Origin of the sequence: Shinella curvata, assembly GCF_022899935.1 — a bacterium.
Classification (GTDB): domain Bacteria; phylum Pseudomonadota; class Alphaproteobacteria; order Rhizobiales; family Rhizobiaceae; genus Shinella; species Shinella curvata.
Map to the genome: position 1 here is coordinate 440,246 of NZ_JALJCJ010000001.1, position 113,847 is coordinate 554,092.

General features: G+C 62.8%; 103 protein-coding genes, 1 pseudogene and 1 riboswitch (2 of these 105 only partly in view). Of the genes and pseudogenes, 42 read left to right on the forward strand and 62 right to left on the reverse strand.

Features of this window, described 5'->3' with window-relative positions; genetic code table 11:
* Window positions 1-449 carry the beginning of an ABC transporter permease gene (locus tag MUU55_RS02160; RefSeq protein ID WP_244759119.1) on the reverse strand. It extends 706 nt beyond the left edge of the window, so only the first 449 of its 1,155 coding nucleotides appear in the window; its start codon is at window positions 447-449; the stop codon falls past the left edge of the window.
* Window positions 450-583: 134 nt separating this feature from the next.
* Between MUU55_RS02160 and dgcA the strand changes: the two genes are divergently transcribed.
* Complete coding sequence (gene dgcA / locus MUU55_RS02165; protein ID WP_244759120.1) at window positions 584-1,567, forward strand: N-acetyl-D-Glu racemase DgcA; 984 nt, start codon at window positions 584-586, stop codon at window positions 1,565-1,567.
* Here dgcA and MUU55_RS02170 read toward each other — a convergent pair.
* Both MUU55_RS02170 and MUU55_RS02175 read right to left on the reverse strand, forming a co-directional pair.
* Window positions 1,537-2,754 (reverse strand): MFS transporter, encoded by a 1,218-nt coding sequence (locus MUU55_RS02170; protein WP_244759121.1) that lies wholly within the window; start codon window positions 2,752-2,754, stop codon window positions 1,537-1,539. The two genes, dgcA and MUU55_RS02170, sit on opposite strands and share 31 nt — an antisense overlap.
* A gap of 110 nt (window positions 2,755-2,864) precedes the next feature.
* Complete coding sequence (locus tag MUU55_RS02175; RefSeq protein ID WP_244759122.1) at window positions 2,865-3,701, reverse strand: UDP-2,3-diacylglucosamine diphosphatase; 837 nt, start codon at window positions 3,699-3,701, stop codon at window positions 2,865-2,867.
* 235 nt (window positions 3,702-3,936) lie between these two features.
* Between MUU55_RS02175 and MUU55_RS02180 the strand changes: the two genes are divergently transcribed.
* Window positions 3,937-6,249: an NADP-dependent malic enzyme gene (locus MUU55_RS02180; protein WP_244759123.1), complete on the forward strand. Its 2,313-nt coding sequence runs from the start codon at window positions 3,937-3,939 to the stop codon at window positions 6,247-6,249.
* A 15-nt stretch (window positions 6,250-6,264) separates the two neighbouring features.
* Here the strand turns inward: MUU55_RS02180 and MUU55_RS02185 are convergent, their stop codons facing one another.
* Window positions 6,265-6,627 carry a winged helix-turn-helix transcriptional regulator gene (locus MUU55_RS02185; protein WP_244759124.1) on the reverse strand — a complete coding sequence of 121 codons (363 nt, stop codon included), beginning with the start codon at window positions 6,625-6,627 and terminating at the stop codon, window positions 6,265-6,267.
* Between the two features lie 110 nt (window positions 6,628-6,737).
* On the opposite strand from MUU55_RS02185, the gene MUU55_RS02190 reads away from it, so the two are divergent.
* A complete protein-coding gene (locus MUU55_RS02190) occupies window positions 6,738-7,445 on the forward strand; it encodes a glutathione S-transferase family protein (RefSeq protein ID WP_244759125.1) in 708 nt (235 codons plus the stop codon).
* 36 nt (window positions 7,446-7,481) lie between these two features.
* Here the strand turns inward: MUU55_RS02190 and MUU55_RS02195 are convergent, their stop codons facing one another.
* Both MUU55_RS02195 and MUU55_RS02200 read right to left on the reverse strand, forming a co-directional pair.
* Window positions 7,482-9,068, reverse strand: coding sequence for an ABC-F family ATP-binding cassette domain-containing protein (locus tag MUU55_RS02195; protein WP_244759126.1), 1,587 nt, complete (start codon window positions 9,066-9,068; stop codon window positions 7,482-7,484).
* Between the two features lie 152 nt (window positions 9,069-9,220).
* Window positions 9,221-10,285, reverse strand: coding sequence for a phytanoyl-CoA dioxygenase family protein (locus MUU55_RS02200; protein ID WP_244759127.1), 1,065 nt, complete (start codon window positions 10,283-10,285; stop codon window positions 9,221-9,223).
* Between the two features lie 267 nt (window positions 10,286-10,552).
* On the opposite strand from MUU55_RS02200, the gene MUU55_RS29280 reads away from it, so the two are divergent.
* Window positions 10,553-11,653, forward strand: coding sequence for a DUF2865 domain-containing protein (locus MUU55_RS29280; RefSeq protein WP_244759128.1), 1,101 nt, complete (start codon window positions 10,553-10,555; stop codon window positions 11,651-11,653).
* Window positions 11,654-11,659: 6 nt separating this feature from the next.
* Here the strand turns inward: MUU55_RS29280 and bluB are convergent, their stop codons facing one another.
* The 5 genes from bluB to MUU55_RS02230 all read right to left on the reverse strand — a co-directional run bounded on the left by bluB (window position 11,660) and on the right by MUU55_RS02230 (window position 17,179).
* Window positions 11,660-12,346, reverse strand: coding sequence for a 5,6-dimethylbenzimidazole synthase (gene bluB / locus MUU55_RS02210; protein WP_244759129.1), 687 nt, complete (start codon window positions 12,344-12,346; stop codon window positions 11,660-11,662).
* 45 nt (window positions 12,347-12,391) lie between these two features.
* A riboswitch (cobalamin riboswitch) is annotated at window positions 12,392-12,613 on the reverse strand.
* Between the two features lie 104 nt (window positions 12,614-12,717).
* Window positions 12,718-14,154 carry a sensor domain-containing diguanylate cyclase gene (locus MUU55_RS02215; RefSeq protein ID WP_244759130.1) on the reverse strand — a complete coding sequence of 479 codons (1,437 nt, stop codon included), beginning with the start codon at window positions 14,152-14,154 and terminating at the stop codon, window positions 12,718-12,720.
* Between the two features lie 200 nt (window positions 14,155-14,354).
* Complete coding sequence (locus MUU55_RS02220) at window positions 14,355-15,179, reverse strand: TolB family protein (RefSeq protein WP_244759131.1); 825 nt, start codon at window positions 15,177-15,179, stop codon at window positions 14,355-14,357.
* Window positions 15,180-15,182: 3 nt separating this feature from the next.
* Window positions 15,183-15,497 (reverse strand): hypothetical protein, encoded by a 315-nt coding sequence (locus tag MUU55_RS02225; protein WP_244759132.1) that lies wholly within the window; start codon window positions 15,495-15,497, stop codon window positions 15,183-15,185.
* A 2-nt stretch (window positions 15,498-15,499) separates the two neighbouring features.
* Complete coding sequence (locus MUU55_RS02230) at window positions 15,500-17,179, reverse strand: NAD+ synthase (RefSeq protein WP_244759133.1); 1,680 nt, start codon at window positions 17,177-17,179, stop codon at window positions 15,500-15,502.
* A 285-nt stretch (window positions 17,180-17,464) separates the two neighbouring features.
* On the opposite strand from MUU55_RS02230, the gene MUU55_RS02235 reads away from it, so the two are divergent.
* From MUU55_RS02235 to MUU55_RS02250, 4 genes are all read left to right on the forward strand, one after another.
* The gene (locus MUU55_RS02235) at window positions 17,465-19,393 is read left to right on the forward strand and encodes an LTA synthase family protein (RefSeq protein ID WP_425314125.1); all 1,929 of its coding nucleotides are present in this window, start codon (window positions 17,465-17,467) and stop codon (window positions 19,391-19,393) included.
* A gap of 55 nt (window positions 19,394-19,448) precedes the next feature.
* Window positions 19,449-19,979 carry a DUF1003 domain-containing protein gene (locus tag MUU55_RS02240; protein ID WP_244759134.1) on the forward strand — a complete coding sequence of 177 codons (531 nt, stop codon included), beginning with the start codon at window positions 19,449-19,451 and terminating at the stop codon, window positions 19,977-19,979.
* A gap of 145 nt (window positions 19,980-20,124) precedes the next feature.
* Window positions 20,125-20,547: a TadE/TadG family type IV pilus assembly protein gene (locus MUU55_RS02245; RefSeq protein WP_244759135.1), complete on the forward strand. Its 423-nt coding sequence runs from the start codon at window positions 20,125-20,127 to the stop codon at window positions 20,545-20,547.
* Window positions 20,548-20,549: 2 nt separating this feature from the next.
* Entirely contained in the window at window positions 20,550-22,259 is a 1,710-nt protein-coding gene (locus tag MUU55_RS02250) for a pilus assembly protein TadG-related protein (RefSeq protein WP_244759136.1), read from the forward strand.
* Between the two features lie 15 nt (window positions 22,260-22,274).
* Here MUU55_RS02250 and MUU55_RS02255 read toward each other — a convergent pair whose 3' ends face one another.
* Entirely contained in the window at window positions 22,275-22,670 is a 396-nt protein-coding gene (locus MUU55_RS02255; RefSeq protein ID WP_244759137.1) for a GFA family protein, read from the reverse strand.
* A gap of 144 nt (window positions 22,671-22,814) precedes the next feature.
* On the reverse strand, window positions 22,815-24,188 hold the full coding sequence (locus MUU55_RS02260) for a class II 3-deoxy-7-phosphoheptulonate synthase (RefSeq protein ID WP_244759138.1): 1,374 nt from the start codon (window positions 24,186-24,188) through the stop codon (window positions 22,815-22,817).
* 552 nt (window positions 24,189-24,740) lie between these two features.
* On the opposite strand from MUU55_RS02260, the gene MUU55_RS02265 reads away from it, so the two are divergent.
* On the forward strand, window positions 24,741-25,640 hold the full coding sequence (locus tag MUU55_RS02265) for a LysR family transcriptional regulator (protein WP_244759139.1): 900 nt from the start codon (window positions 24,741-24,743) through the stop codon (window positions 25,638-25,640).
* Here MUU55_RS02265 and gor read toward each other — a convergent pair.
* On the reverse strand, window positions 25,618-27,006 hold the full coding sequence (gene gor / locus MUU55_RS02270) for a glutathione-disulfide reductase (RefSeq protein ID WP_244759140.1): 1,389 nt from the start codon (window positions 27,004-27,006) through the stop codon (window positions 25,618-25,620). The genes MUU55_RS02265 and gor overlap by 23 nt on opposite strands.
* 255 nt (window positions 27,007-27,261) lie before the next feature.
* Between gor and MUU55_RS02275 the strand changes: the two genes are divergently transcribed.
* On the forward strand, window positions 27,262-27,597 hold the full coding sequence (locus MUU55_RS02275; RefSeq protein WP_244759141.1) for a hypothetical protein: 336 nt from the start codon (window positions 27,262-27,264) through the stop codon (window positions 27,595-27,597).
* 92 nt (window positions 27,598-27,689) lie between these two features.
* Here the strand turns inward: MUU55_RS02275 and MUU55_RS02280 are convergent, their stop codons facing one another.
* Both MUU55_RS02280 and rpiA read right to left on the reverse strand, forming a co-directional pair.
* Window positions 27,690-28,232 carry a DUF2059 domain-containing protein gene (locus MUU55_RS02280; RefSeq protein WP_244759142.1) on the reverse strand — a complete coding sequence of 181 codons (543 nt, stop codon included), beginning with the start codon at window positions 28,230-28,232 and terminating at the stop codon, window positions 27,690-27,692.
* Between the two features lie 18 nt (window positions 28,233-28,250).
* Window positions 28,251-28,949 (reverse strand): ribose-5-phosphate isomerase RpiA, encoded by a 699-nt coding sequence (gene rpiA / locus MUU55_RS02285; protein WP_244759143.1) that lies wholly within the window; start codon window positions 28,947-28,949, stop codon window positions 28,251-28,253.
* 224 nt (window positions 28,950-29,173) lie between these two features.
* Between rpiA and MUU55_RS02290 the strand changes: the two genes are divergently transcribed.
* On the forward strand, window positions 29,174-29,848 hold the full coding sequence (locus MUU55_RS02290; protein ID WP_244759144.1) for an HAD family hydrolase: 675 nt from the start codon (window positions 29,174-29,176) through the stop codon (window positions 29,846-29,848).
* Window positions 29,849-29,911: 63 nt separating this feature from the next.
* On the opposite strand, the gene MUU55_RS02295 is transcribed toward MUU55_RS02290, so the two are convergent.
* A complete protein-coding gene (locus MUU55_RS02295) occupies window positions 29,912-31,789 on the reverse strand; it encodes a L,D-transpeptidase family protein (RefSeq protein WP_244759145.1) in 1,878 nt (625 codons plus the stop codon).
* A gap of 533 nt (window positions 31,790-32,322) precedes the next feature.
* Between MUU55_RS02295 and fumC the strand changes: the two genes are divergently transcribed.
* The 4 genes from fumC (at window position 32,323) to MUU55_RS02315 (ending at window position 37,392) form a co-directional block, all read left to right on the forward strand.
* A complete protein-coding gene (gene fumC, locus MUU55_RS02300) occupies window positions 32,323-33,714 on the forward strand; it encodes a class II fumarate hydratase (RefSeq protein ID WP_244759146.1) in 1,392 nt (463 codons plus the stop codon).
* 160 nt (window positions 33,715-33,874) lie between these two features.
* Window positions 33,875-34,945 carry a GGDEF domain-containing protein gene (locus tag MUU55_RS02305; protein WP_244759147.1) on the forward strand — a complete coding sequence of 357 codons (1,071 nt, stop codon included), beginning with the start codon at window positions 33,875-33,877 and terminating at the stop codon, window positions 34,943-34,945.
* A 311-nt stretch (window positions 34,946-35,256) separates the two neighbouring features.
* On the forward strand, window positions 35,257-35,904 hold the full coding sequence (locus MUU55_RS02310; RefSeq protein WP_244759148.1) for a L,D-transpeptidase: 648 nt from the start codon (window positions 35,257-35,259) through the stop codon (window positions 35,902-35,904).
* A 138-nt stretch (window positions 35,905-36,042) separates the two neighbouring features.
* Window positions 36,043-37,392: a M10 family metallopeptidase C-terminal domain-containing protein gene (locus MUU55_RS02315; RefSeq protein WP_244759149.1), complete on the forward strand. Its 1,350-nt coding sequence runs from the start codon at window positions 36,043-36,045 to the stop codon at window positions 37,390-37,392.
* Window positions 37,393-37,431: 39 nt separating this feature from the next.
* Here the strand turns inward: MUU55_RS02315 and MUU55_RS02320 are convergent, their stop codons facing one another.
* The 4 genes from MUU55_RS02320 to MUU55_RS02335 form a co-directional block, all read right to left on the reverse strand.
* On the reverse strand, window positions 37,432-38,226 hold the full coding sequence (locus MUU55_RS02320) for a M15 family metallopeptidase (protein ID WP_244759150.1): 795 nt from the start codon (window positions 38,224-38,226) through the stop codon (window positions 37,432-37,434).
* Window positions 38,216-38,602, reverse strand: a complete 387-nt coding sequence (locus MUU55_RS02325; protein WP_244759151.1) for a hypothetical protein — start codon at window positions 38,600-38,602, stop codon at window positions 38,216-38,218. Before MUU55_RS02325 ends, MUU55_RS02320 begins: the two co-directional genes overlap by 11 nt.
* A gap of 75 nt (window positions 38,603-38,677) precedes the next feature.
* Entirely contained in the window at window positions 38,678-39,286 is a 609-nt protein-coding gene (locus MUU55_RS02330) for a pyridoxamine 5'-phosphate oxidase family protein (RefSeq protein ID WP_244759152.1), read from the reverse strand.
* A 70-nt stretch (window positions 39,287-39,356) separates the two neighbouring features.
* Window positions 39,357-40,265, reverse strand: a complete 909-nt coding sequence (locus MUU55_RS02335) for an alpha/beta hydrolase (protein WP_244759153.1) — start codon at window positions 40,263-40,265, stop codon at window positions 39,357-39,359.
* 48 nt (window positions 40,266-40,313) lie between these two features.
* Between MUU55_RS02335 and MUU55_RS02340 the strand changes: the two genes are divergently transcribed.
* Complete coding sequence (locus MUU55_RS02340; protein WP_244759154.1) at window positions 40,314-40,793, forward strand: MarR family winged helix-turn-helix transcriptional regulator; 480 nt, start codon at window positions 40,314-40,316, stop codon at window positions 40,791-40,793.
* Here the strand turns inward: MUU55_RS02340 and MUU55_RS02345 are convergent.
* The 4 genes from MUU55_RS02345 to MUU55_RS02360 form a co-directional block, all read right to left on the reverse strand.
* Window positions 40,790-42,001 (reverse strand): low temperature requirement protein A, encoded by a 1,212-nt coding sequence (locus tag MUU55_RS02345; protein ID WP_244759155.1) that lies wholly within the window; start codon window positions 41,999-42,001, stop codon window positions 40,790-40,792. The two genes, MUU55_RS02340 and MUU55_RS02345, sit on opposite strands and share 4 nt — an antisense overlap.
* A complete protein-coding gene (locus tag MUU55_RS02350; protein WP_244759156.1) occupies window positions 41,998-42,582 on the reverse strand; it encodes a TMEM175 family protein in 585 nt (194 codons plus the stop codon). The genes MUU55_RS02345 and MUU55_RS02350 overlap by 4 nt, the downstream gene beginning before the upstream one ends.
* A gap of 71 nt (window positions 42,583-42,653) precedes the next feature.
* Complete coding sequence (locus tag MUU55_RS02355; protein ID WP_244759157.1) at window positions 42,654-44,480, reverse strand: monovalent cation:proton antiporter-2 (CPA2) family protein; 1,827 nt, start codon at window positions 44,478-44,480, stop codon at window positions 42,654-42,656.
* Between the two features lie 49 nt (window positions 44,481-44,529).
* A complete protein-coding gene (locus MUU55_RS02360) occupies window positions 44,530-44,904 on the reverse strand; it encodes a gamma-butyrobetaine hydroxylase family protein (RefSeq protein WP_244759158.1) in 375 nt (124 codons plus the stop codon).
* A gap of 202 nt (window positions 44,905-45,106) precedes the next feature.
* Here MUU55_RS02360 and moaA point away from each other — a divergent pair, with 202 nt between their 5' ends.
* Window positions 45,107-46,093, forward strand: a complete 987-nt coding sequence (moaA, locus tag MUU55_RS02365) for a GTP 3',8-cyclase MoaA (RefSeq protein WP_244759848.1) — start codon at window positions 45,107-45,109, stop codon at window positions 46,091-46,093.
* 57 nt (window positions 46,094-46,150) lie between these two features.
* Here moaA and MUU55_RS02370 read toward each other — a convergent pair whose 3' ends face one another.
* On the reverse strand, window positions 46,151-46,489 hold the full coding sequence (locus MUU55_RS02370; protein ID WP_244759159.1) for a hypothetical protein: 339 nt from the start codon (window positions 46,487-46,489) through the stop codon (window positions 46,151-46,153).
* A gap of 209 nt (window positions 46,490-46,698) precedes the next feature.
* On the reverse strand, window positions 46,699-49,242 hold the full coding sequence (locus tag MUU55_RS02375) for a methyl-accepting chemotaxis protein (RefSeq protein ID WP_244759160.1): 2,544 nt from the start codon (window positions 49,240-49,242) through the stop codon (window positions 46,699-46,701).
* A 384-nt stretch (window positions 49,243-49,626) separates the two neighbouring features.
* Between MUU55_RS02375 and MUU55_RS02380 the strand changes: the two genes are divergently transcribed.
* The 4 genes from MUU55_RS02380 (at window position 49,627) to MUU55_RS02395 (ending at window position 53,679) form a co-directional block, all read left to right on the forward strand.
* Window positions 49,627-50,532, forward strand: coding sequence for a DMT family transporter (locus MUU55_RS02380; RefSeq protein WP_244759161.1), 906 nt, complete (start codon window positions 49,627-49,629; stop codon window positions 50,530-50,532).
* Window positions 50,533-50,600: 68 nt separating this feature from the next.
* Window positions 50,601-51,236, forward strand: a complete 636-nt coding sequence (gene mobA / locus MUU55_RS02385; protein WP_244759162.1) for a molybdenum cofactor guanylyltransferase MobA — start codon at window positions 50,601-50,603, stop codon at window positions 51,234-51,236.
* Window positions 51,233-51,757, forward strand: coding sequence for a molybdopterin-guanine dinucleotide biosynthesis protein B (gene mobB / locus MUU55_RS02390; RefSeq protein WP_244759163.1), 525 nt, complete (start codon window positions 51,233-51,235; stop codon window positions 51,755-51,757). Before mobA ends, mobB begins: the two co-directional genes overlap by 4 nt.
* Before the next feature lie 233 nt (window positions 51,758-51,990).
* A complete protein-coding gene (locus tag MUU55_RS02395) occupies window positions 51,991-53,679 on the forward strand; it encodes a sulfatase-like hydrolase/transferase (RefSeq protein ID WP_244759164.1) in 1,689 nt (562 codons plus the stop codon).
* Between the two features lie 75 nt (window positions 53,680-53,754).
* Here MUU55_RS02395 and MUU55_RS02400 read toward each other — a convergent pair whose 3' ends face one another.
* Window positions 53,755-55,722 carry an OmpA family protein gene (locus MUU55_RS02400; RefSeq protein ID WP_244759165.1) on the reverse strand — a complete coding sequence of 656 codons (1,968 nt, stop codon included), beginning with the start codon at window positions 55,720-55,722 and terminating at the stop codon, window positions 53,755-53,757.
* A 178-nt stretch (window positions 55,723-55,900) separates the two neighbouring features.
* Window positions 55,901-57,964: an OmpA family protein gene (locus tag MUU55_RS02405; protein ID WP_244759166.1), complete on the reverse strand. Its 2,064-nt coding sequence runs from the start codon at window positions 57,962-57,964 to the stop codon at window positions 55,901-55,903.
* A 337-nt stretch (window positions 57,965-58,301) separates the two neighbouring features.
* Here MUU55_RS02405 and MUU55_RS02410 point away from each other — a divergent pair, with 337 nt between their 5' ends.
* From MUU55_RS02410 to MUU55_RS02425, 4 genes are all read left to right on the forward strand, one after another.
* Window positions 58,302-59,087, forward strand: a complete 786-nt coding sequence (locus tag MUU55_RS02410; protein ID WP_244759167.1) for an ABC transporter substrate-binding protein — start codon at window positions 58,302-58,304, stop codon at window positions 59,085-59,087.
* A 167-nt stretch (window positions 59,088-59,254) separates the two neighbouring features.
* Complete coding sequence (locus tag MUU55_RS02415) at window positions 59,255-60,058, forward strand: ABC transporter permease (protein WP_244759168.1); 804 nt, start codon at window positions 59,255-59,257, stop codon at window positions 60,056-60,058.
* Window positions 60,055-60,885 carry an ABC transporter permease gene (locus tag MUU55_RS02420; RefSeq protein WP_244759169.1) on the forward strand — a complete coding sequence of 277 codons (831 nt, stop codon included), beginning with the start codon at window positions 60,055-60,057 and terminating at the stop codon, window positions 60,883-60,885. Before MUU55_RS02415 ends, MUU55_RS02420 begins: the two co-directional genes overlap by 4 nt.
* Window positions 60,886-61,030: 145 nt before the next feature.
* Window positions 61,031-61,297 carry an usg protein gene (locus MUU55_RS02425; RefSeq protein WP_244759170.1) on the forward strand — a complete coding sequence of 89 codons (267 nt, stop codon included), beginning with the start codon at window positions 61,031-61,033 and terminating at the stop codon, window positions 61,295-61,297.
* Between the two features lie 24 nt (window positions 61,298-61,321).
* On the opposite strand, the gene MUU55_RS02430 is transcribed toward MUU55_RS02425, so the two are convergent.
* The gene (locus MUU55_RS02430; protein ID WP_244759171.1) at window positions 61,322-62,677 is read right to left on the reverse strand and encodes a calcium-binding protein; all 1,356 of its coding nucleotides are present in this window, start codon (window positions 62,675-62,677) and stop codon (window positions 61,322-61,324) included.
* A 259-nt stretch (window positions 62,678-62,936) separates the two neighbouring features.
* The gene (locus MUU55_RS02435) at window positions 62,937-63,665 is read right to left on the reverse strand and encodes a DUF2270 domain-containing protein (protein WP_244759172.1); all 729 of its coding nucleotides are present in this window, start codon (window positions 63,663-63,665) and stop codon (window positions 62,937-62,939) included.
* 153 nt (window positions 63,666-63,818) lie between these two features.
* On the opposite strand from MUU55_RS02435, the gene MUU55_RS02440 reads away from it, so the two are divergent.
* The 3 genes from MUU55_RS02440 (at window position 63,819) to MUU55_RS02450 (ending at window position 66,270) form a co-directional block, all read left to right on the forward strand.
* Window positions 63,819-64,646, forward strand: coding sequence for a class I SAM-dependent methyltransferase (locus tag MUU55_RS02440; RefSeq protein WP_244759173.1), 828 nt, complete (start codon window positions 63,819-63,821; stop codon window positions 64,644-64,646).
* Window positions 64,647-64,741: 95 nt separating this feature from the next.
* The gene (locus MUU55_RS02445) at window positions 64,742-65,614 is read left to right on the forward strand and encodes an NAD(P)-dependent oxidoreductase (RefSeq protein WP_244759174.1); all 873 of its coding nucleotides are present in this window, start codon (window positions 64,742-64,744) and stop codon (window positions 65,612-65,614) included.
* Window positions 65,611-66,270, forward strand: coding sequence for a DNA alkylation repair protein (locus MUU55_RS02450; RefSeq protein WP_244759175.1), 660 nt, complete (start codon window positions 65,611-65,613; stop codon window positions 66,268-66,270). The genes MUU55_RS02445 and MUU55_RS02450 overlap by 4 nt, the downstream gene beginning before the upstream one ends.
* Window positions 66,271-66,354: 84 nt before the next feature.
* Here MUU55_RS02450 and MUU55_RS02455 read toward each other — a convergent pair whose 3' ends face one another.
* The 3 genes from MUU55_RS02455 to MUU55_RS02465 form a co-directional block, all read right to left on the reverse strand.
* On the reverse strand, window positions 66,355-66,843 hold the full coding sequence (locus MUU55_RS02455; RefSeq protein ID WP_244759176.1) for an Lrp/AsnC family transcriptional regulator: 489 nt from the start codon (window positions 66,841-66,843) through the stop codon (window positions 66,355-66,357).
* A 66-nt stretch (window positions 66,844-66,909) separates the two neighbouring features.
* Entirely contained in the window at window positions 66,910-67,551 is a 642-nt protein-coding gene (locus MUU55_RS02460; RefSeq protein WP_244759177.1) for a uracil-DNA glycosylase family protein, read from the reverse strand.
* 14 nt (window positions 67,552-67,565) lie between these two features.
* A complete protein-coding gene (locus MUU55_RS02465; protein ID WP_244759178.1) occupies window positions 67,566-68,132 on the reverse strand; it encodes a thermonuclease family protein in 567 nt (188 codons plus the stop codon).
* Between the two features lie 168 nt (window positions 68,133-68,300).
* Between MUU55_RS02465 and MUU55_RS02470 the strand changes: the two genes are divergently transcribed.
* The gene (locus MUU55_RS02470) at window positions 68,301-69,836 is read left to right on the forward strand and encodes a sensor histidine kinase (RefSeq protein ID WP_244759179.1); all 1,536 of its coding nucleotides are present in this window, start codon (window positions 68,301-68,303) and stop codon (window positions 69,834-69,836) included.
* A 173-nt stretch (window positions 69,837-70,009) separates the two neighbouring features.
* On the opposite strand, the pseudogene MUU55_RS02475 reads toward MUU55_RS02470, so the two are convergent.
* Together MUU55_RS02475 and cobT are read right to left on the reverse strand one after the other, a co-directional pair.
* Window positions 70,010-70,415 (reverse strand): annotated as a pseudogene (locus tag MUU55_RS02475) (diacylglycerol kinase).
* A gap of 58 nt (window positions 70,416-70,473) precedes the next feature.
* Complete coding sequence (gene cobT / locus MUU55_RS02480; protein WP_244759181.1) at window positions 70,474-71,490, reverse strand: nicotinate-nucleotide--dimethylbenzimidazole phosphoribosyltransferase; 1,017 nt, start codon at window positions 71,488-71,490, stop codon at window positions 70,474-70,476.
* Between the two features lie 289 nt (window positions 71,491-71,779).
* Here cobT and MUU55_RS02485 point away from each other — a divergent pair, with 289 nt between their 5' ends.
* The 3 genes from MUU55_RS02485 (at window position 71,780) to MUU55_RS02495 (ending at window position 73,556) form a co-directional block, all read left to right on the forward strand.
* Entirely contained in the window at window positions 71,780-72,562 is a 783-nt protein-coding gene (locus MUU55_RS02485) for an adenosylcobinamide-GDP ribazoletransferase (RefSeq protein WP_244759182.1), read from the forward strand.
* A 77-nt stretch (window positions 72,563-72,639) separates the two neighbouring features.
* A complete protein-coding gene (locus MUU55_RS02490) occupies window positions 72,640-72,861 on the forward strand; it encodes a DUF1289 domain-containing protein (protein WP_244759183.1) in 222 nt (73 codons plus the stop codon).
* Window positions 72,858-73,556, forward strand: a complete 699-nt coding sequence (locus MUU55_RS02495) for a retropepsin-like aspartic protease family protein (protein WP_244759184.1) — start codon at window positions 72,858-72,860, stop codon at window positions 73,554-73,556. The genes MUU55_RS02490 and MUU55_RS02495 overlap by 4 nt, the downstream gene beginning before the upstream one ends.
* A 36-nt stretch (window positions 73,557-73,592) precedes the next feature.
* On the opposite strand, the gene MUU55_RS02500 is transcribed toward MUU55_RS02495, so the two are convergent.
* The 7 genes from MUU55_RS02500 to MUU55_RS02530 form a co-directional block, all read right to left on the reverse strand.
* The gene (locus tag MUU55_RS02500) at window positions 73,593-73,970 is read right to left on the reverse strand and encodes a glyoxalase superfamily protein (protein WP_244759185.1); all 378 of its coding nucleotides are present in this window, start codon (window positions 73,968-73,970) and stop codon (window positions 73,593-73,595) included.
* Between the two features lie 137 nt (window positions 73,971-74,107).
* Window positions 74,108-75,301: an MFS transporter gene (locus tag MUU55_RS02505; protein ID WP_244759186.1), complete on the reverse strand. Its 1,194-nt coding sequence runs from the start codon at window positions 75,299-75,301 to the stop codon at window positions 74,108-74,110.
* An 86-nt stretch (window positions 75,302-75,387) separates the two neighbouring features.
* Window positions 75,388-76,149: an ABC transporter permease gene (locus MUU55_RS02510; RefSeq protein WP_244759187.1), complete on the reverse strand. Its 762-nt coding sequence runs from the start codon at window positions 76,147-76,149 to the stop codon at window positions 75,388-75,390.
* Window positions 76,146-77,072 carry an ABC transporter ATP-binding protein gene (locus tag MUU55_RS02515; RefSeq protein WP_244759188.1) on the reverse strand — a complete coding sequence of 309 codons (927 nt, stop codon included), beginning with the start codon at window positions 77,070-77,072 and terminating at the stop codon, window positions 76,146-76,148. The genes MUU55_RS02510 and MUU55_RS02515 overlap by 4 nt, the downstream gene beginning before the upstream one ends.
* A gap of 414 nt (window positions 77,073-77,486) precedes the next feature.
* A complete protein-coding gene (locus tag MUU55_RS02520) occupies window positions 77,487-78,269 on the reverse strand; it encodes an aminoglycoside adenylyltransferase family protein (protein WP_244759189.1) in 783 nt (260 codons plus the stop codon).
* The gene (locus tag MUU55_RS02525; RefSeq protein WP_425314144.1) at window positions 78,257-79,435 is read right to left on the reverse strand and encodes an extensin-like domain-containing protein; all 1,179 of its coding nucleotides are present in this window, start codon (window positions 79,433-79,435) and stop codon (window positions 78,257-78,259) included. The genes MUU55_RS02520 and MUU55_RS02525 overlap by 13 nt, the downstream gene beginning before the upstream one ends.
* 307 nt (window positions 79,436-79,742) lie before the next feature.
* Window positions 79,743-81,563 (reverse strand): methyl-accepting chemotaxis protein, encoded by a 1,821-nt coding sequence (locus MUU55_RS02530; protein ID WP_244759190.1) that lies wholly within the window; start codon window positions 81,561-81,563, stop codon window positions 79,743-79,745.
* A gap of 194 nt (window positions 81,564-81,757) precedes the next feature.
* On the opposite strand from MUU55_RS02530, the gene MUU55_RS02535 reads away from it, so the two are divergent.
* Window positions 81,758-82,144 (forward strand): acyl-CoA thioesterase, encoded by a 387-nt coding sequence (locus MUU55_RS02535; RefSeq protein ID WP_244759191.1) that lies wholly within the window; start codon window positions 81,758-81,760, stop codon window positions 82,142-82,144.
* A 17-nt stretch (window positions 82,145-82,161) separates the two neighbouring features.
* A complete protein-coding gene (locus MUU55_RS02540) occupies window positions 82,162-82,752 on the forward strand; it encodes a hypothetical protein (RefSeq protein WP_244759192.1) in 591 nt (196 codons plus the stop codon).
* Here MUU55_RS02540 and MUU55_RS02545 read toward each other — a convergent pair whose 3' ends face one another.
* The 3 genes from MUU55_RS02545 to MUU55_RS02555 form a co-directional block, all read right to left on the reverse strand.
* Complete coding sequence (locus MUU55_RS02545; RefSeq protein ID WP_244759193.1) at window positions 82,753-83,925, reverse strand: DUF1501 domain-containing protein; 1,173 nt, start codon at window positions 83,923-83,925, stop codon at window positions 82,753-82,755.
* 9 nt (window positions 83,926-83,934) lie between these two features.
* Window positions 83,935-85,404 (reverse strand): DUF1800 domain-containing protein, encoded by a 1,470-nt coding sequence (locus MUU55_RS02550; RefSeq protein ID WP_244759194.1) that lies wholly within the window; start codon window positions 85,402-85,404, stop codon window positions 83,935-83,937.
* A 63-nt stretch (window positions 85,405-85,467) separates the two neighbouring features.
* Window positions 85,468-85,821 carry a DMT family protein gene (locus MUU55_RS02555; RefSeq protein ID WP_160784474.1) on the reverse strand — a complete coding sequence of 118 codons (354 nt, stop codon included), beginning with the start codon at window positions 85,819-85,821 and terminating at the stop codon, window positions 85,468-85,470.
* Between the two features lie 171 nt (window positions 85,822-85,992).
* Here MUU55_RS02555 and MUU55_RS02560 point away from each other — a divergent pair, with 171 nt between their 5' ends.
* Window positions 85,993-87,969: a putative bifunctional diguanylate cyclase/phosphodiesterase gene (locus MUU55_RS02560; RefSeq protein WP_244759195.1), complete on the forward strand. Its 1,977-nt coding sequence runs from the start codon at window positions 85,993-85,995 to the stop codon at window positions 87,967-87,969.
* 22 nt (window positions 87,970-87,991) lie between these two features.
* Here MUU55_RS02560 and MUU55_RS02565 read toward each other — a convergent pair whose 3' ends face one another.
* Together MUU55_RS02565 and MUU55_RS02570 are read right to left on the reverse strand one after the other, a co-directional pair.
* Window positions 87,992-88,414, reverse strand: a complete 423-nt coding sequence (locus tag MUU55_RS02565) for a DUF6220 domain-containing protein (RefSeq protein WP_244759196.1) — start codon at window positions 88,412-88,414, stop codon at window positions 87,992-87,994.
* Between the two features lie 3 nt (window positions 88,415-88,417).
* Window positions 88,418-88,990, reverse strand: coding sequence for an NAD(P)H-dependent oxidoreductase (locus MUU55_RS02570; RefSeq protein WP_244759197.1), 573 nt, complete (start codon window positions 88,988-88,990; stop codon window positions 88,418-88,420).
* Window positions 88,991-89,078: 88 nt separating this feature from the next.
* Here MUU55_RS02570 and MUU55_RS02575 point away from each other — a divergent pair, with 88 nt between their 5' ends.
* A complete protein-coding gene (locus tag MUU55_RS02575; protein WP_244759198.1) occupies window positions 89,079-89,987 on the forward strand; it encodes a LysR family transcriptional regulator in 909 nt (302 codons plus the stop codon).
* Here MUU55_RS02575 and MUU55_RS02580 read toward each other — a convergent pair.
* Window positions 89,984-90,931 (reverse strand): DUF3137 domain-containing protein, encoded by a 948-nt coding sequence (locus MUU55_RS02580; RefSeq protein ID WP_244759199.1) that lies wholly within the window; start codon window positions 90,929-90,931, stop codon window positions 89,984-89,986. The two genes, MUU55_RS02575 and MUU55_RS02580, sit on opposite strands and share 4 nt — an antisense overlap.
* Before the next feature lie 113 nt (window positions 90,932-91,044).
* Here MUU55_RS02580 and uvrB point away from each other — a divergent pair, with 113 nt between their 5' ends.
* Window positions 91,045-94,206 (forward strand): excinuclease ABC subunit UvrB, encoded by a 3,162-nt coding sequence (gene uvrB, locus MUU55_RS02585; RefSeq protein ID WP_244759200.1) that lies wholly within the window; start codon window positions 91,045-91,047, stop codon window positions 94,204-94,206.
* 21 nt (window positions 94,207-94,227) lie between these two features.
* Here uvrB and MUU55_RS02590 read toward each other — a convergent pair whose 3' ends face one another.
* Window positions 94,228-96,345, reverse strand: coding sequence for an ATP-binding protein (locus MUU55_RS02590; protein ID WP_244759201.1), 2,118 nt, complete (start codon window positions 96,343-96,345; stop codon window positions 94,228-94,230).
* A gap of 857 nt (window positions 96,346-97,202) precedes the next feature.
* Between MUU55_RS02590 and MUU55_RS02595 the strand changes: the two genes are divergently transcribed.
* The gene (locus MUU55_RS02595; protein WP_244759202.1) at window positions 97,203-97,625 is read left to right on the forward strand and encodes a hypothetical protein; all 423 of its coding nucleotides are present in this window, start codon (window positions 97,203-97,205) and stop codon (window positions 97,623-97,625) included.
* Window positions 97,626-97,631: 6 nt separating this feature from the next.
* On the opposite strand, the gene MUU55_RS02600 is transcribed toward MUU55_RS02595, so the two are convergent.
* Window positions 97,632-98,213, reverse strand: coding sequence for a J domain-containing protein (locus tag MUU55_RS02600; protein WP_244759850.1), 582 nt, complete (start codon window positions 98,211-98,213; stop codon window positions 97,632-97,634).
* A gap of 175 nt (window positions 98,214-98,388) precedes the next feature.
* On the reverse strand, window positions 98,389-99,465 hold the full coding sequence (dusA, locus tag MUU55_RS02605) for a tRNA dihydrouridine(20/20a) synthase DusA (RefSeq protein WP_244759203.1): 1,077 nt from the start codon (window positions 99,463-99,465) through the stop codon (window positions 98,389-98,391).
* A gap of 108 nt (window positions 99,466-99,573) precedes the next feature.
* Between dusA and MUU55_RS02610 the strand changes: the two genes are divergently transcribed.
* Window positions 99,574-100,104 carry a gamma carbonic anhydrase family protein gene (locus MUU55_RS02610; RefSeq protein WP_244759204.1) on the forward strand — a complete coding sequence of 177 codons (531 nt, stop codon included), beginning with the start codon at window positions 99,574-99,576 and terminating at the stop codon, window positions 100,102-100,104.
* Here the strand turns inward: MUU55_RS02610 and MUU55_RS02615 are convergent.
* From MUU55_RS02615 to MUU55_RS02625, 3 genes are read right to left on the reverse strand one after another with little or no spacing between them, the layout of a single operon-like run.
* Window positions 100,101-100,496 (reverse strand): Fur family transcriptional regulator, encoded by a 396-nt coding sequence (locus tag MUU55_RS02615; protein ID WP_117366320.1) that lies wholly within the window; start codon window positions 100,494-100,496, stop codon window positions 100,101-100,103. The two genes, MUU55_RS02610 and MUU55_RS02615, sit on opposite strands and share 4 nt — an antisense overlap.
* Window positions 100,493-101,323 (reverse strand): metal ABC transporter permease, encoded by an 831-nt coding sequence (locus MUU55_RS02620; protein ID WP_244759205.1) that lies wholly within the window; start codon window positions 101,321-101,323, stop codon window positions 100,493-100,495. Before MUU55_RS02620 ends, MUU55_RS02615 begins: the two co-directional genes overlap by 4 nt.
* Window positions 101,316-102,251: an ATP-binding cassette domain-containing protein gene (locus MUU55_RS02625; protein ID WP_244759206.1), complete on the reverse strand. Its 936-nt coding sequence runs from the start codon at window positions 102,249-102,251 to the stop codon at window positions 101,316-101,318. The genes MUU55_RS02620 and MUU55_RS02625 overlap by 8 nt, the downstream gene beginning before the upstream one ends.
* Window positions 102,252-102,350: 99 nt before the next feature.
* Here MUU55_RS02625 and znuA point away from each other — a divergent pair, with 99 nt between their 5' ends.
* The 3 genes from znuA (at window position 102,351) to zigA (ending at window position 104,975) form a co-directional block, all read left to right on the forward strand.
* Window positions 102,351-103,403, forward strand: coding sequence for a zinc ABC transporter substrate-binding protein ZnuA (gene znuA, locus MUU55_RS02630; protein ID WP_244759207.1), 1,053 nt, complete (start codon window positions 102,351-102,353; stop codon window positions 103,401-103,403).
* Window positions 103,404-103,590: 187 nt separating this feature from the next.
* Window positions 103,591-103,743 (forward strand): hypothetical protein, encoded by a 153-nt coding sequence (locus tag MUU55_RS02635; protein ID WP_244759208.1) that lies wholly within the window; start codon window positions 103,591-103,593, stop codon window positions 103,741-103,743.
* A 26-nt stretch (window positions 103,744-103,769) separates the two neighbouring features.
* Window positions 103,770-104,975 (forward strand): zinc metallochaperone GTPase ZigA, encoded by a 1,206-nt coding sequence (gene zigA / locus MUU55_RS02640; RefSeq protein WP_244759209.1) that lies wholly within the window; start codon window positions 103,770-103,772, stop codon window positions 104,973-104,975.
* Here zigA and MUU55_RS02645 read toward each other — a convergent pair whose 3' ends face one another.
* From MUU55_RS02645 to MUU55_RS02675, 7 genes are all read right to left on the reverse strand, one after another.
* Window positions 104,976-106,586 (reverse strand): glycoside hydrolase family 43 protein, encoded by a 1,611-nt coding sequence (locus MUU55_RS02645; protein ID WP_244759210.1) that lies wholly within the window; start codon window positions 106,584-106,586, stop codon window positions 104,976-104,978.
* A gap of 78 nt (window positions 106,587-106,664) precedes the next feature.
* Complete coding sequence (mgrA, locus tag MUU55_RS02650) at window positions 106,665-107,696, reverse strand: L-glyceraldehyde 3-phosphate reductase (protein ID WP_244759211.1); 1,032 nt, start codon at window positions 107,694-107,696, stop codon at window positions 106,665-106,667.
* A gap of 97 nt (window positions 107,697-107,793) precedes the next feature.
* Entirely contained in the window at window positions 107,794-108,927 is a 1,134-nt protein-coding gene (locus tag MUU55_RS02655) for a Gfo/Idh/MocA family protein (protein WP_244759212.1), read from the reverse strand.
* Window positions 108,928-108,939: 12 nt separating this feature from the next.
* Window positions 108,940-109,701 (reverse strand): sugar phosphate isomerase/epimerase family protein, encoded by a 762-nt coding sequence (locus MUU55_RS02660; protein WP_244759213.1) that lies wholly within the window; start codon window positions 109,699-109,701, stop codon window positions 108,940-108,942.
* Window positions 109,702-109,716: 15 nt separating this feature from the next.
* On the reverse strand, window positions 109,717-112,176 hold the full coding sequence (locus tag MUU55_RS02665) for a beta-mannosidase (RefSeq protein WP_244759214.1): 2,460 nt from the start codon (window positions 112,174-112,176) through the stop codon (window positions 109,717-109,719).
* A gap of 84 nt (window positions 112,177-112,260) precedes the next feature.
* Window positions 112,261-113,349: an ABC transporter ATP-binding protein gene (locus MUU55_RS02670; protein WP_244759215.1), complete on the reverse strand. Its 1,089-nt coding sequence runs from the start codon at window positions 113,347-113,349 to the stop codon at window positions 112,261-112,263.
* 3 nt (window positions 113,350-113,352) lie between these two features.
* Window positions 113,353-113,847, reverse strand: partial view of a carbohydrate ABC transporter permease gene (locus MUU55_RS02675; protein ID WP_244759851.1) — the 3' portion only. The gene runs 333 nt beyond the window's last position; only the last 495 of its 828 coding nucleotides appear in the window; its start codon lies off the right edge, out of view — the gene reads right to left on this strand; its stop codon occupies window positions 113,353-113,355.

Here is a 113,847-nt window from a genome sequence, read left to right on the forward strand (position 1 = left end):
CGCACTGCCGATCCGAGGATGAACATGGCGGCAACCGTATCGTCCCAGGCGTCCATAACGACGCGACCGACCGGTGAGAAAACGCGCTCAAATAGCGTGGCCCGATTTGCCTTTTCCGTGCGCGGCTCGGCAAGCTTTTCAGGCAGAGCAGAGACGAGGTCGGCATAACGCTCGCCATCGCCGTCCCTGAGATGCACCTCGCCGCCGCCGGATTGCCGCTCGGTGATGGCGCGGCGCAGCAGCCACGCACCGGCCGTATCCATTTCGGAGACGCCACTGAGATCAACCTCCAGCGCACCGCCCTTGCCCCCGGCCAGGTCGGCAAGCCGCTTTGCGCCGGCAACGGCGGTCGTGTTCACCCAGTGGCCGGACAGGCGCCAGACCTCCCCGCCATTGTCCGGCAGGCTTTCGCTCACGATATCGGCTGAAGGGCTGGCGGCTGTGGTCAAGTCTCTTGCATCTTCCCGTGCTTGCGGCACAACATGCGCCTGTCTTATCGGCTCGCCGGCCATCTGTCACCGAACGAACCGGCAAAAGCCCGTTTCCGCCTCGAATTTTTCGGGGCCAGCCAGGATCCCGCCCGATGCATCGCAGACTGCGCGCAACCGCCGAAACCTTCCCGATTGCCGGGGCCTTCACGATTTCCCGTGGCGCCAAGACGACAGCCGAGGTGGTGATCTGCGAAATCGAGTCCTCCGGACAGATCGGCCGGGGCGAATGCGTGCCCTATGCCCGCTACGGCGAATCAGTGCCCGGCGTGCTGGCCGCAATCGAGGAGATGCGTGGCATCGTCGAGGACAATATCGGTCGCGAGGACCTTGCCCGCATCATGCCGGCCGGGGCCGCCCGCAACGCCATCGATTGCGCCCTTTGGGACCTCGAAGCCAAACTTTCGGGCGTGCCGACCTGGCAAGTCATCAACGCCGCCGCCCCGCAGAAACTCGTCACCGCCTACACGCTCTCGCTCGGCGAGCCCGAGGCCATGCAGCGCCAGGCCGCCGAGCATGCCGGCCGCGCCCTTCTCAAGGTGAAAGTCGGCACGGCCGACGATGCCGCCCGCATCAGGGCCGTGCGCGCCGGCGCCCCCGACAGCGCGATCATCCTCGACGCCAACGAGGGCTGGACGCCCGAAAACCTCGCCTACCACTTCGCCATTTGCGCGGAGGCGCGCATCGCGCTCGTCGAGCAGCCGCTGCCGGCCGGAAACGATTCGGCACTTTCAGACCATGCGCGACCGATCCCGGTCTGCGCGGACGAAAGCGTGCATCGCACGGAGGACGTGGCAAAGCTCGTCGACCGCTACGACGCGATCAACATCAAGCTCGACAAGGCTGGCGGCCTGACGGAGGCGCTGGCGTTACGCGAAGCCGCCCGCGAACTGGGGCTGAAGATCATGGTGGGCTGCATGGTCGGCACGTCGCTCGGCATGGCGCCGGCGGTGCTTCTGGCGCAGGGCGCCGATTTCGTCGATCTCGACGGCCCCCTGCTGCTGGCGCGCGACCGAATGCCCGGCCTGCATTACGAAGGATCCTCGGTCTATCCGCCCGAAGCAACGCTCTGGGGCTGAAGTCGCCCGGCGAAAACCCGGCCGGCGACGACGCAGGCGAGACCGGCTGCGGCGATGAAGGACATCAGATAGAAGCCGTGCACGCCGTACCAGTTGAAAACATAGCCTGACAGGAAGGTCGCGATTGCCGTGAAGATGCCGGTGTAGAAATAGTAGAGCCCCTGAGCGGAGGCTTCCTGTTCTTCCGCCACGCGCTCCACGAGACGGCTCTGCACGCTCATATGGATGATGGCGTAGGTGAAGGCGTGCAGACATTGCAGCATGAAGTAGCCGGCAAACGACATGTCCATCGGAAAGATGATCCAGCGGACGACCGCCACGCTGCTGCCGACGATCATCATGGACCACAGATTGAAGCGGCGGCGGAGCTGGACGGCAAGCAGGAAGAAAACCACCTCGGCCATGACCCCGGCACTCCAGAGAATGCCGACATCCACGCCGCTGAAGCCCATCTTCTGCCAATAGATCGCCGAAAAGGCGAAGAGCATGGCATGGCTGGAATTCACCAAGGCGACACCGATCAGCATGAACTGCACATCCGCCTGCCGAAGCGTGCTTTTCGTCGGCATGGTGGCGATCGCCGAGATCGGCGACGGCCGGCGCGGCTTGCCGACCCGCGGCGCGATCACCGCGCCGAGCACCGTCAGGACGAAGCCCACTGCCATCGCCGGCAGCACCATGGAACCACCATAGAGGCCGGCAAGCCAGCCGCCGATCATCGTCGCAACGATGAAGGCGAGCGAGCCCCAGAGCCGCATCCGGCCATAATCGAAATTCCAGCGCCGTACGCCCGACAGCATGATCGCCTCGGTGATCGGCACATAGGGCGAATAGACCGCGCCCTGCAGCGTGTAGAGCAGCAGCACCGGCCAGAACGATCCCGTCGCAAAGAGCGCGATCGCCGTCGTGAGCGACAGCACTGCCGACCAGGCGAGCATGATCGAACGTTCACCGATTCGATCTGCGATGACGCCGGCCACCGGTGCGGTAAAGACACGCACAAACATCGGCACGGCCAGAATGATACCGATCTGGAAATCGCTCATCGACAAGGTTTCCAGCCAGACGGGAAAGAACGGCAAGGCAATGCCGTTCACCATCATCGGAGCGCTGAAAACGAGGGCGATGCGCGCGACGAAGAACGGCGGCGCGCCTGATGTCACGTTGAACCCGGAAGGGGCAGTCATGGCGGGGAACCTGAATTGGAACATCCCCGCTCTAGCATGCCGATGTACGTACGCCAATCCGCTATTTCTGCCGGGTGATTTCGTGCCGGTCGCGCCTGTGTCGCAACGTGTCAGGCGGCCTCTGCCCCTGCCGTTGCGACAACGCCGAGGCTGCGGCTGGCGATCGACACCGGCTCGGGCACCGCCGTCAGCGTCTGCCAGGTGATCAGTTCCATCTCGCCATCGTGATGCTCAGCAATCGCCGTGCAGCTTTCGACCCAGTCGCCGCTGTTGATGTAGCGAATGCCGTCGATCTCGGTGATGACGGCGTGGTGGATGTGGCCGCAGATCACGCCGTCGGCATCGTTGCGGCGCGCTTCCTCGACGACGACCTTCTGGAACTCGCCGATGAAATTCACGGCCGTCTTCACCTGCTGCTTGGCCCAGGATGAGAACGACCAGTAGGGCAGCCCGAGGCGGCGGCGGATGGCGGCAAAAACGACATTGATGGCGATTGCCGCGTCATAGGCCCAATCGCCGAGATAGGCGACCACGCGGGCATGGCGTACCACGACATCGAACTCGTCGCCGTGCAGGACGAGATAGCGCTTGCCGTCGGCGGCCTCGTGGATCATGCGCTCGGCCACTTCGACGCCGCCGAAATGCGTGCCGGGGAAGTCGCGCAGGAATTCGTCGTGATTGCCGGGGATGTAGATGATGCGCGTGCCCTTGCGGGCCTTTCGCAGGATCTTCTGCGTGACGTCGTTGAAGGACTGCGGCCAGTACCAGTTGCGCTTCAGCCGCCAGCCATCGACGATATCGCCGACGAGCACGATCGTCTCGGCCTCATGGTGACGCAGGAAGTCGATCAGGAAGTCCGCCTTGGCCGCCTTCGATCCCAGATGCACATCCGAGATGAACAGTGTGCGGAAGTGGCGGACATTGGGGTCGGCAGGCGTCGGGTTCATGCGGTTCGTCTCCGGGTGGCCGGCCGCCGCGTTCCCTTATGGACCGGCGGCTTTCGTCCCGTTGAAAACCAGACTCCTGTTTCAAATTGATGACACACCTATGCCTTTTCCGTCCGCAAATAGGCATTGCACAGGCCGGCGAATGCGGCTTTATGAAAGGTTCCGGGAACTTCACGCCGCGACGCTTTCGTGGCATGTGGAGCTGCAACCAAAACAGCATATGGCAGGAAACATCATGAGCACGGGTGACAAACCGAGGACGCAGAACGGCCCAGTCAGTGGCGACATCGACCAGCAGGCCCTCTTCTTCCACCGCCACCCCCGTCCCGGCAAGCTCGAGATCACCGCCACCAAGCCGCTCGGCAACCAGCGCGACTTGGCGCTTGCCTATTCGCCCGGCGTTGCCGCACCATGCCTCGCCATCCGCGACAATCCGGAAACAGCCGCCGAATACACGGCGCGCGCCAATCTCGTCGCCGTCGTCTCGAACGGTACGGCTGTTCTCGGCCTCGGCAATATCGGCCCGCTCGCCTCCAAGCCGGTCATGGAAGGCAAGGCCGTTCTCTTCAAGAAATTCGCCGGCATCGACGTCTTCGACATCGAAATCGACGCCCCGACCGTCGACGAGATGGTCAACGTCGTCTCCGCGCTTGAGCCGACCTTCGGCGGCATCAACCTCGAGGACATCAAGGCGCCGGAATGTTTTGAAGTCGAGCGCCAGCTGCGCGAGAAGATGGACATTCCGGTCTTCCATGACGATCAGCACGGCACGGCCATCATCGTGGCGGCCGCGGTCCTGAACGGGCTCGAGCTTGCCGGCAAGGCGCTCGGCGACGCCAAGATCGTCGCCTCCGGTGCCGGTGCGGCGGCCCTCGCCTGTCTCAACCAGCTCGTCTCACTCGGCGCGAAGGTCGAAAACATCTGGGTCCACGACATCGAAGGCCTCGTCTACAAGGGCCGCGAAGCGCTGATGGACCAGTGGAAGGCCGTCTATGCGCAGGAGACCGACAAGCGCGCGCTGTCCGAAAGCATCGATGGCGCAGACGTCTTCCTCGGCCTTTCCGCTGCCGGCGTGCTGAAGCCGGAACTGCTGACCCGCATGGCTGAAAAGCCGCTGATCATGGCGCTCGCCAACCCGACGCCGGAAATCATGCCGGAGGAGGCCCGCGCCGTGCGCCCGGATGCGATGATCTGCACCGGTCGCTCGGACTTCCCGAACCAGGTCAACAACGTCCTGTGCTTCCCCTACATCTTCCGGGGTGCGCTCGATTGTGGCGCGCGCACGATCAACGAAGAGATGAAGATGGCCGCCGTGCGCGCCATTGCGGCTCTCGCCCGCGAAGAAGTCTCCGACGTCGCCGCCCGCGCCTATTCCGGCGACACGCCGAGCTTCGGCCCGAACTACCTGATCCCCTCGCCTTTCGACCAGCGACTGATCCTGCGCATTGCACCGGCCGTCGCCCGCGCGGCCGCCGAAACCGGCGTCGCCTCGCGTCCGATCACCGACTTCGACGCCTATCTCGACCAGTTGAACCGCTTCGTCTGGCGGTCCGGCTTCATCATGAAGCCGATCTTTGCCGCCGCGAAGAAGGCCGAAAAGAAGCGCGTGATCTTTGCCGAGGGCGAGGACGAGCGCGTGCTGCGCGCCGCCCAGGTGCTGCTGGAAGAAAACACCGCCAAGCCGATCCTCATCGGCCGTCCGCAGATCATCGAAACGCGCCTGAAGCGTTACGGCCTGCGCGTGCGCCCGAATGTCGATTTCGAGGTGGTCAATCCGGAAGACGATCCGCGCTACCGCGACTATGTCGAGGACTATCTGCGCCTGGTCGGGCGCAAGGGCGTCAACCCGGAAGCCGCCCGCACCATCGTGCGCACCAACCAGACGGTCATTGCGGCCCTCTCGGTCAAGCGCGGTGAAGCGGACGCCATGATTTGCGGCATCGAAGGACGCTATGCGCGCCATCTGCGCGATGTCAGCCAGATCATCGGCAAGAAACCCGGCGTGATCGACTTTTCCGGCCTCAGCCTGCTGATCTCGCAGCGCGGCGCGACCTTCTTCACCGATACCTATGTGACGATGGAGCCGACCGCCGAGGAAGTGGCCGAGATGACCATCATGGCGGCGCAGGAAATCCGCCGCTTTGGCATCACGCCGCGCGCAGCGCTGGTTTCCCACTCGAACTTCGGTTCGCGCGACTCGGACAGCGCCTTCAAGATGCGCCGCGCCATGGAACTGGTACGCGAACAGGCGCCGGACCTCGAAGCCGATGGCGAAATGCACGGCGACGCCGCCATTTCCGAGGCGCTGCGCCAGCGCGTCATGCCGAACTCGACGCTGACGGGCGAAGCCAATCTGCTGGTCTTCCCGAACCTCGACGCTGCCAACATCACGCTCGGCGTCGTCAAGACCATGACGGACAGCCTGCATGTCGGCCCGATCCTGCTGGGTGCTGCCCTGCCCGCGCACATCCTGTCGCCGTCCGCAACCTCGCGCGGCGTAGTCAACATGGCCGCACTCGCCGTGGTGGAAGCGTCCTACCCTGCCTGATTTGCTGAGATGGCGTTACAAAACGGCCGCCGTCTCGGCGGCCGTTTTCGTTTGCGGCTTTGCACGGTCAGCGTCGTGCGCCTCCCACCAATCACCCAGCGCATCGATCATCGGCATCAGGGTATGTCCCGCGGGCGTGAGGTCATATTCGACGCGCAGCGGATATCCGTCGAACACCGTCCGAACGACGATACCGGCCTTTTCCAGCTTGCGCAGTTCGAGCGTCAGGATGCGGTGCGAGACCGTGGGATTGTCACGGCGAAGATCGCTGAAACGCTTGGTTCCGTCCTTCAGGTAGTAGATCAGCAGCGTCGGCCAGCGACCGCCCAGCACCTGCATGACCTCCTCGATCGGGCAACGGGAAACGAGATCCTTCATGGCGGGCTCCGGTGTGGTGACAAAAATGTGCGTAATTTACATGGGGACGGGCAAGGCCTAGGTCCAGTGTCGCTGCGCAGCGTGGTCAACAGAAATCACGGAGAACACCATTGGAACCGATCCTCATCTATGGCTTCCCTGCCGGAAGCTCCATGGGCCTCGTCGCCGCGTTGGAATGGCTGGGAAAACCCTACAGACTCTGCCGCGTCGACATGCTGGGCGAGATGCGCGACGCATCCTACGCACGGCTGAACGCCCGTCACGAAACCCCGGCGCTGATCACCGATGACGGCCGGGCGATCACCGAAACGATGGCAATCGCCCATTGGTTCGCCGCCCGCGACACGGAACGGCGCATCAGCTTCGATCCCCAATCGGTCGAGGCCGATCGCATGATCCAGCTCATGGCCTATATCAACACCGGCTTCACGGGCGCCTTTTCGCCACTGTGGTCGGCGCTTGAAATGGAGGAACCGGACCCGGTGCTGCAGCAATCGCTGCGGACATGGGGTCGGGAGGCTGTCATCGAGCGGCATGACAAGCTGGAGGCCATGCTCGGTGCCACGCTATACCTCGTCGGCGAAAGTCCGACGCTCGCCGACGGTCTCCTGATCGGCGTCGCACGCTGGCTCGATTACCACGACGTCGCCCCCGCCGGCCGCTGGCCGCGCATCGAAGCGATCCGCCGCCGGCTGGAAGCGGATCCGGCCGTACATTTCGCCACCGCGCTCGAAAGCGGCGAAATCCCAACCGGCTCCGGCGCCTTCAAGGGGCATGTCCCCCTCGCCGAGGTCATCGACCGGTTCGGCCGCGCCTGATGGAGAAAGGCCGGAGCGAGTCCCGGCCTTTCGTTCCTACACCGCCGCGACGAGCGCCAACCGCCGCGTGATTGCAATCGCCTGCAGGAAGCTCTCGTCGTGGCTGACGACGAGCAGCGCCCCGTCATAGGCACGAAGCCCCGCCTCCACCGCCTCGATGGATGAGATATCGAGGTGGTTGGTCGGCTCATCGAGAATGAGCAGCGGCGGCGGTCGCCCGCCTCCGAGCACGCAGGCAAGCCCGGCGCGCAGCAACTGTCCGCCGCTGAGGCTTCCGGCGATCTGCAAGGCCGCATCGGCGCGGAACATGAAGCGCGCCAGCGCCGCCCGGCAGTCGTTTTCGTCGGTCTCCGGATTGAGACGGCGGAAATTGTCGCGGATCGAGAGGCCAGCATCCAGCAGGCTGACGCGCTGGTCGAGCAACGCAAAATCCGTGAAGACGCACACACTGCCCTGCAAGGGCTGCACCTGCCCCGTCACGAGCCTAAGAAGGGTCGTCTTGCCCGAACCGTTCGGCCCCGTCACGGCGAGACGCTCCGGCCCCGTGATCGCTAAGGAAAGATCGCGAAGAACCGGCCGTTCAGGGACATAACCGGCCGTCACGGTATCGATCTTCAGCACCGTCTTGCCGGCGGCCAGATGCGTGGACGGTACGCTGACCGTGAACGGTTGCAGGATTTCGATGCGCTCGCGCGCCGCAACGACGGCCCCGGTCGCCTGCGCCTGGCGGCTTTCGGCAAGTCGCACATTCGCCCCGCTCGTCAGTTCACTGCGCTCCTTCATAGCGCCCAGCATGATGCGCGGGATGTCGCCGCGTGCCCTTTTTCTACGGCCGGCGCTGTCCTTGCGCGCCTTCCGCTCGGCGACGACCTGCATGGTGCGTGACACCTCGGCGGCGTGTTTTTCCGCGTGCGAGAGGTCGTGCTGTGCGGCAGCCAGCTCCAGCGCCTTGCGCGCACGGTACGCACTCCAGTTACCGCTGTAGCGCGTCGCGCCGAGCGATGTCAGTTCGACGATGGCATCCATGGTGTCCAGCAGTTCGCGATCATGGCTGACGACCACCGCGCCGGCCCGCCAGCCGGCCAGCATGTCGATCACAGCCTGCCGGCCGTCGCGGTCGAGATTGTTGGTCGGCTCGTCGAGCAGCAGGAAATCCGGTTCGCTGAAGAGAAGTGCGGCCAGCGCCGCGCGCGTGCGCTGGCCACCGGAAAGGGCCGCCAGATGCGTTGCAGCGTGTGCCGCCAACCCGACACGGGCCAGGGCTGCGTCAAGGCGCGGTTCAAGCGTCCAGTCCGCCTCCATCAGCGTCTCGGCATCCGCTTCACCCCGTTCGGCGCGACGCAGAAGATCGAGCGCCTCTTCGATGCCGAAAAGGCTGGCGATGGTTTCGTGTGGGCCGACCTGCACGCTCTGGCGCAGCACGCCGATGGTGCCATCGATAGAGATGCCGCCAGCGAGCGGCTGGAGATCGCCGGCTGTCAACCTCAGCAGCGTTGTCTTGCCGACGCCGTTGCGGCCGACAAGGCCGGCGCGTTCGCGGCCGAAACTCAAATCGATATTGGAAAGAAGCGCGTGGCCGTCAGGCGTGGACCACGAAATTTTGGATAGGGTGATGGAAGGCATGGATACGGAATTCCCCGAGGACAAAACGAAGTCGATTTGTGGTCGGGTTGAAATCCATGCTGCACCATCCGGTCGGTGTTGACGACGTGAGGATATGTAGAGCCCGACCGGCCGCGTTGCAAGGGCAAGCCGCCGGTCGGGAAAGTCGAAGGTCAGGTCGCCGGCGGCTTGTCGAGGCGCTTGGACCATTCATCGGCCTTGCCGCGGCCGGCATCCCGCCAGGGCGACCCCTTGATGCCAAGCCTGCTGCGCAAGCGCATGCCCGAGATGATCCAGCGGTTCATGCCGGATGCGATGAAGGGCAGCGAGGCGATATGAAGACCCGTGAAGGGCAGGAACGGGTTACGGCGAAGCGAGCCATAAATCTCGATACGCGTCGTCGTCTTGTAGCTCGGGCTGCGGGCGTGGAAACCGTGCGTATCGGCAACGACGAGTGTGTTGGCCTTCACGGTCATCTTGACTGGCTGGCTGTAACCGAGTGCGCCAAGTTCATCGGGCATGATGCGCAGCGAGCCACGAGCGGAATAGATGTTTTCCAGCGCATCGGCATTCTCGCTGATGCCGCGCTCCCATGCGAGGCGTTGCGGCGTCATCTCGTGCGAGCCCGGCACGTAAGCGAACGGGCCGTCCTCTTCGCCGACATCGCGCAGGAACAGCCAGGCCTTCGCCGTCGGCTGGAACGTATCGCTGTGCAGCGCCGTCTGCGGATCGGTCGAACCGGCAGAGACGACCGACGGCAGGGCCATGACGATCTGTACGACCAGCAACGGCTGACCGGCATGGGAGGAGACATACCGAAGGAGATTGGTGAGGCGCGGATCGTTGCGCGCGGCCTTGAAGCCCGGCAGGCTCTCGAGGTCGCTGTCGTCGATGATCGCGCGCCGCGTGACCGTCGCCCCCTGCTTCATGTCATGGCGCTCGAAATCGCGCTCGGCCAGCTCCCGCGTGACGGCTTCGAAAACCTCGGGCGACAGAAAATTCTCGATCTTCACGAAGCCGGTCTCGGCATATTGCTTGCGGTGATCCGGTGCGACGAGATTTTCCAGCTTCTTGCGGCGCCATGCGGCCATGCGCATGGCCAGCGAGACGCGCTTCTCATGCAGGCCCTTTTTGTTGAGCCACTTGCTGCCGATAACAGGGTTGTCGGCAAAGGATTTTGCGCCCGAAGCGAGCTGGAGCGCATAGATCGGGCTCAACAAGACCGACGATATCTTCATAGTAACCTGCCTGCGGGGTGATCCTGTCGCCCAACGGGCGACCGGCGCCATAACCGGCTGTTGTATTTGCCGAGAGTGCTACACCATGCCCATGGCGAGATCAATTGCGCCTCGCGCGCAAAGGTGACTGTATAACTCATATTATACGGCGTGCCGTTAATCACAAAACCGGGAGCGCGTTGCACCTCGCGCGCCGTGGCTTATGATAGGAAGTGAAAAGCGGCCAGCCCTGGCCGTTTTCCAGGTTCGACAACGGGATTCCACGACGTGAAGGGACGTTTGCGCCTTTTGTTCGCCATCGCGACCGGTCTGCCGCTGCTCGTTTCGGGTGGCGCGGCGGCTTCGAACGTCTGCGACCGCATTCAGGCGGAACTGGCAAACCTGCCGCGTGTGGTCGTCGACACGACGAGCGCCCGAAAATATGCCGGGGCCATCGCCCGCCAGAACATCCAGTTGCGCAAGGCCAAGAGCGACCAGCGCCGCCTTGGCTGCTCCAGCGGCAGCATCACCGTCTTCGGCGGCGCAAACGAAGCGGCCTGCGATACGCTGGACGCCGTCATCGGCAAGATGGAGCGCAACCTTCATATCCTCGATCGCAAGCGTCGCGAATTTGCCGGCGGCACGTCCTCACAGGGACCGCGCAACCGCCTGCTCGCCTCGCTGGAGACGAATGGTTGCAACGACGAGGCGAAGGTGATGCCGATTGCGGCGACCGAGACCTTGCGTACGTTGCAGGACGATACGCGCACCCTGCCGCTCGGCACCATGCCCGAGGATGGCGAGCGGCTGCAGCTGCGCTCGCTCGGCGGCAGCTCCGGCCACGGGAACTTGCGCACCGTTTGCGTGCGCACCTGCGACGGCGGCTTCTTCCCCATTTCCTCCGGCGCCACACCGCTCGATTTCCGCCGCGACCAGAAAGTCTGCGCCATGATGTGCCCGCAGACCGAGACGCAGCTCTTCTACCAGTCGATGACGCCGGGTCAGGAGACCGAGCAGATGACATCGACCGTCACTGGCCGTCCCTACCGCGATCTTGAGCATGCTTTCAGCTATCGCACCCGCGATCTTTCCAAGCCCGGCACCTGCGGATGCAATCTCTCCGCCTATTATCAGGAGATGATCAAGCGGGAGAAGGCGATGAAGGGCGAGGCGGCGGGCACGACGGACGACGCCGCGCCCGAAACCGGCTCCATCACGACGATCGGCACGCAGCCGCACAAGGACACGATTGCCAAGGCGCCCGCCAGGGTCGAGGACCGCGTCTACGATCCGGCCAACAACAAGGTGCGCACCGTCGGCCCGCTCTTCCTGCCGGAAAACGAATCCGCCATCGATCTCGGCCGTCCGGCGGATGCCGGCGTCAACTGAGCAACGCTAGCCGTTTTCCGGCCACCGCTCCTCGAACACGAGCTCTTCCAGCGGCAGGCGCTGCCGCCAGCCCTTCACCGCAAGCTCGGGTTCCGCATAGAGCCGATCGACGAAGCCGACACATAGCCAGGCGACGATCTCCACATGCGGGGGAATGCCGAGAATTTCCCGTATGTCGCTGTCATGAAAGATGCTGACCCAGCCGACGCCGACGCCCTCCGCCCGTGCGGCAAGCCAGAGGTTTTGCACGGCGCAGACCGTGGAGTAGACATCCATGCGGGGATTGTGCGTTCGGCCAAGCACCACCGCGCCGCCGCGTGTCGGATCGCAGGTCACGCAGATCGACAGCGGCGCCTTCAGGATGCCCTCGAGCTTCAGCGTCCGGTAGTGCGCCTGCCGCTCGCCGGCAAACATATCGGCAGCCTCGGCATTGGCCCTGAGAAAGGCGCCATGCACCGCACGGCGGGTTTCCTCGGCACGCACCAGCAGGAAGTTCCACGGCTGCATGAAGCCGACGGACGGTGCGTTGTGCGCCGCCTGCAACAGACGGCCGACGATATCCTCGGGCAAGGCGTCTGGCAAAAACTGGTCGCGCACATCACGGCGTGTTTCGATGGCGCGGTAGACGGCCTGCCTCTCCTCACACGGGAAGGCACCCGCCCGGACGAGGTCATCCGAGACTTCTGTTCGCATCGTCATCTCCCCAACAATGCGCACGACCTGCCGCCGTCCGCGCGGTTCGGTCTATCTCGTCAGGCCGGTCTTCTGACTTCGGTTCACGCGGCCCGCACTTGCCTTCCCGGTTCAAGAACCAGTGACAAAAGCCTGAATCGATTCAAGCTTCATGGCGCGAGCCATCCCCGTCACAGCGTTGGGCACGTTCCGGACCTGGGCGCTTACGCCCGCACCGGATTCCCGATTCTCCCGCAGAAAGCGGGCACCTGACTGGCAAGAATATGCGCACGGCTATCAGCCGTGATCAAGTCTGCCCACGCCGCGCATGTGTCTCGTAGCGTCGCGGAGGCATGGCCGACAGGTTGCCGGGCCTATCGAACCCGCGGGCATCAGGCAGCCCGCGCCGCGCCCGCTTGGACCACCACCCCGTCATCGATATCGCCGGCATGGACGGCGCGGTTGCGGCCCGCATGTTTGGCCGCATAGAGCGCCGCATCGGCCATCACCATGACATCGTGCAGACTGCCGCCGTGATCGGGGAACTGCGCAATGCCCGCACTTCCGCCGATGAGCAGAAGCTGACCGTCATAGGCGATCGGCACCTGCGCGTCACGCACCAGCGCTTCCGCAAGTTCCACGAGGGTTTCGCGGGAGAAATCGCCCGTGAGAAGGACGGAGAACTCATCGCCGCCGAGACGCGCCACCGAGCCCTCGGTGCCGACACGCTCGGTAAAGCGCCGCGCCACCGCCTGCAGCACGGCATCGCCGGCGGCATGGCCGTGACGGTCGTTGACGGCCTTGAACCTGTCGAGATCCAGCGCAAGGATCGCAAACGGCTTGCCGTTCCCCTTGGCGATGATACGGCGAACGTCGTCGTCGAAGCCGCTGCGATTTTTCAACCCCGTCAGGGGGTCGTGCCGGGCAAGAAAGGCGTTTTTCGCCTCGCTGCGCTGGAGCGCCTTGACCAACGCGGAGAAACGCAGCGTCACGAACAGCATGACGGCAGCAAAGACCAGCACGAAGATCGCGATCTGCGGCAGCGCCGAGCGCCAGACGAAAGAACCCGGCATGTTGGGGCGCCAAGAGGCGACCATCGGGTTATAGGCGTCACCGCCAACCGGCGTCATCGCAAGACCCGGCTCCTCGGTGACAATGGGCGTGAAACCGAGATCGTGCACACCGAGCCGCTGCTCGGCATTGGACAGCATTTTTTGCGAGACGGGCTTGACGGTGATGAGCAGCGTTGGCTCCAGCCGGCTCGCGGGAATGTAGAGCGACTTCGGAACCACCGCCTGCACGACGACGATGCTCATGACACGATCGATGAGCCGCATGCCCGAGACGTGGATTTCCGGCAATGCCGGCGTCAGGAGATCGGGATCCTCCTTGGCTCGAGCCACCTGCCAGCCGCCGCGATCGGGAGAGAGGGCCGCACGGTAGGCACGCTCGGCGCGGCGGGTAAGGTCGCTCACCCATTGCAGCTTTTCGCGCGCTTTTCGCTCGGAGACCTTTTCCCCACGATGCACGCCGAGGATAGTCTCGCCGTCCGGCGAGGTCAGGATCATCCAGGAGAAGCCGAAATCGGACCACATCCAGTCACGCATGTGGTCATGAACGAACTTGTCGTCGGGCATGCCATGGGCGAGCGCGTTGAAACTCTTGTCCCAGAAGGACAGCTGGCTCTGATACTGCACCACCTGGTCGATCTGGTGGCTGAATTCGTTGCGGACCAGCGTGCGCTCGGTCTCGGCGACGAAGCTGTCGGCACGTTCGATGGCGTAGTCGAGGACGAAGAAGTTTGCCGCACCAAAAAGGCCTATGATCATCAAGGCTGCGGCACGGATCGCGCAATTCACCCTGCGGCGGCGCCCCGATCGACCGTTTTGCGTCTTGTCCGCCATCCCTGCCCCTGCCCGTCCCCCGCCCGTTTCGGGCCTTGTTGAGCAGAGGCTAGTTGGCAGACCGCAAAATTCGCTTAAACAGGCTGGTGAGCGAAAGCTTAACTTGCCAGCACTGGAAATTGCAGTCAGGCCGGCGCATAGCGCACGAAGGCGAATTCGTTGCCGTCAGGCGACCAGTTCGGCACGTTCATCGTGCCCTGCCCGCCGAAAAGCTCGAACAGGATGCGGGCATTTCCACCGTCCATATCCATGATGCGAAGGCGCACGTCGAGATCGCGCGGATGATCGAAGACATCGCCGTCATAGGAGAGCACGAGCAGGTGTTTTCCATCGGGCGACGGATGCGGAAACCAGTCGCCATAGGGGCTGTCGGTAATGCGTGTCGGTTCGGACCCGTCCGGTCGCACACGCCAGATCTGCATGCGGCCGGTGCGGCTGGAGTTGAAGTAGATCCATTCGCCATCCGCCGAATAGTCCGGCCCGTCATTGCGCCCTTCCCCGAAGGTGAGCCGCCTCTCCTCACCGGCAGAAACGGGAATGGTATAAATATCAAAGACATCATCGCGGATGCCGCAATAGGCCAATGTCTGCCCGTCCGGCGACCAACCGTGCCAGTAGGACGGCAGTTTCGGCGTCAGGAGCCTCGGCACACCGCCCTTGATCGGCAGCACATAGATCGCCGATTTGCCGAACTCCACCTTGTCGCTGATCACGAGCAGATGTCCGTCGGGTGAAAGCCCGTGGTCGTTGTTGCACCTGATGGCGAAGCCGGTGTCGATCCGCTCCGGCGCGCTGCCATCAAGTGAGAGCCGATAGAGCAAACCATCGCCGTTTATGACGAGAAACCGCCCGTCCCGCGAAAAATTCGGCGCCTCGACCAGCTGCTCGGTCTGCCAGACGATCCGCGTCGTGCCCGTAACGATGTTGTGGATTTCAACCGAGCTGCGCATCGTCTATTTATCCTCGCCACCCGCCACGAGCTTGCGGCAGATCGCTTGCATGAGCACAAATTTCTCTTGGTCTCGCCACGTCGTTACCAGGCCCAGCATGAGAAGAAGCACGATGCAAAGAAAGGACACGCCGAGAACGACAAGGCTGCCCGTGGCAATCCCGTAGATGCCGAACACCGTCGGAGTCGCGAAATAAGCGATCTGGGCGAAAACCTGACGGCAAGCCGAGAATTCGCTCAGCGCCCATAGTCGGATCAGCCGGGTCTCTTCCTCGGTAAATGCCGGGCGAGCGCCCGGCACGTCCTCCGGCGCGGTCACGCCTACCCCCGATCCCGGTAGCGGTTGGTGATCGGATAGCGGCGGTCGCGGCCGAAATTCTTCTTGGTGATCTTCACGCCCGGTGCCGACTGGCGGCGTTTGTATTCGGCGATATAGAGCAGATGCTCGATCCGATGCACCGTCGCAGCGTCATGACCGCGGGCGACGATCTCCTCCGTGCTCATCTCCATCTCGACGAGGCATTCGAGAATGTCGTCGAGCACGGGATAGGGCGGAAGCGAATCCTGGTCGGTCTGGTTGGGGCGCAACTCGGCGGACGGTGCCTTGTCGATGATATTCTTCGGGATGACCTCGCCGGTCGGGCCGAGCGCGCCGGGCGGCAGGTGGCTGTTGCGCCAGCGCGACAGCGCATAGACCTGCATCTTGTAGAGGTCCTTGATCGGATTGAAGCCGCCGTTCATGTCGCCATAGAGAGTGGCGTAGCCGACCGACATTTCCGACTTGTTGCCCGTCGTGACGACCATCGAGCCGAACTTGTTGGAAATCGCCATCAGGATTGTGCCGCGCGTGCGGCTCTGCAGGTTTTCCTCGGTGATGCCCTCTTCCGTGCCCTCGAAGGTCTCTGACAGAGCGGAGAGGAAACCGGTCACCGGCGCCTCGATCGGCACGATGTCGTAGCGGCAGCCGAGCAGCTTCGCGCAATCGGCGGCGTCCTTGAGAGAATCCTTCGATGTGTAGCGATAGGGCAGCATGATGCAGCGCACCCGCTCCTCGCCGAGCGCATCGACGGCGATGGCCGCGCAGATGGCCGAATCGATGCCGCCGGAGAGGCCGAGCACGACATTCTTGAAGCCGTTCTTGTTGACGTAGTCCCGGAAGCCGAGCAGGCAGGCGCGGTAGTCCGCCTCCTCCTTTTCCGGAATGCGTGACATCGGTCCACCGTCGCAGACCCAGCCGTCGCCTTCCTTCTTGAAGGTGACGAGCGCGACGGTCTCCTCGAACTGGCTCATCTGGAAGGCGAGCGTCTTGTCGGCATTGAAGGCGAAGCTTGCGCCATCGAACACCAGTTCGTCCTGGCCGCCGAGCTGGTTGGCGTAGAGCAGCGGCAGGCCGGTTTCGATAACCTGCTTCAGTACGATCTGGTGGCGGATGTCGACCTTGCCGCGATAATAGGGCGAGCCGTTCGGCGAGAGCAGGATTTCCGCGCCGCTTTCAGCCAGCGTCTCGCAGACGCCGAGATCGCCCCAGATGTCCTCGCAGATCGGAATGCCAAGTCTGACGCCGCGGAAATTCACCGGCCCCGGCATCGCGCCCTGATCGAAGACGCGCTTCTCGTCGAATTCGCCGTAGTTTGGCAGATCGACCTTGTCGCGCACCGCGAGCACCTTACCGGCATCGATGACGGCGACGGCGTTGTAGCGGCCGGTCTCGTCCTGCCGGGGAAAACCGATGATGACGCCGGGACCGCCGCTTGCGGTATCGGAGGCCAGATCGTCGATGGCGCGGCGGCAGGCCTTCAGGAAGGCCGGCTTCAGCACGAGATCCTCCGGCGGATAGCCGGAGATGAAGAGTTCCGTGAGCAGCAGCAGATCGGCGCCCTGTCGTGCCGCATCCTCGCGGGCGGCGCGTGCTTTGGCGAGGTTGCCGGCAATGTCGCCGACGACAGGGTTCAATTGCGCGACGGCGATGCGGAGCGTCGTCTTTTCAGTCTCGGAAATCATGTCTGCGGACCCGTCTTTGCATAGTGTCCGATCCTGCGGAGGCCGCACGCTCGAACGGTCGAGAAGCTGTTTAGAGCATGACAGGCGCTTTGGGAATGAAAAGCCTGACGATTGCTTGCGCTTTCACGCCAAGCCCCGCATTTCAGCGGGTTGCCGCCAGCATTGCCGCAATGCAACAGGCGGAACCAAAGCACGGGGAGAACGTTGCAGAAACCGTTCATCTCCTGTTCAAGATGACATTCGTATGACAGATACACGAAAGTTTCATGAAGTTTGGAGACGGCCTTGGCCCTGTTTAATCCCGCAGCCGTGGCGATCGAAACCACCGAAGGACTTGCCGTAAAGGCAGGTTTTTTCGCGCGCCATACAAAGACGCTCGCCGTCCTGCGTTCGCTTGCCGTTTCCGGCCTTCTGGCCTTGCTGACCGTCGTTGTCGTCGAACTCATCACGCGCGGCTCCCTCGAGCAGACCTGGATCTATTTCACCAATATCGAACAGCCCGCCTGGACCACGACAGGCGTCTTCTTCCTGACCTATCTCGCGCTTGATGCGCTGATCGGCCGCCAGCACAAGGGCGTGCTGTTCGTCGCGCCGCTCGTCGTGCTCATGGGCGTCATCTCGCAGCAGAAGCAGGTCTTCCTGACCGATCCGCTCTATCCGACGGATCTGCTCTTCGGCCGCCAGATCATGGAGCTCATGCCGGTTCTCGTTCAGGACCGTCCGTGGACGGCGGCAGGCCTCGCCGTGGCCATCGTTGTTGCCATTGTCGGCCTCGTCAGCCTCTGGGTCTTCGCCTGGCGCCGGTTCCGGCCGCTGACGCGCAAGGAGCGTCTCACGCGCCTTGCCATCGCGCTGCCGCTCATCGCCGGTTTCGCCTCCATCATGGACTATAACGAGTTCTCCTGGGTGCGCGACCGCCTGAAGGTGTTCCCGATCATGTGGGACCAGGCGGAGAACTATCGCCATAACGGCTTCGTCATGGCCTTCGCCATCAACCTGCCGATGGCAAACGTTCAGGCGCCCTCGGGCTATATGGTCGATGCCATCGACAAGATTCCCTCCAAGCCGCTGCCGTTCGGCACGACGCACCGCTCCAAGCCCGACGTCATCGTCGTGATGAGCGAATCCCTGTGGGATCCGACGCGCATCGAAAGCGTGAAACTCTCGCAGGATCCGATGCCGGTCATCCGCGACAGCCAGGGCGGCCATGTCTTCTCGCCGGAGTTCGGTGGCCTGACCGCCAATATCGAATTCGAGGCGCTGACCGGCTTTTCCAACGCCTTCCTGCCGACCGGCAGCATCCCGTACCAGCAGTATATCCGCAAGCCGATCCCCTCGCTTGCCACGTTCTTCCGTGCGGAAGGCTATACGGCGCGCGCCATCCACCCCTTCTCGGGCTGGTTCTGGAACCGTTCGAGCGTCTACAAGGCGTTCGGCTTCGAAACCTTCAAGGACGTCGACAAGATGCCGCCGCTCGCCAAGCGTGGCAACTTCACCTCCGACGAGGCGCTGACCAAGGAGATTATCCGCCAGGCCGATCTGCAGGAAGATCCGTTCTTCTTCTTCACGGTGACACTGCAGGGCCACGGTCCGTATGACGACGGCCGCTACACCAAGACGGACATCACCCCTGAGGGTAAGCTCGACGCACGCGACAACCGCATGCTGGCAAGCTATGCGCAGGGTGTGAAGGAAGCCGACCAGAGCCTGAAGATGCTGATGGACTGGGCGAAGAACCGTGACCGCGAGACGATCATCGTCGTCTTCGGCGACCACCTGCCGCCGCTCAATACCGTCTATCAGAATTCCGGCTACATGAAGGGCATCACCGCCGCACGCAAGGGCTCGACCGAGCAGATGAAGAAGGAGCACGAGACCCCCCTCGTCATCTGGTCGAACAAGACGGGTGCGGAAAAGGATGTCGGAACGATCAGCCCGGCATTCCTCTCCTACTACATCCTCAAGGAGGCCGGCTTCGAACACCCCTATTACACGGGCTTCCTCGGCGCAGTGCATGACAAGCTGCGCGTCATCGACCGCTACATGCTGATCGACGCCAAGGGTAACGGCACGCCGGACTGGGCGCGCAAGAAGACAATCGACCCGCTGGTGCGCGACTTCCGCTTCCTGCAGCACGACATCATGTTCGGCAAGCAGTACGGCCTCGAACGCTTCTTCAACTCCCATGCGGAACTGATGAGCGCAGGCTACTGATTTCGCCCGAAACAACGATAGGCTGGGGCTCCGATTCTCTTCCGGGGCCCCAGCCATGAAACCCTTCGACGACGCCGCCCAGATCCTCTTCGGAAAACCTGCCGACCAGCTCGACGAGACCGAGCGAGAGGTGCTGCTCCATTCCCGCGAGGGACGTATCCTGTCGGAGGACAGGAACGTTGCCTACCAGTCGAAGCAGGCACCCGGCGAGCGCATCGCCGATGCCATCGCCCGCATCGGCGGTTCCTGGATCTTCATCATCGGCTTCCTCGTCTTTCTCCTCGCCTGGACGGTCGTCAACACGATCCTGCTGAGCAAAGACGCCTTCGACCCCTACCCTTTCATCTTCCTCAATCTCGTGCTGTCCATGCTCGCCGCCCTCCAGGCGCCGATCATCATGATGTCGCAGAACCGGCAGGCCGCGCGCGACCGCTTTGAAGCCTCGAAGGACTACGAGGTGAACCTCAAGGCCGAAATCGAGCTGATGGCGCTGCACCACAAGATCGATACACATTTCCTCGACGAGATCGCCGCTTTGAAGATGGAGGTGCTGCGACTGCATGATGTTATGCGCGACAGGAAGTAACATTTTGTTACAACCGGGGATTAATACAACTAGTGGCCATTCCCTCAATAAGAGAACATTAACAAATTGCGCGCACCCTGAAGATGCATCCACAACTCAGGGATGCTGACTATTTGGATCATCAGGCAACCCTTAGGAGGACGTCATGCACGTTCTGTCCCGCCTGTCGAAGGACCGCGCCGGCACGTCGGCGCTGGAATTCGCGATCATCGCGCCCTTGTTCTTTCTCGTGCTCTTCACGCTGATCGCCTACGGCATCTATCTCTCCGTCACCCATTCGGTGCAACAGATCGCGGCCGACGCCGCCCGCACGGCGGTCGCTGGCCTCAATCCGGCCGAGCGCGTCACCCTGGTCAACCGATACCTCGACACGTCCCGGTTCAACTACTCCTTCATCAACCGTCGGAAGATGCACGTGGTGGTGACTGACGACCCCAACAACCCGGACCAATTCACCGTGACCATCTCCTACGATTCCAGCGATCTGCCGATCTGGAAGCTCTTCACCTTCGCTTTGCCGCAGGAAAAGATCGAGCGCTACTCCACTGTCCGCGTGGGAGGGCTGTGACCATGAAACTCTCTCTCCTTTCCGACCGCTCCGGCAATATCGGCACGCTCGCAGCGCTCAGCCTGCCGCTGATGGTGTTCTCGCTGGCACTCGGTGTCGACTATGGCTACCTCACCGTACAGCAGCGCCAGTTGCAGGCAACCGCAGACCTTGCCGCTATTGCCGCAGCCGGCAATGTCGGCGAGGCGGAAAAATCCGCCGCAGCCTATTTCGCGCTCAACGGCATGCCGGTCTCCGTCACCGGCAAGGATGGAAACACCATCCCGCCGATCGTCTTGCCGGGCGCCAAACGCACCCCAGGGACCGCCAAAATCGAACGCGGGCGCTATTTCGCCGACCCCGACATGGCCCCGGAAGACCGCTTCAAGGCCGCCGGTACCGATGCCGACGCCGCACGCGTGACGCTGTCGCGCTCAGCCGATCTCTTCATCGCCTCGATCTTCACCCCCAATCCACCGGTGCTGACGGCGGTCGGTTCCGCCGCCCGCAACAAGATCGCCGCCTTCTCCGTCGGCACGCGGCTCGCCAGCCTGAATGATGGCATTCTCAACGCCCTGCTCGGCCAGTTGCTCGGCACCAAACTGTCATTGAAGGTGATGGATTACCGGGCGCTTGTTGATGCGGATATCGCAATTCACCCCTTCCTCAAGGCTGTCGCAACGGAGCTGCGGCTCACCACGGCGACCTACGAAGAGGTGCTTAATGCCGGCCTCACCATGCCGCAGCTTCTGGCCTCCATGCGCGCCGTGGACGGGCTTTCCGTCTCCGCCCGCTCCGCATTGCGGCTGATCGAGCAGGCCACGGCAAGCAGCAAGATCAAGCTGCCCTTGTCACGCATCCTCAATATCGATCCGAAAAAAGGCCTTGCCGTCGCAACTGGCGGCGACTGGCAGATGTCGGTCAATGCCCTGCAGATGGTTTCGGCCGCCGCCGCCCTTGCCAACGGCAAGAACCAGGTGGCGCTCGATCTCGGCACATCGCTGCCCGGCCTTGCCGCCGTCAGCGTGCGTCTGGCGATCGGCGAGCCGCCGGTGGAAACGCCCGCGCATCGCCTCGGCGAGCCGGGCAGCGCGGTGCGCAGCGCGCAGACACGACTTGCGGTGGAGGTGAGCTTTGACGGCCTGGCGGCCCTTGCGGGTCTGCGCATCAAACTGCCGCTCTATGTTGAAGTGGCGGCCTCCGAAGCCAAGCTTGCCGACATCCGTTGCCTGGGCGGGACGGCGGAGAATGCCAATGTCTCCGTCGATGGTGTTCCGGGTGTCGCAGAAATCGCGCTCGGCAAGGTCGATCCGTCCGTCCTGTCGGATTTTTCCGACGATGCCCGCGTGCAGAAGGCACGCATCCTCGATTCGGGCCTCGTTCGCATCGATGCAATGGCGCATGTCGAGGCCAAGAATCTCGGCCGCACCCGCCTCGCCTTCACGCCGACGGAAATTGCCGCGCGCACGGTCAAGACGATCTCCACGCGCCATACACTGACCTCGGCGACAAAGACGCTGCTGGAAAATCTCGACCTGGATATCCAGATCCTTTTCCTGACGCTCGGTACGCCGAAGGCCGTGACGACAGCGCTTGCCTCGACGCTGGCGACGGTGACCGCACCGATCGACGAACTGCTCTACAACCTGCTGCTGGTCGTGGGCGTGCGTGTCGGCGAAGCGGATATCCGCGTCACGGGCGTGCGCTGCCAGCGCCCCGCCCTGGTGCAGTGAAGAAGACGGCGCGTCTCATCTGCCTTGAGCATATCGGGGCGCGTCGTCGGCGATCTCGTAGTAGTCGCCCTTGTCGGCGCAGAAGATGTGCACGCCGATCTTCAGCCCCGTCGGCTGGTCGAAGGCGCCCGCCATGATCGAGGTATAATCCGAACCATCGCCCTTCCAGAACAGGGCGGAGCCGCAGATGCGGCAGAAACCGCGGCTTGCCGTCTCGCTGGCACGATACCAGGTGACATCATCGGCGCCCTCCACGCTCAGCCCCTCGTCCGTCACATTGGTCGCCGCATAAAAATGCCCGGTCTGCCGGCGGCACTGGCTGCAATGGCAGGCGATTACCTCGCGCAGCCTGCCGGATGTGCGAAACCGCACCGCGCCGCATAGGCAATGTCCCGAATGCGTCTCGCTCATGTCTCCCCCTTTTATTGTATGCGCTGGCGCGCAAACGAAAACCGGGCCAGCTTTGTCAGCCGGCCCGGTCCTGTCAATTTCACATTCCTGAATGCTTGCATCAGCGCCGCTAATTTACGGAACCGAAGCGTGAACGGATGGAGATCAGCCGTTCACGACCAGCCGCTTTTCGTCGCGGCCGCCCTTCATGCGCTCGGCAAGAAGGAAGGCGAGCTCGAGGGCCTGGTCGGCATTGAGGCGCGGGTCGCAATGGGTGTGGTAGCGGTCGGCCAGGTCATCGCCCGACAGCGCGCGTGCGCCACCCGTGCATTCCGTCACATCGTTGCCGGTCATCTCGATATGGATGCCGCCCGGATGCGTGCCTTCCGCGCGGTGGATCTGGAAGAAGCTTTCGACTTCCGACAGAATCCGCTCGAACGGACGGGTCTTGTAGTTGTTGAGCGTGATCGTGTTGCCATGCATCGGATCGCAGGACCAGACGACCTTCTTGCCCTCGCGTTCGACGGCACGGATGAGCTTCGGCAGGTTGTCGGCGACCTTGTCATGGCCGAAACGGCAGATCAGCGTCAGGCGGCCAGCCTCGTTGGTCGGGTTCAGGAGATCGATCAGCTCCAGCAGGCCGTCACCGGTCAGCGACGGGCCGCACTTGAGGCCGAGCGGGTTCTTGATGCCACGGCAATATTCGATATGCGCATGATCGGCCTGGCGCGTGCGGTCGCCGATCCAGATCATGTGACCGGATGTGGCATACCAGTCGCCGGAGGTCGAATCGACGCGGGTCAGCGCCTGCTCGTAGCCGAGCAGCAGCGCTTCGTGGCTCGTGAAGAAATCGGTCTCGCGCAGGTTCGGATTGGTCTCCGGCGTGATGCCGATGGCCTTCATGAAGTCCATCGTTTCGGAGATCCGGTCGGCGAGCTTGCGGTAGCGCTCGGCCTGCGGGCTATCCTTGACGAAACCGAGCATCCACTGGTGCACGTTGTCGAGATTGGCATAACCACCCATCGCAAAGGCGCGCAGCAGGTTCAGCGTCGCAGCCGACTGACGGTAGGCCATGATCTGGCGTTCCGGGTTCGGAATGCGGGCTTCCTCGGTGAATTCGATGCCGTTGATGATATCGCCGCGGTAGGACGGCAGCGACACGTCACCCTGCTTCTCGATGCCCGACGAGCGGGGCTTGGCGAACTGTCCGGCGATGCGGCCGACCTTCACCACAGGCTGCTGGGCGCCAAACGTCAGGACCACGGCCATCTGGAGGAAGGCGCGGAAGAAATCGCGGATCGTATCGGCGCCGTGCTCGGCGAAGCTCTCGGCGCAATCGCCGCCCTGCAGCAGGAAGCCCTTGCCTTCTGCGACATTGGCGAGCGACGCCTTCAGGCGGCGGGCTTCGCCGGCGAAAACGAGCGGCGGAAACTTTGCGAGGCGCTCTTCAGTCGCCGCCAATGCGGCGAGATCCGGATAATCCGGAACCTGCTGGATGGGCTTCTGCCGCCAGCTGGTCGGGGTCCAATTCTGTGCCATGATACTCACCTGTCCTGAGCGCTCGCGAAAGCCTGCGGGCGCCCCTCCGTTTTTCAAGATGCGGGCTTATAAACCGTTAGATGGTTCTTGCATAGCCGAACTTCCAGCGGTCGCCGCGGCAATTGCGACGGCAGTGTTCTCGTGTGACAGGCTAAAGGCTGGCGATCAGGCCCGGGAACGACGCGAAGCCGTTCCGAATGCGAATATCCAGCTGGAAACAGGCTTTTGCACCCTCTTTCGCGGTTGCGATCGGGCGCCCCCCAGCCACCGGCTGAACAGTGTGTTCACGCCTTGCAGACCACGCCACTCCGTCCGTTCCAGTGGATCGGCAAAGGCACTACGGCGTGACCGCTGCATCGCGGTCGTCTGTCGGTCGAAGACAATCATCCATTCCGGGCTCATGGCAAAACTCCTTGTTTGCGGTGTCCGTCCTGGAAGTAGCGAGCGTCCTGCGCTCTTCGTAGATGCAGGAATGAAACGCCCGTTTCACCGGTGAGCGATACCGGCGGCGGCATTTGCGCTATGAAGGGACGTACAAACGAGGAACCGGATATGTCGGAAGTCGACTGGAGCGACCTGCAGCTTTTCTTCCATGTCGCCACCGAGGGCGGGCTTGCCGGCGCCGCAAGCATAACCGGCACCAGCGCGCCGACGATCGGCCGCCGCATGTTGGCGATGGAGCGCACCATGGGCCGCACGCTCTTCATCCGCAGCCAGCAGGGCTATCGTCTGGCGCCTGATGGTATCGTGTTGTTCGAGCATGTGCAGACGATCCGCCGCACGACGGCCGATATCACCCGCTGGCATGGCGATGCCTTCGCGCTGCCCATCGTCTCGATTGCCGGCGATATCTGGCTGACGGGTTTCGTCGCCGACAACACGGGGGAGCTTCGTGGCGTGGAGGACAGTTTCCGCCTCTGCTGCAAGCGGCTCCCGCCCGGCGACGATCTCACCTATCGCCACGGCATGATCTTCCTTCTGCACGCCGCTCCGAAAACCGGCAATCTCGCCGTGCGCAAGTCGGTGGACGTCGCCTATGCTGTCTACCAGGCGGCGGGCCGCGCTTTCGAAGCCGATCTGCCCTGGGTGTCGATCGGCACGGAAGTCGCCATCTCGGAGCCGGAAAAATGGGTTTTTCGGCATCACGAAAACCAGATCCATACATGGACCAACGCGCCCGACATCCTTGCCCGGCTGATTGCCGGCGGCGCGGGGCGCGGCGTGCTGCCGACCTTCGTGGGAGACACAATGCCGGGGCTGGTGCGCGAGGGCGACCCGATCGAGGCCCTCACCCACCCGCTCTGGCTCGCCGTCAACGACGACGATCGCCACCGGCCGGAAATGCGCCTCGCGCTCGATCGCCTCGTCGCCCTGTTCAAACGCCACGAGGATCGTTTCGCCGGCCGCCTCGCGATGGAACGAACGCCGCTTAGAGCCGCTGCCCGTTCCTGATGCGGTAGCTCGGCTGGTACATCGTCACCAGCTCCTCGGACGCTGTCGGATGCACCGCCATGGTGCGGTCGAAATCATCCTTGGTGACGCCGGCCTTCAGCGAAATGCCGAGCAGCTGCGCCATCTCGCCGGCCTCATGGCCGAGGATATGGGCACCGACGACCTTGCGGTCCGCCGCATTGACGACGAGCTTCATGATCGTCTTTTCCTGACGGCCCGACAGCGTTGCCTTCATCGGCCGGAATTCGGCGCGGTAGATTTCAAGATCGTCAAACTTTTTCGCCGCATCCTCCTCGCTAAGGCCCACCGTGCCGATTTCCGGCTGCGAGAAGACGGCGGTGGCGATGAGGTCGTGATCCGGCGAGACCGGATTGCCGCGGAACTCCGTCTCGATGAAGCACATCGCCTCATGGATGGCGACCGGCGTCAGCTGCACACGATCCGTCACGTCGCCGAGCGCGAAAATGCCGGGAACGTTGGTGCGCGAAAAATCGTCGACGATGATCGCGCCGCGCTCGTTGGTCTTAACGCCCGCCGTCTCCAGCCCGAGGCCACCGGTGTTCGGCACACGGCCGAGCGCCAGCATGACCTGATCGACGACGAGCGTCTCGCCAGCTTTCGTGGCCACCGACCGCTTGCCGTCGGCCGTTTCCGAAACGCTGGTGATGATATCCTCGCAGATCACGCGAATACCCTTGGCGATCATCGCCGCCTGCACGCCCTGGCGCATGTCTTGATCGAAGCGCGAGAGGATCTGCTTGCCGCGATAGATCAGCGTCGTCTCGACACCGAGACCGTGGAAGATATTGGCGAATTCGACCGCGATATAGCCGCCACCGGAAATGACGATGGATTTTGGCATCTCGGGCAGGTCGAAGGCCTCGTTCGAGGAAATGCAGAGTTCGTGGCCTGGCAGGTCGGGATGCGGCGTCGGATGACCGCCGACAGCAATCAGGATGCGCTCAGCCGTCACCAGTTCGTCCGTCGCCGTCAGGCGAAGGGTGTTCGGGCCGACAAGCACGGCGCGGGTCGCCAGAATGGTCGCGGCCGCATTGTCGAGGCCCTTGCGATACAGACCTTCGAGGCGGGTGATCTCCTTCTCCTTGGCGACAACGAGCGCCTTCCAGTCGAAAGTGCTTTCTCCGACCGTCCAGCCAAAACCGGCCGCGTCCTCGAAATGCTCGGGAAACTGCGAGGCATACACATAGAGCTTTTTCGGCACGCAACCGCGGATCACGCAGGTGCCGCCGAAGCGGAACTCTTCGGCGATCGCCACCTTCTTGCCCATGCTGGCCGCCAGGCGCGCACTGCGCACACCGCCGGAACCTCCCCCGATAACGAAGAGGTCGTAGTCGAATGTCGGCATGGTGATCTCCTGCGGGCAAGGCTGGCCGGATGGCCGAAACGGATGCGGGCGCGCGAATCCGCCGCGCGATTTTCTCCATATAGGAACGCCGCAACCAAAAGGAAAAGAGCCATGCGCAATGATCTGCAAATCAGCGCGTGAATGACGCGTGCGGCCCAACAGTTTTTTCTAAAAAAGCGTGCTGATCCCATTTACGGCAAAACAAAGGCACCGTAGGAAATGAGCGCCCGATTGTGGGCTAACCGGATGATAGACATGTCTAAATCTAAAGTTTTCGCAGCATCGGCTGTGGCACTCGCCATGCTTGCAGGCCCGGCTCTGGCGGAAGATCTCGTCTTCCAGCTGAAGAACGGCACCAACTCCGTCCTCACCCGTTTTCACACCTCCCCTGTCGGCGTCGACAAGTGGGAGGACGATGTCTTCGGCGAACAGGTTCTCAACCCCGGCGAAACGATGGAAATCACCATCGCCGACGGCCGGGATGTCTGCAACTACGACATGCGCTTCGAGTTCACCGAGGATTCCGATCTCGATACGACCACTGACACGCAGGACCTCTGCGAACTCGGCGAATACACGATCCACGAATAAGACGCCGCGAATGAAAACGGGCCGTCTCCAAAAGGACGGCCCGCTTCATCACGATATGGAGAAAAGGCGGCTTGAAGGCCGCCTTTTTTCGCTTACTGCTGCGGCTTCGCTTCGCCGCCTTCGGCGGCGGCCGGAGCACCGAGGATATCCTGTAGCTTCTTGCCGCTTTCGACCTGCAGGTCGCGGCCGATGCCTGCAGCCCAGATCTCGGCGGCCTTCATGAGGCTGCGCGTGGCAATCGGACCATCCGACAGGAGCTTCTTGCCGACCGGTGAGGAGTAGAAGTCGGCAATCGCCTTCAGCTCGTCCTGGGTGAAGGTCTTCGCATAGATCGACGCGGCTTCCTTCTCGAGGTCGGCGCGGCGCGGTGCAAGCGCCAGGGCCTGCTCGTCGACGGTCGCGTTGATTTCGGCCTCATGGTTCGGCGAGGCCTGGATGAGCGATGCCTTGGCGCGCATGGCAAGGCTCGGCAGGATGTTGTCGAAGCCTGCGGTTGCCGCGATGGCGTCGATGGCGGCGCGCGCGGTCTTCAACTGCTCTTCCGAGACCTCCTGCGCCTTGGCGGCGCCAACGAGGCTTGCCGAAACGATGAGGGTTACCGCGAGGGTCCGGCCGAAACCAGCAAAGTTGATCATGTCGGTCTGTGCTCCTGTCTATGCTTTTGACGTCAGCGTGCGCGCACCAGCCGGACCGGCGATGATGGCAAGCGACGCCATATTGATGAAGAGTCCGTGTTCGACGACACCGGGTATGTCATTGAGGCTGCTTGCGAGCGCATCTGCATCAGGAATGCGGCCAAAAGATGCGTCGAGAATATAGTGTCCACCATCCGTCATGAAGGTGCCGTCGCCGGAGGCGCGCAGCGTGAGCGGGCCGGAAAGGCCAAGGCGCGCAGCCGCCTTCTCGATGGCGATGCGCGTGGAGACGAGGCCGAACGGGTTGACCTCGATCGGCAGCTTGAAGGCGCCGAGCGTCTCGACCACCTTGGTCTCGTCGGCGATCACGATCATGCGGGCCGAGGCGGCCGCCACGATCTTCTCGCGCAGCAGCGCGCCGCCGCCGCCCTTGACGAGGCGCAGCTGGCCGTCGACTTCGTCGGCACCGTCGATCGTCAGGTCGAGTTCCGGCAGTTCATCGAGCGACTTCAGGGGCACGCCGAGTTCGACGCAGAGCCGCGCCGTGCGCTCGGAGGTGGGCACGCCCTCGACCTTGAGGCCGCCGGCCACCTTTTCCGCCAGAAGCCGGACGAATTCCTCCGCCGTCGAGCCGGTGCCGATGCCGAGCCGCATGCCGTCTTCCACATGGGCAAGAGCGGCTTCCGCGGCCTTGATCTTCATTTCCCTGGCGTCCATCCGCCACGCACTCCCTAAAACCGCTTTTGGCCAATCGCCGAGCCGGCCCTTCGCGCGAAGCGGCCGGAAATTCCGGTGAGACACTTACACGCCCCGCCCGGCAAACGAAAGCCAAAATCGCGGCGAAGCCGGCAGGCACAAGGCGCCCGTACAACACGATTGCAAATGCCGCCTCCATCGCCTACCGGAGAGACCCGCCTCCCAACTCTCCTACAAGGTTTCCCATGTCCGCTTCTCTCGTTGTCTTCGATCTCGACGGTACGCTCATCGACACCGCACACGATCTCGTGGCGAGCCTCAACCACACAATCGGCCTCGAAGGCCTCGATCCCGTCGGCTATGGCGATCTCACCTATCTCGTCGGCCATGGCGGGCAGGTCATGATCAAGCGCGCCTTTTCGCTGCGCGGCCGTGACATCACCGATGGCGAACTGGAGCGCATGCTGAGTGTCTTCGTCGAGCACTATGCCGGGGCGATGCCGGGGGTTTCCGTGCCCTATCCCGGCCTCATCGAGGCTCTGGACCGCCTTTCAGGCTCCGGCTACCGGCTTGCCGTCTGCACCAACAAGATGGAAGGCCTCGCCCGCCGCCTGATCGACGGTCTCGGCCTGACCACGCGTTTCGCGGCAATCACCGGCGGCGACACATTCGCGGTCCGCAAGCCCGACGCCGAACACCTGCTCGGCACGGTCCGCCTTGCCGAGGCCGATCCGAAGCGCACGGTGATGGTCGGCGACAGCCTCAACGACATGCTGGTCGCCCGCAATGCGGGCGTGCCGTCTATCGGCGTGCCCTTCGGTTATTCCGACGTGCCGGTCGCGGAACTCGAACCGAGCCATGTCGTCACGCATTTCGACGAACTGACGCCGGATCTCATCGAGCGCCTGCTCGCGCGCTGATAGGAGAAAGTCGCCGCATCCTTCCGGATACGGCGCCTTCGATATTTCAATCCCTGGACGCTCTCAGCCCTGGACCTGACGGGCCTTCTGCGTGGCGGCGAAGGCCTTGCGCATGTAGTCGTCGCGGCCATAGACGTCGTCGAAATATTCGACCGCGCCGTCCTTGTTCGGCCATGCCGTGAAATAGGCAATGTAGATCGGGATATCCGCCTTGACGCTGATACCCTTGTTCTTGCCGCCAGCAATTTCCTTGGCGACATCGGCTTCCGTCACGCCCAGCACGGCGGCAGCCATCTTGCGCGGCTCGGCGAGGCGCACACAGCCGTGGCTCAGCGCGCGCATATCCTTCTTGAAGAAGCTCTTCGACGGTGTGTCATGCATGTAGATGGCATGGCTGTTGGGGAAGAGGATCTTCAGTTCACCCAGCGCGTTGTCGTCGCTCGGCGGCTGGCGAACGGAAATACCCGAGGTCGAGCCGTACCAGTTGACGGAAGACGATGCGACCGCTTGCCCGCCCACGGCCACCTGATAGCCCATGCGGTCGAGATAGGAGGGGTCGTTACGCAGCTTCGGCAACATCTCGTTGATGATGATCGACTGCGGCACACCCCAATAGGGGTTCACTTCGACGGTCTGGATGCGGTCTTCGAAGAAATAGGTCTGGTTCGACTTGGAGCCGACGACCGTGCGCATCGAGAACTTTTCCTGGCCGCCCTCGTAGTAATAGACCTGGAAGGCCGGCTGATTGATGAAGACGTGGCGCGCGCCGAGATCGACCGGCAGCCAGCGCGCCTGCTCCAGTGCCACTTCCAGCTTGGCGATCTTATCGGCCGCGCTGTCGCCGCCGACCAACTTGCGGATCGAGGCCTTGCCGACGACGCCGTCCGGCTTCAAACCGTTTTCCTTCTGGAACGCTTCGACGAGCGAAACCAGTTCGGGCGAGTATTCCGGCGTATCCTTGTAGCCGGCAATGGTGAGGGAATGTTCGGTCTTCAACGCGTCGGAGCCGTGCTTGACGATACCCTTGACGATGTTGACGAGTTCCGGATTGCTCTGGCCGGGCTTCAGGAGCGTGCCGTCGGCAATCACCACGCGGTCTTCCGCGCCGCTCTCGGCCTTGAGCCGGGCAAGCTCGGCCTTCAGCGCCTGGAAGTCGGAGCTGGCCGGCGAACGGCTCTCGAGATAGCCCTTGACGTTGCTGCTCATCGCCACGTTTTTCAGTGCCGCGACGATGTTGACGTCCTTGCGCTTGAAATCGTGATAGCCGGAGATGCGATTGGGATCGATGCGGCCGCGCACCGCGTCCTGCACATAGGCGGCGACGGCGGAAGAGAGCTCGATCTCGAAGGTCGCAAGCTCGTCATACCGCTTGTTCATGTCGACGCTGTCAAAGCTGTCTGCCGGAATCTTGACTGCATAGTCCCAGGGATCGAGGCCGACCGAGGCGGCATCGGCGAGAACGGCAATCGCGCTTTTCGCCTTTTCATTGATACCCGTGCCGTCGATCCAGACGAACTTCTTCTGCGTGGCGTAAAATGTTTCGACCGCCTTGGCGGCATCGGGCGTCGCGCGCACGTTCACATTGGCAAAGGCGGCGCGTACGCCGGCATCACCAGCAGCGGGGATGTCCACCGTGATCGAACTCGTCACGACCGGGTCGGCCAGCTTCTCGATGGCGACACGCTTCAGGCCGTCAGCCTTGTAGGTATAGTAGCGCGGTCCGGTGACGCGCGGCAGCGGCTTGGCCGCCTGCTTCGTCTCGGCGCCCGGAAGGGCAGCCCCCGTAGTCACGCCCGGCAACTCTTCGCGCACCGGCTCTTTCTTCTTGCCACGGAAGATATCGAACAGCGTCAGGGCGTTGGCGGGCGCGGCATTGAGCGTGATGGTGGCGCAGGAAAGAGCCAGCGCGGCGGCCAGCACGGCAGTCTTTGTCAGCTTCATAAAATAATCCATTCCCCGTATGAACCGCAACGCGCGGTCTCTGGCGGCGCCCGAACCAGCAGGCCGGTAAGTTATAGGAAAGGATGGTGAATGAAAAGGAAACGCCCCTCCCCGCCAGCCCTGCAAAACCTTACAAATCCGTCATGTCGGCACCTGGCAAATCAGACGGATGAGCCAGCGTAAAAATTTGAATTGGCGGCAAAATTTGCTCCCGCAGACGAAAAAATTCGCGAAACGGCGGAAAGCGGCGTAAAAAACGAGCGGGCGATTGTGATGGAAAAGGCACAGCCTCGCGCACCACTCGACATGCTTGCTCCGCCAGTTCACGGCCTAATCGATTTTAACCGAAAGTCTGGTCTCCCGGCGCCATTGCACCCTTGCAACCGGGTCGCAGATGGGCCAGAGAAATGCGCGATTTAGCGCCAGCGCGAGCCCTTCCCGATCGGCTCGTGCTCGCCCGGCCTGCCGCACCCCATGCGGCGGCAACGCCGGCGGCACACCTTAGCGCATGGGCTCGGAGAACGGGAAGCACTATGACATCGACGCGCACGGAAACAGATACATTCGGCCCCATCGAAGTGGACAACAGCCGCTATTGGGGCGCGCAGGCCCAACGGTCGCTCGGCAACTTCAAGATCGGCTGGGAAAAGCAGCCGCTGTCGGTCGTGCGTGCGCTCGGCATCGTCAAGCAGGCCGCCGCCCGCGCCAATGCCGAACTCGGCCGCCTCGACGCTGGCCTTGCCAAGGCGATCACCGAAGCTGCGCAGGAAGTCATCGACGGCAAGCTCAACGATCATTTCCCGCTCGTCGTCTGGCAAACCGGCTCGGGCACCCAGTCCAACATGAACGCCAATGAAGTGATCTCCAACCGGGCGATCGAAATGCTCGGCGGCGTCATGGGCTCCAAGAAGCCGGTGCACCCGAACGACCACGTCAACATGAGCCAGTCGTCCAACGACACCTATCCGACGGCCATGCACATCGCCTGCGCCGAACGCATCGTGCACGACCTGCTGCCGGCGCTGAAGCACCTGCACGCCGCGCTCGAAGCCAAGGTCAAGGCCTTCGATCACATCATCAAGATCGGCCGCACGCACACGCAGGACGCGACGCCGCTGACGCTCGGACAGGAGTTCTCCGGCTATGCCGCGCAGGTCGCCTCCTCGATCAAGCGCATCGAGATGACGCTTCCGGGCCTTTGCGAACTCGCGCAGGGCGGCACCGCCGTCGGCACGGGCCTCAATGCCCCGATCGGCTTTGCCGAAAAGGTCGCCGAGCACATCGCCTCGATCACCGGCATCGCCTTCAATACCGCGCCGAACAAGTTCGAGGCGCTGGCCGCCCACGATTCCATGGTCTTCTCGCACGGCGCGATCAATTCGGCCGCCGCTGCCCTCTTCAAGATCGCCAACGACATCCGCTTCCTCGGCTCCGGCCCGCGCTCGGGTCTCGGCGAACTGGCGCTGCCGGAAAACGAACCGGGCTCGTCGATCATGCCCGGCAAGGTCAACCCGACGCAGTGCGAAGCCCTCACGCAGGTCTGCGCCCAGGTGTTCGGCAACCATGCCTCGCTGACCTTCGCCGGCAGCCAGGGCCATTTCGAACTCAACGTCTTCAACCCGCTGATGGCCTACAACTTCCTGCAGTCCGTCCAGCTCCTGTCGGATGCCGCGATCTCGTTCACCGACAATTGCGTCGTCGGCATCGAGGCCCGCGAAGACAACATCAAGGCCGCCCTCGACCGCTCGCTGATGCTCGTCACAGCGCTTGCGCCGAAGATCGGCTACGACAATGCCGCCAAGATTGCCAAGACGGCACACAAGAACGGCACGACGCTGCGTGAGGAAGCCGTCGGCGGCGGATACGTCACCAACGAGGAATTTGACGAAGTTGTACGCCCTGAAAAAATGATTATGCCGGGTTGAGGAAGAAAACCCTCATATTCACCCTGAAAAGGCCGTAAATCACCGGATTTACGGCCTTTTTTCTGGGCGTATTCCGCCACGAAGCGCACAATCGTTAATCCTTCGCAAAGCATTTACGCCGTATTTTGCGGGAACCAACGAACGACCAGGAGCAGCCGACATGAACACGGCAGTTGCGCAGAAGGTCCAGGTGCCCGACATTGCAGCTCAGGTGACCTATGCCATGCGCATAATGGGTGTGTCTCCGATACCCCGCAATTATGAGCTGTTCTACGAGGCCTATATCGGCTCGAACCCCAAGCTGACGCGCGAACTCGCCGCACTCGGCAGCAAGGCCTCGCAGGAAGAACTCGACGAAATCGGCATGCAGTATTTCGGCCACCATCATGGCGTGCCTGCCATCGATGGTGCGCACAGCAGGATCGTCGGCGAACTGGAAGGGCTGCTGCGCCTGCTGAAGCAGGAGCAGACCTCGCTCGAAAGCTACAACAAGCTGCTCGACGAAACCTTCGTGCGCATCAACAACAAGAGTTCCGCCAGCGTCGACATCATCAAGGGCGTCATCGGCGTCCTCACGGAGGCGACCGGCGACACCATCAACCAGGGCAAGGTGATGGTGGAGAATGTCGTGCAGAAGTCCGTCGAGATGGACAATGTGCGCAAGGAACTCGACGAGTACAAGCGCATCGCCAACACGGATTCGCTGACGCAGCTTTCCAACCGCCGCGCCTTCGACGACAAGCTCTCGGGTATCTACAATTCGACGATGACGCGCCATGTCACCGCGCTGATCATCGCCGATATCGACCATTTCAAGAAGATCAACGACACCTACGGCCACCCGGTGGGCGACAAGATCCTCGCCTCGATCGGCAGCCTCATCCGCGCCAATGTGCGCAAAGACATCCTGGTCGCCCGCACCGGCGGCGAGGAATTCGCGATGATCGTCGAAGGCAATACCGAGGAAGAGGCGATGGCGATCGCCGAGCGCATCCGCACAGCCCTCGAGCATACGCCCTTCAAGAACTCCAAGACCGGCGTCAATTATGGCCCGATCACCATCTCGCTCGGCTTCTGCATGGCGTCATGGGCAGAAGGCCCCGGCGAGCTCTATTCGAAGGCCGATATCGCCCTCTATTGCGCCAAGAACGGCGGCCGCAACCGCACGATGGCCTATGAGGATGGCATGAAGAAGGATTTTGCCAAGAGCTGGCTGATCTACCGCAAATAGGCTTCCACATACTCCATTCGAAACGGCGCCTGCGGGCGCCGTTTTGCGTTTCGGGCGATTTTTGAAATCCGGCGGAACCGCGGCGACATCGGTGCGTTTTTGCGGCACAGGAGGATCGCACCATGCAAACCGGATTTATCGAAATCACCATGATTGCCGCCCTGATGCTGAGCAGCCTGGTCTGGATCCAGCCCTTCTAAGCGCCTGTTCCCGCCGGAACATCGCAAGATCAGGCAACGTCCTACAACGTCCCCATGAGAACACGACGCCGGGCACGAACCGCACCGGCACTCCAGACAGGGACCAGGACCATGAACAAGTTCGCAATCGCTCTTATCGCAGGCCTTCTTTCCACCGCCGGCGCGGCATCCGCCGCAGACAACGCCATCGACCCGATCGAGGTCGCCTCGCTCTCGTCCTCCTCGCAGAAGACGGGCTGGCTTCAGGTCCTCTCCGGCGGCAAGCCGGTGAAGTCGGAGAAGAAGATCGCCGCTGTTTCCCGTGCCCCGATCGCCCGCGAACTCGTCGCCTTCACCGAAGACGTCGCCCCCGGCACGATCATCGTCGACAATTCCGAGCGCCGCCTCTACCACGTGCTCGGCTCGGGCCTCGCCATGAAATACGCCGTCAGCGTCGGCCGCGAAGGCTTCATCTGGACCGGCTCTGAAAAGGTGACCCGCAAGACCGAATGGCCGACCTGGACGCCGCCGGAAGACATGCGCGCCCGCGAAGCCAAGAAGGGCAAGATCCTGCCGGTCTCGATGAAGGGCGGCCTCGACAATCCGCTCGGCTCGCGCGCCATCTACCTCGGCTCGACGATCTACCGCATCCACGGCACCAACCAGCCCTCCTCGCTCGGCAAGGCACAGTCGTCCGGCTGCATCCGCATGGCGAACGAAGATGTCGAACACCTCTATGCCCAGGTGACGGCAGGCGTGACGGTTATCGTCCGCAACTAATCCCCAAAAGAGCCGGAACCACACTTTCGCTTGCCCAAAGAAGCGATACTCCCTCCGTTCTAACGACAAAATTAATCGCGTATAAGGGCACCAAAGGAAATATACTGATCGTTCCCTTCTCAGCTTTTGGAGCATTGCATGGCAAATATGACGCCGCAGGAACAGCTTATGCTTGAACTGATCAATCGCGCGCGCATGAATCCGGCAGGAGAGGCAAAGCGCTTCGATATCGATCTTAACGAGGGTATCTCGGGCAGCTCGAAAATTTCGACCGCGCCGAAGCAGGTTCTTGCAGGCAATGACAAGATTGCCCTCGCCGCGGACAAGCACAGCAGCTGGATGCTTGCGCACGATGTGTTTTCGCATGGCGAGACAAAGGGCACGTCAGGCTTCACGGGGGCTGGCCCGACGGATCGTATAAAGGCAGCAGGCTTCCAGCTTGCTGGCAGCTGGACAACCGCCGAGAACATAGCCTTCAGCGGAACGACGGCATCGATCAACAGTGCCGCACGCACACAGATGATCATCGACCAACATTCCGATCTGTTTATTGACGAAGGTATCGCTGGTCGCGGCCATCGTATAAACATCCTGAGCGACAAGATTCAGGAGATCGGTATCGGCCAGAAGATTGGCGTTTTCACCTCCGGCGGAAATGCATTCAACGCTTCGATGGTCACGCAGGATTTTGCCAAGAGCGGCAATAAGGTCTTTGTCACCGGGGTCGTCTACAAGGACAAAGTCGTACAGGACAACTTCTTCAGTGTTGGCGAACAAATGAAGAATGTTAGCGTCACATCCAGTGGCGCCGTGTCCGACAAAACGGGTGAAGGCGGCGGCTACGAACTGCTCTATACTGCGGGCGGCAACAAGATGGTCAACTTCGCGCTCTCCACGGGTAAACTCACTGTCGGCTTGGCGCTGGGTTCGAGCAATGTAAAGATCGACGTTGTCAACGGCAACGAGGTCTGGGCCAATGCCACGATCAAATCCGTTTCCAGCAATGTCAAGGAAGTGCATGTCCTCGGCATCCTGAAGACTGACCTTACCGGCGCGGATGGCACTCAGAAGCTTTTCGGCAATGGCAAAGTAAACGTCTTGAAGGGGCTGGGTGGCGACGACAAGCTGACCGGAGGCGGTGGCGCCGACGATCTTTACGGCGGATCCGGTGCTGACCGGTTCATTTTCAAGGCTCTGTCGGATAGCAAGGTCGAAAGCAAAGGCCGCGATACGATTTTCGATTTCTCACATGCCGCTGGCGACAGGATCGATCTTTCGGCGATCGATGCGATCACCTCAACGTCGAAGAATGACGCGTTCACTTTCATTGGCACGAAAGCGTTTTCCGGTAAGGCCGGGGAACTTCGTTTTGTGGAGAAGAGCTCAGACACCTATATTTACGCCAATGTCGACACGGACAAGGCTGCAGAATTTGCCATTCATCTTGATGACAAGGTAACACTGATAAAGGGCGACTTCATCCTCTGAATTGAGGTTTTTAGGCGTACCTTTCAACCCCGAAAGCTGTCAGCGGCAGGCGGAAGCGTCTGCCGCTTTTGCGATGGCGATGACTTCCGGGCGGTATTCGAAATGCATGGTGTCGTAGTGATACCATCGCCCGCCCCAGACGAAACCGTAGCGCTCGAAAATCTCGACGATCTCGAGCGGATATTTGTTGGCGTACTTCGGCACCCTGCCCGGCTTTCCGCCCGACCAGATCCAATAATCCGCAAATTTCGTGTTGAGATCGACCGCCGCGCCAAAACTGTGCACCGACATGTTCTTCGCGCCGGAAACCTTGCGCCAGTTGAACACGCCGGCCGAAGGGCTGAGATAACGCTTCAGTTCGGGCTTTTCCGCAAGCGCGCCCCGCACCTTCTCCAGCGCGGCGGCAGCGCCCTGCCGCTTCGTCACGCGCAACGTCTCGCCGAACCATTTGACGGGCACGAGATCAGCCCCGACTTCCTTCGCCGACGCACCATAGAGCCGCATCATCAGCGCATCGCTGCGAATGCGGCCGGGATCGACATCGACCTCCGGCTTTTTCTCGCAAGCGCCGAGCGGATAGATCTGCCGCAGACTATCCTCGACATCGCCAGCGGCGAGCGCCGTCTGGTGATCCTTCGCCTTGCCGTCGTCGATCTCGAGCGCCGGGCGGCCATCCTTGAACAGCAGCCTGTTGCCCTGGACGCCGGAAAGGCTTTCCGGATAGGCTTCCACCAAGAGCTTGAGACGGGCCGCGAGATCGGGCTCCGCCGCGCGTGCCGCAGGCATCGCGAGGACGACTGCGGCAACGCCCGCGAGAAGAGGCTTAATCGACATTGATGTTGATATAGTCGCCATCCGCGCCCCGCCAGATCTCGACTTCGATGCGCACATCACCCTGCAGCAGGCGGCGGGCGGCGCTGCGCTCGATGCGGCCGTGGCTGATCATGCGTTCGGCAAGCTCGCGGTTGCGGGCCGAGGCGAAGAAGCTGTCGGTGTCGTCACCGGGCTGGCTGACGCCGAAACGATGCACATTGGCGCGATCCTGGCGGATAACCTGCCAGGGCTGCGTCAGGCGCTCATTGTTGGAATTGTAGAGATCGTCCTGGCCGATGTAGGCGCCGTAGCTCTCGATCAGCTCGTCTGCCTTGGCAGCGCCCATCGAGGCCGCCAGCATGCCGGCGAAAACCGCCGCAAAAAGTCCTGTCCGCATCCCAAACTCCAAATCCGCAAAAATCTTTCATAACCAACGACAAGACGGTTTGGGAAGCGGGGATATTCGCCCCGCCTACCACATGGTCTTTGCCGCGCGGCCCGGCCATTCCTTGTCATAGGCTACGCCATCGAACCCCTTCTTGGCGGAGGCCAGCATCTGGCCGACGGTCGGCAGGCAGGCGGTATCGCGGAATTTCTCCGGATTCCAGAGATCCGCGCGCAGCACGGCGCGGGCGCATTGCGAATAGACTTCCTCGATCGTGATGACGACGACCGAGCGCGGATGTTTTCCGTCCATGACGAAACGCTGCGTAATCGCGTCATCGATGCGCACGACGGCGCGACCATTAAGGCGCATAGTCGTGTTGGAGCCGGGAATGAGGAACATCAAGGCGACGCGCGGATCACGCACGATGTTGGAAAGCGAATCGATACGGTTGTTGCCGCGCCAGTCCGGCAGCATCAGCGTGCGCTCGTCCTCGATATGGATGACCGCTCCGGCATCGCCGCGCGGCGAGCAGTCGAGCCCCTCCGGCCCTGATGTCGCAAGCGCCACGAACGGGGACGCCTCGATCATCGTACGGTATTCCGGCAGCAGAAAATCCGTCACCTTGACGAGCGAGGCTTCGCCCGGCGTGCCGTAAAGTTCGTTCAACTGCTCGACCGACGTGACCACCGTCATGCTGCTCTCCTGTGCCTGCGCGTTTGCGGCGCATCGCACCCTTGCATGACAGGCGCGTGACGGAAAGCGATCAGGCGGCGATCCGCTGCCCGTCTTCCGCGAAGAAATCGACGATCCGGTCGATCACCGGCTCGGCGGAGACGATGCGGCGATGGCCGAAGCCGTTGGCCCATTCCAGTGTCACATTGGGGCCGGAGGCGGCATAGCGACGGGCATGATGGGCCGGCACCTCCTTGTCGTCCTCGGCATGGAGGACGAGCATTGGCGTGCTGAGCCGCCCTGCCCCGCTGGCTGCATCGAAAGCCGAAAGCGGCGCGCCGGCAATGCGCTCGACATGATCTTCCAGCGCCACCTGCGTTCTGGGACCGAGCTTCAAATAACGCCCGAGATCCTTGAACAGCCAGGCCATCTCGCTCGGCGACCCGATGGTGACGAGCCGGCGCGGCCGATGCGCGGGCACCGAGGGCACAAGGCCGCTCGCCGCGCAAGCCAGCGATGCGCCGCCGAAGGAATGGCCGCAGAAGTAGTCGAAGCCGCCAAAACGCTGCCAGGCCGCATCGATCGCGCGCACGGCCATCGGCAGCGTCAGCGTGCGCCCGCGCGAGGAGCCATGGCCCGGCAGGTCGAGCGCCACGACCTCGTGGCCTGCAGCCACCAACCCTTCCGTCAAGGCGGAGAGATAGGCCGCGCGCGAGCCCCAGCCGTGCACGACCAGCACGCGGCCAGCGAAGTGTTCACAGGGACGCGCCGCGAAACGATGCGCCACCGCCGTGCCGCCGGCAAAGTCCAGCGTCACGCGCTGCGCCTGGCGCATCCAGCCTTCGGAGCGCGCAAAAAGCTCCTTCTCCTTGGCCGTGCGCGGACGGCGGCCCGGCGTGGTCGCAAAGAGACGGAACGCGGCCCGGCCAGCCGCATCGGGAGAAACCGCGGCGACGCCGGAAAGCGCGAGGCGGATGACCTTCAAGCCAAAGGATGCCATAGTGGGAATCCATCAAAAATGTTCAATGATGAACAATAAAGTACAACGATGAACAAAAATCAAGCCTTTCCCTGGGACCATCCGCGCTTTCGCAGCTGGATCGGGGTGGCGCGCGCCTGCCAGCTGATGCAGCAGGCCGTGACGCGGGCGATTGCGGACCTCGGCATCAAGCCGCCGCATCTCGACATTCTCGTCAATCTCTACCGTTTCCAGGGCATTTCGCAGCAGGAGCTGGCGCGCAAGCTGCTGGTCGGCCGTTCCAACATGAGCATGCTGCTGCCCCAGCTCGAAAAACGCGGCCTGATCGAGCGCAACCCCGATGCCAAGGACAAGCGTGTGCTGCGCCTGTCGCTGACCGCAGAAGGTCGGGCGCTGACGGAACAAGCAATGACCATCCAGACCGGCCTCATCGAGCGCATCATGTCGCAGACACCGGAAGACCGCTGCCTTCAGGTGGCGGAAGCGATGGAAGACATCATCCGCATTCTCCAGACGCTGGAGACTGCGGATGACGAAGAGGAAGGCTAGGCTTTCGCGACGGCGTCAGCCCGCGTCGATTTCAGCGACACGAACTCCCAGAGCGCCACCCCGAACAGCATGGCGGCGGCTGCCATGAAGAGCTGATAGGGTTCGACGAACGGCACCAGCACCGACAACGCGAGCAATGCTGCGATCCCAACGATATGCGACAGCGGCGATCGGCCGCGGATCGCCGCCTTGAACCAGATGTTGCCGAGCAGGAAGACGATCGGCCCGCCGAGAATGGCGCTTGCCGTCTTGGCATCGACATGGCCATGCGGATGGGCAAGCGCGAACTCCTCCGCCACCGCCGAGAGGATGATGCCGGCAACGATCGGAATATGCGCATAGGTGAAGGCCATGCGGGCGATGCGGCCGGGTGTCGCCGAATGCTCGATGAGATGCGCCGCCTCGCCATGACCGAAGCGGAAATAGATCCACCACATGGTGGCGGTCGACAGGAAGGCCGTCATCAGCATGAAGATCGTGAAGCCGTCGAGCAGCTCCATGCCGGCAACCGTGCGACCGGTGACGAGGATCGTTTCGCCCAGGCAGATGATGACGAAGAGCGCGCAGCGCTCCGCCATGTGCTCGCCCGAGACCTGCCAGTCGCTGACGGTGGAACGACCAAGCCCTGGCACGGCGAAGCCGAGCGCCGGCGAGGCATATTCGAGACCAAGCGCAATGGTCCACAGCGCAAGGCGCGCCTCATGTTCCACGAAGGCGCCACCGATCCAGAACACGGCCGAGAACAGTGTCCAGACGGTGATGCGGGTAAAGTTGAGGCTGTTTTCCGGCCAGTCGCGCCGCATGACATAGGCGGTAAAAGCCGAGCGACCGGTCTGCATAGCGACATAGGTGAGTGCGAAGAGAAGCCCGCCCGCACCGAAAGCCGTGGGGATGGCGATGGACAGCATCAGCCCCAGGAACATCAGCACGAAGAGCAGGATGCGCACCGGCGACTTTTCCGGATCGAGCCAGTTCGTCGCCCAGGTCGTGTAGATCCACACCCACCAGATCGCCAGCATCAGCAGCGCGGCCTCGACGAGGCCGAGCGGCGAATAGTGCGCGGCCAGCGAATGGGAGAGCTGGATGATCGTCAGCACGAAGATGAGATCGAAGAAAAGCTCGGCGAAGGCCACCTTGCCTTCCTTGGCGGTGCCGCGGGCCCGCAGGCAGGCGGACGTGGCAAAACGGTCGTCAGTCGTCGCCGTCATGGCGCATCCTTTTTGTAGAGCTGTTCCAGGCGCTGGTCGGGCACGATCCAGAGAAGCGCCACCACAGCATAGAGCACATGGGAAATCACCGGCGAGACAAAGGCAAGCCCGATCGCGGCAAGATAGAAGACCGGCGAAAAGCGGCCCTTGAAATCCCGCCCCAACGCGCTGCGCACGCGCGCGGCATCCGGATGCACCGCGACGATACGGATCTGCAGGATTTCATAGGCAACGGCGGTCAGAAGCAGGATCACGCCGTAGAGCGCCGTCGGGAGCGCATCCGCGGGATTGTTGCCCATCCAGGCGGTGGCGAAGGGAATGAGCGACATCCAGAACAGCAGATGCATGTTCGCCCAGAGCACGCCGCCACTGGCATTGCCGCAGATGGTCAGCAAATGGTGATGGTTGTTCCAGTAGATCGCCACATAGACGAAGCTCAGGAGATAGCCGAGGAATATCGGCAGCATGGGAACCAGAGCCGCAAAGGTCGGCTCCTTCGGTACTGCCAGCTGCAATACCATGATCGTGATGATGATGGCGATCACGCCATCACTGAAGGCTTCAAGGCGTCCCTTGTTCATACGCACCTCATGTCCGTTTTCATTAGACATGACGCATGTTGCGCTGAGTCGCTACGGAAGATTGCGTTACGTCAACTTGCCGGTTCTTCCTCGTGGCGGTGACGTTCCTCTTCCGCCGCCGCGCGCTGCCGGCCGGTGCGGGCGGCGACGAGGTCGGCGGGCGAGGCATTGCCGCGAATGAGCTGCCGTCCGGCATAGATGCCGCCGACGGTTTCTAGCTCCAGCCGCTGGCGATCGACATCGCGGAACTCCTCGACCACCTCGGCTGCCAGATCCTCGTCCTCGCCGAGCGCCTTCAGCGTCTCGTGGCTGAAGATCATGGCGGATTCGAAGGTCTCGCGGATCTGGAAGTCGACGCCGGCATGGATGAGGTCGAGCGCATGACCGCGGTCATAGGCGCGCGCCAGGATCGGCACGAGCGGGAATTCTTCGTGGACGATCTCGGCGATCTTCACCGCCGCTTCCTTGTCGTCGAGGCAGATCAGGATCGCCTTGGCGGTAGAGGCACCGGCGGCATGCAGGATGTCGATGCGCGAGCCGTCGCCGTAGTAGACCTTGAAGCCGAAATCCGAGGCGTCGCGCACAAATTCCGCATCCTTGTCGATGAGGGAGAGCGTGTAGCCCCGCGCGAGCAGCGGCTGGCTGACGATCTGGCCGAAGCGCCCGAAGCCGATCATCAGCACCGTACCCTCGACATTTTCCGGCAGCGTCAGCCCCTCGGTGGAGGGCTGCTGCTTCGGCACGATGCGGTCATGCAGAATGACCATCAGCGGCGTCAGGATCATCGAGATGATGATCGTCGCCGTCAGGATGGCGTTCTCTTCGCCATTGAGGATGCCGGCCGCGACGGCTGCGGCATATAGCACGAAGGCGAATTCGCCGCCCTGCGCCATCAGCACGGCACGTTCCAGGCTCTCGCCGTGGCAGGTGCCGAGCAGACGCGCGACGACATAGATCAGCAGCGTCTTCGCCACCATGTAGCCGATGACGCTTGCCACCACGAGCTGCCAGTTGGCGGCGATGACCGAGAGATCGATTGCCATGCCGACACCGAGGAAAAACAGACCGAGCAGGATGCCGCGGAACGGCTCGATATCGGCTTCGAGCTGATGGCGGAAGGCCGATTCGGAAAGCAGCACGCCCGCGAGGAAGGCGCCCATGGCCATGGAGAGGCCGGAGACCTGCATGGCGAGTGCCGAACCGAGCACCACGAGCAGCGCCGCCGCCGTCATCACCTCGCGCGCGCCGGAGGCTGCCAGCACCCGAAACAGCGGATTGAGCAGATAACGCCCCGCCAGAACCAGCGCCACGATGGCGCCGATGGCGATGCCGACGGAGAGCCAGCGGTCGGAGGCATCCGTCGCCGCAGCGCCGGTGCCGAGCAGCGCGACGATGGCGAGCAGCGGCACGATGGCGAGATCCTCGAAGAGCAGGATCGCGATGATGCGCTGGCCCTTCAGTGTCGACATGGTGCCGCGCTCCTGCAGCATCTGCATGACGATGGCGGTGGAGGTCAAAACGAAGCCGGTGCCGGCAACGAAGGAGGGAATGAGCGGGAAGCCGAAGGAAAGGCCGATGCAGGTAAGTGCGGCCATGGCACCGATGACCTGCACCGCGCCGAGCCCAAAAATGTCCTTGCGCATGCCCCACAGCCGCGAGGGCTGCATTTCCAGGCCGATGATGAAGAGGAACATCACCACGCCGAGTTCGGCGACATGGATGATCGCCTGCGGATCGGCAAAGAAGCCGAGGCCGAAGGGGCCGATGGCAAGGCCGGCCGCGAGATAACCGAGCACCGAGCCAAGGCCGATCTTCTTGAAGATCGGTACGGCGGCAACGCCTGCCGCCAAAAGCACGACAACCTGTGTGAGATCGTTTGCGTTCGCTTCTGCTGCCAAGGGGCTCTCCGTTCGTTTGCGGTGGACGCGCCCTTTGGCAGTCCTGACACTATCGCGGTTTTTCCGACATATCGCGGCTCATGCCCTTTTCCGCAAGGTCGCGCTCGTATTCGGCAAACAGCGTTTCGCCCTTTTCCCCGAGTTCCCGCAGATAGGACCACGTGAAGATGCCGGTATCATGAAAGTCGTCGAAGCCGATGCGCACGGCATAGTTGCCCGTCGGTGTCATGGCAATGATCGCGACATTGCGCTTGCCCGGTACGGTCAGCTTCTGGCCCGGTCCATGGCCCTGCACTTCCGCCGACGGAGACAGAACGCGCAGCATTTCGGCGGAAAGGTCGAAGCTTGCGCCGTCGTTGAAAGTGACGAGGAGGCGCTGGCGGTCCTTCGACACGCGCAGTTCGGTCGGCCAGAGATCGCTCATGTCCATGCCCTTTCCTATTCGATTTCGCGAAGGACTATGCCGCAAGCCGGGGATGTGCAAGGCTGAAAATACTGTCATAATCGCCGCACCGGCTTGACGCTGCGCCCCGCGCGCACGACATGTCGGTGATGGAGGACGTGTTTTGAATTCCTATGCTGGCCCCTGGAACGGCGCCGACCCGGTCGCGCAATCCGCAGCCCCGATGATCGACCCCTTCGGGCGCGCGGTCACCTATCTGCGTGTTTCCGTGACGGACCGCTGCGATTTCCGCTGCACCTACTGCATGGCGGAAAACATGACCTTCCTGCCGAAGAAGGACCTGCTTACCCTCGAAGAGCTGAACCGGCTCTGTTCCGCCTTCATTGCCAAGGGCGTGCGCAAGCTCAGGCTCACCGGCGGCGAGCCGCTGGTGCGCAAGAATATCATGCATCTGGTGCGCGAACTCGGCCGTCACGTCCATGCCGGCACGCTCGATGAACTGACGCTGACGACCAACGGTTCGCAGCTTGCCAAACACGCGGCCGAGCTCGCCGATTGCGGCGTGCGCCGCATCAATGTCTCGCTCGACACGCTCGACCCGCAAAAATTCAAGACCATCACCCGCTGGGGCGAACTCTCCAAAGTCATCGAAGGCATTGACGCAGCGCAGGCCGCCGGCCTGAAGATCAAGATCAACGCCGTCGCCCTCAAGGACTTCAACGACAAGGAAATCCCGGACCTGATGCGCTGGGCGCACGGTCGCGGCATGGACCTGACGCTGATCGAGACCATGCCGATGGGCGAGATCGAGGAAGACCGCACCGACCGCTACCTGCCGCTGTCGGAAATGCGCGCCCGCCTCGCCGAACAGTTCACGCTCACCGAAAATGCCTACCGCACCGGCGGCCCCGCGCGTTACGTGACGGTCGAGGAAACCGGCGGCCGTCTCGGCCTCATCACGCCGATGACGCATAATTTCTGCGAGAGCTGCAACCGCGTGCGCCTCACCTGCACCGGCACACTGTATATGTGCCTGGGCCAGAACGATGCGGCGGACCTGCGCCTGCCGCTGCGCGCCTCCGATGACGACGCCCTGCTCTCGCAGGCCATCGACGAGGCCATCGGCCGCAAGCCCAAGGGCCACGATTTCATCATCGACCGCCGCAACCGCCCGGCCGTTGCACGGCATATGAGCGTTACGGGCGGCTAAAAAGACCCGCCTGCACAGGCAGACGGGTCTTGCCGGTTTAAAGCTGATGCAGGCCTATCAACGCCACGCCATGGATGTCGGCTTGTCGTTCTTCAGCTTGATCACAACCCTAGTCATTTTTCCGTTGCCGAGGCTGGTGCGGTATTGACCGCCCGTGCAGACGATTGTGTCGCCTTTTTCAGAGCAATCCGTATGGCTGCCTTTGGTCGGAATCGTGCCTCTGAACGTATAGGTGCTCGACACAGTCTTCCCGTTTGAGCTGATGCATATGTTGGATGACTTGCCAAAATTTCCCACACAGGTCTTACCGAATTTTGGAATACCCGCAGCAACTGCCGGTGCAGCGGTAAAGATCGTTGCGACAGTCAGGCAAGCGATTATTTTCGTAAGCGACATTTAAAAACCCCAAGTACATTCGTTTTGCGGGGCAAATCTGCATAGCACACACAAGGGTTGCAACTAACAATATTGGGTCAATTAAGTATTGGTTAATGCAGCAAGCACTTCGTTTGAAAAACAAACACACTAATCCTTAAAAGGCATCTGCCAAAACAAGACGGCCGGGCTTTCGCCCGGCCGCTTGCTTTTCATCCATTCCAGATCGTTTACGCCGCGTAGTGCCGGCCATAACCGTCGTCTTCCCGCGTATCCAGATCGCGCGTCTTGAAGTGATCGATCTTCTGGTTGAGCGTCTGCACCCGACGGCGCAGGCCGTGGATTTCGGCGGTGTTTTCCTCCACCATCGCGGCGTTCTGCTGGGTGATGAGCTCGACCTGGTGCACCGCCTGGTTCACCTCGTTGATGCCCTCGTACTGAGCGGCTGCCGCCGCCTCGATCTTGCCGACAAGGGCGTGGATCGACGAGATGTGCTCATTGATGACCGAAAGCGCCTCGCCCGTCTCCGTGACGAGAGCCACGCCGTTGCGCACCTGCGCGGAACTCTCGGAGATGAGCCCCTTGATCTCGCGCGCCGCACCGGCGCAACGCTGGGCAAGTTCGCGGACTTCCTGCGCGACGACGGCGAAACCGCGACCGGCCTCACCCGCGCGGGCAGCCTCGACGCCGGCATTGAGCGCCAGAAGGTTGGTCTGGAAGGCGATCTCGTCGATCACGCCGATGATCGTGCTGATCTTGTCGGAGGAGCGATTGATCTCGCCCATGGCGGTGACGGCCTTGGCCACGACCTCGCCGGAGCGCTGGGCATAGCTGTGCGTCTCGTCGACCGAAACGGCGGTCTTCTGGGCGCTTTCGGCGGTCGAGCGGACGATGTCGGTCAACTGGCGGAGCGCCCGCGAGCTTTCCTCCAGCGCCGCCGCCTGCTGTTCCGTGCGACGGGCGAGATCATCGGCGGACGCCGCGAGATTGCCGGTCCCACCGTTGATTTCCATCGTCGTCGCGCGAACGTCGGAAAGCGTGATGCGCAGCGCCTCGACCGCATTGTTGTAGGTACGCGCCATGGCGACATATTCGGCGGCGAGCGCCTCCGTCATGCTTTCCTCGAGATTGCCGGCGGCAAGCTGGCCAAGCACGTCGGAAAGCGCCGTCAGCGCCTCGGTCTGCTCGGCCTCGATGCGGGCGCGCTCGCTGGCGCGGCGGCCCTGTTCTTCCGCCGTGAGCTGGCGCTGGGCTTCCGCCTCCTGCTCCAGCCTGACGTTTTCGCGGGCGGCATCGCGGAAGACGGCCACCGAGCGCACCATGTCGCCGATCTCGTCACCGCGGTTGCGGCCGTCGATGCTGATGTCGAGATCGCCGCTGGCAAGGCGCGCCATGGATTCGGTGACGCGCTTCAGCGGGCCGCGCAGGGTTTCGACCAGCATCAGGCCGCCGACGATCGCAAGCAGCGTACCGGCGACCATCGCGATGATCGAGACATTGGCCGAACGCTGGCTGTCCTGCTTGCCGGCTTCCTGTGCGCTCGAGACGAACTGTTCGAGTGTCTGGCTGGCATCGGCGACCGCGGCATAGGCGCTGGTGCGCGCCGCCTGCCACTTTTCGCCGACGGCGATAAGGTCCTGCGTGCCCTTCTCGATCCTGGCGAGCGAAGGCGCCAGCTTCTGCGAGAGGTCGCGAAGAGCCGCATTCTTGGCGCCGAGCTTGGCGAGTTCACCCGCGCTTTCGGCAACCGCCTTCACGTCGGCGAGAACCGCGTCGCGGCTCGGCTGATCGAGCTTGCGATGCAGTTCGCTGATATGCAGGCGGGTCTGGTCGATGCCCTTGAACGTGTCGCCCATCAGCGTGATGAGCGTCTTGAGGAGGCCGATCTCGGCATCCATGCTGACGAAGCGCTTGGCCGCCGTGTCGGAATTCTTGCCTGCTTCCTTCAGGAAGTCGGCGTCGAACTTCGAAAGCTTGGTGAGAACCGGAATGAATTTGGCTTTCTTACCCTCGGCATCGTCGGCACCGGCGAGAATCTCCTGCACCTTGGCGATCTCGGCTTCCAGCGGCTTGATCTGCGTCAGCGCCTTCGGCGAAGCGATGGCCTTGGATTCATTCAGTTGTTTCAGGAGTTGCGGCAGATAGGTCTCCGCCGCCTTCACCTTGTCTTCCGGCTTCATCGCAAGAGCGACCGGCTTGCGGAACTTGCCGATGCGCTCGGCCAGGCCCTGATAGGCGGCGGCATCGAAAAGCAGCGCCTTGGCGAAGGCTTCCTTCTCGCCCGATTCGTTTCTGATGACCGCGATCTGCTTTTCGGCGAAGTCGCCATCCTTCGCCATCGCGGCGAGCGCGCCCTCCAGGGCGGCGGTGACGGCGTTGCGCTCCTGGTCGATCGACCAGAGCGTTTCTGTCTGGCTACGCATCGTGCCGGCAAGCGCAACGACGGAGGCGATCTTGGCCTTTTCGGTTGCGTTCGGCAGCAGCGCATCGAGATCGCGAATGCCTTCCTCCTGCTCGTCGATCCGGGCGGAGAGCCCATCACGCGTTTCGGCACCCGGCTTGTCGGCGAAATCCTGCAGCCCCGTGCGCAAGTTCTGGAAATGCGACAGGCTGTTGATCGTCTCGCGGGTGACGGTCATGTGGCCATTCAGCGTGCTTGCGGTGAAGTAGCCGACAAGGCCGATGCCCGCAATGAGCGCGACGAGAGGAATGACGAACAGCAGCACTTTCGTGACGATGCGGCGCTGCTGGAGCAGGCGGTCGATGAAGGACATGGTTTCCCCGACGTTTTTATGACGACCAATGTCCCGTCGGGTGCTCTTGCAAGCCGAAACGGCCGCTCTGGCTACCAGGGGAGCGCGGCCGAGAATTGTTCGAGGGGCCTCGGCCGATCTTGCATCAGGCGGCCAGCCCTCACCCGTCGCATCATGCGATCACTCATTGGGATGACGCAACGATAGGTGCCGAAGCTTAATGAATGCCTTCGAGAAACCGGCAGAAACTCAAGGGTTTGCGCCGAAATCGGCGTCATATCTGCCCAAAATCGGGTCATCCGCCCGTTCTTTCGCCAAACACCCGGGTGTTCCGACCTCAAGGATGATGGCAGCAAGCGATTAATGGGCTTAAGAGGAGCGAACCGACGCTTGGAATCACCTCACATGAACCCCATCGGAAATGCCAGGGGCGCCCTGTTCATGGCCATCGCCATGGCGGCCTTCACCTGCAACGACGCCCTCGTCAAGTCCGTCACGCATACGATGAATACCGGGCAGATCCTGTTCGTGCGCGGGCTGATGACGAGCGCACTGGTGCTCGTCATCGCCTGGCGGATGGGCGCGCTCGGGTCGTGGCGCACCATACTGCAGCCCGCCGTGGCATTGCGGCTTGCGGCGGAGATTTTCGCCTCGCTCACCTTCATTTCGGCGCTCGGCGCCATGCCGCTCGCCAATGTCTCGGCGATCCTCCAGTCTCTGCCGCTCGCCGTGACACTTGGGGCTGCGCTCTTTCTCGGCGAACAGGTCGGCTGGCGCCGATGGCTCGCCATCATCATCGGATTTGCCGGCGTGATCATCGTTGTCCGTCCGGGTCCGGAAGGGTTTTCGCTTGCCGCCATCTACGCCATTGCCTCGGTCATTGGCGCGGCGACGCGCGACCTGGCGACGCGGCGCATCCGCAGCGACGTCTCCACCCTGTTCATCAGCGTCGTCACGGCCATCGTCATCACGCTTGTCGGCGGCGTGCTGATCGTGCCGATGGGTGGTTGGCAGCCGATGTCGCTGGAGGTTGTCGGACGACTGGCCGTCGCCAGCGTACTGCTCCTCGTCGGTTACCAGACGATCGTCAACGCCATGCGCGTCGGCGAGATCTCCTTCGTCGCCCCCTTCCGCTACATGAGCCTCATCTGGGCCATCGTGATCGGTTTCCTGTTCTTCGGCGAGCTTCCCGATCTCTGGATGACAGCAGGCGTCTCGATCATCGTCGCATCGGGTCTCTACACCTTCTATCGAAAGAACCGTCGCCGGACCGCGCCTATCGCACAGGAGTCGAAACCGGAATCGCTGTGACATCGTAGAGACTTGCGACCCGGCCCTGCAGCGACTAGACCGGAAGGAGACAACACGATGGGAGCACAATGGCACTGTCGCATGCGATACCGGGCGTGATCCTTGCCGGTGGCCTGTCCTCGCGGATGGGCCAGGACAAGACGCGTATCCGTCTCGGCGGCACCGCGCTCATCGATCGCGCCGCCCGGCGCCTGCGTCCGCAGGTGTCCAGCGTCACCGTTAATGCCAATGGCCCCATGCTGTTCGAACGGGGGGAGGAACTGCCTGTTTTCGCCGACCTGGACGCGGCCCGCGCCGGTCCGCTCGGCGGGGTGCTGGCCGCCCTCGACCACGCCAGGCGCAACCATCCCGAAGCGAGCCATGTCGCGACCGTGCCGACCGACAGCCCGTTCTTTCCAACCGATCTCGTTCGCCGGCTCGGTGAGGCCGTCGATACCTCCGAGCGCATCGCCGTGGCGCGCTCGGCAAGCGGCCTCCATCCCGTCTTCGCCCTCTGGCCCATCGCCCTTGCCGACGATCTCGCGGACTGGCTGGCCGGCGGGGGCGCCCTGCGGGTGCGCAGCTATCTCGAACGGCATCAGGCGCGCGACATCACCTTCCCGTTGATCGCGACGTCCCGCGGCGAATTCGACCCGTTCTTCAACATCAACACACCCGACGATCTCGATGCGGCGGAAAACTGGCTCTGGGTGCTGGAACGATGACGAGACCGAAGATCTTCGGCATCGCCGGGTGGAAGAATTCCGGCAAGACCGGGCTTGCGGTCCGCCTGGTCACGGAACTCGTCGCGCGCGGCTACCGCGTCTCGACGATCAAGCATGCGCATCACGACTTCGATATCGACAAGGTCGGTGCCGACAGCTACCGCCACCGGCAGGCCGGCGCGCATGAGGTGACCATCGTGTCCGGCACGCGCTATGCCATCATGCACGAACTGCGCGGCGCACCGGAGCCGACGTTCGAGGAAATCCTCGCCCGCATCGCACCGTGCGACCTCGTCCTGATCGAAGGCTACAAGCGCGAGCCGATCCCGAAAATCGAGGCCCGGCGCCTGGAGGCGGCCAATCGTATACCGCTCGCCCCCGATGATCCGCACATCGCCGCCATCGCTGCCGACCATCCCGTCACGGATAGCACGCTGCCGGTCTTCGACCTCGACGACACCGGCGCGATTGCCGATTTCGTCATTGCCATGACCGGCCTTCCCTCGCCCGCCGCAGCCTGACCCGACACATCGCCAACGTCTACTTGCCATGCGCCGGCTGTCTCGGCACTCGGCAAGCAGCGTTAATTTTGGATCAATTCTGTTCGATTTCAAGATGACGATGCACCATTACATGACACAAAAAAGTTGATCATGCTTAAATTAACCTTAATGCTTAAGCTATGTGACGGTTTTGTTGCAATCTAGCGGTGCGGCCGATACTTAAACTTTGATCAATAAATCAGAGTTTTGTCATGGCGCACATTATTTCGAGAGCTCGCGGCCGGTTTGGCCTCTTCACAAGCCCTTATGCCCTTGTTCTGGGCTCGCTGTTTTACTTCGCGTTCGCCTACTACTTCGATACGCGATGGCGCTACCTGCCCTACAATTTCGCGGCCATCCTCACCCTGGCCTCCATCATTTTCCTGATCTCCAGGCGGCCGTTCTTCTCGCTCTACGGTGCGACGCTGGTTGCGGTCCTCTTCACCTTCGTCTCGATGATGAAGTTCCACTCCAAGGGGCTGGCGCTGCATGTCTATGATGTCGTCTTCATCGGCTCCGACATTTCCACCCTGTCGTTCCTCGTGCGGTACTATCTGCCCGCCGTTTTGGTCGCTGCGGTGGGACTGGCGGCCATCGCGACGTTCCTGACGATCCTGTTCCGGCGGGAAAATCCGGCACCGTGGGGCGCCGGCGCCAGAAGCGGCATCGTCGCAGCCAGCCTTCTTGCCGCGGTCATCGCCCATCGGCCCACCACGCGGGATGCCGATTTCCTGCCCTTCATCGGAGGTTACAACGCCTCGGCCTTCTTCCTGTCGCTCTGGCATATTCCAAGCCTGATGAAGCCGATGCAGTTTGCCACTCCGCTCGACGGCGCCGAAGCAGGGCAGCCCTTCGTCAACGGTGCGCTTTGCGGCGATACCGGCAAGCAGCCCGACCTCTTCCTGACCCTCTCGGAAAGCCAGACCTCGCCGCTCGTCTTTCCGCAGCTCTCCATTCCGCAATCGGTCACGCAGACCTATCAGTCGGGAGACGGCAAGATCCGGCCCCTGTTCGTCGAGATTTTCGGCGGCGGGACATGGATGACGAATTTCTCCGTGCTGACCGGACTTTCCACTGCCGATTTCGGCTGGCTCGGCCCCTATGTGAACCACCTGCTCGTGGACAAGGTCAGAGGTTCGTTGCCGGAAGTGCTCGGCCGTTGCGGCTACCGCACCGTCGCCTTCATGCCCATGCAATACAATTCGATCAATGAAGGGCCCTTCCTGAAATCGCTCGGCTTCCAGGAGATCTACGACGCCGACCGCATGAGTCTGCCGGTCATGGGCGTGCGCGACACGAACTATTTCGACAACGCAAAGGCCATGATCGCGCAGCATCGCAAGGACGACAAACGTCCGCTCTTCGTGCTCGTCCAGACCATGTTCACGCATTCGCCGTATGAAAACACGATCGAGCCGGTGGTGGCGGGAGAACATGTCTACGCGGACGATGCCGGCGCCAACGAGTACCTGCGCCGCGTCGGCGCGTCGCGAAACGACCTGGTCGCCTACCGGGAGGCGGTCAAGGCCGATCCGGGCACGCGGGGAAGCGTCTTCCTCGAATTCGGCGATCACCAGTCCATCGCGACGAAACCGTACATCCTGGAAAGAACCGACGACGACAATCCTTTCACCACGTTCCGCTCCCCGGTTTACGAGACCTTCTACGCCATTCACGGCTTCGGAACGCCGGTGGACTATGACACGCTGGACATCGTCGACGCGCCGTTCCTGATGTCCCGCATCCTCGCGGCAACGGACCTGCCGAGCTCACCTGTTTTCGACGACCTCGCCATGCTGAGCGACGTTTGCCGCGGCGAATTTCACACCTGCGCCCAGCGCGCGGAGGTCGACCGGCATATCAGGCGTCGCATGGATGCCGACATGCTGCAGCTGAACTAGAGACTGCACTGCTCTTTGCAAAAAGAAGGCCGCGGGATCGCTCCCGCGGCCTTTTTCATCGTCGCCTTTCCCGATTTACTCGGCCATGGCGACCGGCTTCACCAGAGGCGTCACGCGACGGATCGTAACGCGGCGGTTGAGCTGTTCGGCGGCATCCGTATCGATCTTCAGGAAGCGCTCGCCATAACCCTGCGTCGCGAGGTTTTCCGGCGGGATGTCGTAGACGTCGGTCAGGACGTTGGCGACGGCCTCGGCGCGCTCGTCCGACAGGACGAGGTTCGATTCGTCCGAACCGACGGCGTCCGTATGCCCTTCGATCAGGAAGGTCTCGCCGGCATCCTTGTCGAGGATCTCGTTCATCGCATCCGCTACCTTGCGCAGCGTCGCGGCCTGGTTCACCGAAATCTCCGAGGAGCCGGTCGCAAACGTGATGGTGTCGAGGTCGATGCGGCGTACCTTGTCGCGGATACGGGCCGAGTACTTCACCTCGTCCAGCGTGTAGACGCGCTCGACGGGTTCCACCGGCGGACGCTCGAGGAAGTCGCGATAGTCGCGCTCCTCCTCGGCGGACGTGTCGATGATGTACTCGTCGACCGGCACCGTCAGGCGCATCGGCGGCAGGCGTTCACCGGGATCGACGAAGGTCGGCCGGCTGTCGCGGTCGATTTCGGGGGCATAGAACATGACGTATTCGCTGCCCGAGCGATCGATGCGCGAGCGCTGGATGACGTCGCCGTAGCGGCTGCGGATCGTCACGACGCGGTCGCCGTTTGGCCGTATGATGACCTCCCGGACCCGGCCGTGCGGCAAATCCTCGTAGTAGGTCTCGCTCGCACGGCGCGACAGGCGGCGGCCGTCGTCCGAACGCACGATGATGCGGTCACCGAAGTTGATCACCGCGCGATTGTCGAACTCGCGCTCGACACGCCAGCCGTCCCGCTCCTCATAGCGCGGTCGGCGGTCGCGGCGTTCGCCACGCTCGCGCTCACCCGATTCGTAGCGCACGCGATCGCGGTCCTTCCAGCCGACCTGCGCATCGCGGTCGGATTCCGGCACGCGGATCCTGACGTTTTCCCGCTCCTCGGCGCGCTTGCGGCGGCGCTCCTCGCGTGCCGAGCCCTTGCGGTTGTCGAAATCCTTGTCGCTGTCGAGCACGGCCGCGCCATCGACGAACGGCAACTCGATCGTTTCGTTCGTCTTGGACGGGTCCCTGGCGATACGCTCGCGGTCTTCGTCGCGCTTGCGGCGGGGACGTTCGGCCTTCTTCTCTTCGCGTTCTCGGTCTTCGGCAGCCTCGCGCTGCTTCTGGCGACGTTCTTCGCGCGCCTTCTGTCGGTCCTGTTGCTGCTCTTCCTCAGCAGCCGCCTCGCGCTGCTTCTGGCGACGCTCTTCGCGTGCCTTCTGGCGATCCTGCTGTTGTTGTTCCTCAGAAGCAGCCTCGCGCTGCTTCTGGCGACGTTCTTCGCGCGCCTTCTGGCGGTCCTGCTGTTGCTGGTCACCAGCCTCGGCTTCGCGCTGCTTCTGGCGGCGCTCCTCGCGCGCCTTCTGGCGGTCCTGCTGTTGCTGGTCACCGGCCTCGGCTTCGCGCTGCTTTTGGCGACGTTCTTCGCGTGCCTTCTGACGATCCTGCTGCTGGTCACCAGCCTCGGCTTCGCGCTGCTTCTGGCGACGTTCTTCGCGCGCCTTCTGGCGATCCTGCTGTTGCTGGTCACCAGCCTCGGCTTCGCGCTGCTTCTGGCGGCGCTCCTCCCGGGCCTTCTGGCGATCCTGCTGCTGTTGATCGTCGCCTTCGGCCGCCTCACGCTGCTTCTTGCGGCGTTCGCCCTGCTGTTCGCCGTTCTCCTGCTGCTGCTGTTCCTTCTGGCGCTGCCTGCGCAGTTTGCGCTGCTCCGCCTCGGAAAGGTCGCCCTCCTGGACGGTGATGACATGCGGCATGCCGCTCTCGACGAGCGCTGGGCGGACCATCGCCGCCTGAACCGGTTGCCAGACAAGCGAAACGATAGGCAAAGCCACCGTTGCCAGAAGTGTCGTTCTCTTACCCATGGGTGCTTCCTCGTTTGCCCGTTTTCGGCAATGGATCAATCGTTTGGGGCAAATTCGTGTTTCCACATATTCGCCGGTGTGAATCGACGCTAGACCATGACACATGAATCCGCGCTGAATGCGACGGAGCCGCCAACGCAACGGCCGGCGGCTCTGGCTGAACGCACGAAGGTGCGGTCTAGTTCGCCTTGGCGAGCGGACGGACCAGCGTTGTGACGCGTCGGATGGTGACGCGGCGGTTCTGCTGCTCGGCCGCCTCCGTACGCACCTTCAGGAAGCGCTCGCCATACCCCTGCGTCTGCAGGTTCTCCGGCGGAATGCCGTAGACCTCCGTCAGCAGGCTGGCGACCGATTCGGCGCGCTCGTCGGAAAGCACGAGATTCGACTTGTCGGTACCGACGGCATCCGTATGGCCTTCGATCAGGAAAGTCTCGCCGGGATCCTTGTCCAGCACCTTCTGCATCGCGTCGGCGACGCTGCGCAACGTGCGGGCCTGCGACATCGGGACTTCGGCGCTCGCCGTCGCAAAGGTGATCGTATCGAGGTCGATACGGCGCACCTTGTCACGCAGGCGGGCCGAATGCTTCACCTCGTCGATCGTGTAAACGCGCTCGACACGCTCGACCGGCGGCTCGGCCAAAAACTCATAATAATCACGATCGGGATCGCTCGACGTGTCGATGATGTAGTCGCTGACGGGAATGCGCAGGCGCATCGGCGGCAGTTCGTAGCCGACGTCGACGAGGCCCGGACGCGGCGCATCCTCTTCCAGTTCCGGCGCATAGACGAGGATGTATTCACGCCCGTCACGGCCGACGCGCGAGCGCTGGATGATGTCGCCGTAACGGTTATAGATCGTCACGATGCGCACGCCGCCGGGGCGCTGGATCGTTTCGCGCACACGTCCGCGGGCCAGGTTGTCGTAAAAGACCTCCTCGGAATCACGGCGCAGGCGCGGACGATCGTCGCCGCGCACGATCAGCTGGTCGCCCACTTCCAGAACCGTGCGGTTCTCGACGCGCTCGATGACGTTGACCTGCGTGACGCTGTTGTCGATCGTATTGTTGTTGTTGACGATCGTCGTGTTGTTGATGACCGTGTTGTTGACGATATTGGTGGTCTCGGGAACGATGAATTCCGGAGCCTCGTCGACACGCTTGCCCTCTTCATTGATGGCCGCCTCGATACGCTGGGGAACGGCCTCGCGCACCTCTTCGGAAATCGTCGCCTGCGCGCTGTCGTCCGTATCCGGAACCGGCACCTCCTCTTCCTGCGCGCGCTGTTCCTCGCGCTGCTTGCGGCGGTTGTCGCGGCTCTCTTGGCCGCCGGCATTGTCGGCATCCTTGTCGCTGTCCAGCACGGCCGCGCCGTTTTCGACGGGCAGGACGACGGTTTCGTCGGTCTTGCCCGGATCCTGGGCGATCTCCTGCTTCTGTTCTTCCGTCAGCGTTTCAACGACCTCCGGAACCGGCTCGGCGGCGGGTGTCTCCTCGCCGGCCTGCTGGCTCTCGTCGGCCATCGGCTGCTCTGATTGCTGCTGATCCTCAGCAGCCTTCCGCTCGTCAGCCTGCCGCTGCTGATCTTCGGCCGCTTTCTGTTCGTCAGCCTGTCGCTGCTGATCCTCGGCTGCCTTCTGCTCTTCGGCCTGACGCTGCTGGTCCTCGGCTGCTTTCTGTTCGTCAGCCTGGCGCTGCTGGTCTTCAGCTGCCTTCTGCTCTTCGGCCTGACGCTGCTGATCTTCGGCCGCCTTCTGCTCTTCGGCCTGACGCTGCTGATCTTCGGCCGCCTTCTGCTCGTCAGCCTGCCGCTGCTGGTCCTCGGCTGCTTTCTGTTCTTCAGCCTGACGCTGCTGATCTTCGGCCGCCTTCTGCTCTTCGGCCTGGCGTTGCTGGTCCTCAGCAGCCTTCTGCTCGTCAGCCTGTCGCTGCTGATCCTCCGCTGCCTTCTGCTCTTCGGCCTGGCGCTGTTGATCCTCGGCTGCTTTCTGTTCATCAGCCTGTCGCTGCTGATCTTCGGCTGCCTTCTGTTCGTCCGCTTGGCGCTGCTGTTCTTCCTGTTCGGCGCGCTGCTGCTCTTCCTGCTGCTGTTTCAGCAGCTCGTCTTCGCTCGGCTGGCCCTCGTCGCTGGCCTGGGCGATCTCGAGGGATTTCAAACGTGCGTCGGCCAGCGTCGGCGTCGCGATCAGCGAAGCTGACAGCAGGGGCAGAGCCACGGTGGCGAAAAGTCTGGAGCGGAAAGTCATCGTTCTGTCCTCACGGTGTCCCGTCTGTCTGTCTGGAGGGCCGCCTCCCGGCTCTTGCGGCCGGCCGGCAACCTCGTCGTCTCCTGCAGGCCTAGCCATGCGGGTGTGAACCCCGTCTGAACGGCCTGCTCGACCGGCGAGATAGGTCACCCTGCCCGCAGGGCTAGTGGCGGACCTTGAAATTGTCGGGGAAACGCGGGGGAAGCGCGACGGAAAAGCAGTTGATTTTTTATGAGAAACAGTTCGATTATCCAGCCCAAGCGGGCAGGCCTGCCCGCTTCAATTCAGGGCCCGGACAACAAGAAAAACCCGAGAGCCTTCAACAGAGAGGATCACAATGCGTATTTCCAAACGTTTCACGCTCGCAGCCTCGGCTGCGGTCATCGCCCTCTTCGCCACCTCCGCGATGGCTGAAGGCGAGAAGATCGTGATCGGCACGGAAGGCGCCTACCCGCCCTTCAACAATCTCGAGGCCGACGGTACGCTGACCGGTTTCGACATCGACATCGCCAAGGCGCTCTGCGAGGAAATGAAGGCCGAATGCACCTTCGTGACGCAGGACTGGGACGGCATCATCCCCGCGCTGATCGCCAAGAAGTTCGACGCCATCGTCGCCTCCATGTCGATCACCGCCGAGCGCAAGGAAAAGGTCGACTTCTCCAAGAAGTACTACAACACGCCGCCGGCCATCATCGTGCCGAAGGATTCCGAGATCAAGGAAGCGACGCCCGAAGCGCTCGCCGGCAAGGCGCTCGGCGCGCAGGGTTCCACGACCCATTCCAACTATGCCCAGGCGCATATGAAGGATGCCGACATCAAGATGTATCCGACGGCTGACGAGTACAAGCTCGACATCGCCAACGGCCGCATCGATGCCGCCATCGATGACGTCGTGGTTCTCTCCGAATGGCTGAAGACCGAAGACGGCGCTTGCTGCAAGCTGCTCGGCACCCTGCCGATCGATCCCGTCATCAACGGCGAAGGTGCCGGCATCGCGGTCCGCAAGGGCGAAACGGAACTCGCCGACAAGTTCACCGCAGCGATCGCAGCGATCCGCAAGAGCGGCAAGTACCAGGAAATCAACGCCAAGTACTTCCCCTTCGACGTCTACGGCGGCGAATAAGGCGCGCCTTTGCGTCATGCGGGTTTTTTCTGACCCCATCACCAGAATGCACGGGCGGGAGGGCTTGCTCTCCCGCTCCATTTGTTTGAGAACTTGCACATAAAGAAAACGGGCGCAGCAAGCGCCTTAACAAGAAGCGTAAAACGCGCATCGGGGGTAATTCTGGCATGAGCGGGTTCTTCACCGCCATCGTCGAGGCGGTATCCGCATTTCTGGGGATCATCGATCCTCTCTGCGGTCCGATCGGCATCTTCAATCTTTTCGCGGGCAACACGCTGCTCGCCTGCGGGGCCGATGGCTGGGGCGACGAGATCGCCTTCGGCTTCCTCGTGACGGCAAGCCTTGCCATCGCCACGCTGCCCGTCGGCCTCGTCATGGGCTTCTTCATCGCGCTGGCAAAGCAGTCGGAAGAAAAGTCGCTCAGGCTCTCGGCCAATATCTACACCACGCTCTTCCGTGGCCTGCCGGAACTTCTGACGCTCTTCATCATCTACTACGGCCTGCAGATCGTCGTGCAGAACTTCATGACGGCCATCGGTTATGAAGGTAAGGTCGAGATCAACGCCTTCTTCGCCGGCATGATCGCCCTCGGCATGGTCTTTTCCGCCTACTGCTCGGAAGTGCTGCTCTCGGCCTTCAAGGCCATTCCGCGCGGCCAGTACGAGGCGGGTTATGCGCTCGGCCTGCACCATGGGCGCACCATGCAGCTCATCGTCCTGCCGCAACTGATCCGGGTCGCCCTGCCCGGTCTCGGCAATCTCTGGATGGCGCTCCTGAAGGATACCGCCCTCGTCTCGGTCATCGGCCTGCCGGATATCCTGCGCCAGACGAGCGTTGCGGCGCGCGTCACCAAGGAAGCCTTCGAGTTCTACGCCATCGCCTGCGTGCTGTTCCTCATCCTCGCCTTCCTCTCCTCGCTGGTCTTCTCCAGCATCGAGGGCTGGGCCAAGCGTTCGGAGGCCGCACGATGAGCTTCGTCACCACCCTCATCCCCGCGCAGGCCCCGCCCGCGGCTCCGCCGAAACCCTTCACCCTCGGCCGCTTCTTCGGCAATGCCTTCCTCGGCGTCTGGCTGGCGCTCGCCGTCGGCATCTTCATGATGATCGCAGGCGGCTGGGATCCGGAGAAATTCGCGAAATACGGCCCGAACTACCTGTCCGGCCTCGGCGTGACCCTGTTGCTCGTTGCCTTGTCGGTCGCGCTCGGCGCCCTTCTGTCGCTGCCACTCGCCTTTGCCCGCATGTCGAAGAACCCGGTCCTGTCGTGGATCGCCTACGGCTATGTCTATTTCTTCCGTGGCACGCCGCTGCTCACCCAGCTCTTCCTCGTCTATTATGGTCTGGGCAGTTTTTCCGCCGAGCTGAAGGCCTGGGGGCTCTGGTGGTTCTTCCGCGATGCCTGGAACTGCGCACTGCTCACCTTCACGCTCAACACCGCTGCCTATCAGGCGGAAATCCTGCGCGGCGCCATCGAGAGCGTGCCACGCGGCCAGCACGAGGGTGCCGATGCGCTTGGCCTGCCGAAGAAGGTGGCCTTCTTCAAGGTCATCCTGCCGCAAGCCCTCATCGTGGCCCTGCGCCCCTACGGCAATGAAATCATTCTCATGATCAAGGGGTCGGCCATCGTCGCCATCGTGACGGTACTCGACCTGATGGGCCAGACCCGCCTCGCCTTCTCGCGCACCTTCGACTACCAGGCCTATCTCTGGGCGGCACTCATGTATCTCCTTATGGTGGAGCTTCTGCGCAACCTTTGGGCTTGGCTGGAAACCCGCCTGACGCGCCACCTGAAGCGCTGACAGCTTTGGCAGCACTCTCTGGGGAGTGCTGCCAAGCTTCTGATTTCATAAGAATTATTCCCTTCCGCTACGGGACGTTAAGGCCTCATTAACCTTGCAGGCGCTCAATCATAGGGACCATCATTCATCACGCAATGAGGTCCCTATGACGAACGACATGGCAATGCAGCTCAAGGGCTACGGCATGACCACGGCCCAGATCCTCTACCGCATGCCCGATCACCAGCAATTCCTGCAGACCTATATCTGGCAGCACTACGATCTCGCCCCGGATTTCCCCGAGATGAAGAGTTTTCTGAAGTTCTGGCAGGAGAAACTCGACGGGCCCATTCACTCCGTCCGCTACGTCCACCGCCGCCTGATCTCGGCGACGGAATGGCGCGCGTTGAAGGGCGAGTTCGTCGTCAACTGAGCGGCGACCACTCTGTCCGGCAACTCAAATGACGAAGAAATCCGCTGCGGTGATTGTCGGCGAACCGGTCAAAAAACCGAACTTGACCGGCGCATAAGTGGTCGCCGATCCGTCGCGATCGAAGAACAGGTCACCTGTGTTCGAATTGTAGAGAACCCGGTCGTTCGCATCCTTCGCCCCGACCGCGAGATCCTTGAAGGCGGTCGTCGCGAGGGCACCCGCCGCAAGGCCGAGGAAAACCGCGTTGTCGATCTGGATCGTGTCGGCCGCGGCATTGAAATCGCTGATCGTGTCGACATTGGTCGTGGCATTGAGCGTAGTGTTGAAGACGAAGGTGTCGTTGCCGGCGCCGCCCGCCAGCGTATCCTTGCCGCCGTAACCGCGCAGGGCATCATTGCCGCCGCCGCCCTTGAGGATATTGGCGCCGGCATTGCCGAAAATCGTTTGCGCAAAATCGTTGCCCGTCAGGTTGATCGCGGTCGTGCCGCTCACGCTGGCCGTTTCCATGCGCTCCACTTCGACGCCACTGCGCAGCGTATAGCTCGCCGAGGCAAAAAGCCGGTCTCCCGTACCGCCGCCAGCGGCTTCCACGATGAGGTCGGCGGCGCTATTGACGTAGTACCGGTCATTTCCAGCGCCACCTGTCATATTGTCGGTGCCGACGCCGCCGTCCAGCAGATCGTTGCCGGATCCCCCATCGAGCGTATCGTTTCCGTCTTCGCCGTAAAGCACGTCGTGTGATACGCCGCCGGTAAGGGTGTCATTGCCGGACCCGCCGCGCACCTCTCCTTCGAGCATTCCGAGGCGACTATCCAGAACGTCGTTTCCGCCGCCGAGGGACGTCATACCGCTGATGAAGCCGTGGTTCACGACCGTATCGTTGGCCTCGTGGAGGCTGATCGCGTAAAAGGTCGAGGTGATGTCGCCTTTGTTGATGATTTTATTGGTCTGGTCGCTCGTCCCGTTGACGTAGACCGCGTAGCTTTCACCCTGAATGAGGCCGGTATTCGTGATCGTATTGTTGCCGCCTGAAAGTGTGACGGCATTGAAGCTGGCAATTGTTCCGGCATTGGTGACTTTATTGTACGATCCTTCGGCATAGATTCCGTAGGAAATCCCGACGACACTTCCCGAGGCATTCACCACGGAGTTGTTCGTCCCACTCGCGTTGCCAAACCAAATTCCGATAAATTCGCCGAACACGTCACCCGCGACCGTTACTCTGTTGTTGCTATCACCCTTTATTCCATTACCGCCGTTTCCCGAGGCCGACACCGTTGTATTCTGTGCAATATAGACATAGTCGAATGTCGTGATCGTAACCGCGTTCGTGTTCGCGGCGGTGACGACGAGATCATATGTGTAGGAATACGTGGCCATTGTACCCTCCTCGCGTTGCTTTACGGACAGAGTGTCGTTGCGGGCCAGCGTCTCCAACCGGGCGATGCCTCACTCCCTGGACGGAGCGCCGCGCGCGATTGAAGCTCAAGGAATCCACGGCTGAGGGCTCGGACGCTTATGAACCGACGCCTGCGCAACGCATCCATGATACCAGCAAATCACGAAATCGAACATAAGCGCTTATTAAAATTAGCGCATCCGGATGCAACCAATCCGAACCCGTCGCCCAACAGCAGGGTTAAACGTGCACCGAGCCGTGCGCCAGTTCGGTATCGGACATGTCCACCTTCAGCGAAAAATAGGCGATGACGGCATAGAAAACCGCGATAAGGCCGATGACCACCATGCCCGGCACCGGGCCCAGCGCGGCGTTCGCCACCACATGCTCCACCGCGAGCGTCATGTCGCGGCCGGCCGTCGCCGGCTTCTGCATCATCGAGGATGAGATCTTCAGCGCCCAGGCGAGCAGCAGGATGAGATAGAGCCAGCAATAGTTCCGCCTGAGACGCCGACAGGTGGCATCACGATAGCTGATGAGGAATTCCGGCTTTCGCAGGCTCTTGGCGATGGGGGCCGCCCAGTCGAGGTCGAGGGCGGCGCGCGGGTTGAGGATTTCGGCGAAATAGAACCGCTCCAGCTGGCGCACCCGCGCCCGGTAGACATCGAAGAATCGGTAGCGCCGCGCCTCGATCATCAGAAGCAGCGAGACCAGCAGCATGGCGAAGAGCAGGACGCCGTGATGCGAGGTCGGCGTCGAGAGCGACACCGAGAGCAATGCCGCCACCACCGTGATCGCCCAGTTCGACGTTCGGTCGATGCGGTCGCGCCAGCCGGCCATCCGGCCAAGCTCACCGCGATAATAATGCACCATGGTGTTGATCGTCTCCATCGGCGTCGCCGGCAGGGCGGGACTGCCTGCACGCTTGGCCTCGGCGGAAAGCGACAAGGGGGACATATCGGCGGGCATATCATTCCTCCAACTGTCTTTTTGGTCTTGGAAGGATCATGCGCCTCTTTCACCAATTGATAAATGCCTATTTGCACTTAGGGACTGAAGTGTCCGCTGCGGGCGACCATTGGCGCATAGCGTTCTCCATTGCCAAAACGCCGGGCGGCCCGTATGAGACGCCGCATGAAAAAGATCGACGAAGACGCGCTCGCGGAAGCCTATAACCGCGCCCTTTCGCTGGAAAAATCCGGCGATTTCGATGCCGCCGCCAAAGCCTATGCGGAAGTGCTGGCACTCGACCCGGAAGACCATGGCGGTGCGGCCGTGCGCCTTGCCTCGATGGGCCGCGGCGACACGCCGGAAAAGGCGCCGGATGCCTATGTCGCCACCCTCTTCGACCAGCATGCCGAAGTGTTCGAGGACGTGCTCGTCGAACAGCTCGGCTATTGCGTTCCGCTTCTGGTGCGTCAGCGCTTTCAGGACCTCAAGATGGGTCCGTTCCAGCGCGTGCTCGACCTCGGCTGCGGCACGGGTCTGACCGGCGGCGCGCTGCGCGATATGGCGGACGACATCACCGGCGTCGATCTGTCGGAAAACATGGTCGAAGTCGCCCACGAAAAGGACCTCTACGAGACGCTCTACGTCGCCGAGGCCGTCGATTTCCTCGATGACAACGACGACGAGCCCTTTGACCTGATCACTGCGACCGACGTGCTGCCCTATCTCGGCGCGCTGGAGCCGCTGTTCTTCGGCGCCGCCGAAAACCTCGTGGCCGGCGGACACTTCATCTTCTCGTCGGAAACGCTGCCGGCCGATAGCTTCGCCGGCCGCCCCTTCATGGTCGGCCCGCACCAGCGCTTTGCCCATGCGCCTGATTATGTCCGCCAGCGCCTCGACGAAACCGGTTTCGACCTCGTCGAGATCACCGATATCACCGTGCGCATGGAAGAAGGCGAGCCGATTGCCGGCCATCTCGTGCTGGCAAAATATCGCGGCTGACCGGCGCGGGGTATTGCCCCTGACACAAGAGAAACACTTTCGCCGGAAACGATGATCCGCTACACCTCCTACCAGCAATTGCAGGAGGTTACGGCATGGCAAAGGTTGCGTTCATCGGTCTCGGTGTCATGGGTTATCCCATGGCCGGCCACCTGAAGGTCAAGGGCGGCCATGAGGTCGCGGTCTATAACCGCACCTTCGCTAAGGCGGAAAAATGGGCGGCCGAATTCGGCGGCACGGCGTTCCGCACCCCGGCCGAGGCCGCAAAGGACGCCGACTTCGTCTTCACCTGCGTCGGCAATGACGACGATCTGCGCTCCGTCACCACCGCCAGCGATGGCGTGATCGAAGGCATGAAGCCGGGCGCCACGCTCATCGACAACACCACCGCCTCCGCCGAAGTCGCCCGCGAGCTCGATGCCGCCTGCAAGGCCAAGGGGCTGCATTTCATCGATGCCCCCGTCTCCGGCGGCCAGGCCGGCGCTGAAAACGGTGTCCTGACCGTCATGTGCGGCGGCGAGGAAGCGGCTTTCGAAAAGGCCAGACCCGTCATCGACGCTTATGCCCGCATGGTCGGCCGCATGGGCGAGGCAGGCGCCGGCCAGCTCGCCAAGATGGTCAACCAGATCTGCGTGGCCGGCGTGGTGCAAGGCCTTGCCGAAGCCATCCATTTCGGCAAGCAGGCCGGGCTCGACATGGAGGCGGTCATCGAGGTCATCTCGAAGGGCGCCGCCGGCTCCTGGCAGATGGACAACCGCCACAAGACGATGATCGCAGGCAAGTACGATTTCGGCTTCGCCATCGACTGGATGCGCAAGGACCTCGATATCGTCCTGTCTGAAGCCCGCCGCAACGGCGCGAAGTTGCCGACCACCGCCCTCATCGACCAATTCTATGGCGATGTGCAGGACATGGGCGGCAACCGCTGGGACACGTCCTCGTTGCTTGCCCGTCTCGAACGGAAATGATCGGCAAGGCCTCCACCGCCGACGAAATCGTCAATTACCTCCGATCCCTGCGATCGGAGGAAGCCATCGCCGGCATGGAGCGTTTCGGCATCGTCACGGAAACGGCGCTCGGCATTTCCAATCCCGATTTGCGGAGAATCGGCCGCCTGACGGGCAAGGATCACGCCCGCGCCTTCACCCTATGGGCAAGCGGCATCCGCGAAGCCCGCATGCTGGCGCTCTATACACTGGAACCGAAGAGGCTGTCGGCTGACGCGGCATGGGGTCTGGCCGCGGATTTCAATTCCTGGGAGATCGTCGATAACGCGGCGGATATCTTTGTCGAGGCGGGACTAGTCGGGCTGATCCCCGACTTTGCGGCTGACGAGCGGGAATTCGTGCGCCGCACGGCCTTTGCGATGATCGCGGGCGCGGCCGTTCATCTGAAGAAGGAACCGGACGCGACACTGATCGCCTGGCTCGACCTTATCGAGGACCATGCCGGCGACGCGCGAAACTTTGTGAAGAAGGCGGTCAACTGGGCGCTGCGCAATGTCGGCAAACGCAGCCACGCCTGCCACGCGCCGGCCGTCGCGCTTGCGCAAAAACTCTCCGAGAGCACGGACAAGACGGCGCGCTGGATCGGCAAGGATGCCGTGCGCGAGCTGACGGACTAGAAGACCCTCGCCCGTATCAAGCGCTAGGAACCATCAGCAAAGTCGTGAAGCGGTTTGCGTCCGGAAACGCGCGGCCCAGAGGCCTCAGTCGTCACCGCTCTTCTGGTTGTCCACGACCATGTAGTCGAGCGGCAGCTCGGTCGTGTACTTGATCTGCTCCATGGCGAAGGCCGAGGAAACGTCGCGGATCTCGATGCGGGCGATCATGCGCTTGTAGAACGCGTCATAGGCGCCGATATCGGGCACGACGACGCGCAGCAGATAGTCCACCTCGCCGCTCATGCGGTAGAATTCCACGACTTCGGGGAACTCGACGATCACTTCCGAAAACCGCTTCAGCCATTCCGTGGAATGCGAGTTGGTGCGGATCGAGACGAAGACGGTGACCTTGGTGTTGATCTTGACCGGATCGAGCAGCGCGACGCGCTTGCGGATCACGCCGTCCTCTTCCATCTTCTGGATGCGCCGCCAGCAGGGCGTGGTCGAAAGCCCGACCTTCTTGGCGAGGTCGGCCACAGCCAGCGTGGAATCTTCCTGCAAAAGGCGCAGGATTTTGCGGTCCAGACGATCCATTGTAGTCCCCTAAGAAATTTAATTCCCTCATACACCGATATTACAGCGAATGAAAAGAATTACATTTCATTCCGTGAGAGTTTTCACCCGGTTTCGCAATTCAGGCAGAACCTCGATCGAAAACCAGGGATTGCGTCTGAGCCATCCGGTATTGCGCCAGCTCGGATGCGGGAGCGGCAAGACAGCCGGCGTTTCGTTGCGTCCGAGATGGCGACGCCAGTCACGCACCGTCTCGGTCATGCTCTTCGCCTTCGCCGCGCCGAGATGCCAAGCCTGCGCATATTGGCCGATCGCCAGCACCAGCTCCACCTGCGGCATGGCCGCGATCACGCGGGAACGCCAAAGCGGCGCGCATTCCCGGCGTGGCGGCAGGTCGCTGCCATGGGCGTCATAGCCGGGAAAACAGAAGCCCATCGGCACGATGGCGAATTTTTGCACATCGTAGAACACCTCGCGCGTCACACCGAGCCAGTCGCGCAACCGGTCACCGGAGGCGTCGTTGAAAGGCAGTCCACTCTCATGCACCCGTAGCCCCGGCGCCTGCCCGGCAATCAGGATGCGGGCGGCGGAAGAAAGGACGGCAACGGGCCGCGGCTCATGCGGCAGGCGGTCCGGCGCCCCCTTTGCGGGCGCGTCGCGACAGAGCCGGCAAGCCGCGATGGCCACGCGCAACGCGGCCATGTCGTCGGCAGGATTTCGCTCGTCCATCGCACACCGCCCGTTCAGCTGAGGCCCAGCATCGACAGAATGCTGCCCAACGCGCCGGGCTCCCCCTGATGCGTGTCTTCCTGCGGACGCCCGTTCATCCGGCGCCATTGCTGCGGCAGGTCGAATTCCGCGCCCCACAATCCCTTGCGCTCGGCCTTGGCAAACTGCTCCTCGTCCTCATAGCCGCCATAGGCCACCGCGAGCCCTTCCCGCACCATGCGCTCGCCGAGATCGCCGGCAGTGGTCTCACAGCGTGCCAGAAGCCGGTCGTATTTGTCCGTGCCCTGAGTGCGGCAGGTGACAGGCCCCGCCCGCAGAAGCTCCGCCAGCCGCGAGCGTGCCGCAACGCCGCAATGCCAGTCCGCCCCATCCCGCTTGCAGATCTGCATCATCTCGGGCGTATCCATCCCGACGAGACGGATGCGGTGCCCCTCGAGCGTCAGCGTATCGCCATCGGCCGCCCGTGCGGTTCCGATGATCGTCTCGCCGTGCTGGCCGCCGAGACGCAGCACGATCAGCGCCGTCAGCGCCAGGATCGCCATCGCAACGCCGACATCGCGCGCCTTTTTGGAAAGCCCCATGAATCCCGTTTCCTGCCGTTGAGTCCTGCCGCACCGTCATATGCCGAAGCAGCGCCGAATTCACGCTACGGAAATGTCGGAATGGTTCGCAAATGGTTTATGCGCGGCAGCATCTTCTTAAGGTTTGCCCCCTAGACTTCAACGTTAACAGCAACCGTTGCAATCGTGATGAGTACCGGCGTCAGTACCTCGACCGACAAGATCATCGTCGACAAGTCGCGCAGCCATAGAAACAAGGCTGTCTCGCGGGCTGTCCGCGCGACTCGTGAACGGTTGCAGACGGCGACGGGCATTTCAGCCGGTCTCGAGCGGGAAATGCTGCAGCTCCATATCGCCTCGGCGGTGCAGAGCGCGCTCGCGATCCCCACCATCGTCGTGCTGATCACCGCTATCGGCATCTATCTGACCGAGGAAATCGGCCTCATGGCCTGGTCCGTGCTCGCTCTCAGCGTGCATGCGATCGGCATGGTCGTCACGCGTCGCGCGCGCGGCAAGGACGTCACCGCCGAGAACGTGCGCCGCTGGCAGCGCCGCTTCCTTGCGGCGCAGGTCGTCATGGGCATCGCCTGGGCCGCCTTCGCTCTGCAGACCTGCGGCAAGTGCACCGGCGCGACCTTCGAACTCTACCAGGGCACCGCCCTCCTCGTCGCGCTTGCCGTCACGACCATCACGACACTCATGCTGCGTCATGCCGTGCTCTATACCTTCATGCCGACGGTGCTGGCGCTGGCCGGCTCGGCGCTGCTGCGTCCCGTTCCCGCCACGATGGCGATGGCCGCCATCATCTGCGCGGCCCTCGTCTTCCTCATCTTCATGACGCATCGCCTGCGCCAGACCAGCGCGCAACTCCTCTCCTCGCAATCGGAGAAGGATGACCTGATCGCCGAGCTGGAAGTGGCGAAATCCATGTCGGACGAAGCCCGTCGCCGCGCGGAAGAGGCGAACCTTGCGAAGTCCCGCTTCCTCGCCTCCATGTCGCACGAGCTGCGCACACCGCTCAACGCCATCCTCGGCTTCTCCGAGGTCATGTCGACAGAAGTGCTCGGACCGTTGAACAACCCGGTCTACAAGGAATACACGTCGGACATTCACCGCTCCGGCCAGCACCTGCTCAATCTCATCAACGAGATCCTCGACCTCTCGCGCATCGAGGCCGGCAAATACGACCTGTCGGAGGACAGCGTGCATCTCGTCGATATCGCCGAGGATTGCATCGGCATGGTGCAGCTGCGCGCGCGGGCGAAGAACATCACGATATCGGAACAGGTCGAGGGCGGCATGCCGGCCGTCTGGGCCGACGAGAAGGCGCTGCGCCAGGTCGTGCTGAACCTGCTGTCAAACGCGGTGAAGTTTACACCCCAGGGCGGCGAGATCGTCGTCAAGGCCGGCTGGACCGCCGGTGGCGGCCAGTATGTGTCCATCAAGGACAATGGCCCCGGCATCCCCGAAGACGAAATACCGGTGGTGCTGTCGGCCTTCGGTCAGGGCTCCATCGCCATCAAGAGCGCCGAACAGGGCACGGGCCTCGGCCTGCCCATCGTCCAGGCGATCCTGGCCAAGCACAACGGCGAATTCATCCTGAAGTCGAAGCTGCGCGAGGGCACCGAGGCGATCGCCATCCTGCCGGCCAAGCGCGTTCTGCAGAGCCTGCCCGCCGTCACGGAAACCCAGGCGGTCTCCCCGCGCCGCAAAAGCTTCGCCTGAAAAGGCGCCGCGGATGTGTGGATCCTCGGGTCAAGCCCGAGGATGACGATAGAAGACACGTCGGAAGTAAAAACACCGGCAGCACATGCCGTAGCAGAGGAATGTAGGTGAGGCACTCACCTCCCCACCGTCATCCTCGGGCTTGACCCGAGGATCCAAGCATCCGCACTACCTCAGATGAACTGCGAAATCACCACGTAACCGGCGTAACCGGCATTGGCGATGATCAGGCAGAACACAGCGAAGGATCCAAGGTCCTTCGAGTGCTTGCCCATCTCCGAAATCTCCGGAGAGACCCGGTCGACGATCTCCTCGATCGCCGTGTTGAGCGCCTCGAAAGCAATCATCAGCAGAAACAGGATGGCCATCGCCACATATTGGAAGAAGTTGGCCCCGACGACGGTGAAGATCACCATCGCCACGCCAAACGCGATCAGTTCATGACGGAAGGCGGACTCGCCGAGCAGGCGGCGCGCGCCGGCGGCCGAGTAGGTCGCCGCGGCGATCAGGTGGCTGAAGCCGGTCTTCTTCTCGATTGGTCCCTGACCCATTCCGTAATCCCGTTCCTGCAATGCCCATGGAGCCAGCGCTCCACGGGTCTCAATCCACGCCATCAAGGCTTTTTGTCGTCCGCGCCCTACGAACGGTTGCTGACACCCGCCTGAACGAAGGTCGCCATGCCGGAATGGCAGGCGGCGGCGGCCTTGACGATGCCGGCGGCCAGCGCCGCACCGGTCCCCTCCCCGAGCCGCATGCCAAGCGCAAGCAGCGGTGTCTTGCCAAGCTTCTCGATCGACTTCAGATGCGCCGGCTCGGCCGAGACATGGCCGATCAGGCAGTGATCGAGCGCCGAGGGATTGGCCGCACGCAGGATGGCACCGGCCGCCGTCGCGACATAGCCGTCGATGATGACGGGGATCTTCTGCATGCGGGCGGCGAGAATGGCGCCGGCCATGGCCGCGATTTCCCGGCCGCCGAGACGGCGCAGCACTTCCAGCGGATCGGAAAGATGGTCGCGGTTGAGCGCGACGGCCTTCTCGACGGCCGCGATCTTGCGCTGGAGCACTTCGCCTTCGGAACCCGTGCCCGGACCGACCCACTCCTCTGCGGTGCCGCCATAGAGCGCCAGGTTGATGGCAGCTGCGATCGTCGTGTTGCCGATGCCCATTTCGCCGATGCACAGAAGGTCCGTGCCGCCGGCAATGGCCTCCATGCCGAAGGCCATGGTTGCGGAGCAATCACGCTCCGACAGGGCCGGCTCTTCGGTAATGTCGGCCGTCGGATAGTCGAGCGCGAGGTCGAACACCTTCAGGCCGAGGTCGTGCGTCACGCAAATCTGGTTGATCGCCGCACCGCCGGCCGCAAAGTTTTCGACCATCTGCGCCGTGACGGAGGACGGATAGGGCGTGATCCCCTGTTTGGTGACGCCATGGTTGCCGGCGAAGATCGCGACAAGCGGGCGGGTCACCGCCGGAGCACGGCCGGTCCAGGCGGCGAGCCAGAAGGCGATCTCTTCCAGGCGACCGAGTGCGCCCGGCGGCTTCGTCAGCTGCCCGTCCCGCTCGCGCGCGGCAACCAGCGCGGCCGCGTCCGGACCGGGCAGATTGCGCAGCAATTCACGAAAATCATCGAACGGCAGGCCGCTGGCACTCATCTTGGGATATTCCTTGCTTGGGACTTTCAAAGGCGGGTGTCTCCTAATAGAGGCAGGGCGCGGCGCCGACAACCGCATTTGCGGCAGGGGCCGACGCCTTTTGCGGCGAGCGGCGGCGACAGGTGTCGCACACCGGAAAGCCGCCGCGCCATGCCGGCCCTAGAATGCCGTCGAAGGGTGTGAAGGCAGCTGCGGTCGCGCCGCCGTCCTCCATCCTCGAGCAGGCTCCGGGGATTACTCTTCACGGGATCGGGGCCTGCCCGACCGTCCGCCAGCAAGGGCCTACAGCGTGACCATCCAGGACTATATCGACGACATCGCCCGCTCCGTCGCCTTCCTTTCCCGCGTGCATGTGCCGCAGCGACACTTCATCGGCCATGACGGCCGCCTCTCGCGCGCCGTCATGGCCTTCCCGGTCGCCGGCGTGCTGATCGTGTTGCCCCCGGCCGCGCTTGCCGCCGTGCTCTCGGCCTTCCATGCGCCGCCCCTGCTGCTCGCCTTCGCCGTGCTTGGCCTGCAGGTCCTGATCACCGGCGCCCTTCACGAAGATGGCCTTTCCGACAGCGCCGACGGCATCGGCGGCGGGCGGGACCGCGAAAGCGCACTCGCCATCATGAAGGACAGCCGTGTCGGCTCCTATGGCGTGGTCGCGCTGGTCTTGTCCTTCGGCATCCGCAGCGCCGCCATCGCCGGCCTGGTTCCCGTGCTGACGCCCGCCGGCCTTGCCATGGCGCTGCTCGCCGTCGCGGCCGCCAGCCGCACCGCCATGGTCTGGCACTGGTCGATGCTCCCGCCCGCGCGGCGCGACGGGGTTGCCGCATCGGTCGGCGAACCGGACCGTGCCGCAACGGCTGTCGCCCTCGCCACCGGCACGCTCCTCGCCGCCGCCCTCCTCGTACCGCATGCGACGATCCTTTCCCTCCTGCTCTCGCTTGCCGCCGCCATCGCCGCCGTTCTGGTCTTCAACCGCATCGCGCTGCGCAAGATCGGCGGCCATACCGGCGACACGATCGGCGCCGCGCAGCAGCTCACGGAAATGTCGGTTCTGTTCGCCCTTGCCTTGGCGCTGTGAGCTGACGATATAGAACAGACCCGGCAAACGGTTTGCGTCCGGGACTGCGAAAGCACGATGAAATCTTCGGAGACGCGATGGAATCGCCCTGCATTCTCGTCTGTTCGATCGACATGGTAACCGGCTTCTGCTTCGGCTGCGGCCGCACGCGCGACGAAATCGGCGCCTGGACGCTCTATAGCTCCGAGCAACGCCGAGCGATCATGGCCGAATTGCCCGCGCGGCTCGAAACCGTCGAGCGCAAGCCCCGGCGCGAGACCCGCCGCACCCGCATGGCACGGGAGCGCGGCGAGGCATGAGGCTCTATATTCTTCTCGGCATTCTCGGCGCGGGCCTCGTGCTCCTCATCCTCAACCACGATGGCGGCCGGACGCTCGGCATCGACAACGACGATTTCGGCCGCCTCGTCACGCTCTCGGCGATCGGCACGATGATGGCCGCCGGCATCCTCGCCAGCCGCCGGCAATGGGGCGAGAGCTTGCGCCAGGCGGCGATCTGGCTGCTGGTCATCCTGGCGCTCGCCACCGCCTACATCTATCGTTTCGACCTGCAGCAGGTCGGCAATCGCCTGACCGCCGGCCTCATTCCCGGCCGCGCCGTGGTGACGACGGGTGCGGGCGGCGAACAGATCCTCGTCGTCCACAAGGGCGTCTCCGGCCATTTCGAGACGGATGTCAGCATCGACGGCACGCCGCTGCGCATGCTGGTCGATACCGGCGCCAGCTCCATCGTGCTGACCTATGATGACGCCATGCGACTCGGCATCAATCCCGAAAATCTCGTTTTCTCCATCGAAGTCTCCACCGCCAACGGCCGCGCGATGGCTGCTCCCGTGACGTTGCGCCAGGTCGCCATCGGCCCGATCATGCGCGGCACGATCCGCGGCATGGTCACACAGTCCGGCCAGCTCGACCAGAGCCTGCTCGGCATGAGTTTCCTGGAAACGCTGGGCTCCATCGAGATCACCCGCGACGAGCTTCGGCTGAAGGATTGAAACGGGACGGCGCCGCCGCCCCGTTCCCCGCTTCCGCTAGATCGGCTGCCCCACATCGATGCGGTTGCCGTCCGGATCGGCAAAGACGAAGGCGCGCAGGCCGTAGTCCTTGTCCTGAAGGCGCTTGATGATCCGCAGGCCATAATTCTGGCATGCTGCATGCAGCGCATCGACATCGTCCACCATCATATGCGCGACATTGAAAGCCGGTGCCTTGTAGGTCGGCTGCAACGTCAGATGCAGCTCGCCCGCATCCCGCTTCAGGATCATGAAGCCGACGGGGCTTCCATTTTCGAAGACTTTTTTGAAACCAAGGACGTCGGTGTAGAACGCCTCAGCTTTCGCCATGTCCTTGACGGGCAGCATGGCCGCTATTCGTCCGAACCGGACACCGTGATCGGCGATGTCAGTCATCGCAGAACCTCCGCTTGCAACGGTGCGCATCCCGCCGGACGGTGCCGGCCTAGGATTTGCCCGTTGTTGTTTGGGTCAGCAGGACGGTGCCTACGAGGTGGACCTTAGCCCGGCTCCGGCCGAAAGGAAACGGGTCATCACGCCGGACGTTTGACACGCAGTAGCATCGGAGCGGCGACCAGGATCGTCACGGCCGAGAGCACGGCACCGGTCAGGAATGTCGCGCCGGAGCCGTGGCTGTCCCAGATCAAGCCGGCGGCGACATTGCCGAGCAGAACCACGATGCCGGTGATGAGACTGAAGACGCCGAAGGCGGTGCCCTTGAGGTTTTTGGGCGCGGTATCGGCGATCAGCGTGGCGAGCAGCCCCTGCGATAGCCCCATATGAAGCCCCCAGAGCACGATGCCGGCGATGAAAGCGGGCACGCCTGCCGCACAGGCAAGCGTCACATAGGCCGCGACGAGCACGAATAGGCTGGCGATCAGCAACCCCGACCGGCCTATCCGGTCCGACAGCGCACCAACCGGGTAGGCCGTCAGGCCGTAGACCGCATGCATGATCACCATGGTGATGGGGATCCACGCCGGTGCAAATCCCGCCTCCTGCGACTTCAGAAGCAGGAACGCCTCGCTGAAGCGCGCCAGCGTCAAGAGCGATGCCGCGCCGATGACCATCCACACCGCCCCGTTCAGCCGGGCGATATCGGCAAGTCGCGGCAGGCCGCTCCCCTTCGCGTGGAACGGTGCCTTCGGCTCGCGAACCCCGACGATCAGCAGCAACACAGCGAGAAAGGCCGGAACGACGGCGATCCAGTAGATGGCGAGCACGTCGCCGCCCAGCAGGATCATCAGCCCGATGGCGGCGAGCGGCCCGATGAAGCCGCCGACCGTATCGAGCGACTTGCGCAGGCCGAAACTCGCGCCGCGCAGCTCCGGCGGCGTCACATCGGCGATCAACGCATCGCGCGGCGTGCCGCGAATGCCCTTGCCGACCCGATCGACGGCCTTCGCCGCGACGATCCAGCCCATGGATGTGGCAAGCGGGAAGATCAGCTTGGAAAGAGCACCCAGACCATAACCCAGTACGGCCAGCGGCTTCCGCTGCGCCAGTCGATCCGCGAGAATGCCGGAAAAGAGTTTCGTGACGGTCGCGACGGCGACCGAAAGCCCCTCGATGAAACCGACGAAAACCGCCGACGCACCGAGACCGCTGACGAGATAGAAGGGCAGCAGCGTCTGCACCATCTCCGAGGAGATATCCATCAGCAGACTGACGATGCCGAGCACCCAGACCGTCGCAGGGATGGAGTTCGCCGGTCTGGATGTCGTCATGGATGCGCTCGCGCCTCAAGAATGCTCGGCGCGAGGGATAGGGGCATGCCGCAAAACGGTCAACCGCTTGCGGCGCAGGCTTGGGCCTAGTTCTTCAGCTTGTACCCGGTCTTGAATATCCACGCGGTGATCGACAGGCAGACGACCAGGAAGCCCAATACCGTCAGCAGGCTGACGACGGGGTTCACGTCGGCGATCTCGTAAAAGCTCCATCGGAAGCCGGAGACGAGATAGAGCACCGGGTTGAAATGGCTGACGGTCTGCCAGAAGGGAGGCAGCATGTCGATCGAGTAGAACGAGCCGCCGAGGAAGACCAGCGGCGGAATGATCAGCATCGGAAACAGGTTCAGCTGCTCGAAATCCTTCGCCCAGATACCGATCATGAAGCCGAAGAGACTGAAGCTGACCGCCGTCAGCACGAAGAACAGCACCATCATGAAGGGATGCTTGATCGAGATGTCGACGAAGAACGCCGCCGTCACGAGAATGATCGACCCGACGATCAGCCCCTTCGTCGCAGCCGCGCCGACATAGCCGATGACGATCTCGATCATCGAGATCGGCGACGACAGGATCTCGTAGATCGTGCCGGTGAATTTCGGGAAATAGATGCCGAAGGAGCCGTTGCCGATGCACTGGTTGAGCAGCGTCAGCATGATGAGACCGGGCGCGATGAAGGCGCCGTAGGATACACCGTTCACCTCCTGCATGCGCGAACCGATGGCCGCGCCGAAAACGATGAAGTAGAGCGAGGTAGTGATGACGGGCGAGACGATGCTCTGCAGCAGCGTGCGGCGCGTGCGCGCCATCTCGAATGCGTAGATGGACTTGATCGCCTCGAAGTTCATTTGCCCTCTCCCACCAGTTCCACGAAGATGTCCTCCAGCGAACTCTGCTCGGTGGATATGTCCTTGACCCGCAATCCGCACTGCGAAAGCGCCGACAGCAGGGACGAAATGCCCGTCCGCTCGCCGGACGAATCGAATTCATAGGTCAGCCGTGTCCCCTCGCCCGAAAGCGTGAGGCTATAGGGCGACAGCGCGTCGGGAATGACGCCGATGGGCTCGGCAAGCTCGACGGTCATCTGTTTGCGGCCGAGCTTGGTCATCAGCGCCTTCTTGTCCTCGACGAGCAGGATCCGGCCGTGATTGATGACGCCAATACGGTCGGCGATCTCTTCCGCCTCCTCGATATAGTGCGTCGTCAGGATGATGGTGACGCCATTGGCGCGCAGCCGTTCGACGAGCTGCCACATGTCCTTGCGCAGCGAAACATCCACGCCCGCCGTGGGCTCGTCGAGGAACAGCACCTTCGGCTCGTAGGACAGCGCCTTGGCGATCAGAACGCGCCGGCGCATGCCGCCGGAGAGCTGCCGCAGCATCGTATCCTTCTTGTCATAGAGCGAGAGGTCTTTCAGGATGCGCTCGATCAGCGCCGGATTGGGCGCGCAGCCGTGCAGGCCGCGCGAGAAGGCAACGGTGTTCTCGACCGTCTCGAAGGCATCGAGCGTCAGTTCCTGCGGCACGAGGCCGATGATGGAGCGCGTCTTGCGATAGTCGGTCAGGATGTCGTGGCCGGCGACCGTCACGGTGCCGTCGCTCGGCGTGACGATGCCGCAGATGATGGAAATCATCGTCGTCTTGCCGGCACCGTTCGGCCCGAGCAGCGCAAGGATTTCCCCCTGTTCGATATCGAGATCGACGCCTTTCAGCGCCTTGAAACCGGATGCGTAACTCTTGGTGAGATTGCGAATGGAGACGATGGGCGCCATGGGAGGGTCCGAAAAGAGTAAATTTCATGCGGAAGGACACCCTATATGGCGTGTCCGTTGTCAATTTTCACCCGCGACCGGCAAAAAATTCGCTTGGGCAGACAATCCGTTGTCATCAAACCGTGACCGATTTCAACCATGGTCTCGGCGAGGCCGAAGGAACGGTTTGCACCCCGCGCATCCACCGTCTCCCCTGCTTTCGCAGCGGCCTTGCTCCCGAACCCTGAGGGAGCTCCGGCGGTCCCGTCCGCCATGCTTCCCCTGTGGAAGCGCTGCATGCATCTTCGCCGGTCGCCCCGGCCGAGATGTCGGAATGTGACGTTCCAGGCAATCGTCCCCCTAAGGCGATTGCAACCCCTTTTGACCGGCGCCCCGCCGGTCTTTTTTTGTCCGCGTTTCAATGCGCCGCCGGTTTCAGGCGGGCCCGAGACAGGCAATGACCCGGGCCTGAAGATAGTCTGCGGCCTTTTCGGCCGCCGCCTGCCGCTCGTCCCACATATCGACGGCCGCGCCCAGATAGGCGTCGCGCGCAAGGACCAGCGCCGCCGCCTCCGCTTCCGGCATGCGCCTTGCCGCCCAGGTCGCAGCCCCGTCCTTTGTGGCGAAGTCATCTTTCACCGCGGTCCACCACATGCGGGCAAGGGTCAGAAGCACGTTGCGCTCGTCTCCCCGCAGATTGGCACGAAGCGACGGCAAGGCAACACGCATCGCCTGCCGGACATGTTGCACCGGAATGTCGGGCAAAAACGCCCCTGCTGCCGGTCCGAACAGGGCGAGAGCCTGCTCCCGCGCCTGGGCCAGCACCAGCGTGTTCTCTGCATCGCCGGCCGGCTCCGGCACGTCCCCCTGCTCGAATGCGTCCCGCAACCATTCGCCATAGAGAAACTCGACCCGCGCCGGAAATGGCAGGTCGGCAAGATCGCTCGCGAGGAACACCATCAGTTCCAGGCAGCGCGGCCCTGCGGGAAGCGCCGGATGGCGCCCCGAAATCCGCAGCAGCGCCGCCAGAAGGCTTATGCGCTCAAGGTCCGTCATCGCGCGTTTCACGACTGCGATCAGATCGATGTCGCTGTGCGGCCGCAGCCCGCCCGAGACTGCCGAACCGTGCAGATAGACGGCAAGCAGATCCTCGCGGAAGAGATCGCGCAGGATCGCGACGACGGCCTCCGCCTGCCCTGCGCCGGCTACAGGCTGCAATGCCGGTAGCCGGATTTGCGGGCGCGCAGGTCGAAGTGGAAGTGATCCTTGTGGTAGCGGTCACTGCCGGGACCGAGCACGGTGGAAAAGTACTTGCAGCTGTCGCTCCGCACGGACTTCAGCAGACCTTTTTCACGGAAGGCGAAGAACCCCTTCTTCTCGATGGCGATCGCCTTGCCGTTCTTCAGCACGATCTTGCCGACGTCGATTGCGTTGCCCTTGGCGTGTTCCGACATCGCCGCACCCTTCCGCGAATTCATGGTCCGGCAGGAATAGGATGACATCTGGTGGATGGCCGAAACGCCGGAGAGGTAGCGCGTGCGGCTGGAAGGCACGAGCTCCTGCTTGACCCAGCGCGCGAAGGCCTCGGTGATCTGGCAGTTCACCTGGGCCGCCGGCTTGATCTGGATACCGCCGGAAAGACCGGACAGTTCCACCGGCCAGGCGATGCCGCAGGAGCGCCCGCGGGAAATGCGCGGCACGTCACGGAACTTCACACCGAGCTTCAGCAGCCGCTGGCGGCAGGCCCTCTCCGAGGCGGGCATGCCGCCCATCGTCTCGGGCGTCTGCATGGGATTGTTGAGCCGCGGCAGGAAAGCGACCTGTTCCCCCTCCACCGCCTGGCGCTTGCGCATCGTGGCCTTGTCCGGCACGCCGAGATATCCGTCGCTTTCCGCCGCAGCGCCCAGTTCCATGCTGGCATCCGACATCGGGATGCTCTCAGGCTGACCGACCTGCCGGGGCGTATCCGATCCGATGTCGGCGACGACGACCTGCGTGGCGTTGCCCTCGGCGATCTCGCTCGCCTGCGCTTCCGCCAATCCTTCGACGCGTTCGACACCCAGCCCCTCGTCCATGTTGATGCCCCCCTCGGGGACGCTTAGCACGCCGGAAGAGGCCTGAACGGGATCGGAAATCCCCATGGCCTCGTCGCTGTCGATCATCGGCAGGCGTTTCTGTTCGGTGACCGGCGCCATCATTGCCGTATCCATGTTTTCGGCGCCGCCCGAAGGTTCCGTGACGGGATAGACGCTCACGTCCTCACCCGTGCCGCCCATATCGGACGCGGGCGCCTGCGATACCTCTTCCATCGGCCTGATGGCGCTGACACCGCTGCCATCGATATCGTCAGGCGGGGTCAGGCCGCCCGAACAGGCGGCAAGCATCGCCGGTATCAGAAGCAGCCCGAACGGCCTGCGAAGACGAGAAACGAACGCAATACCCATAATCACTTCCGCCTGGCACCCGCCCCGCCCGATGCGGGGTCCGCGATGGCACATGTCTGTCCGGCGATGGTGCAGGCCGCTTTTGTCCGCATTCGGACGGCGCCGGCACGAAACCGGGGCGCGGGACCATCCTCCCGCAATTCCACCGGATTTTCTCGCAACAGGGTAAAGGAACCGTTGTGTCATGAAACGAAAAACCCCGGCGCCGAGGGCGCCGGGGTGAGCTCTTCCGGAGATCGTCTTTTGTTTATGCAGCGCGGCGCCGGTGATCCGCCGCTCCGGCTGGCGAGAGCCGGAAGTTCCCGAGCAACGTTTTCAGCTGCTCGCTTTCCTGGGTCAGCGTCTGGCCGGCGGCGTTGGTTTCCTCCACCATCGCGGCATTCTGCTGGGTCATCTGGTCCATCTGGTTGACGGCGGTGTTCACCTCGGCAAGCCCGGTCGCCTGCTCGCGGGCGGAGGTAGCGATCGACGTCACCTGATCGTTCACCTTGTTGACGAGCAGTTCGATCTCGGTGAGAGCATCGCCCGTCGAACGCACCAGCGCCACGCCGGTGCCAACTTCGGTGGCCGAATTGCTGATCAGCCCCTTGATCTCCTTCGCCGCATTGGCCGAACGCTGCGCCAGTTCGCGCACTTCCTGCGCCACGACCGCGAAGCCACGGCCCGCCTCGCCGGCGCGTGCGGCCTCGACGCCGGCATTGAGCGCCAGAAGGTTCGTCTGGAAGGCGATCTCGTCGATCACGCCGATGATCTGGCTGATACGGCTCGACGCATCCTCGATGCGGCTCATCGCGGCGACGGCATCGCGCACGATCGTCCCGGAACGGCCGGTCGACTGCTTGGTCTCGGCCACCATGCGGCTCGCCTCGGCCGCCCGCTCGGAGGCATTGCGCACCGTCGCGGTGATCTCGTCGAGTGCGGCCGCGGTCTCCTCGAGCGAGGCCGCCTGCTGTTCCGTGCGGTGCGAAAGGTTGTTGGCTGCTTCCGCGATGCCGCCGGCGCTGCCGTGCACGATCTCGGTCGAATGGGCGATGGCGTTGATGACGCTGGAAAGCGCATCGACGGCCCGGTTGAAATCATCGCGCAGCTTGGCATATTCCGGGGCGATCGAACCGATGGAGACCGTGAGGTCGCCGTTGGCGAGGCGCTCCAGCGCACTGCCGACGACATGCATGGCGTCCGCCTGGCTTTCGCTGACCTGGCGCTGGCGGCGCTCGCCTTCCGAGCGCTCCTCATCGAGGCGCATCTGCTGTTCGCCTTCGCGCACCCGCAACTGGGCCCGCTCGGCCACGGACTGGCGCAGCACCGAAACGACCTTCGCCATTTCGCCGATCTCATCCTTGCGCTCGGTCTCGGGCACGTCGCGTGATACATCCTCGTCGGCGATCGCCTGCATGGAGCCCTTGAGGCGCAGGATCGGACCGGTGACGCTCTTCACGATGCCATAGGCGGCAAGAATAATGGCGAGACCGCCGATGGCGAGGATGATCGCCATCTCGATGGCGTTGCTGCGGAACATCGCCGCAAGATCGTCGGCATAGACGCCCGTGCCGACGATCCAGCCCCAGGGCTCGAAACCGGCGACATGCGAATATTTCAGCACCGGCTCCTCGAAGCCCGGCTTCGGCCAGAGATAGTCCACGAATGCCTGCCCCGTCGGGCTGCCCTTCACCGCCTTCACGAATTCCGTGAAGATGTGCTTGCCGGTCGGATCCGCCATGCCGGACTGGTCGGTACCGTCCAGCGCCGGCTTGATCGGATGCATCACGATCACGGCGTTCATGTCGTTGATCCAGAAGTAGCCGCTATCCTCGTAGCGCAATGCGCGCACGGCATCCTTGGCGCGGGTCTGCGCCTCTTCACGCGTCAGCGTGCCGGCCGTTTCCAGCGCATGATAATGCTTGAAAAGCGTCAGCATGCTCTCGTCCATCGCCGCAAGCTTCGACTTGCGCTCGGTAACCATCGCGTCCTGATAGTGATAAAGGCTGTAGACGAGCGCGGCCGCGAAAATGGTCAGGGCAAGACCGACAAGCAACGACAGACGCGTGGATATCCTGAAATTCTTCACCTGGCTCTCCTCAGCTCGGACGCACTGCGTCCAATGCCCGAAGGTCCGGGAAACCCCTTAAAATCGTCTAAAATTGCAATCATCAATTTTTAGAGCGTGTGCATGTTCGAAAATGCCGATCGCCTGCGCTGCGCCTCCCTCTTTCTCCCTCGCCCGCATTGGGCTAGACCGAAAGAAAGATGGAGAGGACCCGCATGACCGACACCAGGATGCCGAACGGCCAGCTCACCCTTCGCACGCTCGCCATGCCGGGTGACGCCAATGCCGCCGGGGATATCTTCGGCGGCTGGGTCATGGCGCAGATGGACTTGGCCTCCGGCATTCGCGCCGCCGAGCGCGCCCGTGGCCGTGTGGTGACGGCAGCCGTCAAGGAGATGGCCTTCGAACTGCCGGTGAAGATCGGCGACACGCTCAGCATCTATACGGACATCGCGCGCGTTGGGCGTACCTCGATCACGCTCAGCGTCGAAGCCTGGGCGCAACGCTATCTCACGACGACGCTGGAAAAGGTGACGGGCGCCACATTCATCATGGTCGCGCTCGATCAGAGCGGCCAGCCCACACCCGTCCCGGTGGACTGAACGCGAGGACGCCCGCGATGGAGCATGCTACTCCGGATCCAGCGCTGTTCAGCCATGTACGCGTCGTCATCGGCATGGTGGTCAGTCTCAGCATTGCCCGCATCCTGACGGGCATCGCGCTTCTCGTGCAGCATCCCGGCAAGGTGAAGCCCTACCCGGTTCATCTGGCATGGGCAGGTTTCCTCCTGCTGTTCCTGCTGCATTTCTGGTGGTGGGAGTTCCGCCTGCAGGCGCTGACCACGATCGGCTTCGGCGTCTATCTCTTCCTGATCAGCTATTGCTGCCTGTTCTTCCTGCTCGCCGTGCTGCTCTTCCCGACGGTCCTCGACGACTATTCCGGCTACGAGGACTATTTCTATTCCCGCCGCAAATGGTTCTTCGGCGTCTTCGCGCTGGTCTTCGCCGTCGATCTGCTCGACACCGCCCTGAAGGGCGAAGCCTATTTCGGGTCCTTCGGCTACGAATACCCCCTGCGCAATGCCGTCTTCATCGTGCTGTGCCTCACCGCCGCCTGGACAGCCAGCCGCCGCTACCACACCACCTTCGTGACATTGGGCATCCTCTACCAGCTCAGCTGGATCTTTCGCGCATTCGACATGCTGGAGTAATCAGCCGCGCAGATAGGCGACCCGCTTGTCGAAGCCTAGTCCCGGAAAGACAGAGGTTTCGAGGTCATGCGCCGACAAGCCGAACTGCTGGTGCAGCATCGAGGCCGCCAGTTGCCGCAGATCCGTCGTCGGACGCAGGTCGCGGCCTTCGAGCAGGTCGTTCTCGGCAAGCGAGGGCCAGTCGCGATAGATTTTTCCGCCCGCCACCGCACCGCCGGCGAGAATGGCGACGCCCCCCGTGCCATGATCGGTGCCCTCAGAGCCGTTTTCCCGTGCCGTGCGGCCGAACTCGGTAACGGCAAGTATTGCCGTCTTGCGCCAGACAGCCGGAGACAGCTTTTCCTTCAGCGTGGAAATGGCCGTCACGAGATCCTTGACCGGTTTTGAGAAGAGTTTCGCCTGGTTGACATGCGTGTCCCATCCGTTGATGGAAAAATTCGCGATGCGGTGATCGGCGGAGAGCATGCCGGCCGCCAGTTCCGCGACAGCGCGGACGCCGGCGCTGCGCTTTTCCTCCTCCGCACGGATCCGGTCGGAAAACATATCCGTCTCCGTCGCTTCGCGGAGCGCCATCGCAAAATCGGGATCGTTCCGGTAAAGCCGGACGAAGAAAGCCTGCTCGTCCTCCGTGAAGGCGAGATCAGCGCGCGTCGACCAGACATCGACCTGGCTTTTCCCCGAAAGGATCAACTCCGCCGTCGTGGTGACGTCGATCGCCCGCCGGTCGGCGGGCCGCGGAATGCCGGCAATCGCGCGGTTGAGCCAGCCGGTGCGCTCCGCCTTTACCCCCGCCCCGCCGCTCTCCAGCATGTCCTGCCCGTCGAAATGGCTGCGCGCGTCGCGATAGGGTGTCGAGATGGCGTGCACGAAACCGAGTTCGCCCGCCTTCCAGAGCGGCAGCAGATCCTTTGCCATCGGATGCAGGCCGAAGAAGCCGTCCAGATCGATGAGCCCGTCGTCGACCCCGAGCGCGAGTATCGGCCGCAGCAGCCGAAGCGCCGGATCACCGTAGGGCTGCACCAGCGCCAATCCATCCATCGCCCCGCGCAGGACGATCGTCACCAGCCGGTTCTCGCCCGGCATGGCGGCGAAGCTGACGGGCGTCACCAGCGGCGACGCGGCAAGGCAGCATGCTCCGGCAAGGAAGGCTCGGCGGTTGATCTCGCTCGTCATCGTCCGCTCCTAACGCCTGTTGAATTCCGGTGACGCCAGCACCATCGCCATCGCCACCGCACGGTTGGGCGCGCGCGCGACGGTCTCGATCGTATCGGCCCGCGCCGCATCCGCCATCGCCGTTTGCAGGAAGGCGCGCGGATCGGCATCGCCGCCGAAGCGCGCCACGAGCCGCCGCGCCCAGGCGATACGCTCGGTCAGTTGGCTGGCCGTAATCCAGGTGGAAAGGCCCTCCTCCCATCCCGCCGGGCTCGGCGCCTGCCAGATCGGCTGTCCGAGCTGAGTGATCGCGCCGACCGAAAGCGGGTTGGCGCCGAGCGCCGCATTTCCCTTCGACGTTATCATCGAAACATCCGCAAGCTCCGCGGCATCCCACACGGATCGCCAGCCCGCCTTTTTATTGATCCCGGGCTCGAGCGCGTCAGCCGGAACATTCAGCGCACGCAGCCCCGCAACCACAAAGTCGAAGGGCTGTCGCGCCTTGCGGCCCTCCTCTTCCCAACTGCGCGGATGCTCCAGCATCGCCCTGTAGACGGCGAGGAGTTCTCCGTCATGGCGCTGCCAGGCCTCAACCATGGCATCCACCACCGGCTGCGGCGGGTCGTCGGAAATGAAATGCACCACGAGCTTGCGGCAGATGTGCCGACGTGTCTCCTCCCGCGCAGCAAGATCGTCGATCAGCGCATGGACCTGCCGGATGTTCCGCGACCGGCCGCCATACGTCCGGCCGAGCACGCGATAGACGCCGGTTTCGGAGGCCTTCGGGCGAAATTCGGTCTTGAAGGCCGGCGAGCGAAACCAGAGGCCGGTCAGGACGAAGGCCGCCTCGCGCACGTCCTGCTGGCTGTATCCGCTGCCCGCCCCCATCGTATGCAGCTCGATGAGCTCGCGCGCCAGATTCTCGTTCACCCCACGCCCTGCCTTGAGCCCCACCGGAGACGTCGGCCCGACGGACCGGGTCTGGTCGAGGTAGTCCAGCATGGCCGGATGCAATGCGGATGCTTTCACCAGATCGGCGAAGCGGCCCGCCAGGTTCGGCCGTATCGCCTCGGCTTCATGCATCGCCGCCAGGATACGGACGGCACTGCTCTTGAGAACATTGACCGAGAAATGATCGCTCCAGAAACAGGAGAGCCGTTCGAAAAAACCATAGGGGGAGAAGACGGCCTGCTGAACCTTCAGGTGCCGGTCGCGCTGCAACGCATTGGAGAGCGTGATGGCGTACGGGTTGATCCGGCGCTCCCCCACCACCTCCAGCATGTTGCTGTCGCGCGCCTTCGTGTAGGCGCGCTGGACATCGCGATAGGCGGGAAAACGGGCGCGGCGTCCCTCGATGCCTTCGTGGGGAAAAAGACAGGGCGCGCGACTGCCCCGCTCCACCCCCGCGATCAGGGCATCGACGTTTTCGGGCGGCGTTTCGCCCGGCCGACGGCCGTAGCCGAACCGTATCGATGCCATGGTAGCGAAGGTTGTCGTCACGCGCGCCTCATCCGTTCCCCGCCCATGCTCGTGTCCGAATGCGACTATTTTGGGAAAGCGCGATCAGCCCTTGAACACGAAGGCCGCACCGGCAGCGATCAGCATGAAGCCGATGGCGTGGTTCCAGGTGAGGCTTTCCTTCAGCCAGAAGACGGAGAAGCCGGCGAAGACCAGGAGGGTGATGACTTCCTGGATGGTCTTCAGCTGCGCTGCCGAATAGACCTCGTGGCCGATGCGATTGGCCGGCACGGCCAGGCAATATTCGAAGAAGGCGATGCCCCAGCTTGCCAGGATCGCGATAAAAAGCGGCGCCGACTTGAATTTCAGGTGCCCGTACCAGGCGAAGGTCATGAAGACGTTGGACAGGCAAAGCAGCACGATCGGCCAGACGGCCGCGGGATTGAGGCTGAAGGGCATAAGCGAATCCTGATGTTTGATGGAAGGTCCGGCTCGCAATATCCGAGCTGTTGCAATCGTCAAGGCCGGCCGGCCATGGATTCTCGCGATCCCCCATTAAGACAATCTTATGCCCGCCCCCACACGATCCGCCACACGCCACAACGGCGATTCCTTCAGGCCGGGAAGAACATGACGGATGCGACCCGGCTGATGCCGGAGGATGAAGCGACAAGACGACAGATCCTCTCCGCACAGGCCCTAGCCGTGCTGGACGGTGTCGTGCTGTCGCTTGCCGCCAATTGTTTCCTCGCGGCGACCACCGCAGCGGTCCTCTGGCTCGACGAGCCCGGCGCGGGCATCCTGGCCTGGCTTGCCGCGGTCTTCGCCATCAACCTCGCCCGCTACATCGGCGTCAGGATCGTTCGCCGCCTCAACTGCGCCGTGGAGCGGCCGAAACGCGCGCTCGGCGTTCTCTCGCTCGGCGCGCTCGGCGGAGGTCTTGCCTGGAGCCTGCCGCCCTTCATCGGAACCCTTCACGGCGCAAACGGCCTCAACCCCTATCTGATCTTCATCATCGGCGGCATCTGCGCCGGATCGCTGATGCAGAGCACCGCCTATTCCCGCACGGCCCTGCTCTTCGCCGGTCCGCCGCTCGCCGCCGCCATCCTCTCGCTGCTGATCACGGGAACGTCGGCCGCGCTTGTCATCGCCGCCGATGCGCTGCTGCTCGCGGTGATGATGCTGCGCGCCAGCCAGCTCAGCGAAGCCGGTTTCATCCGCAGCCAGATCGACCGGCTGAAAGCCGTGGCGCTCGCTGCTTCGCTTTCCGATGCCAACGGGGAAATCCGCCAGTCCTATCAACAACTCGCCTCGCTTGCGAACCGCGACGCGCTGACGGGTCTCGGCAACCGCGCGCTGTTCAACCAGCGCCTGCGCGACCTGCTCGACAAGAGCGTCCCGACCGGCGCGCTGGCGCTGCTCGTTATCGATCTCGATCGCTTCAAGGCGATCAACGACACGATGGGCCACGGCGCCGGCGATGCCGTGCTGATAGAGATCGCCGACCGTCTCGCCAGCCTCACCGGCCCGACCGACACGGTCGTGCGCCTTGGCGGCGACGAGTTCGCCGTCATCATCGAAGGACAGGCGGCGGAGGCCCGTGGCCGCGCGATCGGCGACGGCATTGTCCGCCTCGCCGGAGATCCCATCGTCATTGGCGGACGGCCCGTCACCGTCGGTGCGAGCGCAGGCCTCGCCCTGCATCCTCAGCATGGCGAGACAGCTGACGACCTCTTCGCCAGCGCCGATATTGCGCTCTATGCCGCCAAGGAAGGCGGCCGACGACGCCTCGGTCTGTTCAATCCCATCCTGAAAGCCCGCATCGAGCGCCAGCGCCTCATCGAGACGACGCTCACGGACGCCATCGCGGATCGCGCCTTACAGGTGGTGTTTCAGCCGCAGGTGGAATTGGCCACAGGCCGCGTCACCGGGTTCGAAGCGCTGCTACGCTGGATGCACCCCGAACTCGGCGCCGTCAGCCCGCCGGACATCGTGCGCGCCGCCCATGCCCTGCACATCTCAACGGCATTGACCGGCTATGTCGCCAATTGCGCCGCCGAGTTGCTGCGCACCCTTCCGCGCCTTGGCCTGCCGGAGGCAGCCGTCGCCGTGAACGTCTCGCCGCGCGAATTTTCCGGCGATACGCTGTCGCGCCTGCTGACGGACATCACCCGCGCGCACGATATCTCCCCGGCGCTGATGGAAATCGAGATCACCGAGGAAGCGACGCTCGACACGCAGGCTGCCGGCGCGGAGCTCGCCCGGCTGGAAGCCGCCGGCTTCCGCCTCGCCGTCGACGATTTCGGCATGGGCCACTCCTCGCTGGCCTACCTCGTCAGCCTGCACATCGACCGGCTTAAGATCGACCGCAGCTTCGTCAAGGGCATCGCCACCAGCCGCGAAAACCAGGCCCTCATCTCTGCCCTCATCGGCATAGGCCATGCGCTGTCCATCGACATCGTCGTAGAGGGCGTCGAGAACGAGGAGGAGGCCGAGGTGCTGCGCATGCTCGGCTGCCGTCACGCGCAGGGCTATTACTTCGCCCGCCCGATGCCGGCAAACGACATTCCGCGCTGGCTCGACCAGCACGCCGAGCGCATAGCGTAACCCGCAACCCGACCGGCTCACTTCAAGTCTTCGCCATCGGCGCCCGGTTGCGCTCCACCTTGGCCAGCAGAACCAGCGAGGCCGCGAGCATCAGCCCGCCGTTGAACGGATGCAACGCCTGCAAGATACCCGAGCCGCTGCTCTGCCCGACCGTGATCAGTGCGACCTGCACAGCATGGAGCATCGCCAGCAACCCCGCCCACCAGCGCAGCGGATGCATCTGGCCGCCGAACCAGCTTGCCAGTACCAGTGCGGTGATCGGCAGGAACAAGAGCATGCCGAGCCCACCGTGCCAGTCCAGGAACAGGCCGTCGTAAAAGAGCCCCAGTCCCGCCAACAGGTACTGCACCAGAATACCCGCCGGCACGGTGCGGACCGTCAGCCGATACCATAGCGGCACAATGTGTCTCGGCTTTGCGGGGTGCGAAAATTCCCACGTCATCATCCGTCAGCCCCACGCTTCCACGAGGAAACGCTTCGCGTCGTTTCGGCGCCAAGTTTCCAGAAGCGAGCAGTACGCCTTCGCCGCGCCGTGCAGCGAGAGATCGTCCAGCTTGTCCGCCCTGTACACGAGGAACGGCGTTTGCCACGGCAGGCTGCAACGGTGGGCCGTGGCCTCGAGCGGGCGCAGCAGCTCTTCCATGGTGAACTTGTTGGCGCCGCTCCGTTGATAGGCTTCCGGCACATTGCCGGCCGTCGCGACGACGAGCAGCGGCTTGCCCTCGAGATGTCGCCCCTCGGTCGAATAGGTAATGTAGAACATGCGGGTCAGCACCGCATCCTTCCATGCCTGCAGCAGCGGCGGCGTGGCATACCACTGGATCGGGAACTGCAGCACGATCCGGTCGGGCGAGCGCAGCCGCGCCACCTCGCGATCCGCATCGATCGAGCCATCAGGGTAGAGCGCATACATATCGGCGACCTCCACGCCCGGCAGGCGGGCGGCCGTACCGGCAAGCGCCGCATTGGCGCGCGAGCGGTTGAGATCGGGGTGGAAGAGAAGGATCAAGGTCTTGCTCATGGCGTCATCTCCTGTGTTGACGCCATCAGGATGCCGCGCATGCTGAAATCATTCCAATGGATGATTTATATATGCTATTATTGATTTTATGAATTTAAGATCCATCGACCTAAACCTTCTCGTCATTCTCGACGCCCTGCTTGACGAGGCCCATGTCTCGCGTGCCGCCACAAAGCTGAACCTGTCGCAGCCCGCCACATCGAGCGCGCTCGACCGCTGCCGCCATCTCTTCGGCGATCCACTGCTGGAGCGCGGTAAGGGCGGCATGCGGCTGACTCCGAAGGCGGAGAGCCTGCGTGATCCGCTAAAAACCCTTCTCGTCGGAATCGCCGCCGTGGTGGATGCGCCGGAGGAACCGCTCGCCGAAATCCGCCAGACCGTGCGCATTCTCACCGCCGATTTCCCCGGCATCCTGATCGCCGGTGCCCTGCACCGCGCGCTGAGCCGATCCGCGCCCGGCATCGATCTGGTCATCCAGCCGTGGCATGGCGCGCCCGAAGCGTTGGAATCCCTTGCCCGTGGCGCCAGCGACATCGCCCTCTCGGTCTTTCCGACCATCGACGCAACCGCATTCCACCGCGAGACACTGGTCGAGGAGCACTATATCGTCACCATGCGGAAGGATCATCCCGCCGCCTGGAATTTCACGCTGGACCGCTGGCTCGCCTTTCCGCACATCCTCGTCTCTGGCCGCGGCGATACGCGCACGCCCTTCGACGACCAGCTCGCCACCCTCGGCAAGACCCGCCGCGTCGGCATCGTCGTGCCCAGCTTCCTGATGGTGCCCTCGCTTCTGGAAGACAGCGACCTCATCGCCATGATGCCCAGCCACTGCCTGCCGCCGGAGGCCGCAGCGCGTTTCCACGTCGCCCTTCCCCCCATCCCCGTCCCCGGCTTCCCCCTCCACCTCGCCTGGCACCGCCGGCGCGACAAGGACCGCGCGGTGCAGCACATGGCGGATGAGGTGCGGAAGCTTTTTGTCGGTTTGCCGACCTAAGCGATCTTGCTGACCAGCTTCGCCGTCGCCAGCAGCGTAACGAGGTCGCGGATCATCGGCCTCAGGTGCCGGTCGAAATCGATCGGCGTGTGCACCGGCGGCAGCTCGAAAAAGTCCTTCTTCGAGGGCAGCAGCAGGTAACAATCCCGCCGCCGCAGCGCGAGACGCACCACGTCGTCGCGCCATTCCGTGGAGAGGTAATCGAGCGCCTTGGCGAGCGCGCCCTGCACGATGGGCGTGGCGGCATCTGGCCGGTCGGTGCGGAATTCGTGGGAAGCGTCGAGTTCCGGATTGCCGCTCGTCACCAGCAGCATGGAACTGCCGCCGAAGAGATCGCGGAAGAAAAGATGCACGCTGTTCGGCTTGCGCGCCGCCAGCAGCAGGCCGGGAAATTCCGCGTCGCGCACAAAATGGAAGATGATGCCCTTGAAGGTCGTGCTGCGGCTCTTGCCGCTGCCGGTGATCATTTCCGTTTCCGACAGCGTGAAGGCCAGCCCCTCATGCATGCCGGCGATCATGTCTCCGTGTTCGCTGCGGTCGCGTGCCACCAGCTCCTTGCCCGGCATGGCGCCCATAAAGCGCGGCTCGGCGCCGTGCGCATACTGCACCTCGTCGATGAAGCCGAAGACCAGCGGCAGCATGCGGTCGCGCAAATCCTGCTGGAAGCGTTTCGACGGCGCCTGCGCGACGCGCCAGACGACCGTGCCACCGAAGAACAGCAGCCCCAGCACGATGCCGACGATGTTCCTCTCGATCTCGATGAAGGCGATATAGGCGAGGATGCAGGCGAAAACGACATAGCCGCCGAACATCAGCACCATGTTGACATAGAGCGTGTTTGTCACCGTGCCACGCTCGGCATTGTAGGCCGCCACCGCCGTGTGCAGCTCCGCCAGCGCGCTTTCCTTCGGCATCAGTGCCGTCTCGTCAATCACCGTATCCATGATCGCCCCTCGCCCTGCCTTTTCTCATAACGGCCGGAGACGGCTGCAAATTCGTTTCCCTTTTGTACTCAAAACCCCTTTTCTTTCCGCATGACTCTCTCCATATTCCCCGCATGGCCAAAGCTCCGAAAAAACCCACCGCCCCGAACTCCGGTTTCGAGGAAGCCCCGCAGTCGCCTTTCGAGGGCGCGCCCCTGTCCGGCAGCGTCTCGGATTGGGTGAAGCAGCTCGAGGCGGAAGCCGAGGCGGGAAGCGTCGAGAGCCGCCGCGAGGTCGCCTCCAAGGCCGGCAAACACCGCAAGACGGTGGAGAACGCCGCCCGCCGCCACACCGAGCAGGTCACGGTCTCCAAGACGTCGCGTGGCGTCTCGATCGGCGGCTCGTCCGACCCGAAGACCCGCGCCGCCGCCGGCCTCAACCCGGTCTCCGGCCTCGATGTCTCCCTGGAGGACGCCGCCGCGCTCAATGCCGGCACGGCCGTCACCGCCACGGTGGAGGCACTGTCCGCGCTCATCGAGAGCGGCAACCCGCTGTTCAAGGACGGCAAGCTGTGGACGCCGCACCGTCCCGCCCGGCCCGCCAAGTCCGAGGGTGGCATCGCCATCCGCATGATGAGCGAATACCAGCCCGCCGGCGACCAGCCGACCGCCATTGCCGATCTCGTCGAGGGCCTCTCCTCCGGCGAACGCAGCCAGGTGCTGCTCGGCGTCACCGGCTCGGGCAAGACCTTCACCATGGCCAAGGTGATCGAAGAGACGCAGCGCCCCGCCGTCATCCTCGCGCCGAACAAGACGCTGGCCGCCCAGCTCTACAGCGAATTCAAGAACTTCTTCCCGGAAAACGCGGTCGAATATTTCGTCTCCTACTACGACTATTACCAGCCGGAAGCCTACGTCCCGCGCTCCGACACCTTCATCGAGAAGGAATCGTCGATCAACGAGCAAATCGACCGCATGCGCCACTCCGCGACGCGCTCGCTGCTGGAGCGCGACGATTGCATCATCGTCGCCTCGGTCTCCTGCATCTACGGTATCGGCTCGGTCGAGACCTACACCGCCATGACCTTCCAGATGGAGGTCGGCGAACGGCTCGACCAGCGCCAGCTGCTCGCCGACCTCGTCGCCCAGCAATACAAGCGCCGCGAGATGGATTTCCAGCGCGGCAGTTTTCGCGTACGCGGCGATACGATCGAGATCTTCCCGGCCCACCTTGAAGATGCCGCCTGGCGCATCTCGATGTTCGGCGACGAGATCGACGCGATCACCGAATTCGACCCGCTGACCGGCCAGAAGACCGGCGACCTGAAATCGGTGAAGATCTACGCCAACAGCCACTATGTCACTCCACGCCCGACGCTGAACGGCGCCATCAAGGCGATCAAGGACGAGCTGAAGCTGCGCCTCGCCGAGCTGGAAAAGGCCGGCCGCCTGCTGGAGGCGCAGCGTCTGGAGCAGCGCACGCGCTACGATATCGAGATGCTGGAGGCCACCGGCTCTTGCGCCGGCATCGAGAACTATTCGCGCTACCTCACGGGCCGCAAGCCCGGCGAGCCGCCGCCGACCCTCTTCGAATACATCCCCGACAACGCGCTGATCTTCATCGACGAAAGCCACGTCACGATCCCGCAGATCGGCGGCATGTATCGCGGCGACTTCCGCCGCAAGGCGACGCTGGCCGAATACGGCTTCCGCCTGCCCTCCTGCATGGACAACCGCCCGCTGCGCTTCGAGGAATGGGACGCCATGCGCCCCGACACGATCGCCGTCTCGGCCACGCCGGGCAACTGGGAAATGGAGCAGGCCGGCGGCGTCTTCGCCGAGCAGGTCATTCGCCCGACCGGCCTGATCGACCCGCCCGTCGAGGTACGCCCGGCGAAAAGCCAGGTGGACGACGTGCTGGGCGAGATCCGCGCCACCAGCGAGGCCGGCTACCGCACGCTCGTCACCGTGCTCACCAAGCGCATGGCCGAAGACCTCACCGAATACCTGCACGAACAGGGCATTCGCGTGCGCTACATGCACTCGGACATCGACACGCTGGAGCGCATCGAGATCATCCGCGACCTGCGTCTCGGCGCCTTCGACGTGCTCGTCGGCATCAACCTGCTGCGTGAAGGCCTCGACATTCCCGAATGCGGCTTCGTCGCCATCCTCGATGCCGACAAGGAAGGCTTTTTGCGCTCGGAGACGTCCCTCGTGCAGACCATCGGTCGCGCGGCGCGCAATGTCGACGGCAAGGTCATCCTCTATGCCGACCAGATCACCGGCTCCATGCAGCGCGCCATGGACGAGACGACCCGCCGCCGCGAAAAGCAGGTCGCCTATAACGAGGCGCACGGCATCACCCCGGAATCGGTGAAGGCCAAGATTTCCGACATCCTCGACTCGGTCTACGAGCGCGACCACGTCCGCGCCGATATTTCCGGTGTCTCCGGCAAGGGCTTTGCCGATGGCGGCAACCTCGTCGGCAACAACCTGCAGGCCCATCTCAACGCGCTGGAAAAAGCCATGCGCGACGCCGCCGCCGATCTCGACTTCGAAAAGGCCGCCCGCCTGCGCGACGAGATCAAACGCCTCAAGGCCGCCGAACTCGCCGTCATGGACGACCCGATGGCGCGGCAAGAGGCGAAAAGCGCCGAAGGCGCGACAGGGAGCATTAAAAACCCGGCGCGGAGCGCCGAAGGCGCGAATGGGAATGCAAAAGGCTCGGCGAGAAGTCAGGAAGGCGGCAAGAGCGGAAAGGCTGGCACGTCCGGCACCCCGTCGAAATCCGCCTCGGCAAAGACCGGTGGCGGCGCAGGCGCGACATCCGGCACCACCTCTCCTCCGTCATCCTCGGGCTCGACCCGAGGATCCACAACCGCAGACGCCGACGCCCCGTCAAAATCCCTCTTCCAAAAACCCTCGCTCGACGACATGGGCCCGGGCACCGACACCGAACGCCCGCTTTTCCGCAAGCCTTCGCTGGACGAAATGGGCCGCGACGTCGCCACGCCCGCGGGCAAATCGCTGTTCCGCCGCAACACGCTCGACGAAATGACCGTCGGCCGCACCGAAAAGCCCATCACCGGAGACCTGCCCGCCCGCCCGGAAGAAACCCTCTCCACCAAAAAACGCCACGCCCCCCTCCTCGAAGGCCAACCCGAACGTGCAGACGGTGCCGACGACGCGAAGCCGGTCCGGCGGGGGAAGATTGGCGCGGGGAGTTATGAGGACCCGGTGGAGGCGAAGCGGAAGGCTCGGACGAAGGGGAAAACGGGGCGGCCTGGACGGTAAATTCTGCTCACGCTCGTTGCACTATCTGTTAGCGGCCCCATCGAGAGGTGTTGGCAACATAATCTTTCCAAGAATTTCCCCCATACCAGCCGGCCTGTATGAGTTTGCGCGCATCTCGGCAACAATCAAATTACGAAAATTTTTATAACTAATACCATTGCCATACCTCGCGACGAACCTATTAAGTATGTTACGGCCACTGAAGTTCTTTCGCCACGCTCCAGAAAGCAGGTCACTCTCCAAACCAACACGAACTTGATCTATATATTGCGACAAGCCATCCAAGGATAGCGCGCCTACAGCAAGTGAATCAACTCTATTTCTAGCGCGCGAAACAGAATCGACCATATCACCTGTAATATTCCTAGAATTCGGATCGATTTTAACATTTAGTGCATTAACTAATTTCCCATTCACAAAATCATGAGTTATTTGTATCAACATTGTTTGGATCGTATCTGATGCGCATTCATAGAGTTTCGCAGAAACCTCAGAAACAGATGAATTGAACGAATTTCCGTTTATGCCCTTCAAAACGTTAGTTATATATTCATCTGAAAGTAGATAGTTCTCGATATGATAACTATCCCATTTAAATTGATTTATAGGAGATAAGTCGCCTTGCTCATAATCTTTGTCGGTTATTGAGAAGACGCGATACTTGGGAAGCCTTCCGGCATCAGATAAGCCTTGAAGCAGATCGTGCAAACCACGGACGCGTGCCTTATTGGTACCCGAAACTAAATTCGCCTTTTCAGCCAATTCCGGGAACAGTTCCGAAGTCATCCAAAGATCAAATTCCGAGTCCTCACCCTCAAAAATTACAACCCTCCCACCAGGGCTGTACGCAGCCAAATCACCTACAAGCTCAATCACCGCGCGCTCTAAATCCTGATCCGCCAAGACGCGCGTTGCTTGATTAAGCCCCAAATCAGTATGCGCACTGGACGTCACATGAAAGACGCTAAATCCATCTTGCCCTACACTTTCCCGCAGAATCGCATCTGAATGAGTAATAAGCCAAACTTGATTATTTAAGGCAGTAGACAGATTTCTATAATAAAATCCTGGGAGATTCTTTGTCAGCCGTGGATTTAGGTGCAGTTCCGGCTCATCCAAAAGTATTACTGAGTTTTTCCTTGCAGAACTCCTCATTCTTAGATAGCCATACAATATTTCCTTCTCTCCTGAGCTTAATTCATCAAGGTCGTGCATTTCAGCTCCCCCGACCCTGACCGGAAATCTCAAGCGCCCCTCCTCTGAAGGCTGAGGCCCCAAAAATTCCTTATGCGGGAAAAATGTATTGAAAAGCTCCATGAGAGTTTTAGTTATATTTTCGGTTCCACCGATTTTTCCTCCAGCCTTCTCTGCCAAAGCCTCTCTTACATAAAGAGAAGCCATTTCGCTCTTAACATTAGAGTATTTATTATTGTAGTTATACAATGCACTCTGCTTGCTTTGCTCCTCGCTAGCCTCCAAATTTACGTTAATGCTTCCAATCGCCTCCCTTCCAAAATGACGCTGAGCTCCATGATAATCAATAATTCCAATATTTTTAGGATCAAATGTACTAAAAACTATCTCAAGGACCTTTGAGTTATTAAACATTGGCTGCTCATTCGGGTTAATAAAGACCCTAGCCTTAATTACCTCGCTCTCCATTTCTTTTTTAAATATCTTCAGATCTTCGATTGCACGCGCAATAACCTCACCTTCCCGACTGCGATATTGCGCAGCCAAAGGTGCAGCATTGAGAGATTTCCAACCATATAGCTCTGGAACTATTATTCTCCATGCCTGAGTAGTGATCAGAGCTTCAGCATTTACTTTAAGATAGTCCCTTTCATCGGGATGAAGAACAACATCAACTTCGATAATCAAAGGCTCTGAGGGATTATTAAACAACGGAACAAAGGCTTTAGGATCATTTGAGAAATTTATTTGAAACTCACCGAACCAATGATGGTATTCATTTTGCTGGTAGCCACCATAAACAGATTTAACTAGTCTGATAGCGTCAAGTAAGCATGACTTTCCTGAGCCGTTTTGCCCAGCGATAACGACAACATCAGAGAGATTACTCAGTTCTGCATATCGCACACCTCTGAAATTTCTAACCAGTACTCTGTGCAGTCGCATAGTGAATCCCCCAAAGTGCCACACAGAGATTAAGCGGAATTTGAGCTGTCCGTTAGTGGGAATACCGCCAATTCACAACTGTTGGGCGCAAACCACTATGATCAATACCGACAAGAGAGAATTCACTCGTTTTACGGTGAAAGTCCGTTTTTCAGATTTACTTTTCCCCGCCCCAATCCCCCATGCCATACTCCCCCTCATCCCGCCGCGGATACACCGCAAGGCGTTGCGGCGAGGCGGGGTCGGCGCTTTTGGGGAGGGACGGACGTAAGTCCTCTCCAAAAGGGTCTGCGGAAAGTGGTCTCCCTCCGGCGACATGGGGGAAGCGGCGGGGCGTCGGACCGGTCCCGTGGTTTCATCCCCTGACGGCGCGCCGGATGTGCCTGTGCGGCACACAAGGGGGCTGGGACTGGCGGATGCGTCGGCATCGTCCGCCGGAGCGGTGTTTTCCCGGGAAAGGCGATGAGTCTTTCCGTCCGGGCCGGGCTCGATGGAGAGTTCTGCGCGGATGTCAAAACGGGTTCAAAACCCGCCCCGGAAACCGACGGCAAACACCGCCGGACCCAGCCTTTGCAGAGAGACCGGAGTCGCAGGCAAAAACCGCTGAACGGGGCGCTGAAAGGTGTCACTTCTATACTTTTGACGAGACAGCTTTGAGCGCCCCGTCCGAAGCCTGATCCAGACCCCGGCGTGGCTTTTTTTCACGCGCGGGACGGTTTTCGCGCATCCCGTCGAAAGGCAGGCCGCAAAGGCGGCGCCCGGACGTCGATCCGGTGGGCAAGGCCCCGCGAAAACCGGACCGGATGCTGCGCGCCGGGCGCACCATCCGCCTTTCCTTCCCCAAAACAGGAGCCCCCATGCCCTACGAACCGCCCCCGCTCACCTGCCACCAGCTTGCCCGCAGCGCCGAGATGCTGGCTGTGCCGGAGCGCATCTGCCGCCGTCGCGACTGCCGGCGCCGGCATCGCTGCATCTGGTTCTTCCGTGCGACGCAGCAGCCCTGCTGCCTTGCCAATCTCGACGCCGACCAGCGCCGCCTGCTCGACGAGCTGGCGCGGAGCGTGGCGGATGCCGAGCATTTCGGCTATCTGGCGAGCAAGATCACGATGAGTTCGTCCTACCGCGAGACTCGCGCCCTCCAGGACGCCGGCGTCGAGGCCGCCCGTGCGCTCGTCGCCGGCCGCAAGCGAAAAGCCTATCGCGCTTTCGAAAAGATGCGCGCCGCGCAGCCCGCGCCGAAATACGAGGGCGAGGAGCCGCCGCTGCCGAAGCACTGGTAGGCGGGCCTATTCGGCCGCCTCGCCCTTGACGAGTACGGGCTCAAGCGCGGCGGCCAGTTCGTAGGAATAGCCTTCCAGCATGGCATAGGCCTGCTCGATGGACTGGATCTGGGTCTCGGCATTGCGGATCGCCTCGGCGATCGACTGCGAGCGGGCGCGCAGCATGGAGCCGAGAAAGTCCGTGCCGGCCTTGCGGCCGAGGCGGTCGATATGCTGGCGCACGCGGTTGCGGTGGCGTTCCAGCTCCAGGATGTGGAAGCGGCTCTTGACGATGTCGTCGGAGAGTTTGCGGCGCATCGCCGCCAGCGGATCGAAACTGCCGGGCTCGCGCTCGTCGAGGATGACCTCGTTGACCAGCGGTTCCAGCAGCATCAGGCCCTTGAGATCGCGCGGATCGGCCAGCTGCGGGTCGAAGCCGGTATCGTCGAAGACTTTTCGACGCACCGGATCGCGCAGCAGGTCGTAGCAGGTTTGCAGACGGGCGAACTGGTCGGCATCGCCGCCCGAATCGGGATGCATGCCCTTGGCGGCCTTGCGATAGGCAGCCTTCACCGCGTTGTCGTCTGCATCGCGCTCCAGTCCGAGCATGGCGTAGGGATCGATCACGCGGCCACCTGTTGTCTCTATCTTTCGCAAGCCCGGACGCAAAACCGCATCACACTTTTGCTGGACTTGCTTTGCACTGCGTCGTTCGTTGTTTACGCGGTTTTCCGCCCCCGAGGGGACGAAATTGTGGTCACGCCGCGACGATGCACAGAAAGCGCTACTCCGCCGCCGTCGCCACCTCGCCCCGTGCCGAGAGCACCGCGGCAAAGGCATTGGCGATCACCTCCGGCCCCGCCCCCGGCTTCGTGGCATCGGTGGAAAGGATCTGCCGGTAGCGCCGCACACCCGGAAAACCCTGGAACAGCCCGACCATATGCCGCGTGACATGCGCCACCCGCCCGCCCCGGGCGATCACCTCGGCTGCATAGGCGACCATGGCATCGCGCACCGCCTCCCACCGCTCGACGGGCAGCGCCTGCGGATTGGAGAAAGTACCGGATGGCTGGCCGCCCGATAGGGGATGCGGAAAAAGATCATCCACGCCGGTGAGAACACCGCTATCCTGATAGGCGGCCCTGCCAAGCATGACACCGTCAAGCCCGTCCATCTCTTCGACAGCCTGACTCAAAATATGAAGCCCGCCGTTGAGACCGATGAAAAGACCGGGGTTTTCACTTTTCAGCCGGCGCACCAGACCGTAGTCCAGCGGCGGAATATCGCGGTTCTCCTTCGGCGACAGGCCTTGCAGCCACGCCTTGCGCGCATGGACCCAGACGGCATCCGTACCGGCGGCCTTCACGCGGGAGACGAGATCGCGCAGCGCCACTTCAGGGTCCTGATCATCGACGCCGATGCGGCATTTCACCGTGACCGGAATGGCAACCACCGCCTTCATCGCCGCCACGCAATCGGCCACCAGATCGGGCTCACGCATCAGGCAGGCGCCGAACGTGCCGGATTGCACCCGATCCGAGGGGCAGCCGACATTGAGGTTGATCTCGGCATAGCCGAATTCCGCGCCGATCCGTGCCGCCTCGGCGAGCTTCTGCGGATCGTTGCCGCCGAGCTGCAAGGCAACCGGATGCTCCACGGCATCGAAGCCGAGCAGCCGCTCGCGATTGCCGCGCAGGATGGCATCGGCGACGATCATCTCAGTGAAGAGCAGCGCATTCCTGGTGAGCTGCCGCGCAAACACGCGGTAGTGCCGGTCACTCCAGTCGATCATCGGCGCGGTGGCGAAAATCTTCGTCCCCGCGGTCACGGCCTGGCTGTAGAATGTCGCTCTCTTGGTCATGGCCGGGCTCATACTCCATCCCGTCTTCAAAAACCACCCTCCGCCCTTTCCCCGGCCCGGCGGGCGGGTGCTAGAGTGGGCCGAGGAATCAAACCGCCGGAGGAAACCATGCCGCTTTACGCCCTCGACGACCGCGCCCCGACGCTGCCCGCCGACGACCGCTACTGGGTGGCGCCGGATGCCAATGTCATCGGCAAGGTCATCGTCGGCGAGGATGTCGGCATCTGGTTCGGCGCCACGCTGCGCGGCGATAACGAACCGATCATCCTCGGCGCACGCTCCAATATCCAGGAGGGCGTGGTCGTGCATACGGATCCCGGCAAACCCGTCATCATCGGCGAAGGCTGCACGATCGGCCACAGCGCCATCATCCACGGCTGCACCATCGGCAACAATTCGCTTATCGGCATGGGCGCGACGGTGCTGAACGGCGCCGTCATCGGCAACAATTGCCTGGTCGGGGCCAATGCGCTGGTGACGGAAGGCAAGGTCTTTCCGGACAATTCGCTGATCGTCGGTTCGCCGGCAAAGGCCATCCGCACCCTGGATGCGGAGGCCATCGAAGGCCTGAAGCGCTCGGCCGAGAGCTATGTGCGCAACTGGCAGCGCTTCAGGAAGGGTCTCAAGCCGATCAGCTAGGCACAGCCCGCGCAAGTGCCGCGGATCTCGATCGTCGTCTTGCCGGTCTTGAAATTGCGGTCCTTCGCAAAGCTTTTCAGCCGGTCCTCGATCACATGGTCGTGGAATTCCGTCACCTTGCCGCAGGTCTCGCAGATCGTGAAGGCGGTGATGCCGTGGGCATGGCAACCCTCGTCGGGATGGGCGCAGGCGACGAAGGCGTTGATGCTTTCGAGCCGGTGCACGAGGCCGAATTCCAAGAGCTTGTCGAGCGCGCGATAGACTTGCAAAGGCGCGCGAAACCCGCTGTCGCGCAGCTTGTCGAGGATCGTATAGGCGCTGAGCGGCCCCTCGGAATGCGAGAGCACATCGAGCACGAGGCCCTGGTTGCGCGTCAAAGTCTGGGTCGTCATGCCTGGCCTCCCTGGCTGGCGGTTGCGGAATCGACGCCGCTCGTCCTCGGCTTCGTCAGCAGGCTTAGAATGAACAGGCCAAGCGCTGCAACGACAATCGAGGGACCGGAGGGGGTATCGAATTTCAGGGAGCCGAACAGCCCGCCGACAACGGCAAGCGCTCCGATGACGGAGGCGAGAACCGCCATGATCTCCGGGCTCGTCGAAAAGCGCCGGGCCGTGGCGGCTGGGATGATCAGCAGCGACGTGATGAGCAGGATGCCGACGATCTTCATGGCGATGGCGATGACGAGCGCCATCAGCAGCATGAAGGCAAGCCGCGTTTTCTCCGGCTCCATGCCCTCGGCCTCCGCCAGTTCCGGATTGACCGTCGAGGCGATCAGCGGACGCCACATCCAGACGATGGCGAAGGTGACGAGAATGCCGCCGCCCCAGACGAGATCGACATCGGCGCGCGAGACGGCAAGGATATCGCCGAACAGGAAGCCGACGAGATCGATGCGCACCCAGGTCATGAAGGAGACCATGACGAGGCCGATCGCCAGCGTGGCATGCGAGAGAATGCCGAGCAGCGCATCGGTGGAGAGCGTACCGCGCTTCTGGAGGAGAAGCAGCAGGATCGAGACGGTGGCGGCGACGATGAAGACGCTGATCAGCAGGTTGAAATCCATCAACAGCGACAGCGCGACGCCGAGCAGCGCCGAATGGGCCATCGTATCGCCGAAATACGCCATGCGCCGCCAGACGACGAAACAGCCGAGCGGCCCGGCGGTGAGCGCCAGCCCGACGCCGGCGACGAGCGCGCGCATGAAAAAGTCGTCAAGCATCGCGGCGCGCTCCCTTGCCCGTCAAGGGCCGCGGCGTGTGGTCGTGGCCGCAGCCGCAGTTCGGGCCATGCGTGTGCACGATGCGCATCGGCCCCGCCTTGCCGCCGGTCGGCAGAATTTCGACATGGTGCCCGTCATTGGGCCGGCAATCGTCGGTGATCGATCCATCGGCATGCTGGACGCGGCCATCAGGCAGATGCGTGTGGTCATGGTTGTGATTGTAGAAAGCAAGCGTCTGGCCGGCGCGGGCACCGAAGAGGCGCAGATATTCCGGGCTCTGGCTGACGGTTTCCGGCGTGCCGCGGCAGCAGACATGGCCGTTGAGGCAGATCACGGTGTCCGTCTCGGCCATCACGACATGCAGGTCGTGCGAAATCAGCAGGATGCCGCAGCCGGTCGTGTTGCGGATGGTCTTGATGAGATCGTAGAGCGCGATCTCGCCGGAGAAATCGACACCCTGCACCGGCTCGTCGAGCACCAGCAGGTCCGGCTTGCGGGCAATGGCGCGGGCGAGCAGCGCGCGCTGGAACTCGCCCCCGGAGAGATGCTGCACCTCAGCACGGGCGAGATGGCGGATGCCTGTCGCCTCAAGCGCGGCATCGATCTCGGCACCCTTGAGCGAAGAGGTCAGCGTCATCAGCCGATCGACGGTGAGCGGCATGGTCCAATCAACCGCCAGCTTCTGCGGCACATAACCGACCTTGAGGCCGGCCTTGCGCTCCACCCTGCCCTCGTCGGCTTTCAAAACGCCAATCGCCGTCTTGGCGGTCGTCGACTTGCCGGAACCATTCGGGCCGATCAGCGTGACGATCTCGCCCGGTGCGATGGAAAACTCCACGCCGCGCACGAGCCAGCGGCCCTGGCGGCGCACGCCGACGCCCGCAAGCGAGACGAGCGGCTGGACGATCTGGGTTGGGGTCTGCAGCATGATTTTTCCAAAATGCCTGTTGCGTGAGGATATGGCACACGTTATAGCATAACGCAATTGATGTAATAACATTACATTTCAATTCAAGCGGAGTATCCCATGCAAAAGTCCCTGCGCACCCTCCTTCTCTCCACCGCCCTCCTTGCCGCCGGCACGCTTGCCGCACGCGCCGAAGCGCCGGATGTGGTGGTGTCGATCAAGCCGATCCACTCGCTCGTCGCCGCCGTCATGCAGGGCGTGGGCGAGCCGAAGCTGATCGTCGAGGGCGCGGCCTCCCCGCATACCTATTCGCTGAAGCCCTCCAATGCCGCCGCCCTTCAGGATGCGGACCTCGTCTTCTGGGTCGGCCATGGACTGGAGGCCTTCCTTGAAAAGCCGCTGGAATCCCTCGGCGGCAAGGCGACCATTGTCGAACTCGATGATGCGCCCGGCATGGAGAAGCTGCAATTCCGCGAAGGCGGCCCCTTCGAGGCGCATACGCATGAAGGCGAGGAAGGGCACGATCATGCCCATGAGGGCCATTCCCACGACGAAGCCGGCCATGACCATGGCAAGGAGGCTGAGGCCAAGGAAACTGGCGAAGGCCATGATCACGCCGCGGAAGCCGGCCATCAGCACGACGAGCATGGCGAATTCGACATGCATCTGTGGCTGAGCCCGGACAATGCCCGCGCCATCGCCACCGAAGCGGCGCGCGTGCTCTCGGAGAAGGACCCGGCCAATGCCGAGACCTATAACAAGAACCTCGCGGCCCTCACCGACAAGCTCGCCGCGCTCAACACCGAAATCACCGAGACCGTCGCCCCCGTGAAGGAAAAGCCCTTCATCGTCTTCCACGATGCCTATCAGTATTTCGAGCATCACTACGGCGTGCACGCCGCCGGCTCCATCACCGTCAGCCCGGAAACCCTGCCGGGTGCCGAGCGCCTGACCCAGATCCGCGACAAGGTCAAAACCCTCGGCGCCACCTGCGTCTTCGCCGAACCGCAGTTCGAGCCGAAGCTGGTCAACGTGGTGATCGAGGGAACGTCTGCCAAATCCGGCGTGCTCGACCCGGAAGCCGCCACGCTGGAGCCGGGTCCGGACCTCTACTTCACGCTGATGCGCAGCATCGCCACTTCGCTGCGCGATTGCCTGGGGCAACCGAGCTGATTTGAGGGGCAATGGTTGCCGCGTGGATCCTCGGGTTAAGCCCGAGGATGACGTGGTGGGGATGTTCAAGGCGACGCGAGAAACGTGAGCGCATGAGAATGGAAGAGCAAGGACCATCGCGCGCAAACCTTGAGGCGCACAGGCGAGAGCATCGCAAACTTGACCAACCTCCCAAGCGGTTTTTTCCATGAACTTTGCCGCGTCGCCTCCCCTCTCCTTCGTCATGCTCGGGCTCGACCCGAGCATCCACAACCACAAGCGCCGCATGAACTTTCTGCACACGCCTAAGCTCAAGAAAACCGGCGGGATCTTCCCGCCTTTTTCAGCCCAATCAATGTAATTATATAACATTAAAGGCAAGAAACGATGGACAACCGCCTCCCCGTTACCGTGCTCTCCGGCTTCCTCGGCGCCGGCAAGACGACGCTGCTCAACCATGTCCTGAACAACCGCAGCGGCCTGCGCGTGGCGGTCATCGTCAACGATATGAGCGAGGTGAATATCGACGCCGCCCTCATCCGCGAAGGCGGGGCGGATTTTTCCCGCACGGACGAACAGCTGGTGGAGATGACCAATGGCTGCATCTGTTGCACGCTGCGCGACGACCTGCTGGCGGAGGTGCGGCGGTTGGCGGAGCTGAACCGCTTCGACTACCTGCTGATCGAATCGAGCGGCATTTCCGAGCCCCTGCCCGTCGCCACCACCTTCGATTTCCGCGACGAAAACGGCTGGAGCCTGTCGGATGTCGCCCGGCTCGACACGATGGTGACGGTGGTGGATACCGCAAACCTCCTGAAAGACTACGGCTCCCAGGATTTTCTTGCCCAGCGCGGCGAAACGGCGGGCGAAGGCGATACGCGCACGCTGGTGGAGCTTCTCGTCGAGCAGATCGAGTTCGCCGACGTCATCGTGCTCAACAAGACAGGTGCTGCAAGCCACGCCGATCTCCTCGCCGCGCGCCAGATCGTCGGGGGCCTCAACGCTGCCGCCCGCATCATCGAGACGGATTTCGGCCGGTTGGCGCTCACCGATATTCTTGGCACCGGGCTGTTCGATTTCGCCAAGGCGAGCGAGCATCCGCTGTGGTTCAAGGAACTGCACGGCTTCAAGGATCATGTGCCGGAGACGGAGGAATACGGGATCCGCTCCTTCGTCTACCGCGCCCAAAGACCGTTCCACCCGGCGCGGTTCAAGGCGTTTCTCGATGAAAGCTGGCCGGGCGTCATCCGCGCCAAGGGCTTCTTCTGGCTGGCGACGCGGCCGCACCATGTCGGTGAAATGAGCCAGGCGGGCGCGCTGGTCAGGAGCGGCCGGCTCGGGCTGTGGTGGGCCTCCGTGCCGCGCCAGCATTGGCCTCAGGACAAGGCGGCGCTCGATGCCATCGCGACCTATATCGATACCGTCTGGGGCGACCGGCGGCAGGAGCTCGTCTTCATCGGCGCGGACCCGATGGATGAAGCCGACATCCGACGCCGGCTGGATGCCTGCCTCGTCGCGGCAGAGAGCTTCGAGCCCGCCCGCTGGGCAAACCTGCCGGACCCGTTCCCCGTCTGGGTCCGGCAGGCCGGCTGATCAGGAGAGCGCGGTGTAGCGGAAGTTCGCAAAATCCCCGCCGCGCCCGCGTCCCGTAATATCGAAGGCGAACAGGCCGATGAAGGCGCCGGTGAATGAGTTGTGCTCACCCCGTCCGCCTTCGTCCGAAACCACGCCGGCATCCAGCACCGGGCCGATCGCCTGCCAGGCATCAGTCCCGGCCGGGCGCCAGAAGAACTGGAGATCGTTGCCGTGAACCTCCGCCGCCAGCTCCAGCGGCCCCTCGCCCACTGCGACGCCGCTGCCGGCCGGGAAGGTCAGGTTTCCGTTCGGGTAATCCCCCGGGCAGGACAGGATCGTCAGCGTGCGGCCCAGTACCTCGTGCCGGGTCAATCCGAGCGCATGGAACTTGTAGCGGTTGTAATAGTAGGTAAGGCCCGCGACCTGCTGATAGACCTCCGGCTCCGCCTCGATCACCGTCTCGGCGCGAAAATCATGATGCTCCTGCCGGCGCGCCACCAGCGCCTGCTCGAACCAGCTGCCGATGCTCTCGCGCCCGAACAGCGTGAGATACCCCGGCTGCGCCGACAGCGAGAAGATCCGCTCCGGCTCCGGCGTGCGCAGCCACTGGAAATCCGCAGGCAACGTGCCTTCGGAAAAATCATAGAACACGCTTGCCGGTTTTTCGTTTGCAACGGCACCGGCCGGCGCAGGCACCTCAACTTCCGGCACGGGCGAGCCGTGCTCCAGATAGAGCCAACCGTCGTCGCGCCACACGCATTTCTGCAGCGCCGTCTCGCGTCCCAGCGTGCAGCGGCGCAAAGGCGCCAACGGCCGGCCGCAGAGATGCGTGTGATAGACCTCGCCATCGGGCGTCTCGACATATTGCCCATGCCCGGCCCGCTGGAGCGGCGCTTCGGGATGATCCTTCGCGGTGATCAGATAGAGATCCGGATGCGCCTCATAAGGGCCGTCGATCGTCCGCGAGCGCGCCATGGTGACGGTGTGGTCGTAGCCCGTGCCGCCTTCCGCCGTCGTGAGATAATACCAGCCGTTGCGCCGGAAGAGATGCGGCGCCTCCACCAGGCCCTGCCTTGTGCCGGGAAAGATGTTCTTCACCGGCCCGACCAGACGCTTCGTCCCGGCATCCCATTCCTGAAGCAGGATGCCGTCGAAGGCATTGTGCGCCGCACCCGTATGGTTTTCCGGCCGGTGGTTCCACTGCATGTTGACGAACCATTTCCGCCCGTCCTCGTCATGGAACAGCGAGGGGTCGAAGCCGGAGGAATTGACGTAGACGGGATCGGACCACTCACCCTCCACCGACGACGCCGTGACGATGTAGTTGTGCGCATCCTTGAAGCTGCCGTCGAAGCGTTTGACGTCCGTATAAACAAGCCAGAACAGTCCGTCGGCATAGGACAGGCAAGGCGCCCAGACACCGCAGCTGTCCGGATTGCCGCGCATATCGAGCTGGCTCCTGCGCTCCAGCGGCCGGCGCACCAGCGTCCAGTTCACCAGATCGCGCGAATGATGGATCTGCACGCCCGGATACCATTCGAACGTCGAGGTCGCGATGTAGTAGTCCTCCCCCACGCGGCAGATCGAGGGGTCCGGGTTGAAGCCCGGCAGGATCGGGTTGCGGATCATCGTTTCCTCCAAGATGATGCACGTACGTCAGACTATGCTCGAAAAAGGCCGCCCGGTTTTGCCGGGCGGCCCGAAAGATCAGTCGATCTCGGCGGAGCGCTTCCAGAGATTGACGTCCGCGCCGTTCGAAAGGGTCTCGATCTCGGCCAGTTCGGCCGCAGAGAAGTCGAGATTGTCCAGAGCCTTGACGCAATCGATGATCTGCGACGAACGGCTGGCGCCGATCAGCGCGGAGGTGATACGCCCGCCGCGCAGAACCCAGGCGATCGCCATCTGCGCCAGCGTCTGGCCGCGCTTCTCGGCAATGCCGTTGAGCTTGCGGATATTGTCGAGGATCTCAGGGCGAATGGATTCCGACTTCAGGAAGTGGTTCAGCGCCGCGCGGCTGTCGCTCGGAATGCCGCCGAGATATTTCGCCGTCAAAAGGCCCTGCGCCAGCGGGGTGAAGACGATGGAGCCGATGCCGAGTTCGTCGAGCGTATCGACGAGACCGTCCTCCTCGATCCAGCGGTTGAGCATGGAGTAGCTCGGCTGGTGGATGATGCAGGGCGTGCCGAGTGCCTTCAGGATCGCGGCGGCCTCGCGGGTGCGCTGCGAATTGTAGGAGGAGATACCGACATAGAGCGCACGGCCGGAGCGCACGATGTGGTCGAGCGCGCCGCAGGTCTCTTCCAGCGGCGTCTCCGGGTCGAAGCGGTGCGAATAGAAGATATCGACATAGTCGAGGCCCATGCGCTTCAGGCTCTGGTCGCAGGAGGCGATCAGGTATTTGCGGCTGCCCCACTCGCCATACGGACCCGGCCACATATCGTAGCCGGCCTTGGACGAGACGATCAGCTCGTCGCGCAGATGCTTGAAATCGGTGCGCAGGATTTCGCCGAAGGCCGTTTCGGCGGTGCCGCCGGGAGGACCGTAGTTGTTGGCGAGGTCGAAATGGGTGATGCCGAGGTCGAAAGCGGTGCGGCACATATCGACCTTGCGGTCATGCGGCGTGTCATCGCCGAAATTGTGCCACAAGCCGAGCGAGATCGCCGGCAGCTTCAGGCCGGAGCGCCCAACGCGGTTGTAGATCATCTTGTCGTAACGGTTGTCCGCCGGCTGCCAGGCCATGGTCCATTTCCTTCATTTGAATCGGGACGTGTTTCGTACAGCCCGGACATACCAACCGGCAAGGGACATCCGCCCTCGCCGGCCGGTTGTTCGCAAGCTAGCGCAGGAGTGAACGTGCTTCCTCGATGCCGAGCGCTTCCGGCTGCGTGCAGGTCGTCACGATATCGACCGCCTTGCCCTCCTCCGCCGAGCGCAGGATCGCGGTCAGCACGTCGATCGTGTGCAGCGAGCGGTCGAGCGAGCAGCGATAGTCGCGGCCGGTCGTCACAGCCTCCATCATATCGGCAAGGCCGATACCACGGTAGTTGGCCTGTGTGCCCCAGTCGAACTGGTAGTTCTGCGCGGTCAGCGGGTGATCCCAGACCTCCACTTCCTTCGGCTCGCAGTCGTTGCCGGCCACTTCCACCTTGCCGCCGAAGAAGTTCGGATCCGGCACGAAGACAGCGCCATCTGTGCCGTAGAGCTCCATGTTCTGGTGGCGATGCGCCCAGACGTCCCAGCTCGCCATCAGCGCGATCTGCGCGCCGTTCTCGAATTCGAGGATGGCGTGGATGTTGGTGGCGACGATGACAGGAACGGCCTGGCCAAGGCGCGGGCCGTTGCCGATGATGCGCTCCTCGCGCGCCTTGTTGGCGAGCGCCACGACGCGCTTCACCGGGCCGACGAGATTGACGAGGTTGTTAACGTAGTAGGGACCGAGATCGAGGATTGGTCCACCGCCCGGCGCGAAGAAGAAGTCCGGGTTCGGATGCCAGCTCTCCATGCCGGGGCTCAGCACATGCGCCGTGCCCGACATGATCTTGCCGACCTTACCACTGTCGATCAGATGGCGGGCGAACTGGTGCGAGCCGCCGAGATAGGTATCCGGCGCCGAACCGACCTTGAGCCCCTTGGCGTCGGCGATGCGGCGCAGGTCCTCGCCCTGTTCGATGGAGAGAACGAAGGGCTTTTCCGAATAGACGTGTTTGCCCGCCTCCAGCGCCGCCTTCGAGACGGGATAGTGCGCCTCCGGGATCGTCAGGTTGACGACGACGTCGACCGCCGAGTTGGCGAGCAGCGCGTCGATCTCCTGTGCTTCCACGCCGAACTCTTCCGAGCGCGCCTTGGCGGCTGCGGGATTGATATCGGCGCAGGCGACAAGCTTCAGGTTCCTGAACATCGGGATCAGCTTGAAGTAAGCGCCCGAAATGTTGCCGCAGCCGATGATGCCGACTCCGTATTCCTTGCTCATGATGGTCAGTCCTCAGAATGCCTTGATGGTTGCGATCGAGCGAGTGGCAAGACGGGTGATGTCCTTGGGATTGTCATGCTCGACGATGAAGTGTTTTGCCGGCGTGCCGGCGAGCGCCTTGGCAAGATCGCCCCAGGCGACGGTGCCGTGGCCGACATCGGACCAGCCGTCCTCGTCCGTGGCCTCGCCCTTCGGCGCGATGTCCTTGACATGCACGGCGCTGATGCGGCTGCCGTATTTCTGGATCCAGGCGAAGGGATCGGCGCCGCCGCGGATGACCCAGGCGATATCCGCTTCCCAGGTGAGATCAGGACCACCGGCAAAGATGTGATCCTGCGGCACCGAGCCGTCCGGCAGCGCGAAGAACTCGAAATCGTGGTTGTGCCAGCCGAAGACGAGGCCCGCCTTGCGCAGCGGCTCGCCCGCCTTCTGCAGGCGTGCGCCAAACGCGTGCCAGCCGGCGGCATCCGTCGGGCGGTGTTCGGGCAAAAGGTAGGGGCAATAAACCGCCTCGATGCCGAGCGTGCGGCAAATCTCGATGACGCGGTCCGGCTCCCCCTCGATCATGTCGAGGCCGAAATGGGCGGTGGGCATGGTGAGGCCGTTCTTGTCGAGATCGGCCTTCACCTGCTGGATGGCGGCATCGTCGAGCGACGCATAGAGGGCGCCGTAGCCCTCGACTTCCTTGTAGCCGGCATCGCCGAGGATGCGGAACACTTCGGCGAAGGGCTGGAAATTACGGGCGCTGTAAAGCTGGAAACTGACGGTCTGCATTGTTGTCTCCTCGTATCAGTCTTGGGAAGTCTGGCAGGAATGAAGGTCGAGCCAATGGAAGCGGGGAACGGCACCGCTTTCGGCGGGCGTGAAGATCACGGTCCTGCGCTCTCCGGCGGTGAGGTCGAAAGCATTGTCCGACCAGCGGCCGGCGATGTTGGCCTCCAGCATGACATGCAGCGCAAGACCGCTTGCCGCGGCGGTGACGGCAAAACGGCCATCGTCACCCGGCGAAACATCAAGCGTCAGGCCGGAAGCCTCGAGATCGAGCGCCTTGTAGGTGCCGGAGATATGGTGCCCCTCACCCTTCATGCCGTTCGAAGCCTCGAAGGACCAGAAGAGCAGCGTGTCCTCGGGAAGATCGGCGGCGAAGACGGAGAACAACATTTCCGCCTTGTCCGGGCCGCAGACACCCTCGGCGCTGCGATGGGGGCGCCGCTCGCCGGAGAGCGAGACCAGCCAAGTGTCGAGCTTCACCGTGACGGCTTCGGCCGTGTCGTTGACGGCGGAAAAGCCGATGGTCTCGCCGTCCTTCGACGGGATGGCGGCAACGGCGACGGGCTGGAAGAAGCGGCGCACCATATAGTGCATGGCCTTCCAGCTGCCGCCGTAATCGAGGCTCGACCAGGAGGCGACCGGCCAGGTGTCGTTGAGCTGCCAATAGAGCGTGCCCATGCAATGGGGCTTCAGCGAGCGCCAGTACTCGACGGCGGTGCGGATGGCGAGGCCCTGCTGGATCTGGCTGAGATAGACGAAACTCGGGAAATCCTTGGGGAAGCGGAAGTAGCGGAACATGGTCCCGGCAATGCGCTCGTTGCCGCCGGCATTCTTCTGGTGGCTTTCCATCACCGGCGAGGCGATGTTCATGTCCTTGCGCTCCGCGAAGGTCTTCATGACCGGCATGGACGTGTAGGACTGGAAGCCGAATTCCGAGCAGAAGCGTGGGCGCACGGTGCGGTAATTGTCGAACGACTTGTTCTCGTGCCAGACGGACCAGTAGTGCATGTCGCCGGAACCGTCGGCATGCCAGGCATCGCCGAAATCGAGATAGCCGGAGGCCGGGCTCGACGGCCACCAGATCGCACCGGGCGCGGCCTTCTTCATCGCCACTTCGATGGTGCGGTTGAGGCGATCGTAGGAAACGAGGTAGCGGTCGCGGTTCTCACGGCTGACATCGAACCAGGTCAGCGCGCCGACCAACTCGTTGTCGCCGCACCACAGCACGATCGAGGGATGCGAGGCGAGACGCTTGACCTGATACTCAACCTCTGCGGCCACGTTGTCGAGGAAATCGACGGTCGAGGGGTAGAGGTTGCAGGCGAACATGAAGTCCTGCCAGACCATCAGGCCGAGCTCGTCGCAGAGATCGTAGAACCAGTCCGGCTCGTAGAAGCCGCCGCCCCAGACGCGCAGCATGTTCATGTTGGCATCGACGGCAGATTGCAGCAGGTCGCGCACGGCGACGGGATTGATGCGCGAGGGCAGCGCGTCGGCGGGAATCCAGTTCGCACCGCGGCAGAAGATTTCGCGGCCGTTGACCTTGAGCGCAAAACGGCTGCCCGGCTCGTCCTTGTCGATCAGAAGCTCTACCTGGCGCAGGCCGGTGCGGCGCACGACGGTCTCCGTCGGCGTCTCGACACGCACGGCATAGATCGCCTGCTCGCCATGCCCCTTCGGCCACCATAGCGCAGGCCTTTCGATGCGGAACATGTGGGTGAGCTGCGTCTCGCCGGCATTGACACCGATATCGAGCCGCACCCGTTCCTCGCCTAGCGCGAAATGCACCGGCAGGATGCCCGGCTGCTCGGCATAGAAGGTGGCGGTGACATAGAGATCGACGGCACCGTCAGCATGGTGGAACTGCCGCGTCGTGACATGTTCGATGCGCGCGGCTTCAAGCTTGCGCAGGACGATCTCGCCATAGATGCCGAGCGGCGCAATCGCGATGTTCCAGTCCCAGCCGAAATGGCATTGCGGCTTGCGCAGCATGTTGCCGTTCGGGATCGGCGAATTGCCCGTCGACCACGGAATGAAGAACGGCTGTTCCGCCTGCCGGAGCGCACCGGCCGCAACACTCGAATGGATCAGCACCTTCAGCGTGTTCTCGCCGACCTTCAGCGCATCGGTGACGTCGGGACGGTACCGGCGAAAACAATTGTCGGTGTCGAGCACCAGCACGCCGTTGACATAGACCGAGGCGACCGTGTCGATGCTGCCGATATCGAGATACCAGTCACCCTCCAGCATTTCGGGCGCGATCTCGAACGTCCGCTCGATCGCCCAGTCCTTCTCCGCCACCCACTGGATATCGCGCTCATTGCGGCCGGCATAGGGATCGGGAATGAGGCCGGCGGCGAGAAGCGCGCTGTGCACGTCGCCGGGCACGCGCATGGGGGCGGTGTGCGCCGCGTCGATGCTGGTGACGGTCCAGAGGCCGGAAAGGTCGATGGAGGTAATGTCGGATGTGTGGGTCATGGCAGTCTCTCGGCGGTTTCTCTTGCCGCAGGAAGGTATGTCCCTCCGGCCGCACGGCCAGAGGGTTGTTCGCGAAAGGCGGGCTTAGATCCGCTCCTCCGTGCCCGCATCGAACAGCGAGGCCAGCCCCATATCGAAGGAGAGCTTCACCGCCGTGCCGGGCTTGAAGCGCCGGGCGCCGGCGACGCGGACGGACATGGTGTGGCCGGCATGTTTGAGCCAGAGCAGGTTGTCGGCGCCCATCGGCTCCTCGATATCGACGGTCGCCTGATGATGATCGGCACCGGGACCGTCCTCGTTGACCTTCACATGCTCCGGACGCACGCCGAGCACGACTTTGCGGCCAGCCTGGAGCGGTTCACCGGCGGCGTAGCCATCGAGCGCGAAATCCACACCGTTGGCGACGAAGATTGGCTTGCCGCCCTTCTCGACGATCTCGCCGCGCAAAAAGTTCATGGACGGCGAGCCGATGAAGCCGGCGACGAACATGTTCTTGGGCGCGTTGTAGATCGTGTTGGGATCGGCCAGCTGCTGGATGACGCCGCTCTTCATGATGGCGATGCGATCGGCCAGCGTCAGGGCCTCGATCTGGTCATGCGTGACATAGACCATCGTGTTCTTCAGCGACTGGTGCAGCCGCTTGATTTCCACGCGCAGCTCCGAGCGCAGCTTGGCGTCGAGATTGGAGAGCGGTTCGTCGAACAGGAAGACATCCACGTCGCGGACCAGCGCCCGGCCGATGGCGACGCGCTGGCGCTGGCCGCCGGAGAGTTCCGAGGGCTTGCGCTTCAGGAGCGGGCCGATCTGCAGGATTTCGGCGGCGCGGGCGACGCGCTTGTCGATCTCCGCCTTCGGCATCTTGGCGACCTGAAGGCCGAAGGAGAGGTTCTTCTCCACCGTCATCTGCGGATAAAGCGCGTAAGACTGGAACACCATGCCGATGCCACGGTCCTTGGGCTCCTCCCAGGTGACGTTCTTGTTCTTGATGAAGATCTGTCCGCCGGTCGGCTCGAGCAGGCCGGCGATGCAGTTGAGAAGGGTCGACTTGCCGCAGCCGGACGAGCCGAGAAGCACGAGGAACTCACCCTCCCCGATATCGAGATTGAGGTTTTCCAGCACGTTGACCGCACCGAAGCTCAACGAAAGGTCCTTGATGGAGACGGATTTCTGCATGGCTTAACCCTTGACTGCGCCGGCGGCGATGCCGCGGACGAACAGGCGTCCCGACACGAAATAGACGATGAGCGGAACCGCGCCGGTGAGCAAAGTCGCGGCCATGTTGACGTTGTATTCCTTCACCCCCTGGACGGAGTTGACGATGTTGTTGAGCTGCACGGTCATCGGGTAATATTCCGGCCGGGTGAACACGACGCCGAACAGGAAATCGTTCCAGATGCCGGTGATTTGCAGGATCATGGCGACGACGAAGATCGGCAGCGACATGGGCAGCATGATGCGGAAATAGATCTGCCAGAAGCCGGCCCCATCGATGCGTGCCGCCTTGAACAGCTCTTCCGGCAGCGAAGAAAAATAGTTGCGGAAGAGCAGCGTCAGGATCGGCATGCCGAAGATCGTGTGCACGATGATCAGGCCGGTCAGCGTGCCGTAAATGCCGAGTTCCCGGAGCACGATGACGATCGGATAGATCATCACCTGATAGGGAATAAAGGC

Coding starts and splice junctions, on each gene's coding strand:
- dgcA (WP_244759120.1), top strand. CDS start 584: ATGCATCGCAGACTGCGCGCAACCGCCGAAACCTTCCCGATTGCCGGG.
- MUU55_RS02170 (WP_244759121.1), bottom strand. CDS start 2,754: ATGACTGCCCCTTCCGGGTTCAACGTGACATCAGGCGCGCCGCCGTTC.
- MUU55_RS02175 (WP_244759122.1), bottom strand. CDS start 3,701: ATGAACCCGACGCCTGCCGACCCCAATGTCCGCCACTTCCGCACACTG.
- MUU55_RS02180 (WP_244759123.1), top strand. CDS start 3,937: ATGAGCACGGGTGACAAACCGAGGACGCAGAACGGCCCAGTCAGTGGC.
- MUU55_RS02185 (WP_244759124.1), bottom strand. CDS start 6,627: ATGAAGGATCTCGTTTCCCGTTGCCCGATCGAGGAGGTCATGCAGGTG.
- MUU55_RS02195 (WP_244759126.1), bottom strand. CDS start 9,068: ATGCCTTCCATCACCCTATCCAAAATTTCGTGGTCCACGCCTGACGGC.
- MUU55_RS02200 (WP_244759127.1), bottom strand. CDS start 10,285: ATGAAGATATCGTCGGTCTTGTTGAGCCCGATCTATGCGCTCCAGCTC.
- bluB (WP_244759129.1), bottom strand. CDS start 12,346: ATGCGAACAGAAGTCTCGGATGACCTCGTCCGGGCGGGTGCCTTCCCG.
- MUU55_RS02215 (WP_244759130.1), bottom strand. CDS start 14,154: ATGATCATAGGCCTTTTTGGTGCGGCAAACTTCTTCGTCCTCGACTAC.
- MUU55_RS02220 (WP_244759131.1), bottom strand. CDS start 15,179: ATGCGCAGCTCGGTTGAAATCCACAACATCGTTACGGGCACGACGCGG.
- MUU55_RS02230 (WP_244759133.1), bottom strand. CDS start 17,179: ATGATTTCCGAGACTGAAAAGACGACGCTCCGCATCGCCGTCGCGCAA.
- MUU55_RS02240 (WP_244759134.1), top strand. CDS start 19,449: ATGAAACCCTTCGACGACGCCGCCCAGATCCTCTTCGGAAAACCTGCC.
- MUU55_RS02245 (WP_244759135.1), top strand. CDS start 20,125: ATGCACGTTCTGTCCCGCCTGTCGAAGGACCGCGCCGGCACGTCGGCG.
- MUU55_RS02250 (WP_244759136.1), top strand. CDS start 20,550: ATGAAACTCTCTCTCCTTTCCGACCGCTCCGGCAATATCGGCACGCTC.
- MUU55_RS02255 (WP_244759137.1), bottom strand. CDS start 22,670: ATGAGCGAGACGCATTCGGGACATTGCCTATGCGGCGCGGTGCGGTTT.
- MUU55_RS02260 (WP_244759138.1), bottom strand. CDS start 24,188: ATGGCACAGAATTGGACCCCGACCAGCTGGCGGCAGAAGCCCATCCAG.
- MUU55_RS02265 (WP_244759139.1), top strand. CDS start 24,741: ATGTCGGAAGTCGACTGGAGCGACCTGCAGCTTTTCTTCCATGTCGCC.
- gor (WP_244759140.1), bottom strand. CDS start 27,006: ATGCCGACATTCGACTACGACCTCTTCGTTATCGGGGGAGGTTCCGGC.
- MUU55_RS02275 (WP_244759141.1), top strand. CDS start 27,262: ATGTCTAAATCTAAAGTTTTCGCAGCATCGGCTGTGGCACTCGCCATG.
- MUU55_RS02280 (WP_244759142.1), bottom strand. CDS start 28,232: ATGATCAACTTTGCTGGTTTCGGCCGGACCCTCGCGGTAACCCTCATC.
- rpiA (WP_244759143.1), bottom strand. CDS start 28,949: ATGGACGCCAGGGAAATGAAGATCAAGGCCGCGGAAGCCGCTCTTGCC.
- MUU55_RS02290 (WP_244759144.1), top strand. CDS start 29,174: ATGTCCGCTTCTCTCGTTGTCTTCGATCTCGACGGTACGCTCATCGAC.
- MUU55_RS02295 (WP_244759145.1), bottom strand. CDS start 31,789: ATGAAGCTGACAAAGACTGCCGTGCTGGCCGCCGCGCTGGCTCTTTCC.
- fumC (WP_244759146.1), top strand. CDS start 32,323: ATGACATCGACGCGCACGGAAACAGATACATTCGGCCCCATCGAAGTG.
- MUU55_RS02305 (WP_244759147.1), top strand. CDS start 33,875: ATGAACACGGCAGTTGCGCAGAAGGTCCAGGTGCCCGACATTGCAGCT.
- MUU55_RS02310 (WP_244759148.1), top strand. CDS start 35,257: ATGAACAAGTTCGCAATCGCTCTTATCGCAGGCCTTCTTTCCACCGCC.
- MUU55_RS02315 (WP_244759149.1), top strand. CDS start 36,043: ATGGCAAATATGACGCCGCAGGAACAGCTTATGCTTGAACTGATCAAT.
- MUU55_RS02320 (WP_244759150.1), bottom strand. CDS start 38,226: ATGTCGATTAAGCCTCTTCTCGCGGGCGTTGCCGCAGTCGTCCTCGCG.
- MUU55_RS02325 (WP_244759151.1), bottom strand. CDS start 38,602: ATGCGGACAGGACTTTTTGCGGCGGTTTTCGCCGGCATGCTGGCGGCC.
- MUU55_RS02330 (WP_244759152.1), bottom strand. CDS start 39,286: ATGACGGTGGTCACGTCGGTCGAGCAGTTGAACGAACTTTACGGCACG.
- MUU55_RS02335 (WP_244759153.1), bottom strand. CDS start 40,265: ATGGCATCCTTTGGCTTGAAGGTCATCCGCCTCGCGCTTTCCGGCGTC.
- MUU55_RS02340 (WP_244759154.1), top strand. CDS start 40,314: ATGAACAAAAATCAAGCCTTTCCCTGGGACCATCCGCGCTTTCGCAGC.
- MUU55_RS02345 (WP_244759155.1), bottom strand. CDS start 42,001: ATGACGGCGACGACTGACGACCGTTTTGCCACGTCCGCCTGCCTGCGG.
- MUU55_RS02350 (WP_244759156.1), bottom strand. CDS start 42,582: ATGAACAAGGGACGCCTTGAAGCCTTCAGTGATGGCGTGATCGCCATC.
- MUU55_RS02360 (WP_244759158.1), bottom strand. CDS start 44,904: ATGAGCGATCTCTGGCCGACCGAACTGCGCGTGTCGAAGGACCGCCAG.
- moaA (WP_244759848.1), top strand. CDS start 45,107: ATGATCGACCCCTTCGGGCGCGCGGTCACCTATCTGCGTGTTTCCGTG.
- MUU55_RS02370 (WP_244759159.1), bottom strand. CDS start 46,489: ATGTCGCTTACGAAAATAATCGCTTGCCTGACTGTCGCAACGATCTTT.
- MUU55_RS02375 (WP_244759160.1), bottom strand. CDS start 49,242: ATGTCCTTCATCGACCGCCTGCTCCAGCAGCGCCGCATCGTCACGAAA.
- MUU55_RS02380 (WP_244759161.1), top strand. CDS start 49,627: ATGAACCCCATCGGAAATGCCAGGGGCGCCCTGTTCATGGCCATCGCC.
- mobA (WP_244759162.1), top strand. CDS start 50,601: ATGGCACTGTCGCATGCGATACCGGGCGTGATCCTTGCCGGTGGCCTG.
- mobB (WP_244759163.1), top strand. CDS start 51,233: ATGACGAGACCGAAGATCTTCGGCATCGCCGGGTGGAAGAATTCCGGC.
- MUU55_RS02395 (WP_244759164.1), top strand. CDS start 51,991: ATGGCGCACATTATTTCGAGAGCTCGCGGCCGGTTTGGCCTCTTCACA.
- MUU55_RS02400 (WP_244759165.1), bottom strand. CDS start 55,722: ATGGGTAAGAGAACGACACTTCTGGCAACGGTGGCTTTGCCTATCGTT.
- MUU55_RS02405 (WP_244759166.1), bottom strand. CDS start 57,964: ATGACTTTCCGCTCCAGACTTTTCGCCACCGTGGCTCTGCCCCTGCTG.
- MUU55_RS02410 (WP_244759167.1), top strand. CDS start 58,302: ATGCGTATTTCCAAACGTTTCACGCTCGCAGCCTCGGCTGCGGTCATC.
- MUU55_RS02415 (WP_244759168.1), top strand. CDS start 59,255: ATGAGCGGGTTCTTCACCGCCATCGTCGAGGCGGTATCCGCATTTCTG.
- MUU55_RS02420 (WP_244759169.1), top strand. CDS start 60,055: ATGAGCTTCGTCACCACCCTCATCCCCGCGCAGGCCCCGCCCGCGGCT.
- MUU55_RS02425 (WP_244759170.1), top strand. CDS start 61,031: ATGACGAACGACATGGCAATGCAGCTCAAGGGCTACGGCATGACCACG.
- MUU55_RS02430 (WP_244759171.1), bottom strand. CDS start 62,677: ATGGCCACGTATTCCTACACATATGATCTCGTCGTCACCGCCGCGAAC.
- MUU55_RS02435 (WP_244759172.1), bottom strand. CDS start 63,665: ATGCCCGCCGATATGTCCCCCTTGTCGCTTTCCGCCGAGGCCAAGCGT.
- MUU55_RS02440 (WP_244759173.1), top strand. CDS start 63,819: ATGAGACGCCGCATGAAAAAGATCGACGAAGACGCGCTCGCGGAAGCC.
- MUU55_RS02445 (WP_244759174.1), top strand. CDS start 64,742: ATGGCAAAGGTTGCGTTCATCGGTCTCGGTGTCATGGGTTATCCCATG.
- MUU55_RS02450 (WP_244759175.1), top strand. CDS start 65,611: ATGATCGGCAAGGCCTCCACCGCCGACGAAATCGTCAATTACCTCCGA.
- MUU55_RS02455 (WP_244759176.1), bottom strand. CDS start 66,843: ATGGATCGTCTGGACCGCAAAATCCTGCGCCTTTTGCAGGAAGATTCC.
- MUU55_RS02460 (WP_244759177.1), bottom strand. CDS start 67,551: ATGGACGAGCGAAATCCTGCCGACGACATGGCCGCGTTGCGCGTGGCC.
- MUU55_RS02465 (WP_244759178.1), bottom strand. CDS start 68,132: ATGGGGCTTTCCAAAAAGGCGCGCGATGTCGGCGTTGCGATGGCGATC.
- MUU55_RS02470 (WP_244759179.1), top strand. CDS start 68,301: ATGAGTACCGGCGTCAGTACCTCGACCGACAAGATCATCGTCGACAAG.
- cobT (WP_244759181.1), bottom strand. CDS start 71,490: ATGAGTGCCAGCGGCCTGCCGTTCGATGATTTTCGTGAATTGCTGCGC.
- MUU55_RS02490 (WP_244759183.1), top strand. CDS start 72,640: ATGGAATCGCCCTGCATTCTCGTCTGTTCGATCGACATGGTAACCGGC.
- MUU55_RS02495 (WP_244759184.1), top strand. CDS start 72,858: ATGAGGCTCTATATTCTTCTCGGCATTCTCGGCGCGGGCCTCGTGCTC.
- MUU55_RS02500 (WP_244759185.1), bottom strand. CDS start 73,970: ATGACTGACATCGCCGATCACGGTGTCCGGTTCGGACGAATAGCGGCC.
- MUU55_RS02505 (WP_244759186.1), bottom strand. CDS start 75,301: ATGACGACATCCAGACCGGCGAACTCCATCCCTGCGACGGTCTGGGTG.
- MUU55_RS02510 (WP_244759187.1), bottom strand. CDS start 76,149: ATGAACTTCGAGGCGATCAAGTCCATCTACGCATTCGAGATGGCGCGC.
- MUU55_RS02515 (WP_244759188.1), bottom strand. CDS start 77,072: ATGGCGCCCATCGTCTCCATTCGCAATCTCACCAAGAGTTACGCATCC.
- MUU55_RS02525 (WP_425314144.1), bottom strand. CDS start 79,435: ATGCTTGCCGCCTGTTCGGGCGGCCTGACCCCGCCTGACGATATCGAT.
- MUU55_RS02535 (WP_244759191.1), top strand. CDS start 81,758: ATGACCGACACCAGGATGCCGAACGGCCAGCTCACCCTTCGCACGCTC.
- MUU55_RS02540 (WP_244759192.1), top strand. CDS start 82,162: ATGGAGCATGCTACTCCGGATCCAGCGCTGTTCAGCCATGTACGCGTC.
- MUU55_RS02545 (WP_244759193.1), bottom strand. CDS start 83,925: ATGACGAGCGAGATCAACCGCCGAGCCTTCCTTGCCGGAGCATGCTGC.
- MUU55_RS02555 (WP_160784474.1), bottom strand. CDS start 85,821: ATGCCCTTCAGCCTCAATCCCGCGGCCGTCTGGCCGATCGTGCTGCTT.
- MUU55_RS02560 (WP_244759195.1), top strand. CDS start 85,993: ATGACGGATGCGACCCGGCTGATGCCGGAGGATGAAGCGACAAGACGA.
- MUU55_RS02565 (WP_244759196.1), bottom strand. CDS start 88,414: ATGATGACGTGGGAATTTTCGCACCCCGCAAAGCCGAGACACATTGTG.
- MUU55_RS02570 (WP_244759197.1), bottom strand. CDS start 88,990: ATGAGCAAGACCTTGATCCTTCTCTTCCACCCCGATCTCAACCGCTCG.
- MUU55_RS02575 (WP_244759198.1), top strand. CDS start 89,079: ATGAATTTAAGATCCATCGACCTAAACCTTCTCGTCATTCTCGACGCC.
- MUU55_RS02580 (WP_244759199.1), bottom strand. CDS start 90,931: ATGGATACGGTGATTGACGAGACGGCACTGATGCCGAAGGAAAGCGCG.
- uvrB (WP_244759200.1), top strand. CDS start 91,045: ATGGCCAAAGCTCCGAAAAAACCCACCGCCCCGAACTCCGGTTTCGAG.
- MUU55_RS02590 (WP_244759201.1), bottom strand. CDS start 96,345: ATGCGACTGCACAGAGTACTGGTTAGAAATTTCAGAGGTGTGCGATAT.
- MUU55_RS02595 (WP_244759202.1), top strand. CDS start 97,203: ATGCCCTACGAACCGCCCCCGCTCACCTGCCACCAGCTTGCCCGCAGC.
- MUU55_RS02600 (WP_244759850.1), bottom strand. CDS start 98,213: ATGCTCGGACTGGAGCGCGATGCAGACGACAACGCGGTGAAGGCTGCC.
- dusA (WP_244759203.1), bottom strand. CDS start 99,465: ATGACCAAGAGAGCGACATTCTACAGCCAGGCCGTGACCGCGGGGACG.
- MUU55_RS02610 (WP_244759204.1), top strand. CDS start 99,574: ATGCCGCTTTACGCCCTCGACGACCGCGCCCCGACGCTGCCCGCCGAC.
- MUU55_RS02615 (WP_117366320.1), bottom strand. CDS start 100,496: ATGACGACCCAGACTTTGACGCGCAACCAGGGCCTCGTGCTCGATGTG.
- MUU55_RS02620 (WP_244759205.1), bottom strand. CDS start 101,323: ATGCTTGACGACTTTTTCATGCGCGCGCTCGTCGCCGGCGTCGGGCTG.
- MUU55_RS02625 (WP_244759206.1), bottom strand. CDS start 102,251: ATGCTGCAGACCCCAACCCAGATCGTCCAGCCGCTCGTCTCGCTTGCG.
- znuA (WP_244759207.1), top strand. CDS start 102,351: ATGCAAAAGTCCCTGCGCACCCTCCTTCTCTCCACCGCCCTCCTTGCC.
- MUU55_RS02635 (WP_244759208.1), top strand. CDS start 103,591: ATGAACTTTGCCGCGTCGCCTCCCCTCTCCTTCGTCATGCTCGGGCTC.
- zigA (WP_244759209.1), top strand. CDS start 103,770: ATGGACAACCGCCTCCCCGTTACCGTGCTCTCCGGCTTCCTCGGCGCC.
- MUU55_RS02645 (WP_244759210.1), bottom strand. CDS start 106,586: ATGATCCGCAACCCGATCCTGCCGGGCTTCAACCCGGACCCCTCGATC.
- mgrA (WP_244759211.1), bottom strand. CDS start 107,696: ATGGCCTGGCAGCCGGCGGACAACCGTTACGACAAGATGATCTACAAC.
- MUU55_RS02655 (WP_244759212.1), bottom strand. CDS start 108,927: ATGAGCAAGGAATACGGAGTCGGCATCATCGGCTGCGGCAACATTTCG.
- MUU55_RS02660 (WP_244759213.1), bottom strand. CDS start 109,701: ATGCAGACCGTCAGTTTCCAGCTTTACAGCGCCCGTAATTTCCAGCCC.
- MUU55_RS02665 (WP_244759214.1), bottom strand. CDS start 112,176: ATGACCCACACATCCGACATTACCTCCATCGACCTTTCCGGCCTCTGG.
- MUU55_RS02670 (WP_244759215.1), bottom strand. CDS start 113,349: ATGCAGAAATCCGTCTCCATCAAGGACCTTTCGTTGAGCTTCGGTGCG.